This window comes from Streptomyces sp. NPDC007157 (assembly GCF_040634235.1).
GTDB lineage: Bacteria > Actinomycetota > Actinomycetes > Streptomycetales > Streptomycetaceae > Streptomyces.
Genome location: NZ_JBEYFE010000003.1, coordinates 451,947 through 553,549 on the forward strand (window position 1 = coordinate 451,947; position 101,603 = coordinate 553,549).

Below are 101,603 nucleotides of genomic sequence, written 5' to 3' on the forward strand. Positions count from 1 at the left end.
GGCCGGCCTCCAGACCCTCCCTCAGCCCGATCAGGAAACTCGGAAACGCGTCGTCCCACATCCGTCGCAGCCCTCCCGGCAGACCCGTCCCCGCCGTGCGGCTCGACTTAGTGAAGGCATGCCTTACTTCCGCCGACCATGATGACTACAACCATGTAGTCAGTCGGTCATGAACCGGCAATGGTGCGGCAAAGGTCACGACCGGACCCGGACTCGCACACCGGGGAACACCGGCAGGGCACCGATCGTCTACATTCCAGTAGACAGTCAGCGCGCAGGAGAGGGCCGCCACCGGGGTCATGAACCGCAAGAGGACCGCGGAGCTCGCGGGAAGTGTCGGCCTCGGCGCCTGGGCGGGGTTCGCCGTGCTGGCCCTGGTCGTGGCCGGCCGCCACGGCACACCGCTCGCCCTGGACCGCACCCTGCTGGCGTGGTCCCTCGCTCATCGCCCGGACCTGGCGGTGGCCGTGGCCCGAGGGCTCACCGCGACCGGCACCGGGGTCGTGCCGTACGCCCTGGTCGTGGTGGCCGGACTGCTCGTGGGCCGCACCCCGCGGCAGCGCATCGTCGCCGTGCTCCTCTGCGTGACCTGCCTCGCCCTGGGCCAGGCGGCCCGGTACGGCGTGCTGGAGCTGATCGCCCGGGCCCGGCCGCCGCAGGCCTACTGGCGGACCCACGCCTCCGGCTGGTCGTTCCCGTCCGGCCACAGCACGACGTCCGCACTGACCGCCGGTCTGGTCGTCCTGGCCCTGGGGATCCGGCACCCACGCGGCCGTACGCCGTGGTGCGTGGCAGTCGGCTGCTGGGGACTCGCCGTCGGGGCCACCCGGGTGTTCCTCGGCGTGCACTGGTGCACGGACGTGATCGGCGGCTGGCTCTTCGCGGTCGGCTGGCTCGGGGCCTGCTGGTGCGTGGCCGCCCATTGGGTGCCGGATCCGGGGGCCCCGGACGACGTACCGGAGAGTCCGGTGACGGAGACCGGCCCGGAGCACGGCGGTTGAAGCCGGGGCCGGCGCCGCCGGACTCCCCCGGGTGCGGCCCGCCCGGTCACAGTGCCCGGCGCCGGACCAGCAACCCGAGGACCAGCAGACCCGGCAGCAGCGGCAGCCACATGGTCAGCAGCCGGTAGCCGAGCACGGCGGAGGCGGCCGCGGCGGCCGGGGTCCCGGAGGCGGTCAGGGCGAGGGCGAGGGCCGCGTCGAGCGAGCCGAGCCCGCCGGGCGTGGGCAGCAGCGCGGCGGCGCCGCTGGCGGCGAGGTACAGCAGCGCCACCCGGGCCGGGGACAGCGAGAGTTCGACCGCCCGGGTCACGGCGATCAGGACCAGGGCGTGCAGCCCGGCGAAGGCGAGGGAGCCGCCCCACAGCGCGGCGGCGCGGACGGGGCGGGCGTGCAGGGCCCGGATGTCGCCGGCCACGGCGGTCACCGCACCCCGGCAACGGGCCCACACCCGGGCCCGGATCAGGACGACGAGCAGGACGGCCGCGGCGGTCGCGGCGAGGATCGCGGCCACGGACACGTGCGGGATCCGCAGCAGTCCCGGGCAGGCGGGGGCCAGGACGGCGATCAGGACCAGCCGGACCACGGCACCGGCGGCGGCCTTGACCGCCAGGGCCGACGCGCTGCGGCCGGCCGGGAGGCCGCAGCGCATCAGGAAGCGCAGGTTCACCGCGCCCGCGCCGAGCCCGGCGGGCAGCAGGTGGTTGGCGGCCGAGGCGGCGAACTGCGCGGCGACCAGGCGCCCGCCGGGCAGCCGGTGGACGACCGCGCCCTGCTGGGCGAGGGCCGAGGACGCCCAGGTCCCGACCGCCGCCAGGGCCGCCACGAGCAGCCAGCGCTGGTCCGCGACGACGAGCCGGAGCGCCCCGTGCTCCACGGTCGGCCAGTGCCGGCGGAGCAGCCAGCCCGCACCGGCCAGCAGGGCGAGGCAGAGGCCGGTCTGCCAGTAGACGCCTCGGCGCCCCATGACGGGCGTGACGTTCACGTTCGGGACCATGGAGGGACCCACCCCTGTTCCCCTAGAGCTCGCAGGACCGTTCTTGGGCTTCAGGGACAAACAGTGACAAACTAACGGGAATTACTGGTGGAGGCAGCGCAGGTACGTCCATACGAACGTCGGCACTACGCGCTGTAAGGTTGTGCCATGGCTGGCACAGGTTCCCGCGGCAGGGCGGAGCGGCGCAGCGCGGGAGAGCTGGAGAGCGAGGTGCTGGCAGCCCTGTGGGCGACCGAACGCCCCTTGACCCCGGCCGAGATCCAGTCCGAGATCGGCGGCGGACTCGCCTACAACACGGTCCACACCATCCTCAAGCGGCTGTACGACAAAGGACTGGTGCTGCGGGACGCCGACGGGCGGCGCGGCGCCTACCGGCCGGCGAAGAACGCGGCCGAGCTGACCGCCGAGGCCATGCACGAGGCCCTGGACCGGGGGCCCGACCCGATCGCCGCCCTCCAGCAGTTCGTGTCCGGGCTGAGCGCGGAGGAGGAGCGGGCGCTGCGCAACCTGTTCGCCGGGGGCAGCGCATGAGGTACGACGTCTACACCCCGCTGCTGGTGTCCCTGCTGCTGCCGTCGGTCAGTCCGCTGATCGGCCGCCGGGTGGCCCCGGCCCTGGCCGCACGCGTGTTGACCGCCACCGCCGCACTGACCGCCGCCGCGACCACCTGGTCCCTGGTGCTGCTGACCACCGCCCTGCTGGGCGACGCCCCGCCGGTGATCCGGGAGGCCCGCGAGGACGGCCGCCCGCTGACCGACCCGGTGCCCGAGGTGATCGGCCTCGCCGCCTGTCTCGCGCTGGCCGTGGTGGGGTGGCGGGTACAGCGGGCGGTGCGCGCCGAGCGCCGGACCCGGCGGGCGCTGCGACGGCTGTGCGAGGGGCATCCGGGGGACACCGAACTGGTGGTGGCCGCCTGCGAGGTGCCGCAGGCGTTCGCGATCCCGGGCCGGCCGGGCCGGATCCTGGTCACCTCGGCGATGCTGAGCGCGCTGGCACCGGCGGAGCGGCGGGTGCTGCTGGCTCATGAACGGGCCCATCTGACGCACCGGCACGGCCGCATGGTGACGGCCGTGACCCTCGCCGCGGCCGCCAACCCGCTGCTCGGCCCGGTCCGGGCGGCCGTGACCTTCCTGGTGGAGCGGTGGGCTGACGAGCAGGCGGCGACCGACGTCGGGGACCGCGGGACCACCGCCCGGGCGCTGGCCCGGGCGGCGCTCAGCACGGGCCGCGCCCGAACGGCGTGCGCCCTGAACTTCACGGACCGCGCGGTCACCCGCCGGGTCGCGGCGCTCCAGACCAGCCCGCCGCCCTCCCTGTGGCCGGCCGCCGCGGCCGTACTCGCACTGGGCGCACTGGCAGCGGTGTTCGCGGCCGACGCGACCGGCGATCTGGTGGGGCTGCTGCTCAACGCGCTCACGTGAAGCGCGCCTTCAGGGGCTTGGGGAACCGCGCGACCAGCCGCGACGGCGGCGCGGACGGCCGTGGTGGAGTACCGGTCGGCTGTGGCTGATCGCGCAGTTCCCCGCACCCCCGGAGAATCGGGGCGCTGACGCTCAGGACGGTCGGGTCGGTGACCGGTGCGGCGGCTGCTGCGGGGTCGGCCCGGGACGGACCGGCGGCACCGCACGTACCGCGGGGTTGTCGGTGCTGACCGTGACCGGCTCCCCGTGGTGGTGGACGGTGAGCGGCGGGCCGTCGAGGAGGGTGTAGGTCGCCTTGTCGGCGCCGATCTCCACACGCAGTCTGCTGCCCCGCAGTTGCAGATTGAAGGCGAGACGGCGCAGCCGCTCCGGCAGCCGGGGGGCGAACCGGGCCCCGTCGTCGTAGTGGCGCATCCCGCCGAAGCCGGCCACCAGCGCCATCCAGGTACCGGCCAGCGAGGCGATGTGCAGTCCGTCGCGGGTGTTGTGCTCCAGGTCGTCGAGGTCCATCAGCGCGGCCTCGGCGGTGTAGGCGTGGGCCAGCGTCAGATGCCCGGCCTGGGCGGCGACGACGGCCTGGCAGCAGGCGGAGAGGGAGGAGTCGCGCACGGTCAGCGGCTCGTAGTAGGCGAAGTTGCGGGAGATGTGCTCCTCGTCGAAGTAGGCTCCGCAGGTGTACATCGCCAGGACCAGGTCGGCCTGTTTGACGACCTGTTTGCGGTAGAGGTCGAAGTAGGGGAAGTTCAGCAGCAGCGGGTACTGCTCGGGGCTGGTGTTGGCGAAGTCCCACCGCTGGTAGCGGGTGAACCCGGCGTGCTGTTCGTGGACGCCGAGTTCGTGGTTGTAGGGGACGTGCACGGAGTCGGCGGCGTCCCGCCAGGCCGCGCTCTCCTCCGCGTCGACACCGAGCCGCGCCGCCTGCCGGGGGTGGCGTTCGACCACGTCGGCGGCGGCGAGCAGGTTCGCCCGCGCCATCAGGTTGGTGTAGGTGTTGTCGTCGGCGACCGCGCTGTACTCGTCGGGGCCGGTGACGCCGTCGATGTGGAAGGCGCCGCGGCTGTCGTGGTGGCCGAGCGAGCGCCACAGCCGGGCGGTCTCCACGAGCAGCTCGACGCCGGTGTCCCGTTCGAAGTCGGTGTCGCCGGTGGCGGCGACATAGCGGACCACCGCGTCGGCGACGTCGGCGTTGACATGGAAGGCCGCGGTGCCGGCCGGCCAGTACGCCGAGCCCTCCGAGCCCGCGATGGTCCGCCAGGGGAACGCGGCCCCGTCCAGGCCCAGTTGGGTGGCGCGTTCACGGGCGGCCGGCAGGGTGTTGTAGCGCCAGCGCAGCGCCTCGGCGACGGCGTCGGGGGCGGTGTGGGTGAGGACGGGCAGCACGAACATCTCGGTGTCCCAGAAGGCGTGCCCGTCGTATCCGGAGCCGGTCAGCCCCTTGGCGGGTATCGCGCGCTGTTCGGCGCGGGCCCCCGCCTGCAGCACATGGAAGAGGGCGAAGCGGACGGCCTGCTGGACCTCCTCGTCGCCGTCCACCTCCACGTCGGCGCGGGACCAGTAGTCGTCCAGGTAGCCACGCTGGTCGTCGGCGAGCCCCTGCCAGCCCTCGTGCGCGGCGGCCGCCAGGGCCGCGTCCACCTGGTCGGCCATGGCGGGCAGCGAGCGCACCCCGGACCAGCCGTGGGCGACGAACTTCTCCACCCGCAGCCGCTCCCCCGGCTCCAGCACGGAGGTGACGGTCAGCCGGGCCACGTCGGTGTCGCTCTCGGCCTGTGTGGTGGTCCCCCCGGGACCGGCGACCGTGTGGTCGGCGGCGACCGCGACCCGCAGGCCGCTGCGCCGGGTGCGGTGCACCAGGCGCAGCCGGCGCCCGGAGGCGAAGTCGTCCTCCTGCTCCAGCGGTGACTCCAGCGCCACCGCGGCGCGCGGGTCGCCGTTGGCGCCGGGCAGCTGCTCGTTGGCGACCAGCTCGGACTGGATCACGATCCGGCAGCGCCGGTCGACGGCCTCGACCTCGTAGGCGACGGCGGCCACCGCCCGCTGGGTCAGCGACACCAGCCGGGTGGAGCGCACCCGCACGGTGGACCCGGCCGGCGAGGTCCACTCGCAGGTCCGCTCCAGCACGCCCCGGCGCAGGTCGAGGACCCGCTCATGGGTGACCAGCCGGCCGTAGCGCAGGTCGAAGGGCTCGTCGTCCACGAGCAGCCGCAGGATCTTGCCGTTGGTGACGTTGATGACGGTCTGCCCGGACTCGGGGTAGCCGTAGCCGGCCTCGGCGTACGGCAGCGGGTGCACCTCGTGCACGCCGTTGAGGTAGCTGCCGGGCAGGCCGTGCGGCTCGCCCTCGTCGAGATTGCCGCGCCAGCCGACATGCCCGTTGGACAGCGCGAACACCGACTCGCTCTGCGCGAGCACGTCGAGGTTGAGGGCGGTCTCGCGGACCGCCCAGGGCTCCACGGCGTACGACCGGTGGGTGATCACTCCTTGCCTCCCAGCTCGGCGAGGTCCGTCACGACGGTGTCCGCGCCGTGTGCGTACAGGGCGTCCGTCTGGCCGACGCGGTCCACGCCGACGACGTACCCGAAGCGGCCGGCGCGACCCGCGTCCATGCCGGCGAGGGCGTCCTCGAAGACGGCGGCGTGGGCGGCCTCGACACCGAGGTCGTGGGCGGCGGCCAGGAAGGTGTCCGGGTGCGGCTTGCCGGGCAGATGGCGCTCGGCGGCCACCACCCCGTCGATGCGGACGTCGAAGAAGTGCTCGGCGCCGATCGACCGCAGCACGTCACGGCAGTTGGCGCTGGAGGAGACGATGGCGGTGCGCAGTCCCTGCGCGCGGACCGCCTCCAGGTAGCGCAGGGTGCCGTCGTAGGCCTCGACGCCGTCGGTGCGGATCTTCTCCAGGAGCAGTTCGTTCTTGCGGTTGCCGAGGCCGTGCACGGTGGCGGCGTCCGGCGGGTCGTCCGGGGTGCCCTCGGGCAGGTGGATGCCCCGGGAGTCCAGGAAGGCGCGGACCCCGTCGGCGCGGGGGCGTCCGTCGACGTACTCGTCGTAGTCGGCGACCGCGTCGAAGGGCCGCTGGCCGTCGTAGCCGCGCAGGAAGGCGTCGAAGGTCTCCTTCCAGGCCGCCGCGTGCACGACGGCCGTCTTGGTGACGACCCCGTCGAGATCGAAGAGACAGGCCTGGATGGTGTCGGGCAGACCGAGTGCTGTCATGTCCGGCATCTTCCCCACCAGGCGGCTTCCAGGGGGTGGTACACACCACATCCCGGGCCTGATGTCACACTTTTTGCGTGCCGCTGACTTTCGACGACCTCCTCGACCGGGCCCGTTCACTCACCGGACGCGGTCCGCGCGCGATCCTCGGCATCGCGGGCAGCCCCGGCGCCGGCAAGACCACGCTCGCCGAGCGTCTGGTGCGCGAGCTGAACGGCTCCGGCGAGCCGTGGGTGGCGCAGGTGCCCATGGACGGCTTCCATCTGGCCGACGTCGAACTGGACCGGCTGGGCCTGCGGGACCGCAAGGGCGCGCCCGCGACCTTCGACGCGGCCGGGTACGCGGCGCTGCTGCGGCGGCTGCGCGAGGACACCGGCGAGGTGGTGTACGCGCCGGGCTTCGAGCGGGTCCTGGAGCAGCCGCTGGCGGGCGCGATCCCGGTACCGCCGACCGCCCGGCTGGTGGTGACGGAGGGCAACTACCTGCTGCTGGCGGAGGAATCCTGGGCGCGGGTGCGGCGGGCCCTGGACGAGGTGTGGTTCTGCGAGATCGACGAGGCCGAGCGGATACGGCGACTGGTCGCCCGGCACGAGGAGTTCGGCAAGGCGCACGAGCATGCGGTGGCCTGGGTGGCGGGCACCGACCAGCGCAACGCCGACCTGGTCGCGGCGACCCGGGACCGGGCGGACCTGGTGGTCCCGGAGGCGGCGCTGCCCACGCCGTAGCGCCCCAAAGGGGCGCTGGGGGTACCCCCGGCCGAAGGCTGGGGGAGGAACTTCGCGACCAGCCACGACGGCGCAGCAGCCGTACGACGGCACGGCACGGCACGGCACTTGCGGCGGAGCGCTCAGCAGCCGGTGACGGCGAGCCCGGGATCGCCGTGGGCGTCCGCGGTCTCGATGACGGCCGTGAACGCCTCGGTGTGCACGGTCAGATCGCCTTCGAACGACGGCGTGAACGCTCCGCCGGGCCCGTACCGTACGGCGAAGACGTGCAGGTGCTCCGGTGCGCCCGGCGCCAGTTCGGCCTCGTACGCCGTGGAGGTGACCAGGTGGCGCCAGCCCTCGTCCGGGTTGCCGTAGCCGCGCGGGTCGGCGGCGAGCGCGAACGCGGCCTGCTCCTGGGTGAGTTCGGAACGGGCGTCGAAGTGGTCGGCGCCCTGCTGTGCGGGGTGGGTGAGGCGCAGCGCGCCCGCGGCGGCGATCTCGCCCTCGGCGACGCGGCGCACCCGGTCGCCGTCGTCCGCCGCGTACGGCAGCCCGGCCAGCAGGTACGGCGTTCCGTCGAGGCGCTCCAGGGCCACCGTCACCCACAGCCGGGTGCCGTCCGTGACGTACAGGGAGCGCACGTGGCGCAGCACGTGGTCGCGGCCCACGACCGGCTTGCTGACCAGCTTGGCGGCCAGGCCGTCGGCGCGCACGTCCCGGACCCGGACCTCGCCCATCGGCCGGCAGTACAGGAAGCCGTCCAGGACCGGGCCGAAGCCGTGCTGCCGGTTCACCGCCGCCGGGAGGTGGTAGGTGCCGGCCGCCTCGATCAGTGCCGGGGTCATCCGGTGGTCGAAGGCCACCGAGACGGTGCCCGCGCGGAGTTGGTGGCGGGCCGGGACGGTCGAGGGGGTGCGGTGCCAGGGGGTGGTGTCCTGGATCTGCCAGACCAGCATCCACGCGAAGTGCCCGTCGACACCGCCGTCCGCCTTGACCGCGTGCCGGCCCCAGTTGGTGTCGCCCCGGTAGCGGCCCAGGTCGGAGCCGATCCTGGCACCGAAGTAGCGCAGCCCCAGGACGGACTCGAAACCGGAGTGCTGTTCGCTGTAGCGGGGGCCGCCGTTGTCGAAGCCGCCGCCCGGCAGACGGGCGTCGAGGTAGCGGGCGAGGGCGTCGCCGTCCTCCGCGAACATCGCCTCGCCGCTGATCCGGTGGGCCTGGGCGAGGAAGGACAGGGAGATCGGGCCGTAGTTGTTGTCGTAGGCGCCGCCGTGCTCGGGGGGCAGCAGGGCGCCCCGGTCCAGGACACGGTGGGCGCGGATCCTGTCGGTGTACAGGGCCAGCGCCCGCCCGCGGACCTGCTCGCCCTCCCCGGCGGGAAGGTGGCGGGCCAGCATCAGTCCGCCGACCACGCACCCGATCGCCTGGTTGCCGGCCTCCTGCGGGTTGAAGAAGGTGGCTTCGGTCAGCCAGCGCCAGTAGCCACGGCCCACCTCGGTCAGCGCGGTGCGCTGTTCGTCGTCGACCAGGCCGTCCGCGAGGTCGAGGACGTTGACGGCCTGGAGCAGCGCCCACACCGTGCTGGGCCAGTCCCCGATCGGGTGCGCGCCCGGCGCCAGGACGTAACGGGCGTACGGGAGTCCCGAGTCGCGGACCGTCAGGTTCGGATAGCCGGGGTTGTCCTCCGTGTAGACGCGCTCGCGCAGGTGGAAGGCGAGGCTGCGGTGCACGGCCTCCGGCAGCCGCGGGTCCTTGGCGCGCTGCCAGGCGAGGGCCAGCAGCGAGGTGACGCCGAGGGAGGTGTCGCCGATGTCGTCGTCGGCGTCGGGGTGTTCGAGGTTGCCCTCGGGCGTGAGGCGGGCCAGGGCCTGCTCCACGACGTCGGCGAGGACCGCGTCGTACGCCTCGGGAGTGGACGGCAGGTCGTGCAGCGGGCCGAGCTGGCGTGGCAGGTGCATGGGTGGATCAGCCCTTCATGCCGGTGGTGGCCATGGCGTGGTTCGTCAGGGTCGGACGACAGGCGGGAGACGGCGGGCGCGCAGTGCGACGGTCAGTGTCTGAGGGCCGTGCCCGCCGAGGTAGACGCGGTTCCCGGTCGTCGCGTCGGTGCCGCCCACCACGGTGTGGTCCTGACCCGGGTCGTACCGTAGTAGGTCGCTCCGGTCCGGCCCGGCGAGCGGCTCGCCCGCCTCGACGTCGGCCTCGACCCGGATCTCGTCGTCACCGACCCGGTAGGTCATCGGCCCGGCCGTCAGGCACCAGCGTCCGTCGCCGATCGGTACGGCGCCCGCCGACACGCCGCCCGGCCGGAAGGTCAGTTCGAGGGCCCAGGGCACCCGTGGTCCGCTGATGTCGATCCGCAGGTCGGCGCCGTCCTCCCGCAGATCGGCTTCGACGCGGGTCGTGTGGGAGACCTCGTCCCGAGGCCGGTCCGGGAAGGCCATCGCGGCCGAGAAGCGTCCCTCGTCCGCCATGCGGTAGGCGCCGTCGTCCCGTCGCCGGTCCGGCGGGAGCGGCTGGTAGTAGGCGGCTGTCAGGGTTTCGGTGAGCCGGAACCGGTTGTCGCCGAGCTGTTGCATGCCGGCGGCGCGGAACGGGCCCAGGTCGAAGAAGCCCCGTGAGAGGCGGACCGCGTCGAGGACGGCGTCGCCGGCGAACAGGCGCAGGAAGGTGGGATTGCAGGCGAGGCCCGAGCGGATGCGCCGGTGCTCGGGCACGTCCGAGCCGCCGTACAGGACGCTGTGCGCGGTGGCGGAGGCACGTGCGGCAAGGCGCGCCGTGGCGATGTACCGGTCGCGGGAAAGGGGTTCCGGTGCCGGTGGCGGCAGCACGCGGCACAGGTCGGGGGTGAGGATGGTCTCGGCGAGCAGGTTGGGGTCGTCGATGCCGCCGGCGGCCGCCAGCCGCGCCGCCCGGCTGAAGTCGCGTCGGCCGGAGCGGATCGCGAGCAGCCGGTAGTGCGCCAGGTAGGGCGCCAGCGGGAACGGGTGGTTCTGGTCCTGCCGTCGCGAGTGGACGGTCTCCACCGTGCCGTCCGGTCTGATGAGGTCCAGGGTCGCGGTGAGGTTGCGTTCGACGGCGTCCCACAGGTCGGTACGGCCGAGGACGTCGGCCAGGAGCAGCAGCGACGGGTTGGACACGTGGGCCGCGTAGTTGGCGCTCCGCTCCGAGTACAGGCCCTCCGCGTCGATGTCGACGCCCTCGGCGAGCCACGCGTCGACGCGGTCGAGCAGCCGGCTGTCCGGGAACGACCGGTGCAGCCGGGCCAGCGCCGCGCACAGCTCCCAGCGGTGGTTCGGGGTGTGCACCCCACCGGTCAGGAGAGCGCCGGCGGCGGCGCCGGCGATCTCGGCGAGCGCGGCCGTGACGTCGCGCAGTTCCGGTCCCGCGCCCGCGGCGAGGACGTGCGCGTCGCACACGTCGTTGACGGTGAACGCGGAGTCCGGCGGTGACTGCACGTTGTCGCCGCCGGCGAAGAGTCCGGTGCCGGTCTGCGCGGCCCGCAGGGCACGTAGGTGGGTCATCGCGGCGGCGACGACCTGCCTGCTGCCGTGCAGCGCCGAGTCCGGGGAACGGTACGCCGCGACCATGGTCTTCACCCGGCGTGCCAGAGCACGGTGGGTCACACCGGCGGGTTCCTCGTCGGGGCCGGCCGCCGGCGGGCCGGCCAGCCGGTCGGCGGCGCGTGCCACCGCGCGGACGAACTCGTGGTCGAGCGGGATGGTCACGGTCAGTCCTTCAGACCGGCGTTGATGTCGGCGCCCATGACGTAGCGCTGGAAGACCAGGAAGATGACGATCAGCGGGATCATGGAGATCACCGACGCGCCGAGCAGGACCGACCAGTTGATGTTCTGCGCGCCGACGATGCTCTGGATGCCGATCTGCACGGTGAACTTGTTGGGGTCGTTCAGCATCAGCAGCGGCCAGATGTAGTCGTTCCAGCGCCACTGGAAGGACAGGATGGCGAGCGTCAGCATGATGGGCCGGGAGAGCGGCACCATGATCCGCAGGAAGATCGACAGTTCGCGGGCGCCGTCGATGCGTGCGGCTTCCACGAGTTCGTCGGGAACCGTCAGGAAGAACTGGCGGAACATGAAGCACCCGGTCGCGGTGAGCACGGCCGGGAGGATGATGCCGGCGAACGAGTTGTAGAGGCCGAGGTTGCGGACCACCAGGAACTCGGGGGCGAGCATGACCTCGCCGGGCAGCATCGTGGTGGCCAGGATGCAGATGAAGAACGCCTTGAGCCATTTATTGTCGTACTTGGCCAGCGCGTACCCGGTGCAGCAGCTGACGCCCACCGTGAGGATCGTCGTGATCACGCACACGAGGGTCGTGTTGATGAAGTACTGGGAGAAGTTGGCACTGCGCCACGCCGTGAAGTAACCCGACAGAGTGGGGTGGTGCGGAACCAGCGTCAGCGGATAGGAGAACAGGTCCCCGGCCGGTTTGAGGGAGCTGAGGATGAACCACAGCACCGGCAGCCCGTAGAGGCACGCCAGGATCCACAGCAATGTCGTCGCGGGTACCGCCCGCCGGAGCCCACCACTGCTCGCCCCGCGGGGCCGCTTTTTGGAAACGGCCCGTCCGGGGCCGGCGTCGGCCTTGCGTGGCATGTCTGTGGTTGTCATCGGTTCTCCACCCGCCGGTTGACGATCAGCTGGATGATCGCGACGGCCATCAGGATGAGCATGAGCACGAATGACGCGGCGCTCGCGTAGCCGATCTGGCCCCGTTGGAAGCCGGTCTGATAGATGTACTGGACAAGCAGGTTGTTCGACGTTCCGGGTCCGCCGTTGTTGAGGGAGACGAACACCGGGTATTCCTTCATCGCGTTGATCGTGTTGAGCAGGATCACGATGAACGAGGTGGGCGCGATGCTCGGCAGCGTGATGCTGATGAACTGGCGCCAGGGGCCGGCGCCGTCGAGCGAGGCCGCCTCGTAGTACGACACCGGCACGTTCTTGATCGCCGCGATGAACAGCAGCATCGAGAAGCCCGTCCAGGCCCAGGATGCCGCGAACACCACCACCAGCAGCGACAGGTCGGCATTCGACTGCCACGGAACGGCGTGCCCGCCGAACTTCTCGATGATGTAGTTGACCAGTCCGAAGTTCTCGCCGAACAGCCACCGCCACAGGACACCCACGACGATGGGCGACAGCAGCCACGGGACGAAGAAGATGACACGGGCGACGGACGCGCCCTTGGCGTGCTTGCTCACCAGCAGGTTGGCGGCGAGCAGGGAGAGCGCGAAGTTCAGGGGAACGAAGAGGACGGTGTACAGCAGCGTCCGGGTCAGCGCGTCGTAAAAAGCGGAGTCCCCGAACAGGTTGTGGTAGTTGTCCAGTCCGACAAACTGGAACGCCCCCACGCCCGTGTAGTTCGTGAAGGAGTAGACGAGCCCGATCACCGCCGGCCACACGAAGAACAGCGCGAAGAGCACGACATTGGCCGCGATGAGGACGAGCGGCGCGAGAATGTAAGTGCTGCGTCGTCGCCTGGGCGGGCTCACGGACACGTCCGCGGCGCTTTTTGTCATCTTCCTGACTTCCGTGCTGGTGGATGGATTGCGTTGGGCTCACGCCGTGAGCCCGGCATCACGTGGGCGGCCAGGGCCCGGGCGGCGGTGTCTCGACCCGCCGCCCGGGCCCTGTGGCCTACGATCCGCTGCCGACCGCCTGGTTGTAGCCGTCCACGATGTTGTCCAGGGCCTTGTCGACCGACTGCTGGCCGTTGATCGCCTTGCCCAGCTCCGTCTTGGTCGGGTCGGTGGCGAGGCTCTTGCCCTTCAGCACCCAGTTCGTCTGCGCGCCGTTGAAGTAGCCCGAGATCGGGGCGTACAGCGGGATCTCCTCGTTGTACAGCTTGAACGCCGCCTGCGCCGCCGCGGAGGTGAAGGGGTACTTCGGGCTCAGACCGCTCTCGACCGGGAGGAACCCGGAGGTCTCGACCAGCTCGGTGTACTGCTTCGGCTCGTACACCCAGGACAGGAACTTCTGCGCGGCGGTGGCCGCGGCGCCGTTGTTGTTGAAGCCCACCATCATGCCGCCGCTGTTGACGTCACTGGCCTGCACCGGCTGGGCGGGAGTCGGGACGCTCGCCCAGTCGAACTTCTTGATGCTGTCGGCGAAGGAGGCGACCTGCCACACGCCGGACCAGTAGGCGACCACGTCACCGCTCTGGAACATGGCCGACGGGTCGGCGCCGCTGGTCCACACCGACTTCGGCATGGTCTTGTCGTCGTTGAGTCCGACGAAGTACTTCACGGCCTTCTTGGTCGCGGCGTCCACGGAGAACTTGCCGGAGGAGTCCGCGTGGACGTACTGCCCGCCCATCTCGTACACCATGGCGCGCAGCCGGGACGGCGACTGGTCGAACGTGAGGGAGTACTTGGCGCCGGTCTTCTCCCGGACCTTGTTCGCCGCCGCGATGAACTCGGTCCAGGTCCAGGTCTTCTGCGGCGAGGTCGGGACGGTGACGCCGGCCTTCTTGAACAGCGTCTTGTTGATGAACAGGCCGGACGCGGTGACGTCCGAGGGGATGGCCAGCACCTTGCCGGACGAGTCCTTGGCGAGGAAGTTGGCGTTGATGTTGTTGCTCTTGTCGTTGGCGATGGAGCTGAGGTCGATCAGCTTGTTCGACCAGATCGGGTCAAGGGCCGGCACGTCGGCAACATCCGGCAGCGAGTTCGCCTGCGCGGCGTTGTGCAGCTTCGTCGGGTAGCCGTCGTAGGGAATGTTGACGAGCTTGACGTCGACGCCGGCTTCCTTCTTGTACTGCGCCACCAGCTTCTTCCAGCCCGCGTCCTGCCCCGGAACCGTGGAGATCCAGAACGTCAGCGACTTGGAGGTGCCGCCCGAGCCGGATCCCGACCCGCAGGCGGAGAGCAGCAGGGCCCCTGCCGCGGCCACGGCAGCGAGAGGAACCAGACGGCGTATGCCGCCGCGGCCGAGTCGGCGAGAGCGCCGCACACCCACACTGGTCATCTTCAATCCCTTTTTCGTCGTAGCGGAAGAAGCACGGCGCCTGCCGAGGCGGCACGGGTGCATTTTGCGGGAGATTTCGCTTTCCGGGGGCACGGCCTCGCCCGGCCGTGTCGCCTTGACGGGTGGGGTTCCCGGCCATGACGGCCGGCGTCGCACAAGCACGCCCTCGTGCGGCTGCCGTACTTCGCGTACGGGCTGAAGGCTCACCCGGAGTCGGCGTCCCGGCCGACTTAGAAAGCGCTTGTCCGGACATTGGCAGACCGATCAGGAAGCCGTCAATCCTTCACCTGCACGCCTTCGGTCACGTTTTGGACTCCCTTGGCCACGGCGAGCCGGGCGGCACCCACTACCGTACCGAGATCGCCGATCTGGCTGCTGACCACCTCGGTGGGCCAGCTCAGCCGCCCCAGCTCGGCCCGCACACCTGGCAGGACCTGGGGATCCGCGCCGGTGCTGCCGCCGAGCACGATCAGCCCCGGGTCCAGCACGGCGGCCACGGCGGCGGCCAGCCGGCCCACGTCGGCGGCGTGCCGGGCGACCAGGCCGCGGGCGGGCTCCCGGCCCTCGGCGGCCAGCGCGAAGAGCCCCTCGGCGGTCCGGGGGCGCGGCCCGTCACCGGCCCGCCAGGCCTCGGCGGCCCGGCGCAGCAGGGCCTGCGAGCCGACGTAGGCCTCCAGGGCCTCCTGGCGGGGCTCCCGGTCGTCGTCCCAGGGGTAGGGCAGCCGGGCCAGCTCACCGGCCGCGCCGTTGGCGCCGCGCAGCACCTGGCCGCCGATGACGATGCCCAGACCGATACCGACGCCGATCCGCAGGTAGCCGAAGGTGCGGCGGCCCCGGGCGGCGCCCTCGTGGAGTTCGGCGAGGGCGGCGCAGTTGACGTTGTTCTCCAGGTGGACCGGGACCCCCGGCGGCAGGGCGACCGAGACCGCGTCGAAGACGGGGCCGGCCTTGGCGGTCGCGGGGCGCATCCCGGTGCCCGCCAGGTCGGGGGCGGTGACGTCACCGATCGCGACGACGATGGCCCGCAGCGGGGCGCCCGCGGGCAGCGCGGCCAGGGCCTCCCGGACGGCGTCGGCGGCGCGGGGACGGGGCGTGTCCGCCTCGGCGAGCAGCGTGCCGTCCAGGGCGCAGCCGCGCACCCGGGTGCGGGCCGGGCCGAGGTCGACGGCGAGGACCGAGCCGGAGGCGGGCCCGAGGCCGTAGACGGCGGCGGAGCGGCCGGTCCCGCCGGACGCGGTGCCGGAGTGGGTGGCCAGCCGGGCCCCCTCCAGCTCCGCGACGGCGGCGGAGACCGTCGGCTTGGACAGGCCGGCGAGGCTCGCGAGCTGCGGCCGGGTGGCGCTGCCGGCCTGGGCCAGCACGGCGAAGACCGCACCGGCGCTCTCGGTGAGCCGGGGGGCCTCAGTCACGACGTGTTCCACAGTTCCCCCAGGGGTCAGGGGCCGCGCTCCCCCGGGTGTCGCGGGATGCGGCGATGCGGTGCCCTTGTGCCGCGCGGTTCTGACCTCGACAGCGTCCGTTGATCGAGTCCGCGGCAACTCTTGACGCACTGTACTTCGTTAGTTAACTTCCTAACGAAGTACACGGTACTCGCCTGCCGTGCTCCGCAAGAAGCCCGTCCCGGGGCTTCCCGACTTGCTCAACTCCTGTTCGGCCAGGCACGGTTCGCCCGCCGTCGCAGCACAGTGCCAGGCTCTTCGGCGCTGTTCGCCCAGACGACGAAAGAGGATCCGTGCAGGACACTCCTTCTTCCCCACTCGTGATCGGCATCGACGTGGGGGGCACCAAGACCCATCTCCGCGCACTCACCGGCGCGGACCTGGTCGCCGATCACGTCCGTTCGAGCAGCGGCTGGCGGCCGCACGACCCGGCCGCCGCCGCCCGCTGGCTGACCGCGCTGGTCCACGAGGCCCTGCCGGCCGGTACCCGCCCCGCCGCCCTGGCCGTCGGCGGGCACGCCTGTGAGACCCCCCGCCAGTGCGCCCAGATCACCGCCGCGCTGCGCGACTTCCAGGAGACACCCGTCCTCGTCGTGGGCGACGCCGAGCTCCTCGTCCCCGCCGCGGGCCTGGACAAGGGCGTCGGCCTGGTCGCCGGCACCGGTTCGGTGGCCGTCGGACGGCACGCCGACGGCAGCCCCGTGCAGGTCGGCGGCTGGGGCGCGGTCCTCGGCGACGCGGGCGGCGCCGCCGGACTGGTCCGGGACGCCGCCCGCGCCGTCTGGGCCGCACACGACCGCGGTGAGGCCCCCGACGCGCTCGCGACCGGACTCGTCGCCTCCTTCGGGGTGGCCGAGGTACCCGCACTCGGCGCCGCGCTGGAGGGCGCCTCCGACGTCTCCGCCGAGTGGGGCCGGCACGCCCCGGTGCTTTTCGCCGCGGCCGACGCGGGCTCCCGGCTCGCCGCCGACGTGATAGCCGACGGCGGCCGCGCTCTCGCCGGCCTCGTGGTCCGGCTCGCCGCGCGCGGTCTCGCCGTGGACGACGTGGTGGTCGCGGGCGGCACGATCCTCTCCCAGCCACGCCTGTACGACGCCTTCGCGGCCGCGCTCGCCGAGGCCGTACCCGGGGCGCGGCCACAGCGGTTGCGACTCCCGCCGGTCGAGGGCGCGGTGGCGCTGGCACGTTCGATCCTGTGAGAAACCCGTCCGCCACCCGTCCGGTCCCGCGCGCCTGGACCACGGGCTGTTCGACGCTGCGAACACGCTGGTCCAGGCCTGTTCTTCCGGTGAACCACCGGGCCGACCACCGGGGCGCCGTTCAACTCCGGGTCATGTGACGGTCGTCGGACCATGACCGCCGGGACACGAACTCGCCCTAGAACTTCGCTCGTTCAACACTTTTCCCACGCGAACCCACACGCTCACGCAGCTCTGAAGCATCGCCGTCCGCGTGAACTCCCCCAGACCTCAAGAGAGGCACACCCATGCCGTCATCTGCCGGGCACCACACCTCCGCACCGGCCCGCGGACTCGCCGTCGGCCGACGGGGATTCCTGAAGACCTCGCTCGGCGCCTCGGCGGGTGTGCTGGCGGCCCCGACGTTCGCCGGCTGGCTCGCCGCCGCGGACGCCAAGGCCGCGACCGCTCTCGCGTTCGTCGACGACTACAAGACGAACATCAGCACCAACCTGACCGCCGACACCAACGCGGTGGTGCGCATCCTCGGCGGCTTCGCGCGGGTGTGGAAGACCGGTTCCGCCTGGAACACCGGTACCGTGCTGCGCGCCGACGTCCTGCGCGACAACATGCGGTACTGCGCCAAGATCACGCGGGGGCGCTCCGCCGCCGAGGCGAAGAAGGCGTTCGTCTACGACCGCCAGCACCAGAGCTACGCGATGATCGCCGGCCTCGGCCCGCTCGCGGACCTGTACAAGGCAGGCTCGCTCGCGGTCACCTCGATCACCGGCGCCCCCGACGGGACGCCCGCGACCACCATCAACGACGCCGTCCCGGCCGACGCCCCGGCGGGCTCCGCGCTCGGCGCCGGCTCGCACGACTCGGCGCTCGGCAAGGTCGCCGAGCTGGTCGACACCGTGCGCGGCAACTACGCCTCCGGCAACCCCTCCAAGTACGCCTACCAGTACCCGCGCCCGTGGCGCATGAACGAGGACAGCGAGGTCGTCGACACCGGCAGGACCGACGCCTACGGCTTCCCGGTCTACGACTCCGAGGTGGTCGTCGCCCCGCAGCTGCTGCGCCAGCGCAGCACCTCCCCGGTCGACGACGGCGGCTTCCCCTCCGGCCACACCAACGCCTTCCACCTGGCGGGCCTCGCCTACGCCTACGCGGTGCCGGAGCGCTTCCAGGAGCTGGTCGCCCGCGCCCTGGAGCTGAGCGACACCCGCATCATCGCCGGTATGCACAACACGGTCGACGTGGTCGGCGGCCGCATCATGGCCACCGCCCTGGCCGCCGCGACCCTCGCCGACCCGGTCAACGCCGCCCTCAAGGCCGCCGCCCGCGCCCAGGCCCTCGCCTACTTCGAGGCGCGGACCGGCGCCGGCGCCGACACCCTGTACGCCTACGCCCACTCGGCCGGCACCGCCACCGACCCGTACGCCGACCGCGCGGCCAACGAGCGCGCGGCCACCCCCCGGCTGACGTACGTCCTGCGGCGACAGGGCGGCGACCAGCCGCTCACCGTGCCCAAGGGCGCCGAGGTGCTCCTGGAGACCCGTCAGCCCTACCTCACCGCCGACCAGCGCCGCGAGGTGCTGCGCAGCACCGCCCTGCCCGCCGGCTACGTGCTGCTGGACGGCGTCGAGCAGTGGGGTCGCCTCGACCTGTTCGCCGCGGCGGACGGCTACGGCGCCTTCGACACGGACGTCACGGTCACCCTGGACGCGGCGGCCGGCGGCTTCTCGGCGGCCGACAGCTGGCGCCACGACATCGACGGCCACGGCGGTCTGACCAAGCGTGGCACCGGCACGCTGACGCTGACCGGCGGCAACGGCTACCGCGGCGGCACCGTGGTGGCCGGGGGCACCCTGGTGGCCGCCTCGGACCAGGCGCTGGGCCGCGGCGACGTCCGGATCGAGGCCGGCACCCTGCGGGTGGCCGGGGACCTGTTCGTGCGGGGGACGTACACGCAGGACGCGGGCACCTTGCAGGTGACGCTCGGCCAGGGCCGCGGGGCGCCGCTCCAGGTGAAGCACCTGGCCGTGCTCGGCAGGGGCAGCACGCTGTCGCTGGAACTCGACATCGAGCACCCGCCGGCCGCGGGCCGCACCCTCCCGGTGCTCGACGCTCCGCGACTGCGCGGACAGTTCGACCACATAGAGCTGAACTCCGACAAGCTGCGGGCCGTACCCGTGTACACGGCAGACGGTCTGTCGGTACGACTCGTGAAGCGGTGACGCGCCCGGTGGCGGGAGCGATGCGAGAGTGGGGCCCATGATCCTGCTCCTGATCGCTCCCGTCACCGCGGGCCCGGCGTCCCCGCGGGGCGGATGATGGCAAGCGAACAGCAGTCGGTCCTCGATCCCGGCGCCCTCGGTGCCCCCGCACCCACCCCACGGCCGGCCCCCGCGGCGCGGCTCACCGCCGCCCTGCGCGCCCGGCGCCGGTGGCTGGTGCCGGTCCTGGTGGTGCTGCTGCTCGCCCAGATGGCGGTCGCGATGGTGACCAGCGCCGTCGAGCAGACACCCACCATCGACGAGCCGGTCTACGTGGCCGCGGCCACCGACTACCTGCACGAGCACCGGCTGCGCTACAACCCCGAGCACCCGCCGCTCGGCAAGCTGATCGTCATGGCCGGGATCGCGGTCGCCGACCCGCACTACGACCCGTCGTACCAGGGCGACCAGGGGCAGGTGGGCCGGCATCTGCTGTACGCCTCGGGCAACGACCCCTGGCGGCTGATGCTGTGGGCCCGGCTGCCGGTGATCGCGCTGACGCTGCTGTTCGCCCTGGTGGTCTTCGCCTTCGCCCGGGAGGTCCTCGGCACGGCCGCCGGGCTCCTCGCGCTCTCCCTGTACTGCTTCTCCCCCGACCTGATCGCGCACGGCTCGCTGGCCACCCTGGACGTGCCGTCGGCCGGGTTCGTGCTGACGTCTGTCTGGCTGCTGTGGCGGGCGCGGCGCCGCCCTGGGCTGTATCTGCCCCTCGCCGGGGCCGCGTTGGGCGCGGCGGTGGCGACGAAGATGAGCGCGCTGCCCGCGCTCCCGCTGCTGGCCGCCCTGGCGGTGCTGTCGGTGTGGGGCGTACGCCCCGGCCGGGTGCGGCGCGCGGTCACGGCGGCGGCGGTGGTGACGGTGACGGCGGTCGCCGTCGTGTGGCTGTCCTATCTGGCCGTCGATCCCCGGCTGCGTTCCGTGTCCGCGGTGCCGGTCCCGGCGATCCACGGTCCGCGGGGCCTGCTGATCGGTCTGATGCCCTTTCCGCACGCCTACCGGGACGGCATGCGCCTGCAGTTCGGCCTGGAGGACTATCCCTGGCAGGGCTATCTGTTCGGGCACCTCTACACCGGCTCCCGCTGGTACTACCTGCCGGCCGCCCTGCTGGTGAAGACCCCGCTGGGGATGCTGGCGCTGTGGGCGGCCGGCGCGGTCGCGGTGATGGCGGTGCGGCGGCTACGGCCGGCCGCGCCGTACGTGCTGCTGCCGCCGGCCGTGCTGCTGGTCTCGGCGATGACCGGGTCGCGGGACTTCGGGACGCGGTACGCGCTGTTCATGCCGATGTTCCTGGCGGTGGGCGGCGCCGCGGTGCTGGCCGTGCGGTGGCGGTGGTCACGGCCGGTGGGCGGGGCGCTGCTGCTGTTCGTGGCGGTGAGTTCGCTGCGCACGTTCCCGTTCTATCTGCCGTACTCCAACGAAGCGTTCGGCGGTCCGGCGAAGACGCATCTGCGGCTGCACGACTCCAACGTGGACTGGGGCCAGGACCTGGGCCGGCTCGCCGACCGGCTGCGGGAGCGCTACCCGGGCGAGCGGGTCTGGCTGGTCTACAAGGGCAGTGGCATCCCCTCTTACTACGGCATCCACGCCACCGATCCCCGCACGGTGCCGCCCCGCGAGGTGCACGGGCTGCTGGTGGTCTCGGACTCGTCGGTCGCCAAGGCACGGGGGCGGCTGGCCGCGCTGATCGACAGCAGCCGTGCCGTCGACGACGTCGGGCATTCCATCACCGTCTACCGGCGGTGACCGCCGGAACCCCGGTGCCCGACTCGCACGTTGCGCGTTCGGCCGCCGGGGCGGTCGGACGGTCGGCACAACCCCTGGTCACCACGGTCCGTGAGCTATGTTGAGTCCTCGTGGGAGACAAAGGAGGCGCTTCGGTGCCATCGCCGCAGCAGGCTCGCGCCCAGGCGTCCGCGATCACCTCGGGCAAGACGGTGCCGGAGGCGGAGGCCGCGCCCACCTCCCAGCTCCGCGAACTCTTCGACGGCCCCCGGCTCTCCCCCGGCCAGCGGCGCATCGCCCAGTACCTGATCGACCACATCACCGAGGCGGCGTTTCTGTCGATCACCGACCTCGCCGAGCGGGTCGGGGTCAGCCAGCCGTCGGTGACCAGGTTCGCGGGCGCGGTCGGCTTCAGCGGGTACCCGGCGCTGCGCGAGCGGCTCCAGTCGATCGCGCTGCGCACCCTGGCGGGCGGCACCGGAGCCGCCACCGAGCACCGCAGCAACGAACTCCAGGCGGCCGTGGACGCCGAGATCGAGAACCTGGAGAACCTGCGCCGGGACTTCGCTGACCCGGACCGGGTGATCTGGATCGGCCGCGAGCTGTCCCAGTCCTCCCCGCTGACCGTGCTCGGGCTGCGCATCTCCGTCTCGCTGGCGGAGTACTTCGCCTACGCCGCCCGCCGTATCCATCCCGACGTTCGGCTGGTGACCCGGGGCGGAAGCGTGGCCTACGACGCGCTGCTGCAGTCGCGGGAGGCGGGGGGCACCTGGGTGCTGGCGTTCGGGATGCCGCGGCACGCGCAGGAGACGCTCACCGCGATCCAGGTGGCGCGGACCGCGGGTCTGCGGGTCGCGCTCGTGACCGACCTGGCGCTCGGCGCGCTGGCCGACGAGGCCGACGTCACCTTCAGTACCGGGATCGGGTCCCGTCTGGTCTTCGACACCTACGCGGCGCCCGGCCTGATGGCCGCCGCCCTGCTCCAGGCGATGACCGATGCCGACCCCGAGCGCACCCAGGCGCGCCTGGAGGAGTACGAGCACGTCGCCGAGCAGCACCAGTTCTTCCTCAAGGACTGACCCCGGGGCCCGGCGCACCGGCCGCCCCTCCCCGCTTTCCGCCGCAGGAGCCCGTAGCGGGACCATTCACCGCAATTCACGCATGAATGTTTTCATACGTCTTGCAAACCGGTCGGCATATATAAATACTGCTCACGGATCACCCCCGGCACACTCCGGGCACGGTCCGCACCGAGGACGCACCGCTCGCACCCGCCCCGAGAAAGCCGACGGACCGCCCATGCGCACGCAGCACCACCCGCAGTGCCGGCGGCCGACGCCCGGGGTCCCTGCACGGACACCTCCAGCCGCCGTCTCCTACCCGCGTCGGCGCCCGGGGTGTTCGAACGGGCATCGCCTGCGCGATTCGCCCGCGGCGGCTCCGGCCATCCCCTAGGCCGGAGCCGCCCAGACATCCGTCGACCACCCTTCCCGACGCCGCACCCCGGAAGCGATGATCATGACCCTGACGACGACCACCCGCATCAGTCCCGACTGGCCCTGCCAGGTCAAGACGCCGGGCAGTTACGACTGGGAGCGCTCCGCCACCAAGTGGCTGCGAGAGCTGGTGCCGGCCCGCTACGCCAGCTATCCGGCGCTGATCCGGCACCCGGTACTGCTCGCTCGGCACGCGCAGATCCAGGTCCAGCACGAGATCCGGGTGGCCCGCACGGCACTGCAGACCGCACGGGCCGAACTGCCTGTACTGGGGCTGCCGGAGTCGGTCATCGAGCACACCATCAAGCTGTACGCGGCGGAGGTGCTGCAACTCCAGCACATCGCGCGCAGCGTCCGTGCGGTCACCGAGGCGCTCGTCGGGCACAGTACCGGCCGCTGACCGTTTCACTTCGAGTCCGTTTCGAGGATGCACAACTCCTTCACTGATCTGGCACGGGTGTGATCGGATACCCCTTCCTGTGCCATGCTCGATCCGTGACGAGCGAGCAAGCGCCGACGGTCGGCACCGGGGCCGGCGCCGAGTCGGCGGACCTTGCCAAGGTGGTGTCCCGGCAGCGCGCCGAGCTGGACCGGCTGCGGGACCAGGCGGCCGCCTCCGCCGTGGTGGAGCGGGCCACGGGCGCCCTGATGGCCACCACGGGCTGCTCCCCCGACGCCGCGCACGAGGCGCTTGCGCAGCGGGCCCGGGCGGGGAACCGCACGCTGCTGGAGGAGTGCTGGCTCGTCCTCGGCACCCTGATGCCCGCCGCGCCCCCGGCCGCCGACCCCGACACCGAACCGCCCGCCCCGGTGGAACGCCGCAGGTCGCCCACCCCGCCCGGCACCGCCGAGACGCTCGGCCGCCTCGGCAAGGCCCTGGTACGCGTCGGCTCCCCGCAGGAACTGGCCGGCGCGCTGCTCGACCAGCTGGCGCCCGGGACCGGCGCCGACGCGGTACTGCTGTACCGGCGGCTGCCCGGCCAGGGACTCGAACTCATCGGGTACGCCGGTGTCGACGCGTCACTCGCCGCCCGGTGGCGCCGGGTACCGCCGCTGAACGGGTTCGCCCCGCTGGAAAGCCTCAAGACCGGTGAGCCCCTCTGGCTGGAGCACTTCGCCCGGGACCGGCAGGAGTACCAGCTCATCGACGAGCCGCCCGGTCGCTGGCTGTCCCGGGCCTGGCTGCCGGTCACGACCGGGGACGCGACCGGTGTGACCCTCGGTGTGCTGCGCCGGCACGGCGCGGTCTTCGATCCCGCGGAACGCGAGCTGCTGCGGGCCGTCGCCCGGCTGTGCGCCGGCCGGCTCACCTCTCTCGGCACCCCGGCCGAACCGCCGGCCTCGGACTTCTCCCGGACGGTGCAGACGGTGCTGGACGCGCTGCCCGGAGCGGCGGTCCTGCTGACCCCGCTGCGTACCGCCATCGGGGAGGTCGAGGACTACCGCATCGAGGCGGCCACCCCGAACGCCGTCGACATCCTCGGCCGCACCGGCCGCGAGCTGGTCGGCGCGCACATCCTGGAGAGCTATCCCTCCGTCGCCGGGGAGTCGCTGTGGCAGGGGTATCTCAAGGCGCTCGACGGAGAGCCGTACGAGGGTGAGCCCTTCATCCACGAGGAGGTCGTCGCGGGCACGACCGTGCGGGCCGCCTACTCGGTACGGGCCACGCGGCTCGGCGACGGGCTGCTGGTGACCTGGCTGCGGCACGACATGGAGGGGCGCCAGGAACAGCGCCTGGCGGACATGCAGCGGCTGGGCAACCTCGGCTGGGTGAACTGGAACCTGATCACCCGTCAGGTCAACTGGTCGTCCCAGGTGTACACGATCCTGGGCCGCGACCCGGGACGCGGAGCGGTCGCGCTCGACCTGCTGCCGGACCTGGTGCTGCCCGAGGACGCCCACGCGCTGGCCCGCGCGGTCGCCGAACTCGCCCGCAGCGGCGGGTCGTTCGACGTCCCGTTCCGCATCAGGACCGGCAACACGGTACGGCATCTGCGAGCCGTCGCAGAGGGGGTGACCGCCGCGGACGGCATGGTCGTCGAGGTGCACGGCTTCGTCCAGGACCTCACCGCGCAGCGCAGTGCCGAACTCGCCCTGGTGGACAGCGAGCGGGCGATCCTGATGCAGCGCGGCATCCTGGAGGCCGAGCGCGCGCTGGCCACCCGACTCCAGCACGCGCTGCTGCCGCTGCCCAGCGGGCCGGTGCGGCTGTGCGGGCTGCGGGTCGAGGTCGCCTATCTGCCCGCGCAGGCGGGGGTACACGTCGGCGGCGACTGGTTCAGTGCCATCGAACTTCCCGACGACTCCGCGCTGTTCGTCGTCGGCGACGTGGCGGGCCACGGTATCGACGCCGTCGCGACGATGGCCCAGCTCCGGTTCACCGCCAAGGGCATGGTGACCACCGGCTCCTCGCTGACCGGCGCCCTCGCCCGGCTCAACTTCCTGCTCCTGCACTCGCGCGACAGCCAGTCCACCGCGACCCTCGTCCTCGCCCGGTACCAGCCCGCCGAGCGCCGGCTCGTCTGGGCCCAGGCGGGTCATCTGCCGCCGCTGCTGGTGCGCGCGGGCGAGGTCCGGCGGCTCGACCGCCCCGACGGCATGCTGCTCGGGGCCTCGACGGACCCGGTCTACGAGTCCGCCGAGTTCCAACTGGAGCCGGGCGACCGGCTGCTGCTGTACACCGACGGCCTGGTGGAGCGGCTCGGCGAGGACATCGACCTGGGCCTGGCCCGCCTGGCCGAGGCCGTCCGCACCCCCGAACCCGGGTCCCTGGACGCGCTGCTCGCCGCGATGCTGGCGGGCGAACGGCGGGACGACGTGTGCGTGGTGGACATCCGGGTGCCGACGGCGGACGAGGAGTAGCGGAGCGGCAGGCCCGGGATGCGGGAGCCGTTCATCGGCATGGCCGTCGCCCGGCGTTCCAAGGCGTCCGCCGGACCGGCCGACGGGATCGGTCACCGCGCTCTGCGGCCCCGCTCAGCCGTCCGTCGGGCTGGTGCGCGACTCCAGGGCGCGGCGGGTGTCGTCGCCGTAGACGCCCCGCTCGTCCCCGCTGATCCCGTACCAGATCTGGAAGCGTTCCACGGCCGCGGTGAGGGCGGCGTCGTACGTTCCGCCGGTCGAGCCGTCGCGGTACACGTCGGGGATGCGCAGCAGGCGCTGCTCCAGGTCGACGACCTCGGGGCCGGTGTCGCCCGCGCGGAGGGTGCCGGCGCCGTCGGGATCGGTGGAGGTGTCCGAGGCGGGCGGGGTGGTGGCCGGTGCCGTGGTGGCGGACGGGGAGGGCTGGGCGGCCGAGGCGGTGCCCTCGCGGCCGGGCAGCAGGAGTGCGCAGCCGAAGCCGACCAGGGCGGCCGCGCCGACGGCCACCGCGGCGGCGGCCCGGCGCAGTCCGGGGCCGAATCCGAAGGCGCCGGAGGAGTGGGCGCCGTGGCCGCCCCGCGCGGTGCGCGGACCGTCGACGACCGGCGGCAGCTCCTGGGTCTCGTCCTCCGTGCCGGCGTCGGGCCAGCGTTCCCCGTCGAAGGCCTCGAAGTCCGCCGGACCCGGCTGTTTCCCGGCCTGTTTGCCGGGCTGCCTGCCGGTCTCGGCCTGCCTGCCGGTCTGCTTGCCGGTCTGGTTACCGGCCTCTCTCGCCTTCTCGTCGGCCTCCGCCTCCTCCCGGATCTCGCGCATCAGCTCCGCGAGAGCGTCCAGTCGGCGGGGGCGCAGGACCCGGATCGGTTCCAGGACCGGCCCGCGGTGCGGTTGCTCAGGGTCGGGCGGTGTCGACACACTGCTCTCCTTCTACGTCCCGTGCGCACGGGTGTCCGCGATCCCCGAGAACACATACGGCAGGACCGGTCCACCGGTTCAGCCCGGGCAGGACCGGCGACACAGGAGTGCACTCAGTTCCCCGCGGGGTGTGCACTGAGTGCCATGAGGTGCGGTGGAGTGCTACGTTCGCGTCCATGAGCTCCAGCAGCACCGCCCCGCGCGCGAAGCCGCCCATGCGGGACGCCCTGGTAGCGGCGGCCTTCCGGCTCTTCCTGGAGCGCGGCTACGAGCAGACGACCGTCGACGACATCGTCGCCCTGGCCGGGGTCGGACGGCGCTCGTTCTTCCGCTACTTCCCCTCCAAGGAGGACGTGGTCTTCCCCGACCACGAGGGCTGCCTGGCCGACATGACCGCCTTTCTGGCGGCGAGCGACCCGGAGTGCGAGCCGGTGCGGCGGGTGTGCGACGCGGCGCGGCTGGTGCTGCGGATGTACGCGGAGAACCCGACGTTCTCGGTGCAGCGCTACCGGCTGACCAAGAAGGTCCCGGGACTGCGCGCCTACGAGCTGTCGGTGGTGTGGCGCTACGAGCGCGCGCTGGCCGAGTACCTGCGGGGCCGGTACGCCGGCCGCCCGGACGGGACACTGCGGGCGGACGTGGTCGCGGCGGCCGTGGTCGCGGCGCACAACAACGCGCTGCGCTCCTGGCTGCGTTCGGACGGCGAGGGCGACGCGGCGGCGACGGTCGACCACGCCCTCGGATATGTGCAGACCGCGTTCGGCACCGAGGCCGCCGGGCCCGCCGCGGGCGGGGTGTCGGCCGCGCTGTTCGGCGCCCCGGTGGAGCATCCGGACGACGTGGTCGTCCTGGTCTCCCGGCGGGACGCCCCGCTGTGGCGGGTGGTGCAGGAGATCGAGACCGCGTTCGGCCGTGCCTGACGGCCCTGGAATCCGCCGCCCTCCGCAGAATCCCCCCAAATTTTGGGGTACGCAGTGCCTTTACGACTGACACTGAGTGCCATACGCTGACGGCGTGCACGGTGGCACGGCGAACCGGGCACATGCGTGCGCGGCCGGGTCCGGGCACGCGGGATTCGGGTTTCCGGGCGAGCGCAGGGAGTTGACCAGCGTGTACCACCACTCAGCGAGCGCCGCGCAGTCGGCGGTCGGATTCGCGACGAGCGTTCTCGACCCCATGCCCGCGGACCACCGCCCCGCGGACCAGCACAAGGACGCCATCGTCTTCCAGCGCTGCACCTGGTGCGGCACCGCCACGTACCACCGGCTGCTGTGTCCGGTCTGCCAGGGCAGCGAACTGCGTACGGAGCGCAGCGAGGGCATCGGTACGGTCCGCCACTCCACGGTGGTGCACCGCAACACGCCCGCCGCGCGCAACGTCTCCCTGATCGAGATGGCCGAGGGGTTCGTCGTGCGGGGCCGGGTCATGGGCCCGCCGATCGGCATCCACAGCGGCGACCGGGTCAAGCTCTCCACGGCCAAGGACCCGGTGCGGGGCGAGCCGGTCTTCCAACTGCTCGACGAGCCGTACCGGGCCTGGAGCTGACGGACCGAAATCCGCTTGCACGGCAGCCGGCGGCCTGGCGAGCATGCGTCCATGAGTGATGAATCGGCCCAGGTGGAGGCGGCGATCGCGGGCGAGCTACGGCTCATGGACCCGGAGGTGCGCGCCTCGCGGGAACTCGCGGGCGAGCTGCTCGACCCGGAGTTCGTGGAGGTCGGCGCGTCCGGCCACCGGTACACGTACGAGCAGGCGCTCGGCGGACTCCCGGACCGGACCGGCGCCTCGAAGGGCGGCCCACGCTACGAGCCCTCCGGCATGACCGGGGTGGTACTCGCTCCCGGTCTGGTGCAGCTGACCTTCGAGGCCCGCCTCGGCGACCGCCGCACCCGGCACAGTTCGCTGTGGCGCAGGCGCGACGGGGAGAGCGGCTGGCGGATGTACTACCACCACGCCACGGTCGTGCCGCCCGGCGTCGAGTAGCGCGGGGTGCCCTCGCCGGGTGCCGCCCCTCCCGTACGTAACCAATCCCTCTCCCTGCACAGGCAACCCACAGACTTTGCTCCCCGTCCTCCGGGGGGCGAGGGGCTCCTCGGGACGGCCGGGGCGCCCGTACTCGCCTTCCGAGGAGGGAACATTGGTCCGTACCCGGCGCATATGGGTCACCGCGGCCGCGGTGCTCGCGCTCGTGGGAGGGGTGTCCGGCACCGCCGCGCACGCCCGCCCGGTCCCGGCGGCCGCCGAGTCCGGCGGGAAGCTGCCGCCGGGCTGGCGCATCGACGAGGGCCGCTCGGCGCCCCAACTGGTGTGGCGGTCCGCCAGACAGGTGCCGATGGGCGACGCGCGGGTGGAATTCCGCGCGGACGGACGGCTGTTGGGGGTGCCGAAGCCCGAGCGGGACGGACACAGCTTCCGGCTCGGCCTCGAAGCAGCCCGCACCGGTGAGCTGACGGATCTTCAGGTCTGGTCGGGCGGACGGCGGTTGGACACCCGGTCCGCGGCCACCGAGGCACCCGCGGCGGCCGCCGGGCCACCGGCCCCACTGCCCGCCGGCCCGGTGGATCCGGGCAAGCCCGGCCACTACCGCACGACCACCGGCGAGTACCGGCTCAAGTCGGTACGCCTGCCCGGGTTCTCCGTCCCGGTCGAGATGAGCGCCGTGGTGGTCGCGCCCACCGGCGTCACCGGCCCGCGCCCGCTCGCGCTGTTCCTGCACGGCCGCCACGCCACCTGTTACACCCCGCACGGCGACGACGGGCAGGCCTCCGGCGCCTGGCCCTGCCCGGCCGGGACGCTCCCGATACCGAGTCACCGGGGCTACCTCCGCGACCAGCGACTGCTGGCGTCCCAGGGCTATGTGACCGTGTCGATCTCGGCGAACGGGATCAACGGCCAGGACTGGCAGGCCGAGGACGGCGGCGCCCAGGCCCGTTCCTCGCTGATCCGACTGCATCTGGGCCACTGGGCCGACTGGGCACAAAACCCGCGGCAGGCACCGCCGATCGTCCGCGAGGCGCCGCGCGCCGACCTGTCCCGGGTGCTGCTGATCGGCCACTCGCGCGGCGGCGAGGGTGTGAACCGGGCCGCGCTGGACAGCCTCTACCCCCCGCCTGCCGCCCAGGACGGCTACCACGGAAAGGTGAGCTGGCACATCAGCGGCACCGTGCTGATCGGCCCCACCGTCTTCGGCCAGAACCCGGTACCGGACGTGCCCTCGCTCACCGTCCTGCCGGGCTGCGACGGCGATGTCTCCGACCTGCAGGGCGAGATGTACGTCGACGGCACCCGTGCGGTCAGCGCCGGCAAGGCCCTGCACAGCGCGGTCTACGTGATCGGCGCCAACCACAACTTCTTCAACACCGAGTGGACGCCGGGACAGGCGCAGGCTCCGGCGGAGGACGACTTCTACGACGACCCCGACCGGCGGGACCCCGTCTGCTCCCAGGGGACCGCGACCCGGCTGACCGCCGACCAGGAGCACCGGGCGGGCTCGACGTACATCGCGGCGGCGGCCCGGCTGTTCGTCGCGGGGGACGACAAGGTGCGTCCGCTGCTGGACGGTTCGGGGCGGCGGGCGCCCTCGGCGGACCCGGCGCGCGTGCTGAGCCACGCGGTCGGCGCGAACCGTGGCGCCGGGTTCCTGCCGGACGGCAAGGTGACCGTGAGCGGTGGCCGGCTGTGCGCCGCGGCCGATCCGGACCCGGCGGCGGCCTGCCTGGGCGAGGGAGCCGAGGGCGGTTCGCCGCACTTCGCCCAGTGGGAGACGGCACGGGAGTCGGGGCGGAACGCGGTCGCACTGCGCTGGACGTCCGTGGGCGCCACGACCCGCGTCAAGGTGGCGCGGCCGGTCTCCCTCAAGGGCGCCGAGGCGCTCGCGCTCCGGGTCTTCGTGCCCCCGAACACCAAGGGCACCCGGCTCGACGTGGCCGTCACCGACACGCACGGCCGTAGGGCCACCCTCGGCCGGGTCCGGGTCGACGGGCTGCCCGGCAGCGAGCGCACCGCGTCCTACTGGGCGCGTGAACTGCGGGTACCGCTGAGCGCCGCCCGCCGGGCCGGGGTCGACCTGAGCTCGGTCAAGTCCCTTGAAATGACCGGGCGTTCGTCCTCCGGCAAGGCCTGGCTGATGGACGCCTGGGGCTGGCGACCGGGCACTGCGGCGGTACGGGCGGCCGTGCTGCCGCGCGTCGACGTGGGCCGTCTCCGGGTCGACGAGGGCGACTCGGGCGTCCGCACGTACCACGTTCCGGTACGGGTGTCCGGGCGGGGCAGCGGCCAAATCCGGCTCTACGTCGTCGACCCGGCGACCGGCACCGCGAAGGACCGCCTGGTCACGGTACGGCCCGGCGGCCGCGCCGTCGACGTGCCGGTCGAGGTGCGGGGCAACACCCGCTACGGCGCGGACCTGTCGTACGACGTGCTGGTCAAGGCCGTCCACGGGGCGGTCGTCGGCTCCTACCGGGGCGGGCTGACCGTGCACGACGACGACCCCGCGCCCGAGGTCACCGTGACCCCGCTCGCGGACAGGGTGACGGAGGGTTCGGCGCTGAAGTGGCGGATCTCGCTGTCGAAGGCCGCGGACACGGACATCGGTGCGCTGTTCGTCCCGGTCCCGCCCGGCGGTGGCGCTCCTGAACTGTCCACCAAGGACGTCGACCCGCAGTGGCTGGCCGACGCCTCCGGCGCCGCACCGGACCCCGAGCGGCCGCTGTCCAAGGTGGACGGCCTCGGTCTGTGGCTGGACATCCCGGCCGGCCGGACCAGCCTCGACGTGTCGGTGCCCACCGTCGTGGACCGGGTCGGTGAGCCGGCCGAGTCGGTCGGTTTCCGGCAGACCGGCGACGACGGTACGCCGCTGCCGGACGGCCTGCTGCTCAACGGCACGGTGCTGGACGCCTCGTAGCGCTCCTCGCCCACCCGGACGCGTCCGCGCTCCTCACCCGGCCGGACGCGTCCGCACCCCTCCCGCGGGCCGGATCCGTCTCGCGCCCCTCGCGCGGCCGGACCCGTCTCGCGCCCCTCGTTGCCCTGGGGAGACACGGCCTCCTCAGGGCGCGAGGGTCACCCGGATGCCGACGGTGCCCTCGCGGCCGCGCCGCAGCCTGCTGCCGAGCAGGGTGAGGCGTCCGGTGATGCCGTACTTGCGGGCGATGAGGCCGCGGTAGCGGGCGGTGGTGGCCTCGTCGGCGATCTCGGCGGCGGCCGGGACCGGGTCGCCGGTCGGCCGTCCGCGCAGGTCGCAGGGGCCGACCCGGACATCGGCGCGGCGGCGGATCCGCTTGACCTTCCACGAGTCGGCGGTCGTCCAGACGCCGAGCGTCTCTCCGTCCCGCACCACCCAGACCGGAGTGGGGACGGGGGTGCCGTCCTTGCGGTAGCTGGTGACGAGCAGGTACTTGCCGGCGCCGAGCCGGTCGAGGTCGGTCCCGGTGGTGTCGTCCATGCCGGAAGTGTAGGGGGCGCGCCCGCCGCACGGTGCCTCAGACCAGGGCCGCCGCCATCCGCCGTACCGCCTCCGTGAGCACCTCGGGCGAGGTGGCGAGATTGAGCCGTACGTGCCCGGCGCCGCCCGTGCCGAAGGGGATCCCGGAGTTGACGGCGACCCGGCCGCGCGCCAGGAAGGCCTCGGCCGGGTCGTCGCCGAGCCCGAGGGCGCGGCAGTCGAGCCAGGCGAGGTAGGTGGCCTCGGCGGGCCGGTACCGGACCGCGGGCAGGTGGCGGTCGAGGAGGCCGGCCAGCAGACGCCGGTTCTCGTCCAGCCCGAGGAGCAGGGCGTCCAGCCAGGCGGTGCCGTCGGTGAGGGCGGCCGTGTGCGCGATGACGCCGATGTGACTGGGACCGTGACTCACCTCCTCCGGGAGGCGGGCGAGGTCGGCGGCGGCCCCGGGTCCGGCGACGGCGAGCGCGGCCTTCAGGCCCGCCAGGTTCCAGGCCTTGGAGGCCGACATCAGGGACAGTCCACGCTCGGCGCCCGGCACGCTCAGATACGGGACGAATTCGACGCCGGGGGCGGTGAGCGGGGCGTGGATCTCGTCGGCGACGACCCGGACGCCGTACCGCTCGGCGAGTTCCGTCACGGCGGTGAGTTCCTCTGCGGTGTGAACGGTGCCGGTCGGGTTGTGCGGGCTGCACAGCAGATGCGCGGCCCGCGCGCCGCCGAGCCCGCCGAACGCCTCCTCCAGGACGTCGAGGTCGATACGCCCGTCGGCGCCCAGCGGGGCCTCCACCACCCTCCGGTCCATGTGCTCGATGAACTGGTAGAACGGCGGATACACGGGCGAGTTGACAACCACCGGGTCGCCGGGCCCGGTGACCAGTCTCAGCATCTCGACCACCCCGAGCATCACGTCGGGGACGATCGCGGTGCGGGCCACGTCCAGCCCGTGCCAGTCCCAGCGTTTCGCGGCGAACGCGGCGAGCGCCTCGGCGTAGCCGGTGCCCGCCGGGTAGCCGGTGTCCCCGAGTTCCATCGCGTCCGTGACCGCGCGGACGATCGGCCCGGCGAGCGGCACGTCCATCTCCGCCACCCACAGCGGGAGCACGTCCTGCGGATAGGTGCGCCATTTCATGCTGGTACGGCGTCGCAGTTCGTCGAGGGTGAGGGCGCGCAGCGGGTTCGTTTCGTCCGGGTTCTCCTGCTGGATGCTGGTCATGGGGCCAAGATAGGCGGCCCCCGGGTGCCCGGGAACGCGCCCGGACGGCCATGTCGTACGGCCATGGGATCGCAAAGATCACCGCTCTGGTGAACACCCCCGCGCCCGGCCCCGTATGGAGAGCAGGGCGCTCGACGACCGGAGGGCCCCGCGGTGCAGACACCGCGCGTTCGGGGTTTCGGGAGCCATGGATGAGGCACGCACGACGACGGGTCGTCCGGCGGGGGACACAGCTGGCGGCGGTCGGCGGACTCCTTCTGGGAGGCGCGATGGTCACCACGGCCATGGCGAGCGAGACTCCCGGCACGTCCGCCGTCCCGTTCAGCTCGGCGACCCAGGCCGGTGACACCGGCTCCGCGCTGGTGGCCAGGCTCGGTACGGCCCGTACGGCGGGGAGTTGGATCGGCGCCGACGGCAAGCCGGTGGTGGCGGTGACCGACGAGCAGGCGGCCGCGATGGTGAAGCGGGCGGGCGCCGAGCCCAAGATGGTGTCGCACAGCATGAACGAGCTGAAGGCGGCCACCGCCACGCTCCGTGGGGCACCGCGGGTGGCCGGCACCGCTTGGGCGGTGGACTACCGGACCAACCGGGTGATGGTGGAGGCCGACAGCACGGTCTCGGCCTCCGACTGGTCGGACCTGAGCCGGGTCGCCGCGGGCATCGGCAGTTTTGTGCAGATGCAGCGCTCTCAGGGCACGTTCACCCCCCGGCTCAACGGGGCGCAGCCGATCCTGTCGACGGGCGGCCGCTGTTCGGCGGGGTTCAACGTCACCAACGGACAGACCGACTTCATTCTCACCGCCGGTCACTGCGGTCCCGCCAACACCATCTGGTTCGACGACAGCCAGGGCAACCAGCAGCTGGGCACCACGATCAACACGCAGTTCCCGGGCAACGACTTCTCGCTGATCCAGTACGCCGGCGGAAAGGCCGGTGACAACGCGGACGTGGTCGCCATCGGCAACGGCCAGGGCGTGCGGATCACGGGGGCGGCCGATCCGACGGTCGGGCAGAAGGTGTTCCGCAGCGGCTCCACCAGCGGGCTGCACGACGGTACGGTGACCGCGCTCAACGCGACCGTCAACTACCCCGAGGGCACGGTCACCGGGCTCATCCAGACGAACGTGTGCGCCGAACCGGGCGACAGCGGCGGTCCGTTGTTCTCCGAGGGCATCGCGCTGGGCGTGACCTCGGGCGGCAGCGGTGACTGCACCGCGGGCGGGGTGACGTTCTTCCAGCCGGTGACGCGGGCGATGGCGGCGCTGAACGTGCAGTTGATCGCGTCGACGCAGAACGCGGCCGGGGGGCAGGGCGCCTCGCCGGCGCCGTCGGCGGCGGCGACCCACAGTGCGATCGCGCCGAGCGCGGCCTCGCCGGGTTCGGCGGCGCCGGTCGGCTCCTCGGACGACACCAGCCTGGTCGCCCGGCTCACGGACACCCGTAATGTCGGTCCGGGCCTGCTGGTGATCGGGGGCAGCCTGGTCGCCCTGGTCGCGACCCGCTACTTCCGGGCGGAACAGGACCGTAAGGCGTACCAGCGCTACTACTCGGCTACTTGGGGCTGACGGCGAGGACCCGGGGAGGCTCCGGAAGGACCCACGGGGCTACGAGAAGGGCACCCGTCCGGACGGGTGCCCGGGACGGGCGGTCAGGCCGCCTGGTCCGGCTGGTGCGGGGACGCGGCCGCCCATTCGAGGACGAGCCGCCGGTATTCCTCGCGCTGCTCGGTGCTCAGTGTCCCGCCCGACCGGAGCCACAGGGCCCGGATCTCCTCGTTGACCTCGTCGGCCGATCGCTCGGTGACGGCTTCAACAGTGGTGGACATGGTGTGAAGCATATGCCGATCGACGTGAAGGCGCCGTGAGTAAGTACGACCGATATGGACATATCGGACCGTGTTAATCATCACGTCAATGAGTCGGGGAGAAAAGGGAGTTAGATACCGGCCGACGGCGGACGTCCGGGCGGAAACGGCAGTTCAGGCCCCGTCACCGCCGAGCACCAGCACCTGGATCGCCAGCACGGCCGCGCCGCGCGCCCAGTCGTGGAAGTCGGAGACCTTGGTCTCCAGGTGGATCGGCGCCGCGAGCGGATGCCGGTGGGCGCGGACGGTGTCCCGCACCGTGTCCCCGGCCACCTCCATCAGGCCGACCCCTTCCCCGGCGAGCAGGATCTTCTGCGGCATGACGAAGTTGGCGATGTGCGCGAGCAGGGTGCCCAGCGCCCGGCCGGCCTCGCCGATCACCCGCGCGGCCATCGGCTCGCCCTCCGCGGCGCGCGCGAGGATCTCCTCGTAGGACGCGTCGAGGCCGGTGGCGGCCCCGATCTGGTAGCGGATGCTGGGGATGGTGAGCAGCGACACGGCGCTGCCGCGTTCACCCTGCGGGGTCAGCGGGCCCTGCGGGTCGATGATCCAGTGCCGGCCGAAACCCCGGTCCTCCTCGGCGTACGGCACCCGCCGGCCGCCGAGCACCAGCCCGTAGCCGATACCGGCGCCGATGGTGAGGACGACGAAACGGTCGAGTCCCCGGCCGGCGCCGAACCAGGTCTCGGCCTCGACCAGGGCGGCCACGTCGTTCTCCACCACGACCGGCAGCCCGGTGCGCCGCCGCACCAGCTCCGCCAGCGGGACGTCACGCCAGCGCAGGTACGGCGACTCGCCGACCACCGCGTGCTCGCGCACGAACCCGCCGACGCCGATGCCGATACCCGCGACGGCGGGGTGCCTGGCGGCCAGCTCCGCGGCCATCCGGGCCAGCAGGTCGGCGACCTCCTCGGGGTCGTGGCTGGTGAGCGGGCGGTCGAGGCGGGCGACGATGTCGCTGCGCAGGGTGGTGACGACGCCGTACACCGTCTCGTCGGTGACCTTGAAGCCGAGAAAGAGGCGGGACTCGGCTACCACGTCCAGCGGCTGCGAGGGACGGCCCTGGCGGGCCTCGGCGGGGGCGCCCGCCCAGGGGGCCTCGACGAGCAGCCCGGACTCGATGAGCGGCTTGGTGAGGCGGGTGAGGCTGCCCTGGGAGAGGTTCAGCCGGCGGGCCAGCTCGGTGCGGGACAGCGGGCCGTGCACGAGTACCTCGATCGCCACGGAGCGCTCCGCGGGGCTCAGCGGCAGCCAGTCGGACACGGCACCCCTTTCCTTTCGGAACTGAAGTAACTCGGCCACCCTACCGTGCGCCGGGTGCGCCGCAGAAGCGCCCTTCTGACGTCCTTCCTACTTCCGTCCGCCCCTTGACGGCGAGATTCTTCCGAAGCAAAAGTAACCACCATGACTTTCTCACTCGGCATCGTCGGTGCCGGCCAGTTCTCCGGCCAGTTCGCCACGCTGTTCCAGGCCCATCCCGGCGTCGGTGACGTGTACGTCACCGACCTGCTGCCCGAGCGGGCGGAGCGGCTCGCCGCCGCCCAGCGGCTGGCGGGGACCTTCCCGTCGTACGAGGCGATGCTGGAGTCGGCGGACGTCGACGCGGTCGCGATCTTCACCCAGCGCTGGACGCACGGCCCGCTGGTCCTGGCGGGCCTGAACGCCGGCAAGCACGTGTACTCGGCGGTCCCCATGGCGATCACCGCCGAGGAGATCGCGGCGATCATCGACGCGGTCAAGGCGACCGGTCTGACGTACATGATGGGCGAGACCAGCCAGTACAACCCGGCGACCGTGCACGCCCGCAACCAGATCGCCGAGGGCGCCTTCGGCCGGCTGTTCTACGCCGAGGGCGACTACGTCCACGACATGGACCTCGGCTTCTACGACGCCTACCGCTACAGCGGCGGCGACAACTGGAAGGCGACCGCCAGCTATCCCCCGCTGCTCTACCCGACGCACGCGGTGGGCGGGGTGCTCGGCGCCTGGCAGACGCACGCGGTGAGCGTGTCGGCCATCGGGGTGGTGGACGACCGCGGCGACGGCGTCTTCGACAAGGACGTCAGCCAGTTCGGCAACGACGTGTCCAACGCCACCGCGCTGTTCGAGGTCGCGGGCGGCGGGTCGTTCCGCACGAACGAGTTCCGGCGGGTGGGCTATCCGTCGCACATCCGCGAATCGCGCTTCCGGTTCTTCGGGACCGAGGCCAGCATGGAGCAGCTGGCGACGGTGGCGCTGTGGCAGGACAAGAAGGGGGTGAAGGACATCAGCGAGCTTCTCGAGCCCAAGCCCACCATGTCGCCCGACGATCCCTCGCTCCAGCACATCGCGCCGGAGCTGCGGGCGGCCTTCACCTCCGGGTCGGCGCCGGTGCACGACCGGGCGCGGCTGCCGCGGGAGTTCGACACGCTGCACAACGGGCACGAGGGCAGCCACCACTTCCTGGTCGACGACTTCGTGACGGCCGTCAACACGCGCGCCCTGCCGACGGTCAACGCGTGGGTCGCCGCCCGGTACACCCTGCCGGGCATCATCGCGCACGAGTCCGCGCGGCAGGGCGGGGCCAGGCTGGAGATCCCGGACTTCGGGGACGCCCCGGAGAGCTGAGCCGGGGCGCCGGCCGGGGCCGGGTGCCGTCAGGTGCCCGGCTTGCGGCCGTACACGTAGACGTCGTCGCCGTTCTTCAGCAGGGACCAGTACTTCTTGGCGTCCTTGGTGGTCATGTTGACGCAGCCGTGCGAACCCGGCGGGTTCCACATGCTGAGACCCACCGAGTGGAAGGCCTGGCCGCCGTCGAAGAACTGGCTGTAGGGCATCGGCACGTTGTACACGGACGAGACGTGGTCGATGTCACGCCAGTAGATCTTCTTCAGACCGGTCCGGGTCTCGTACCCGTTGCGGCCGGTACGGACCGGCACCGGGCCGTAGACCAGCTTGTTGCCGTCCTGGACCCAGCTCAGCTGGAGCGTGAGGTTCACGCACGCGATGCGCCCCTTGTTGGTGGGGCACTTGCCGGCCTTGTTCGGCTTGTTGCCGACGGCCTTCTGCTTGTTCATCAGGTCCATCACGCCCCAGGTGACGGGGCCGGCGTAGCCGATGTCGGGCGTGATGCCGTGCTTGTCCTGGAAGGCCTTGATCGCCTTGCAGTCGGCGGCGGACTGCTTGCCGTCCACCGGCCGGCCGAGGAACTTCTCCACCTGCTTCTGGTACGGCCCCGCCTGCGTGGTGCAGCTCGCGGCCTGTGCCGGAGCGGAGGTGAGGGCGAGCGTGAGCGGCGCCACCAGTCCGGTGACTCCGAGTACGACGACACCTCGTCTACGTATGTCCCCCATGTGAAGTATGTCTCCTTCCTGTGTCCTGCGATCTCGTGGTCCTAGACCAGTCGATCGAGGGCATTGGTTGTAGCACCGGTCGGGCTGTGACGAAACGGTTAACTTCGGCGTCGGGGGCGCGGGCGGCCTAGGCTGCCGCCATGCACCGCATGCTTGCCGACGATCTCGCCCGGTTGCCCGAACTCCTGCGGTCGGCGCGTGACGTGGCCGCCCGTGCGCTGGACGGGCTGGACGAGCGGCCGGTGGCCGCGCTCGGCCCCGTACCCGCGCGGGCGGCGCTGCCCGAGCGGGGGGAGGGCGGAGATGTGGCGCTGGCCCGGTTCACCGAGCGGTGGGCGCCGGGTCTGTCCGCCTCGGCCGGCCCACGCTACCTCGGTTTCGTCACCGGTGGTGTGACGCCCGCCTCCCTCACCGGCGACTGGCTGACCTCGGCGTACGACCAGAACGCGGCCGGGGCCGTCGGCTCCTGGGGTACCGCCCTGGAGCGCGAGACGGTGGCCTGGCTGGCCGAGCTGTTCGGGCTCGGCGAGGCGCACAGCGGGGCGTTCGTGACCGGGGCCACGATGTCCAACACGGTCGGTCTGGCCATCGCCCGGGAGTGGCTCGGGGAGCGGCTCGGAGTGGACGTCTCCCGGGCGGGCGCCGCCGCGCTGGGCCCGGTCGAGGTGCTCTCCGGCAGCCCGCACTCCAGTGTCGGCAAAGCGCTGTCGGTGCTCGGCATCGGGCGGGACCGGCTGCGGCCGGTCAAGCTGCTGCCCGGCAACCGGGAGGCGGTGGACGTGACCGCGCTCGACGCGGCGCTGGCCGCGCTCCAGGGACGGCCGGCGATCGTCGTCGCCAACGCCGGCACGGTGAACACCGTCGACTTCGACGACCTGCGGGCGATCGCCGCGCTGAAGGAGCGTCACGCCTTCTGGCTGCACGTCGACGCCGCGTTCGGTGCCTTCGCCGCCCTCTCCCCCGCCCACGCCCCGCTGGTCGCCGGTCTGGACGCGGCCGACTCGGTCTGTGTGGACCTGCACAAGTGGCTCAACGTCCCCTACGACTCGGCCGTGCAGTTCACCCGCCGCCGCGACCTCCAGGTGGCCGTCTTCCACAACGAGTCCCCCTACCTGGGCCCGCCCACCGGCGACCCGGACTTCCTGCACCTCACCCCGGAGACCTCCCGCCGGCTGCGGGCGCTGCCGGCCTGGTTCTCCCTGACGGCGTACGGCCGTGCCGGGTACCGCGAGATCGTCGAGCGCAACGTCGCAGAGGCCCGGCGCCTCGGCTCGGCCATCGACGCCCTTCCGGACCTGCGCCTGCTGGCCCCGGTCCGGCTCAACGTGGTCTGTCTCACTCTCACCGAGAACCCCACGCAGGAGCGGGTGGACGCCCTGGCCCGGGCCCTCGCCGCGGCCGGGGAGACGTTCCTCACCCCGACGGTGTACGGCGGGGTGCCGGCGCTGCGGGCGGCGTTCAGCAACTGGCGGACCACCGAGGACGACACCCGGCGGGTGCTGGCCGCCGTCACGGCGGCGTCAGCCGCCCTGTGAGGCATGGCGGGCCTCCCGGTGCGGCCGCAGCGCCGCGTGGAAGCCGCTGTGGACGGCGGTGAGACCGCCGTCGACGCGGAGCGTGGTGCCGGTGATCCAGGCGGCGTCCCCGGAGGCGAGGAAGGCGACGGCCGCGGCGACGTCCGCAGGCTCGCCGACCCGGCCGAGCGGGTAGAGCGGGCGGAGGGCGTCGAGTTCGTCCTCCCGTCCCGCCCAGGCCGAGGTGCGGACCGTGCCCGGCTCCACCAGGTTGACCCGGACCCCGCGCGCGGCGGCGTGCCCGGCGAGGGTGCGGGTCAGCGAACCGAGGCCGGCCTTGGCGGCGCTGTAGGCGTGGTTGCCGAAGTCGGCCTCGGCGTTGACGGAGCCGATGGTGACGACGGCGCCCCGCCCGGAGGCCGCCAGGTGCGGCAGGGCGGCCCGGCAGCAGCGGTGCACGCCGGTGAGGGTGATGTCGAGGTCGAGGTCCCAGCCGTCGTCCGGCTGGTCCTCGAAGAGCGGGACGTCCGGAGTGCAGTGCGCGGCACAGTTCACCAGCACGTCGAGTCGGCCGAAGGCACCGACGGCACGGTCGACGGCCGCCGCCACGGAGTCGCGGTCGGCCACGTCGCAGCCGAACGCCTCGACCGCCAGCCCCTGTTCGCGCAGTACGGCCGCCGTCCGCTCCGCCTCCGGCAGGTCCCGGTCGGTCACCAGCACCCGTGCGCCCTCCTCGGCCAGCCGCCGGGCGACGGCCGCGCCGATGCCGCGGGCCGCGCCCGTGACGAGAACCCCGTGTCCCGCAAAGCGATTGAGTCCGGTCATGGCAACGACCGTACGGGCCAAAGGATCAACAGGACAGATACCGTGCGGGCATGTCCGCGTTCTTGCAGCAACTCCCGGCCCTCATCGGCGTCGTGATCGGCGCGCTCGGTTCGTATCTCGCCGTGGTGCGGGGTGACCGGGTGCGGTTCCGGCGGGAGCAGGAGGCGCGCTGGGACGAGCGCCGGCTGACCGTGTACGCGGAGTGGGCGCAGGCGTTGAAGAAGACCGTCTCCGTCGACTACCGGGTCGCCGCCCATCTGGGCAACGACCCGCATCCCCACCCGCTCTCCCCGCAGGAGGCCGAACCGCTGCTGGCGGCGGCCCAGTTGGCCCGTGATCCGTACGGCGAGAAGCTCATCATGCTGGGCAGCCCGGCGGTGGTCGCGAAGGGCCAGGAGTGGGTGCTCGCGGTCATGGCGATGGAGCGGTTCCTGCGGGAGGGGCGGCGGGATCCCGAGGCGTGGCGGATCCTGCTGGAGCGGCAGCGCGACGGCCGCGACGACTTCTACGCGGCCGTCCGCGAGGACCTGGCGCTGCCGCCCGGTCACTCGGGACGCCTGCCGCTGGCGGAGGCGTAGTCACCGGCCGGTCCGTCGAACGGTCCGGCAGGTCAGGCCTCCGGCGCGTGATCCCTCGCGGTCTTGGCCGAGGGTCGCGCGGAAGCCTGACGTCCTCCGTCGCCCTTTCGGCGTCAGTGGCCGCGGGTGACCCACTCCGCCAGATGGGGGGCTTCGGTGCCGATGGTGGTCGACTCGCCGTGTCCGGTCAGCACCTTCGTCTCCGGCGGGAGGGTGAGCAGCTTGTCCCGGATGGAGTCGATGATCGTCGGGAAGTGGGAGTACGACCGTCCGGTCGCGCCGGGGCCGCCCTGGAAGAGGGTGTCACCGGTGAAGACGGTGGCCAGGCCGGGCTCGTAGAGGCAGACGGCGCCGGGCGCGTGGCCGGGCGTGTGCAGCACGGTCAGGTCGGCGCCGGCCGCCTCGATGACCAGCCCGTCGGACAGGTGGTTGTCGGGGTCGCGGTCGGGGTGGGTGAGCTTCCACAGCGGCAGGTCGTCGGGGTGCAGCCAGATCTTGGCGCCGGTCAGGTCCGCGAGGGCGGGCGCGGCGTCGATGTGGTCGTTGTGGCCGTGGGTGCAGACGATGGCCTTCAGGACCCGGTCCTCGACCGCCTCGGCGATGGCCTGGGCGTCGTGGGCGGCGTCGATGACGATCACTTCGCGTTCGTCGCCGATGATCCAGACGTTGTTCTCGACGTCCCAGGTGCCGCCGTCGAGGGTGAACTGCCCGGCGGTGACGACGCGTTCGATGCGCGTGGTCATCACAGCACCACCACCGAACGCAGCACGTCGCCCTGGTGCATCCGGTCGAACGCCTTCTCCACCTCGTCCAGCTGGATGGTCTCGGTGACGAAGGCGTCCAGCGGCAGCCGGCCCTGCAGGTGCAGGTCGATCAGCATGGGGAAGTCCCGGGAGGGCAGGCAGTCGCCGTACCAACTGGACTTGAGCGCGCCGCCGCGGCCGAAGACGTCCAGGAGCGGCAGTTCGAGCTTCATCTCCGGGGTCGGTACGCCGACGAGGACGACCGTCCCGGCGAGGTCGCGGGCGTAGAAGGCCTGCCGGTAGGTCTCCGGGCGGCCGACCGCGTCGATGACGACGTCGGCGCCGAAGCCGCCGGTCAGCTCGCGGACCGCCTCGACGGGGTCGCTCTCGCGCGAGTTGATCGTGTGGGTGGCGCCCAGGGTGCGCGCCGTCTGAAGTTTCCGATCGTCGATGTCGACGGCGATGATCTTCGCGGCGCCCGCCAGCCGGGACCCGGCGATCGCCGCGTCACCGACCCCGCCGCAGCCGATCACGGCGACCGAGTCGCCCCGGCCGACGTTGCCCGTGTTGATCGCGGCGCCGATGCCGGCCATCACCCCGCAACCGAGCAGTCCGGCGACCGCCGGGGAGACGGCGGGGTCGACCTTGGTGCACTGTCCGGCGGCGACCAGCGTCTTCTCGGCGAAGGCCCCGATACCGAGCGCCGGGGACAGCTCCTGTCCGGTCGAGGCGAGGGTCATCTTCTGCTCGGCGTTGTGGGTGTTGAAGCAGTACCAGGGGCGACCGCGCAGACAGGCCCGGCAGTTCCCGCACACGGCACGCCAGTTGAGGATCACGAAGTCCCCGGGCGCCACGTCCGTGACACCCGCGCCGACCGACTCCACCACTCCGGCGGCCTCGTGGCCGAGCAGGAACGGGAACTCGTCGTTGATGCCGCCCTGTTTGTAGTGCAGGTCGGTGTGACAGACCCCGCAGGCCTGTACCTGTACGACGGCTTCGCCCGGCCCGGGGTCCGGCACCACGATCGTCTCGACCCGCACCGGCTCGTCCTTGCCCGGTGCGATCACGCCGCGTACTTCCTGCGCCATGGACCTGACCCTTTCGTCGCTGTGCTGACGTGCCTGTCTTCCGACCCTACGCGTGACCGCTCGGTAACGGCACGGAGCACGTCGATGATCGCGGATCTTTCCCACCGGTCACCGCGGTCCCACCGGCCGGCGTGCGCCGCATACCCCTGGGCGTACCCCTGCTCCACGGCGCCCCATATGCCACCCGGGGGTAAGGGGACCGGGACCGGCCGAGACCGACCGAGCGCCGAGCACGCCCGGGTGATCCTCGCCGAGCACGGCGTCCGGGCCCTGGGGGCGGAGCGGGCCGACGTAGCCTTGGTGCGCCGCCCACCGCTCGGCCGAGGAGCACCGTGACCACCGCAGACGCAGTTCCGCCGCGACGGACGGCAGACCCTACCGGTCCGTCCGCGTTCCGGCTGCTCCTGTCCTACGTACGACCGCACCGTTGGGCCCTGTTGGCGGGTGCGGTGCTCTCGCTGCTGACCGGGGCGACCGGACTGCTGCTGCCGCTGGTGGCGCGGGGGTTGATCGAGGACCTCTCCCACGACCGTTCCATCAGCGGGAAGTTGCTCGTGATGGCGGGTCTGGTGGTCACCAACACCGTGGTGGGCGCCCTGGGTTCGTACGTGCTGCGGCGCACCGCCGAGTCGGTGGTGCTGGGGGCCCGGCGCACCCTGTCGTCGTACCTGCTACGGCTGCGGATCACCGCCGTGGACCGCACCGAACCCGGTGACCTGATGGCGCGGATCACCTCGGACACCACCCTGCTGCGCGAGGTCACCACGGACTCGCTGGTCGCGCTCGGCACCGGCGGGCTCACCCTGGTCGCCACCGTCGTGATGATGGGGGTGGTCGACCCCGTACTGCTGGGTGTCACGCTCGCGGTGATCGCCGGGGCGGGCATGGTGCTGGGCACGATCGTGCCGCGCATCAACCGGGCGAGCCGGCGGGCGCAGGACGCGGTCGGGGTGATGGGAGCCTCGCTGGAGCGGGTGCTGGGCGCGCTGCGCACCGTGAAGGCGTCGGGCGCCGAGCACCGCGAGGAGCGTGCGCTGCACGAGGCCGCCGAGGAGTCCTGGCGGCAGAGCGTGCGGGCCGCCAAGTGGGCCGCCGCCGCGGGCAACACGGCGGGGCTCGCGATGCAGCTGGCGTTCATCACGGTCCTGGCGGTGGGCGGGGCGCGGGTGGCGACCGGCGCGATCGGCATCGGCACGCTGGTGGCGTTCCTGCTCTATGTCTTCTACCTGATGTCGCCGATCCAGCAGGTCGTCGGCGCGGTCACGCAGTACCAGACCGGCGCCGGCGCGCTCGCCCGGATCCAGGAGGCGCTCCGACTGCCCGCCGAACCGCCGTCCGAACCCGCCGAGTTGCCGTCCGCCGGCGCCGAACCGGCCGCCGTCACCTTCACCGACGTGCGGTTCCGCTACGCCGACGACCTGCCGTACGTCCACCACGGGGTCGACTTCGCGATACCCGCACGGGGCATGACGGCGTTCGTCGGCCCGTCCGGCGCGGGCAAGACCACCGTCTTCTCCCTGATCGAGCGGTTCTACGACCCGGAGTCCGGTTCCATCACCCTCGACGGCCGCCCGCTCGCCGACTGGGAACTGCCCCTGCTGCGCTCGGCCATCGGATACGTCGAGCAGGACGCCCCCGTGCTGTCCGGGTCGTTGAAGGACAATCTGCTGCTCGGCAATCCGGAGGCGGGCGAGGACGCGGTGACACGGGTGCTGAAGACGACCCGGCTGGACGGTCTGGTGGCGCGGCTGCCGCAGGGCCTGGAGACGCTGGTCGGGCACCGCGGGACCAAGCTGTCCGGCGGCGAGCGGCAACGGGTCGCGATCGCACGGGCGTTGCTGCGCCGGCCCCGGCTGCTGCTCCTGGACGAGGCGACCTCACAGCTGGACGCGGTGAACGAGGCGGCCCTCAGGGACACCGTCGCCGACGTGGCACGGTCGACCACGGTGCTGGTGGTCGCGCACCGCCTGTCGACGGTGACGATGGCCGACCGGATCGTGGTGATGGACACGGGCCGGGTCCGCGCGGTGGGCACGCACCGGGAACTGGTGGCCGCGGATCCGCTGTACGCGGAGCTGGCGGCGACGCAGTTCCTGGCCGCCGAGCACTGAGCACGCGGTTCCTGGGCACCGGGCACGCGGTAGTCGACCGCCGAGCACCGAGTACGACGAGGGCCGCCCCTTGTCCGGGACGGCCCTCGGGGTGGGGCGTGGGTCAGTACTCGATGCCCGGCACCAGCCCCATGGCGGGCGCGGCCAGGTCGGTGAGCTGGTGCAGTTCGCTCAGCTTGTGGACTCCGTTCAGCCCCTGCACCTGCTCCGAGACCTTGGGGATCTGGTCCTGGTACTCCGCCGGGATGCCGATGCGGGAGACCGAGTCGAGCACGCCGAGCGCGGTGAGCTTCCCGGGGTTCTGTGCGCTCGCGTCGGCCGCGTTCGCCAGCGGGGCGGCGAGGCCGGTGACCCCGACGGCGAGGCCGACGGCGGCGACGATGCGTCGTGTTGAGATCATGTCTCCAGCAACGGCCCGGGCGCCGGGCCGGACACGGGCAGCCGGTCCCCCTCACCCGTCAGGCGGAGCGCCCGGCCTGCGCTTGCCGAGCCCGCCGGGGCGGAGGAGGCTCGAAGGTGGGGCTGTCGCGGCCCGCTCCGCATCGGGTCGCGGGCTCCCGCAGGAGGTCATCATGGGCACCGCGACAGGCTCCACGTTCGACACCGCCACACTGCGCCGGGCCGTAGAGGGGAACACCGGGAACACCCTGCTGGCGCTCTACGCGGACGACGCGGAGATCCGTATCGTCGACCGCACCGCCCAGCCCAGCCACCCCAAGGTCCTGCACGGCCGCAGGGACATAGCCGCGATGCTGGACGACGTCTACAGCCGGGACATGACGCACAAGCTGGACCAGTGCATCGTGCAGGGCGACCAGGCCGCCTACAGCGAGTCCTGCGAGTACGCGGACGGTGTCCGGGTGCTCGCCGAGTCGATGATCACGCTGCGCGACGGCAAGATCGCCGAGCAGATCATGATCCAGGCATGGGACGAGTAGCCGGAAGGACCGCGCGGGTCCAGGTCAGCGCCCGGCTGACCTGGACCTTCTCGGCACGAGCGGGGCTCGGGCACCGCCGCCGCACGCGTCCGCGTACGTCCGTCGTGCTGTTGCGGACGGCCCTGCGAGCGGCGCACCGTCGTGGGAAACGCTGAGGGTCTCGGTTACGCTGGGCGCGGGCCGTGACTGGCGCTGAGGTGGAGCACCACCGTGGAGCGGCCCGCACTGTCGATGCCGTGCGCCTGGGCGATCAAGGTCTGACCAGCTCAGGAGTGTGCCGCATGACCCATGCCCGTCTCATGGACGGAACCGCCGTCGCCCGCCGGATCGTCGAACAGACCGCGCTGCGGGCCGCCGAGTTCACCGCACGCACCGGCACCACACCGTGTCTGGCGACCGTGCTGGTCGGCGAGGACCCGGCCTCCGTCACCTACGTCCGGATGAAGCAGAACCGCAGCCGCAAGGCCGGCATCGCCTCCCGGCACGTGGCGCTGCCCGCCACCACGACCACCGAGGAACTCGTCGGCACGCTGCGGGAGTTGTCGGCCGACCCGGCGGTGCACGGCATCCTGCTCCAGCACCCGGTCGGCGAACACATCGACGAGCGGGCCGCGTTCGAGGCGATCGCGCCGGAGAAGGACGTAGACGGCGTGACCTTCGCGTCGTTCGCGACGATGAGCTTCGGCCTGCCGGGCTTCGTCTCCTGCACACCCGGCGGCATCCTGCGGCTGCTCGACGCGTACGACGTCGACCCCGCCGGGAAGCGGGCCGTGGTCGTCGGCCGCAGCGCGATCCTGGGCAAGCCGGCCGGCATGCTGCTGCTCGCCCGCGACGCCACCGTCACCTACTGCCACTCCCGTACCGCCGACCTGTCGGCGGCCGTTCGCGAGGCCGACATCGTGGTCGCCGCCGTCGGCCGTCCCCGGCTGATCCGGGGCCAGGACATCAAGCCGGGCGCGGTCGTGCTCGACGCGGGCTACAACGAGGGGAACGTCGGTGACGTCGACTTCGACACCGCCGTCGAACGGGCCTCGCTGATCACGCCGGTGCCGGGCGGGGTCGGCCCGATGACCATCGCCGTGCTGCTGGAGCAGACGGTCACCGCCGCCGCCCGGCAGCTCGGGGTGTGATCAGCGCATCCAGGCGCTGTACTCCATGACGTCACCGGCCCGCACGCCGTACTCGGGGTCGTCCCGGGTGAACGTGGTCTCCAGGCCGAGTACGGCACCGGTGGCCGGGTCCAGGATCAGCATCCGCCGGGCGCCCGAGGCCTCGACGTGGACGTATGCCTGCCCGGTGCGGCCGAGCCGGTCGGTGACCTGGCCGGCCGGGCGCAGCCCCTGGGCGTCGGCGAGGAGGCGGGCCAGGGCGGCCGACTCCCGGGCGCCGAGCGTCCAGTTGTCGAGCAGCTCGCGGGTGGCGTCCAGGAGTTCCGGCGTGGTGAGGGTGTGGCTGTAGATCAGCTCGGTCAGGTAGGTGCGCAGTTCCGCCGGGTCGTGCGGGGGTGTGCCGAGCGGCGGGGCGTCGCCCCACATCGGCGGGAAGGTGCGCCGGCTGAGCACATGGCCGTCCTCGACCAGCCGCGACCGGTCGCCGTCGTCGGTGAGGACCGGGCGGCCGGGGTGGGACGGGTCGGTCGCCACGACCACCTCGGTATGGCTGCCGTCCGCGGCCCAGCGCACCACCCGCTCCTCCGGCAGCGTGACCGGCGGCTTGCCGTCGCTCATGCCGAGGCTCCAGGACTGCACGTGGGTGCCCTGCCGCAGCGCCGGGGACCCGTCCTGGGCCGCGACGGCGGCCAGCTTCGCGACCTCGGCGAGTGGTACGGGGGTGGAGTGGGCGCGGACGGCCAGCGGCCGGGGTGCGGCGACCGCGCGAGTGCCGGCGGGACCGCCGAGCAGCACGGTCAGTACGGTTGCCACGGCGACGAGGGCCGCGGCGAGCGACCACACCAGTCGCGGCCGGGTCCGGCGCCAGGGGTGCGGAGTGTCGTGCAGCAACCGGACGAGGTGCCGTTCGGCGGTGTGGTCCAGGGGGCCGTCGCCGAAGTGGGGGCCGTCGGCGGGTACCGGGTCGGCGGCGCGCAGCAGGTCGAGTTCGTCAGCCATGGCGGTGTTCCTCGGAAAGAGCCTCGACGGCAAGGGGTCGCAGTCGGTCGATCTCGGCTCTGAGCCGGCGGCGGGCGCGGTGCAGCCGCATCGCGGCGGCCCGGCTGCCGCAGCCCAGGACGACCGCCACCTCGTCGACACCGAGTTCCTCCCACGCGGTCAGCCGCAGCACCTCCTGGTCGGCCGGGGAGAGCCGGCCCAGCGCCTCGTGCACCCAGGAGCCGGGGCGTTCGCTGTCCGGGCCGGCCACGGTCTGCCGTCCGTGGGCGCTCTCGTCGTTGCCCAGCCGGTCCACCAGCCGGCGCCGGCGCCCGTATCCGCGTACCGCGTTGGCGAGGCAGTTGCGTGCCACGCCGTACAGCCAGGGCAGCGGGGTCGCCGGGAGGTCGGCGCGGCGGCGCCAGGCCACCGTGAACACCTCCGCCACCACTTCCTCCACCTCGCTGGTCCGCCCGTCCAGTCGCCGCGCGACATAACGGCTGACCGCCCAGTAGTGCTCGCGATAGGCAGCGGCGAAGATCTCGTCGTTGCTCATGTTCGGTTCTTGTCCGGCACCTTCCCGATCGTCACACCCCTTTCCGTGACGCTCGTCGCATCCGTCGAGTGTGACCGGTGCGCGCCGCCCGGACACAGGCGGGGCATGAGGAACCTCAAGTGGCTCACGACCACGGATCACAAGACGATCGGCACGCTGTACCTGGTCACGGCGTTCTCGTTCTTCTGCGTGGGTGGCGTGATGGCCCTGTTCATGCGCGCCGAACTGGCCCGGCCGGGCCTGCAGATCATGTCGAACGAGCAGTTCAACCAGGCGTTCACGATGCACGGAACGATCATGCTGCTGATGTTCGCGACCCCGTTGTTCGCGGGTTTCGCGAACTGGATCATGCCGCTCCAGATCGGTGCGCCCGATGTCGCCTTCCCGCGCCTGAACATGCTGGCCTACTGGCTCTACCTGCTCGGCTCGACCATCGCGGTGGGCGGTTTCCTCACCCCGCAGGGTGCGGCCGACTTCGGCTGGTTCGCCTACGCCCCGCTGTCGGACGCGGTGCGCACCCCGGGCGTGGGCGCCGACATGTGGATCATGGGCCTGGCCTTCTCCGGCTTCGGCACGATCCTCGGCGCGGTCAACTTCATCACCACGATCATCTGCATGCGCGCGCCCGGCATGACCATGTTCCGGATGCCGATCTTCGTGTGGAACGTGCTGCTGACCGCCGTCCTGGTGCTGCTCGCCTTCCCGGTCCTGGCGGCGGCCCTGTTCGCGCTGGAGGCGGACCGCAAGTTCGGCGCGCACGTCTTCGACGCGGCCAACGGCGGAGCCCTGCTCTGGCAGCACCTCTTCTGGTTCTTCGGCCACCCCGAGGTCTACATCATCGCCCTGCCGTTCTTCGGCATCATCAGCGAGGTCATCCCGGTCTTCGCCCGCAAGCCGATGTTCGGCTACCTGGGCCTGGTGGCCGCGACCATCGCGATCGCCGGCCTGTCGGTGACGGTGTGGGCGCACCACATGTACGTCACGGGAGGGGTGCTCCTGCCCTTCTTCTCCTTCATGACCTTCCTCATCGCGGTCCCGACCGGAGTGAAGTTCTTCAACTGGATCGGCACGATGTGGCAGGGCTCGCTGTCGTTCGAGACGCCCATGCTCTGGACCATGGGCTTCCTGGTGACGTTCGTCTTCGGCGGTCTGACCGGCGTGATGCTCGCGTCGCCCCCGATCGACTTCCATGTCTCCGACTCGTACTTCGTGGTGGCCCACTTCCACTACGTGGTCTTCGGTACGGTCGTCTTCGCGATGTTCGCCGGCTTCCACTTCTGGTGGCCCAAGTTCACCGGCAAGATGCTCGACGAACGGCTCGGCAAGATCACCTTCTGGACGCTGTTCATCGGCTTCCACGGCACGTTCCTGGTCCAGCACTGGCTGGGCGCGGAGGGCATGCAGCGTCGGATCCCCGACTACCTGGCGGTGGAGGGCTTCGCCACCCTCAACACGGTCTCGACGATCTTCTCCTTCCTGCTGGGATCGTCACTGCTCCCGTTCTTCTACAACGTGTGGAAGACGGCGAAGTACGGCGTGCAGGTCGAGGTGGACGACCCGTGGGGGTACGGGCGTTCCCTGGAGTGGACGACGTCGTGCCCGCCGCCGCGCCACAACTTCGTGTCCCTCCCCCAGATACGGAGCGAGTCGCCGGCGTTCGACCTGCATCATCCCGGGGAGCCGCTGAAGGAGCGGGAGTTGAGCACGCGATGACGGCGCGGGAGGAGGAACGGGCACTGGTCGCCCAGATCGAGGGGCATCTGCTGCTGGCGGCGGCGCACGAGGAGTGCCGTGCCGCGGCAACTCGGGCGGCGGACCGTCTGAGCTGGCTGACGGACAGCCAACGGGATGATCTGGAGCGCCAGTTCGGCGCCGAGTACCTGGAGCTGAGCCGCGCGACGTGGCGCCGCACGGCGGAACGCGGCGAGGAGTTGAGGCGTGAGTACGAGCAGAGGTACCGGATCCTGCGCCGACGACTCATGGCCAGCTTCCTGCTCGCCTGCACCCTGTGGACGGCGGCGACCCTGATCTCACTGTCGGCCTGAGCGTAGACCCGCCCCAAGGGGGCGCGGGGCTGTATCTGATATGCGGCTACCGCCGCGTGTGCGCGACCAGCCACAGCCCACCCGCGCCCGAAGACCTACCCGAACAACCGGCTCAACTCTGACTCCACTGCTGGTTGGTCCCGCCGTTGCAGGTCCACAGCACCAGCGACGTCCCGTTGCTGCTCGCCGCGTTGTACGCGTCCAGGCACAACCCGGCGTTGACGTTCGTGATCGTCCCGTCGGAGTTGACGGTCCACTTCTGGTTGTTCTGCCCGTTGCAGTCCCAGATCACGACCTTGGTGCCGTTGGTGGTGCCCAGGTTGTACGCGTCCAGGCACTTGTTGCCGTACACCACCAGTTCCTTGCGGGAGGTGTACGTCCAGGCCTGGTTCTGGCCGCCGTTGCAGTCCCAGATCTCCGCCTGGGTGCCGTTGGTGATGGTGTTGCCGTAGACGTCGGCGCACCGGCCGGACTGTTTGCCGACGAGCAGCGTCCCGTCGGTGCCCGGCACCGGACTCACCGTGACGGAACCGAGCGTCGGCAGCGAACTCCCGGTGAGGGTGAGCGAGTTGCCGGACCCCTTGCTCAGGTCGACCTGCACCGACACGGTTCCCTGCGAGGACCCGGTCGGCGGGAAGGAGACCGTGGTCGCGGTCTGCCCGTTGACCTGGAGCGTGCCGGTGACGGCGGCGGAGCCGGTGTTGGTGTAGGCGACGTCGACCACGTTCAGGCCGGTGCTCGCGGCGCTGACGCCGGTGTACCTGCCGGTGGCGGTGGCGCTGTAGGCGGTGCTCGCCGCCTCCGTGCCGCCGGTCACCTTGAGCATCACCGAACCGCCGGCCGGGACGGATGCGGTGTAACTCGTGGCGTAGGAGCCGAGGTTCTGCTGTGCCCACAGGTCGCGCACGGTCGCGGCGGCGCCGGTCAGGCCGAGGTCGGACCAGCGGACGGTGATGTTCTGGGCGGCGGAGGTGCGGTTGAGCAGCACGACCGCGCGGCTGCCGGTTCCGGAGAGCACCTTGCCGTAGACCTGGAGGCCGGTGGTGTCCTCGGCGACCTTGACGCCCTGCAGACCGCGCGGGTCCTGGTCGACGCCGATCACGTCGGAGTTCTTGAGGATGGCGGCCGTCTCACTGGTCATCGTGGTGAGGTCGTTGCCGGCCAGCAGCGGGGCGCCGGAGATCGCCCAGAGGGCCATGTGGGTGCGGTTCTGGGCCGCCGTGAGGCCGGTCATGCCGACCGTCAGCATGTCGGGGTCGTTGTAGTAGCCGGTGTGCTGGGCGGCCGGATGCAGGGTCTGGTCGAAGTTGGACAGCACGCTCGCCTGGGACGCCGTGCCGCCGTAGTAGTAGATGTCGGTGCTGGTCCGCCACATGGTGCCGACGCCCGGTGCCCAGTTCCACGGGTTCTGGTAGCCCCAGTTGCAGATGGACAGGGTCAGCGGCCGGCCGGTGGCGGCGGTGGCCTTGGTGACCGCCGAGCCCAGCGACTTGTAGGCGGTGGCGGCGTCCAGGCCCTCGGCGTCGCCGCCGCACCAGTCGACCTTCACGAAGTCGAAGCCCCACTCGGAGAACTGGAGCATGTCCTGGTCGTAGTGGCCCTCGCTGCCGGTGTTCGCGGCGGCGGGGCGGCCGGTCGGGTAGTAGTAGCCGCAGCCGTTCGCGCCCGCGTCGGTGTAGATGCCGGCCTTCAGGCCCTTGCTGTGGATGTAGTCGGCGATGGCGCTCATCCCGCCGGGCCACTCACCGGTGTCGACGGTGATGTTGCCGGCGCTGTCCCGGGTGCCCTGCCACCAGCCCTCGTCGATGTTGATGTACTTGTATCCGGCGTCCGGCAGCCCGGCCGCGACGAACGCGTCGACCTGCTGCTTGATGACGTCGTAGTCGATCTTCGCGGCGAAGCTGTTCCAGGAGGCCCAGCCCATCGGGGCGGTGGGCACGGAGATCTGCCGGGACGTCGCCGCCCGGGCCGGTCCGGGGGCGGCGAGGACGAGCGCGGCGGCGACCGTCAGGGCCAGGGCGAGCGCCCGTACGGCGGTGGCCCACAGGTGTCGTACGAGACCGCTGCCGGTCGTTCTGGGCGGGGGATACATGCGGCTCCTCCACGGGGGTGCACGAGGGTCTACGGCTCCGTCATGTTCGTGATCTCGAACACGGATCGGCCTTCCGAACATGTCGCGCCGACCGTAGAGCCGGTGGAGGGTGAAGTCAACGGCTGTGACAGGGGTGAACTCGCCGCGTTCCAAAGGCCGTTCACCTCACGCCGACCCGCGTGTGCACCCGCGCCCGAACAGCTACCGGGCGCCCCCGGACGTCCAGTCCTCCGGTCGCAGCATCCCGACCAGCAGCCGCACCAGTTCCTCCACGACGTCGTCCAGCGTCGCGTCCACCCACCCGGCGCTCCAGTCGTGCAGCAACCCGTTCACGCTGCCGATGAAGGCCGTCGCCGCCAGCCGGTAGTCCCGCGGCGCCGCGTCACCGCGCGCCACGGCCGCGTTCGCCTCGCCGCATATCAGCTCCACCCACCGCGCCCGGCGCGCGAGGCGCTGCTCCTCGAGCCGCGGACTGACGCCGATGATCTCGACGAAGGCGACCCGGATACGGCGGGGGTCCGAGGTGACGTCACGGGCATAGGCCCGGAAGAGCACCGTCACCCGCTCCACCAGCGGCAGCGGCTTCGCCTCCTGGAACGCGTCCCGCACCGCCTCCTCGGCCCACCCGTTGACCTCCAGGTGCAGCGCGGCGAGCACGTCCTCCAGGGTGTGGAACTCCTCGTAGAACTGCCGGGTCGACAGGCCGGCCGCCTGGCTGAGCGCGGCGACGGTCGTGGCGCGATATCCCGGGGTGTCACCGAAGAGCCGGAGTGCCGCGTCGAGGAAGCGCCGACGCCGTTCGGCCTTGCGTTCCTCGGCGGACCGGCCGCCGTAGCGTCCCGTCGGTGCCTTGAGCCTGCCCGGCAAGATTGCCCCCTCTGTCATCCGCCTGATGACCAATTTTGTCGTGTACGCCTCTTGTTCAGTACACCGCCCCCTTCTTACTTGCCGGTAAGTCCTCTTTTGGCACAACGGTGTTGCGCCTTCGGCCTCCGGGCACGCACGGCACCCGGAGGCCGGGGCATGACTCAGAACTTCGCCGCCACCCAGGCGGCCAGTTCCGACCTGGCCGCGTTCAGCAGGGTGGAGCCGGGCGAGGTCGCCCCGTTGGTCACCAGCGCGAAGTGCAGCACGCCGGAGTCCGAGTCGCTGAGCAGCAGTCGGCGGCTGCCCGTGCCACCCGGTTCGACCGCCACACCGACCGGGGTCGAGGACGTGTACGACGGGGGTGCGTAGACGGTTCCCAGATCCGAGACGACCGTGGTGGACGCGGTCGGGAAGGAGGCCGGGAGGTGGAGTTCGGTGGGTGCGGTGGCACTGCCGGAGCGCCAGACCTGGACGGCGTACTGGCCGGAGCCCACCAGCGCGGCCACGTTCGGCAGTGAGCTGGGCACCGGGTTCCAGGTCAGGGTCGTGGAGCCGTCCCGGGAGCGGTCCTCGTAGGTGAAGGCGAGGGTGGAGCCGGAGGTGGCGCCCGGGTAGATCCGGTCGAGGAGCCGGGCGTCCTGACGGAGGGTCACCGTGCCGGAGTCGTTCATGGCGACGGCCGAGAGATCCTCGTCGTTCCAGGCGTCACCGGAGGTGAGGACCTTGTCGGGGTTGTCGTTCATCAGCTCGTGGTGGCGGCCGTTGTAGATGTCCCACTGCCACTGGGTACCGGAGAGCACCGGACCGGAGGATGCCGGAGTGGTCCACCAGGTGGACCCGGGGAGGCGGGAGTCGAGGGCCTGGTACATGGCCTTGTCGACGGTCGGCGCCTTGCCGGCGGTGGTACCGGACAGCGGATGCCCGAACTCGCTGACGACCGCCGTGGTTCCGGCGGCCGAGGCGCGGTCGCGGACGGTGCCGAAGTCGGTGCTGTACTGGCCGTCGGAGGCGTTGCCCCACATCAGGATGCCGGAGATGGCCTTCTGGTCGTAGAAGTGGGTGTTGAAGACATAGCGCGAGCCGAGCGTGCCGGCGTCCAGCAGGCCGCCCTCCTGCTTCTGGGTGCTGATGTTGGCGTTCCAGAAGAGGTTCGGCTCGACCAGGGCCGGCTTGGCGCTCCAGCCGGCCGCGTCCATCCGGGCCCGGAACTTCTGGTAGAAGGGCCACAGCAGGTTCTGCTCCCAGGTGCGGGAGGTCTGACCGGAGTCGTAGGAGCCGGCGTACGGCTCGTTGTAGGGGTCGAAGCCGACGACGCCCGCGAACTCGTCGGACGTCAGATGCTGGGCCAGGTAGGCCATGGTGGTCTGGGCGGTGGCCAGGAAGGCGTCCTGGAGGCCGTAGTTGTTGTGCCAGAAGTCGTACTGGCCCTCCTGGACGGCCGTGTTCTGGGTGATGTTCTGGCCCCAGAACAGGCAGATGCCGCAGGACTCGGCCGGGTAGTTCCCCAGCGCCACCGCCCATGCGGGGGCGCCGTCGCCCGTGTACCAGCTGCCCGAGTTGAACAGGTAGCGGGAGTACAGGTCCTGGTGGAAGTCGGGAAAGACGCGGATGCCGGCGTCCAGGAACGCCTGCATCTGCGCGGTGGCGGCGGCCAGGTAGGCGGTGTCCACCTGGCCCTTGGCGGGTTCGGCGTACGCCCAGGAGAGCAGGAAGCGCACGGCGTTGCCGCCGCCGAGGGCGCGCAGCGCGGTGGCGGACTTCTTCGCGTCGGCGACGGAGGCGAACGGCAGGCCGCTGTTCTCCTCCAGCTTGGTCTCGCCGGAGACGTTGTAGCCGCGCAGCACCACCTCACGGCCCTGGCCGTCGACGAAACGGCCGTTCTGCACGGTGAGCGAGGTGCCGTCGAACCAGAGGGAGTCGGACGGGGTGGCCGCGGTGGCGGACGGAGCGCCCGCCACCGCGAGGAATCCGCAGAGGACAACCAGGACAACGATCAAACGCGCCCGGATAGTAGTCATGTCCACTACAGTCTGGTGATTTCCGGACACCGTCAATACTTCTGACTCATGGGTAAGTTGAATACCTGCCTGGCACTTGGGGCTCAGCCACCCACTCGGCCCGTCACGTTCAACAGGTACTCCTTCCGACTGAGCGGGTTGTGATCGGTTCGTGGGCGTTCGGGGACCGTTCCGTGCGAGACGGGGGCGTAGTGGTCGAACGCGCTCTCCAGTTCGCCCTCGCCCCGGGTGAGCCCCGGCAGCAGCTGCTCCAGCCGGTGCACCCGGCCGGCGGGCACCGCGCCCTCCAGCAGGCAGAGCGGCCCCTGCGTCCTGGTCCGCCGGGGCAGCGCGCCGAACCGGGTGAGCACCGGGAGCAACGCGCCCAGCGTGTCCGCCGGGGCCTCCAGCCGGAACAGGTGCATCGGCTCGTGCACCCGGGTGCCGGCCCGGCGCAGCGCCTGGATCAGCACGAGCGGGGTCAGCCCCCGGAAGTCGTAGCCCGTGCTCGACATGCTCTTGTCGAAACCCTGGTGGGCATGGCTCTGCCGGGGTGAGTAACCGGAATGGGTCATGGTCACCGTGCAGTCGGGGATCCGCCAGCCGCGCAGCCCCTGGCCGAGGGTCTCGCGCACGGTGTCCTCGACGGCCTTGAAGAAGGCGTACGGCATCGAGCCCAGCTCCACCTCGAGGCGGAAGCCGACGCCGGTGCCGGGCGGGGCCGGTTCCACCCGCAGACCGACCGTCGCCAGGAAGGGGTTGCCGTCCTTCTTGTTGAACTCGACGGCGGCTCCGCTGCCCGTGAGCCGTTCGACGCAGATGGTGGTCGTCTCCCGGAAGGCGACGTCGAGGCCGTACTCGTCGGCGAGGGTCGCCTGGACCACCTCCTTCTGCACCTCGCCGTAGAGGGAGACGGAGGTCTCCTGCCGTACCTCGTCGTGCCGGACGTCGATCAGCGGGTCCTGCTCGGCGAGCTGGGTGAGCGCGACATGCAGGGCGCGGCGGTCGGTGGCCGGTCCGGGGACGACGACGGTCTCCAGGGTCGGGGGCGCGAAGTGGTGCTCGTACCCCCGTCCGGGCACGCCGAGCGCATCGCCGACGCGGATGCCGCCGAGCCCCCACACCTTGACGATCCGCCCGGCAGCGGCACTCTCCCGCCGCAGCTCCGCGCCCCGCTCGGCGACAGTCAGCGCGGTGATCCGGCCCTCCGGCCGACCGACCCGCGACTCACCGGCAGCCCGGTTCTCCTCGCGGGCGCCGGCCACCCGGTTCCCCGCACGGGATCCGGCCGCCCGGCCCTCCCGCGATTCCGGACCCTCCGCCGCCTCCCGGCCGCCGTCCCCGAAGGGGATCCGGTCGCGGACCCGCAGGACGCCGGTGAAGATGCGCGCGTAGGCGATCTTCTCGCCCGCCGGGCCGCGTTCGACCTTGAAGACCGTGGCCGCGAGCGGTCCGGCCGGGTCGCCGTCGGCGGCGGGGAGCAGCCGTTCGACGCCCGCGATCAGCTCGGGCACCCCGGCGCCCGTCACGGCGGAGCCGAAGTACACCGGGTGGACCTGGGTCCGCCGGGTCTGGTCGGCGAGCGCGGCGCGCAGCCGGCCGTCGGGGATCCCGCCGTCCAGGTAGGCGGCGAGCAGCGCGTCGTCGTGGTCGGCGAGCACATCCACCGCCCCCGGGGCGAGGCCGGGCTCGAAGCGGGCGGCGCGGGTGCCGAGCGCGACCGGTCGGCCCATCGGGACCAGCGGGACGGCGAGCCTGCGGGCGAGCTGGGCGAGCACGGCCTCGTGCCGGGCGCCGCGCCGGTCGATCTTGTTGACGAAGACCAGAGTGGGGATGCGCAGCCGCCGCAGCGTCCGCATCAGCACGCGGGTCTGGGCCTGGACGCCCTCCACGGCCGAGACGACCAGGACCGCGCCGTCCAGCACCCCGAGGACCCGTTCCACCTCGGCGATGAAGTCCGGGTGCCCCGGGGTGTCGATGAGGTTGACGGTCACCCCGTCGAGGGGGAACGACACGACCGCGGACTTGATCGTGATACCGCGCTGCCGCTCCAGGGCGAGGGTGTCGGTCCGGGTGCTGCCGGCGTCGACACTGCCGATCTCGTCGATGACCCCGGCCGCGTGCAGCAGCCGTTCGGTCAGACTGGTCTTACCTGCGTCGACATGCGCGAGAATTCCGAGATTGAGCAGATGCACTGAGCGTGATGTCCTTCGGCATGGGTGGGATTCCTTCCTGGGCGGACATGCACGCAGCGCGCATCGGTGGTCCTCTCGGTGGGCCGTCGGGTCATCAGGTCAGGGAGAAGTGCAGCAGGGCACCTGACCCGACGGCAATGGATTAACGTTCAACGACAGCCCCGCCGCAGTGCTCGCCGCCTCCCGAGCCCGGTCGCAGGGTGATCCGCGTCGGGCGAGCTGAACGTGGACGGCGTCCTCGACCTGGAGGCGGCGCCGACGGACACCGACGCCCCGACGCCCCTCCGGTCCGCCGGTCCGCCGGTCCGCTCCGACAAGGTCGGCGACCGCAGTTCCTGAACCGGTGGGGGGCGGCGCGGGACGGCGCGCGACGCGATCGTCGTGCCGCTCTCGGACGGCATGGAGCACGGCGATCCCGGACCGCTCGGACAGCGGATGCGCCGGCCGCACGCCCCGGCCCACCATGTGGTGTGGGCGAACCCCCGCGAAACACGGCCCGGTGCCCGGTGACGCACCGCCGGCGGCCGGGATGGCGGCGGCACTGCCCGGCGTCGACACCTTCGTCGAGGGACACGGCCCGGCGGCGCTGGAGCGGCCGGCGGCCGTGGTGCGCGGGACGCGGGACGCGGGCGGACGCGGCTTCGCAGAAGGGAGCGGAACGTGCGTGAGATTCTGCCGACGCTGGCCGGCTGGCACGCGGCCGGGATCCCGTTCGGGCTGGCCACGGTGGTCGCGGTCAGCCGCAGCGCGCCGCGCGGGCCCGGCGCGGCCATGGCCGTCGGGCCGGGCGACGAGGTGGTCGGCAGCGTCTCCGGGGGCTGTGTGGAGGGCGCCGTGTTCGAACTGGCGCAGGAGGTGGTGGCGAGTGGCGAACCGCGGCTGGAGACCTTCGGCTACAGCGACGAGGACGCGTTCGCGGTGGGGCTGACCTGCGGCGGCGAGATCACCCTGCTGGTGCGGCCGGTGACCGCCGCGTCGGACCCGGCGTTCGGCGCGGTGGCCGCGTCGGTGGCCGCGGGTGAGCCGGTGACCGTGGGCACGGTGGTGGACGGCCCCGCACCGCGCGGTGCCACGCTCGCCGTATGGCCGGGCCGGGCGGCCGGCACGCTCGGCGCGACCGGCCTCGACGTCGCCGTCACCGCGGACGCGCGCGGTGAACTCGCGCTCGGCGCCTCGGCCCTGCGGCACTACGGCCCGCACGGGGAGCGCCGCGAGGACGCGGTGACGGTGTTCCTGGAGTCGTTCGCGCCGCCGCCGCGGCTGCTGGTCTTCGGGGCGATCGACTACGCGGCGGCGGTGGCCCGCATCGGTGACTTCCTCGGCTACCGGGTCACCGTCTGCGACGCCCGCCCGGCCTTCGCCACGCCCAAGCGTTTCCCGGCCGCCGTCGAGGTGGTCGTGGACTGGCCGCACCGCTATCTGCGCGGCACCGCGACCGACGACCGCACGGTGATCTGCGTCCTCACCCACGATCCGAAGTTCGACGTGCCGCTGCTGGAGGAGGCGTTGCGCCGACCGGCCGCCTACATCGGGGCGATGGGCAGCCGCAGGACGCACGAGGAGCGGCGCGCCCGGCTGTCCGAGGCCGGGCTCACCGGGGCCGAACTGTCCCGGCTGCGCTCACCGCTCGGCCTCGACCTCGGCGCCCGTACGCCCGAGGAGGTCGCCGTGTCCGTCGCCGCCGAGATCGTCGCCCTGCGCTGGGGCGGCAGCGGAGCGCCCCTGACGACGACCACCGGGGCCATCCACACGGCCGCCGTGCACTGACCGCCGGGAGACGTGGAATGACGGAACTCCCCCACGAGTTCACCGTCCCCGTCCCGGTCGAGGACGCCTGGCACGCGCTCCTCGACGTCGAACGGCACGCGCCGCGTACGGCCGGGGCTTGGTGGCCGGACGGGCCGCCGCGATCGCCGCGGCCGGACGGGCCGCCGCGATCGCCGTGCCCACGGTGGCGACGGCACGCCGGCGCCGGCGGCACCGCGTGGGACACCGATGCCGTGCTCCGTCCGTCGAACACTATGAACACAACGCCCGAGCCATGGTTCGGTCCCGGCCCCCTCCCTAGCATCGCCGCGGACGGCGCGAAGGAGCGCCGACGAGGACAGGGAGCCGCGCCTTGGACAGGTCGAGAACCCCCGCACGGATCCGCCGGACGAGCCGCCGGCGCACCGGACTGCTCGCCTCACTGGCGGCGGCCCTCACCGCCGCCTTCGCCGGCGCCCCTCCCGCGCAGGCGGCGACACCACCGCCCGCCGCCGTCTCGTGCCCGGCGGAACTCGACGGCAAGGCCACCTGTTACACCGGCCAGGACGCCCACGGCGCCTATTACGCCATCGCCGTCCCCGAACACTGGAACGGCTCCCTGGTCGTGCACGCCCACGGCGGCCCCGACCTCGGCACCGGCTCGGACCCGGCGCGCAGCGTCGACGACCTGGCCCGCTGGTCGGTGATGGTGAAGGAGGGGTACGCCTGGGCTGGTTCGTCGTACCGCAGGGGTGGCTACGGCACCCGGATGGCCGCCGAGGACACCGAGAACGTGCGCCGGCTGTTCGTCGAGAACTTCGGGAAGCCGCGGCGGACGTATGTGCACGGCCAGTCCTGGGGCGGGGACGTCGCCGCCAAGGTCGTCGAGGTGTACGGCAGGCGGGGCGGACCGTACGACGGGGCACTGCTCACCAGCGGTGTCCTCGGCGGCGGGTCCCGGGGCTACGACTACCGCGTCGACCTCCGCGTCGTCTACCAGTACTACTGCCACAACATGCCCCGGCCGACCGAACCCCAGTACCCGCTGTGGCAGGGGCTGCGCGCGGACTCGACGCTGACGACGGCCGGACTGCGCGCCCGGCTCCAGGAGTGCACGGGCTACGCCTCGGCCCCGCAGGAACGCACCGCCCTGCAGCAGCGCAACCTCGACGACATCCTCGCCGTCACGGGCGTTCCCGAGCGCACCCTGGAGTCGCATCTGCGGTTCGCGGTCTTCACGTTCCGGGACATCGTGCGCGACCGGCTCGGCGGCCGGAACCCGTTCTCCGACCAGGGCGTCCGGTATTCGGGGTCGCACGACGACAAGGCGCTCAACGCCGGGGTCGAGCGGTTCACCGCCGATCCGACGGCGCTCCGCGACCTGTCCTACGACAGCGATCTCACCGGCAAGGTGTCGATCCCGGTGCTCACGCTTCACGCGATCGACGATCCGACGGCGTTCGTGGAGCACGAGGCGGCCTACCGGGCCACCCTGCGCGGTGCGCACCGGGACCGTTACCTGGTGCAGACGTTCACCCACGAGTCCGAGCACAGTGCGCTCAGCGACGCGGAGTACGCCAACTCGATCGCGGCGCTGGACGGTTGGGTGCGCACGGGCCGGAAGCCGACGCCCAGGTCGATCACAGGCTCGTGCGCCGCGTTCGACCGGACCTACGCCACGGGCTGCTTCTACGACCCGGACTTCCGCCCCGCCTCCTACGCCTCCCGGGTCCGACCGCGGCCGGGCGGACTGCGCTGGCCCGCCATGACGGCGGCGCAGGAGAAGCGGTGGAGCAGGATCGACGGGGTGGGGATCGCCCCCTGACGGTCGGATCGCTCTCCGGCACCGGCGTGGTCCACGGCGTTCCGGCCGGTTCAGCCCGCGGGAACGGCATCGGGTATGCCGGAGTCGGAGATCGTCCGCGCGCCCCGTCGACGTGCCGTCAGCGCGGCGGCAGCCGGTGGAGGGTCACCTCCGTCAACGCACCGTCGGCGACCGTCGCGGTGAGGTAGGTGCAGTGCGGCTGGCGGCGGCGGTCGGTGGGCGAGCCGGGGTTGAGGAGGCGCAGGCCGGCCGGGGCAGTGGTGTCCCAGGGGATGTGGCTGTGCCCGAAGACCAGGACGTCCAGGTCCGGGAAGCGGGCGGCGCAGCGGGCCTCGCGGCCCTGGGCGGGGCCGGTCTCGTGGATCACCCCGAAGCGCAGGCCGCCCAGGTCGGCGTAGGCGACTTCGGGGAGCCGGGCGCGCAGGCCGGGGCCGTCGTTGTTGCCGTGGACCGCGATCAGCCGGCGGCTGCGGCTCTCCAGCAGGTCGAGGGTGGCCTCGTCGACCCAGTCGCCGGCGTGGAGGACGACGTCCGCGCGCGGAAGTTCGGCGAGGAGTCGGTCCGGGAGCCGCTTGGCGCGCACCGGGAGGTGCGTGTCGGAGGTGAGGAGCAGGCGCACCTGGCCAGCCTAACGACCGCACGAGATCTTCAGCCAGAACTTAACAGTTCCGACTGGACAGTTTTCGCTGACGGTCCTAGGGTGGCCCGCATGGTTCAGATCTCGGACTCCGCGACCCGCACGGCGCGCGACCTGCGCGTGGTGTTCAGCAGACTGCGCCGCCGTATCCGGGAGGTCGCCCAGGACGCGGACCTCACTCCGTCCCAGGAGTCGGCGCTCACCCTGGTCTCCAAGCACGGCGCCGCCACGGCCAGCGCGCTGGCCTCCGCGGAGGGGGTACGGCCGCAGTCGATGGCGACCACGCTGGCCGCCCTGGACCAGCAGGGGCTGATCCGCCGCAGCCCCGACCCCACAGACGGCCGCCGCCAGCTGGTCACCCTCACCGAGGCCGGGCAGGCCCGGGTCGAGGGCAACCGGCAGGTGCGCGACGAGTGGCTGGCCCGCGCCTTCCAGGAGCGCTACACCGAGGAGGAGCGCCAGACCATGCTCACCGCGTTCGAGCTGCTGGAACGGCTCTCCCGGCCGTGATACCGAGGCTCACCGGACGCGCCCCCCAGGACACCCGCCCGGCACCCGCGGGTTTCGACCGGCGGCTGATCGCGCCGATGATCCTGGGTTCCGTACTGAACCCGATCAACTCCTCGATGATCGCCGTGGCCCTGGTGCCGATCGGCATCGCCTTCGGGGCCCCGCCCGCCGAGACGGTGTGGCTGGTCTCCGCGCTCTACCTGGCGACGGCCGTGGGCCAGCCGGTGATCGGGCGGCTGGTGGACATGTACGGGCCGCGCCGGCTCTACCTCGCCGCCACGGCCCTGGTGGGCGTCGCCGGACTGATGGGCGCGCTGGCGCCCTCGCTGGGCGTGCTGATCGCCTCCCGGGTGCTGCTCGGCTTCGGCACGTCGGCGGCGTTCCCGGCGGCGATGCGGCTGACCCGGAGCGAGGCCGAACGCACCGGGCGGGACAGCCCGGCCGGGGTGCTCACCGCGCTCGCCGTGTCCGCGCAGACCGTGGCCGTGATCGGCCCGACGCTGGGCGGGCTGCTGATCGGCGCCGGCGGCTGGCACCTGGTGTTCACCGTGAACGTGCCGCTCTCGGCGGCCTGTCTGGTCCTGGGCGTGCTGTGGCTGCCGAAGGCCGAACCCGCCGAACGGCGCCAGCGCATGGACCTTCCCGGCATGGCCCTCTTCGCCGCCCTGCTGGTCTCCCTGATGCTCTTCCTGATGGACCCGCGGCCGGAGCGCTGGTACCTGCCGGCCCTGACCCTCCTCGCGGCCGCCGCCTTCGCGGCCCGGGAACTGCGCGTCCCTGACCCGTTCGTCGACCTGCGCGTCCTCGGCGGCAACGGCCCGCTCATCGCCACCTATGTACGGCAGTTCCTCGGCAACGTCACCTCCTACGCCTTCCTGTACGGCTACACGCAGTGGCTGGAGGAGGGCCGCGGGCTCAGCGCCTCCACCGCGGGGCTCGTGCTGCTGCCGCTGTCGGGCGCCGCGCTGGTCGTCGCCACGCTCACCGGCCGCCGCGAGGCGATCCGCGCCAAGCTGCTGACCGGCTCCGTGCTGCAGATCGCGGGCTGCGCGGCGCTGCTGCTGTTCGACGCCCACAGCCCGGTCTGGGTGCTGCTCGCCACCGGAATGCTGCTGGGCATACCGCAGGGCCTCCTCGGCCTCGCCGCGCAGAACGCGCTCTACCGGCAGGCCGACCCCGAGCAGATCGGCTCCGCCGCCGGGCTGCTGCGCACCTTCATGTACCTCGGCGCGCTGGGTGCCTCCGCCGCCACCGCGGCGTTCTTCCCGCACCGCGCCGACACGGGCGGGCTGCACGGCCTGGCCCTGTTCATGCTCGTCGGCTCCGCACTGCTGCTGGCGATCACCCTGCCGGACCGTTCCCTGGCCCGGCTCACCCCCCAACCCCGTCAAGCCCCCCGAAAGGCCTGATCCACCCCATGTCTTTGAGCACCCTCGACCCGCGTACCGCCCTCGTCGTCATCGACCTCCAGCAGGGCATCGTGGGCATGCCCACCCAGCCGTACTCCGGAGCCGAGGTGGTGGCCCGCAGCGTCGAGCTCGCCGACGCCTTCCGCGCCCAGAACCTGCCCGTGGTCCTGGTCCGGGTGTCCTTCGCCGCCGACGGCGCCGACGCCGTCCCGGGCCGCACCGAGCGCCAGCCCCGCGGTCTCGCCTTCCCGGAGGGCTGGGACATCGTCGTCGACGAGCTCTCCGGCCACGACGGCGACATCCACATCACCAAGCACAACTGGAGCGCCTTCCACGGCACCGGTCTGGACGTCCAGCTGCGCCGCCGGGGCGTCACCCAGATCGTCCTGACCGGCATCGCCACCAGCATCGGCGTGGAGTCCACCGCCCGTGACGCCTATGCCCACGGCTACCACGTGACGCTGGCCACGGACGCCATGGCCGACGCCGACCCGGAGGCGCACCGCGGCAGCGTGGAGCGGATCTTCCCGCGGCTCGGCGAATCCGGCAGTACGGCCGAGGTCCTGGAGCTGCTCGCCAAGACTCACGGCTGAGCAGGCAATTTGACGCACAGCTGACCCTTGACGACCCGGTCTTGACCAAGGGATGAGACACACTTGAGGGCAGGACCGGGTTAGCATTCGGCCACAAGTACGTGCTGTCCAGAAGAACGGACGGCCTATCCAGGGGGCTAGGAAACCGGATGCCGGTCAAGGTCAGTGTTGTCGTCCCTGTCTACAATCCTGGGCCTTACATCGAGGACTGCATCGCCTCGGTGCTGCGGCAGTCGCTGCCGCGCGACGAGTACGAAGTGATCTTCGTGAACGACGGCTCCAGTGACGGCACCCCGGCCCGGCTCGACGCGCTCGCCGCCGAGCACCCGCACATCCACGTCATCCACCAGGAGCCCTCCGGCTGGTCCGGCAAGCCCCGCAACGTCGGCATCGCCGCCTCCAAGGGCGAGTTCGTGATGTTCGTCGACAACGACGACTTCCTCGGCGACGAAGCCCTGGAGCGGATGTACGACTACGGCGTCGAGAACGAGGCCGACCTGATCATCGGCAAGATGGCCGGCAAGGGCCGCCCGGTGCCGGTGGAGCTGTTCCGCCACAACCGCCCGCGGGCCACCATCGAGAACGCCCCGCTGATGGACAGCCTGACCCCGCACAAGATGCTGCGCCGGTCCTTCCTGGACCGTATCGGGCTGCGTTTCCCCGAGGGCCGCCGACGCCTTGAGGACCATGTCTTCGTCGCCGAGGCGTACCTGCGCGCGTCGAACATCTCCGTGCTCGGCGACTACGTCTGCTACTACCACATCAAGCGCGACGACGCCTCCAACGCCGGCTTCCAGCGCTTCGACCCGGTCGGCTACTTCGCGAACCTCCGTGAGGCCCTCGACGTCGTCGAGCGCTACACCGAGCCCGGCGCCAGGCGCGACCGGATGTTCCGTCGCTGGCTGCGCAACGAGATGGGCGAGCGGCTGCGCGGCCAGCGGTTCCTCAAGCTGCCGGACGACTACCGCAGGGAGCTCTTCGACGAGATCCACAAGGTGATCGCCGAACGCATGGGCCCCTCCGTCTTCGCCCTGCTGGAGCCGGCCCACCGGGTGGTCACCGAGCTGGCCGGCGCCGGCCGCTACGAGGACGTGCTGGCCGTCGCCGAGTGGGAGGCGTCCTTCACCCCCTCGGCGACGCTGGAGAGCGTCGCCTGGGACGGCGGCGCCCTGAAGATCGGCTTCAGCGCCGAGTACAGCGCCGACGGCGCGCCCAGGACCTACCCGGCCGACACCACCGCCGTCCCGCTCGACGGCCCCCCGGAGACCGCCGCCGACGCCATCGCATGGCTGGAGCGTGGCGTCACCGCCCGCTTCGGCAAGGCCAAGGCCGACCTGATGATGCGCGAGCGCGAGACCTCCGCACAGTTCTTCCAGCCGATCGAGATCACCCGCGAGACCGTCCCCGTCGAGGGCGAACCCGGCCGCGTCCGCCTGGTCGTGAAGGCCACCGCCACCGTGGACCCGGCCACCGCCGCCGGCGGCGTCCCGCTGCCGTCCGGGCTGTGGGACGCGGTCGCCCGGCTGACCATCGGCGGCTGGACCCGGGAGTGCCGCCTGTTCCCGGTGTCCGCGGAGCCCCTCCCCGCGATGCCGGTCCCGGGTGTCGTCGGGGGCCACCGGGTGCTGCCGTACTGGACGGTGAAGGACACCTTCGCCCTGGACGTCGACCTCGCCGGCAAGCGGCTCGGCTTCGGCGCGCTCACGCCTGCGGACTTCACGGTCGCCGGTGACCGGCTGCGCGCGGTGCTGCCGTGCCACGTCGCCGGTGACGTCAAGGCGTCGGTGCGGCTGACCGGCCCCAACCGCGCCACGGAGGTGCTGGAGGTGCCGGCCCTGCTGACGCCCGCCGGGGACGGCTCAGCGGTGCTGGACGCTCCGCTGCCGGTGCGCTCGCTGCACAAGGGCGCCTGGCGGCTCGCCCTGTGCCTGGTCGCGGACGCCACCGAGCCGCGTTTCTTCGCGCCGCCGCTCGTCGTCCGCAGCTCCGCCAAGGGCCTGAAGGTGGTCAGGAGGGCCCCGAACAAGCCCCCGTTCGCCGCGCCCGGGACCGTTTACACGCCGGAGCCGAGCACCGGCCGTCAGCTGGCCCGCAGGCTTCCGATGCCGGTGCGCCGGGCACTGAGCAGGGCCCTGGGCCGGGGGCCGAGGCCCGCACGACAGGAAGGCAAGTAGGAACAGTGCGACCGCTGAGCATCGAAGGCGCCTGGGTCCAGGAACCCAAGGTCTTCCCCGACGACCGGGGCAGCTTCCACGAGTGGTTCAGGGCCGGGGAGTTCCGCGAGGCCCTCGGCTACGACCTCGACCTCGCGCAGGCCAACTGCTCGGTCTCCCGGCGGGGCGTGCTGCGTGGCATCCACTTCGCCGACGTGCCGCCGAGTCAGTCCAAGTACGTCAAGTGCGTGCGCGGGGCCGTGCTGGACGTGATCGTGGACATCCGGGTGGGCTCCCCCACCTTCGGCCGCTGGGAGGCGGTCCGGCTGGACGAGGACAACCGGCACGCCGTGTTCCTGGCGGAGGGCCTCGGCCATGCGTTCATGGCGCTGACCGACGACGCGACCGTGGTGTACCTGTGCTCGGCCGGGTACGCGCCGGGCCGTGAGCACGGCATCGACCCGCTCGACCCCGCGCTGGGCATCGAGTGGCCCGAGGGCCTGGAGCCGGTGCTGTCGGAGAAGGACGCCGAGGCACCCACCCTGGCCGAGGCGGAAGCGTCGGGGCTGCTGCCCACCTACGCGGACTGCCTGGCGTACTACGAGCAGTTGCGGGCCTGAACACGCCCCGAGGGGGGCCGAGCCGTGGCTCGGCCCCCCTCGGGTGAGCGGTGTCAGGACTTGGCGTAGCGCTGCTTCAGCGCGCTCCGCTTGTTGCTGCCCTCGGCATTCCTGCCTTTTTCGATGATCACCAGGTTGTGGTAGAAGTGCACGCCGACGATATTGAGGTCCGTGTACGTCGGCTGGTAGTTCTCGGTCACGAATTCTTCGTAATTCAGGCCGTCGGTCAGCCGCTTCAGCATCCCCATACTGGTGTGCGCGGCGTCGAGATCCTCGCTGCCCTGCCATTCGGGCCAGTACGACGACTGGGTGTCCTCGACGATGTAGATGCCACCGTCCTTGAGCCGGGGGAAGAGGGTGGCGAACGTCGTGAGCACATGCGGACTACGGTGACTGCCGTCGTCGATGATGACGTCCAGCTCACCGATCTTGTCGACGACGGCGTTCAGCGACGACGGATCGGACTGGTCTCCGATGAACGTCGTGATGCGGTCCTCGTCGACAAATGACTTGTCCTGGATGTCCATTCCGAAAATCCGCGCCTTCGGGAAGAACTGCTTCCACATGCGCAGCGAGGCACCGCCCTGACCTGCCCTGTTGTAGCCGCCGATGCCGATTTCCAGCAGGTTGAACGAGTCGTTCTTCAGGTGCCCGAGATGGCGCTGGTAGTGCTGGGTGTAGCGGTGTATTCCCCACTTGTCCGTCTTGAAGTGCTGGGCGAGTTTGTTGAGATCACCGGAGATCGCGTCCAACCCCGTCGGCTTGGCCGGTTTGGCCGGCTGGGCGGACAAGCGCCGCTTCAGTCGTCGCAGGACCCGCACATTCTTCTCACCCAGTACGGACTTCACGGTCGCTCGCATCGACATCGCGGGGCAAATCCTTTCCCTACCCGACCCATAAGACATTCAAAGCATCATCGTAGTGAACCGGTGCCATCCACAAGGGGCTAACGCGACGGCCTGCGAAAAAGGCCCGGCGGGCTCCGGCACTTCCGCACACCGCAGGGCGGCCGACCAGCTCGGTGAGCCCTCGGCCGCTCTGCGGCGGGCAGGTGCGAAGTGCCTTATGCGGACATCTCCTTGCGGATGTGCGGCAGCCCCTCCGCCAGGGCCTGACGCCAGTCCCGCGGTGGCTCCAGACCGACCTCGGCCCACCGGTCGTGGCCGAGGACGCTGTACGCGGGGCGGGGGGCCGGCCGGACGAACGCCGCACTCGTGGTGGGGCGTACCCGCTCCGGGTCGGCGCCGAGCAGACGGAACACCTCCCGGGCCAGCTCGTACCAGGTGGCCGCGCCCGAGCTGGTGCCGTGGAAGACGCCGTGCGCGCGGTCGTCCCGCCCGAGACGGGGGCCGAGATCGGCGATCCGGGCGGCCAGGTCGGCGCTCCAGGTGGGCTGGCCGCGCTGGTCGTCGACGACGTCGAGGGTGTCCCGGCGGGACTCCAGCTCGATCATCGTGCGCACGAAATTCTTACCATGCGTGCCGTACAGCCAGGCCGTGCGGACCACCGCGCTCGCGCCCGGGAGTTCTTCCAGGACGGCCCGCTCGCCCGCGAGCTTGGTGCGGCCGTAGGCGGTGCGCGGGTCGGTGGGGTGGTCCTCGGGGTACGGGGTGGTGCGGGCGTCGCCGTCGAAGACGTAGTCCGTGGAGACCTGGACGAGGCGGGCGCCGTGCCGGGCGGCGGCGCGGGCCAGCAGGCGCGGGCCCTCGCCGTTGATCAGCAGGGCCCGCTCCTCGTCGGTCTCGGCGTCGTCGACGGCCGTGTACGCGGCGCAGTTCACCACCAGGTCGGGCCGGTGCCCGGCGAGTGCCGACGCCACCGAGTCGGCGCTGGTGACGTCGAGGTCGGTGTGGCCGAGGGCCGCCACCTCCGCACCCCGGCGGGTGAGTTCCTCGACCATGTCGTGGCCGAGCATTCCGCCCGCGCCGGCGACGAGCCACTTCATCAGTGCTTCTCCTGCTCCTTGCGGGATTCGAGAGCGGCGCGCTCCTTCAGCGGCTCCCACCAGTCCCGGTTGTCGCGGTACCAGGCGACGGTGTCGGCGAGGCCGGAGGTGAAGTCGTGCTTGGGGGTGTAGCCCAGCTCGTCGTGGATCTTGCTCCAGTCGACGGAGTAGCGCTGGTCGTGGCCCTTGCGGTCGGCGACGCGGTCGACGCGGTCCCAGCCGGCGCCACAGGCCTCCAGGAGCAGCCCGGTGAGCTCCTTGTTGCTGAGCTCGGTGCCGCCGCCGATGTTGTAGACCTCGCCGGCCCGGCCGCCGGTGCGGACCAGGTCGATGCCCTGGCAGTGGTCCTCGACGTGCAGCCAGTCGCGGACGTTGCTGCCGTCGCCGTAGAGCGGCACGTTCTTGCCGTCGAGGAGGTTGCTCACGAAGAGCGGGATGACCTTCTCGGGGAACTGGTGCGGCCCGTAGTTGTTGGAGCAGCGGGTGACGCGGACGTCCAGGCCGTGGGTGCGGTGGAAGGCCAGCGCGAGCAGGTCGGAGGAGGCCTTGGAGGCGGAGTACGGCGAGTTCGGCTGGAGCGGGTGGGTCTCGGGCCAGGAGCCGGTCTCGATGGAGCCGTAGACCTCGTCGGTGGAGACGTGCACGAACGGGCCGACGCCGTGCCGCAGGGCCGCGTCGAGGAGGGTCTGGGTGCCGACCACGTTGGTGCGGACGAACGCGCCGGCGCCGTCGATGGAGCGGTCCACGTGCGACTCGGCGGCGAAGTGCACCACCTGGTCGGCCTCGGCCATGAGCCGGTCGACCAGTTCGGCGTCGCAGATGTCGCCCTGCACGAAGGTCAGGCGGGGATGTGACTCGGGCAGGTTGGTCAGGGTGCCCGCGTAGGTGAGCTTGTCCAGCACGGTGATGTGCGGCGCGTCGGGGGCGCCGTCGGCGAGCAGGCCGCGGACGTACGTGGAGCCGATGAACCCGGCCGCGCCGGTGACGAGGAGATTCATGAACGGATCTGCACCTTGCTGTGGTCTCCGAGGACGAGGCGGTGGGCGCTGGGGGTGCCGGTTGCCGGGGTGACCTCGACATGCCGGCCGATCAGCGAGGACTCGATCCTGCCCACCCCGTCGATGGAGGAGTCCCGCAGCACTATGGAGAACTCCAGCTCACTCTCGGTGATCCGGCAGTTCTCGGCGACCGACGTGAAGGGGCCCACGTACGAGTCGCCGACGACGGTCCCGGCGCCGATCACGGCCGGGCCGACGATCCGCGAGTTGGTGACCCGGGCGCCCGCCTCGACGACCACCCGGCCGACGATCTGGCTGGCCTCGTCGACCTCGCCGTCGATACGCGGCTCCATGGCCTCCAGGACGGTCCGGTTGACCTCCAGCATGTCGACGACGTTGCCGGTGTCCTTCCAGTAGCCCTTGATCACCGTGGAGCGCACGTCGGCGCGCTGGTCGATGAGGTGCTGGATGGCGTGGGTGATCTCCAGCTCGCCGCGCCAGGACGGCTTGATGGCGCGCACGGCGTCGTGGATGGCCGGCGTGAACAGGTAGACGCCGACCAGGGCGAGGTCGCTCTTGGGCTCCTGCGGCTTCTCCTCCAGGCCGACCACCTGGCCGTCGGCGTCGAGTTCGGCGACGCCGAAGGCCCGCGGGTTGGGCACATGCGTGAGGAGGATCTGCGCGTCGGGACGGGTCTCGCGGAACTCGTCGACCAGTCCGCGGATGCCGCCGACGATGAAGTTGTCGCCGAGGTACATGACGAAGTCGTCGTCACCGAGGAAGTCCCGCGCGATCAGCACCGCGTGGGCCAGACCCAGCGGACGTTCCTGGGGGATGTAGGTGACGTCCAGGCCGAACTTCGAACCGTCGCCGACCGCTTCCTCGATCTCGGCGGCGGTGTCGCCGACGATCATCCCCACCTCGGTGACTCCCGCGGCGGCGAGGGATTCCAGCCCGTAGAACAGCACGGGTTTGTTCGCCACCGGTACAAGCTGTTTCGCCGATGTGTGGGTGATCGGCCGCAACCGGGTTCCGGCACCGCCGGATAGCACCAAAGCCTTCATTCGCAACAGCTTATAGGTGAACATCCGATTGAGACGTTCTTCTGTTTTCCCGACTGGTTACGACAGTAAGGCTTTGGTATGGATGTCACGTGATTACGAGTGCCGGGTAGCGGCTTCCCGCCCGCTTTGCCCGGTGCTTTCGGTGCCCGTCCGACCGTGGTTCAGGAGTCCTCCGGCCATCCCGCCGCCCGTTCCACCTCTGCCTCGACCTCGGACCGCGGCCGACCCTCGTCGCGGGCGTACTCGCTCACCGCGGTCAGTTCGTCGCGGGCCAGGTCGCGCCAGGCGCGCAGGGCGGTCTCGTAGGTCTCGGACTGGGCGCCGCCCGGCTGCTGCAGGGCCGGCGGCCCGTAGGCGTCCCGCAGTTCCAGGACCTTGTCGTGGGCCGCGTCGGCCGCGCGGTGCTTCGCCACGAGTTCGTCGAAGGTGTGTGCCACATCAAGGACATTAAGGACGGTCGCCGCACCTCGCCTCCCGAGACGGCCGGGTACCCGCCCGGGTGACCCTCAGTCCTGCCGTCAGTCCTCCAGGACGAGGTCCGCCCACACCTGCTTGCCGCCGCTGACCGGCACGGTCCCCCAGGCGGCCGACACGGCCTCCACGAGCAGGATGCCGCGCCCGCCGGTGGCCTCCCAGCCGATGCTCGCGGGTTTGACCGGGCTGCGCGGCGAGCCGTCGGCGACGGCGATCCGCAGCCGGTGGTCGACCAGGGTCAGATCCAGCCGGACCGGGCCGTCGGTGTGGATCAGGGCGTTGGTGACGAGCTCGGAGACCACCAGCAGGCCCGCGTCCATGGCGTCGTCGGTGACGCCCCAGGAACGCAGGGTGCGGCGGCTGAAGCGGCGGGCGTGCCGGGCCGCCTCCGGGACCCGCCACACCGTCCAGCTCTCCCGCAGCGGGCGCACGGCCATGCCGTCGTAGCGCATCAGCAGCAGAGCGACGTCGTCGGTTCGGTGCGCGTTGCCGAGCAGGCCGTCGGCGACCAGCCCGAGGTGGCCGGGGTCGGAGGCGCCGAGGGCACGGGCGAACCGCTCCATGCCGTCGTCGATGTCGGTGTCGGGGGACTCGACCAGACCGTCGGTGGTGAGCGCGAGCAGGGTGCCCGGGCTCAGGCTGAGCTGGGTCATGGGGAAGTCGGCCCGGGCCACCACGCCGAGCGGGGGGCCGCCCTCGGTCCGGGCGACCTCGGTGGTGCCGTCCGGGTGACGCAGGACCGGCTGCAGATGCCCGGCGCGCACGCACCAGGCGGTGCCGGCCTCCATGTCGACGTCGACGTAGCAGCAGGTGGCGAAGAGGTCGCTCTCCATGTCCATGAGGAGCCGGTTGGCGTGCGAGACGACCACGTCGGGGGTGTGCCCCTCGGCCGCGTAGGCGCGCAGCGCGGTGCGCATCTGGCCCATCAGGGTGGCGGCCGCGGCACTGTGGCCCTGGACGTCGCCGATGACCAGCGCCACGTGGTTGTCGATCAGCGGGATCACGTCGTACCAGTCGCCGCCCACCTCCAGACCCTCGGTGGGGGGCAGATAGCGGGCGACGGCGACCGCGCCGGGCAGCCGGGGCAGCCGGCGGGGCAGCAGGGCGCGCTGGAGCATGCCGACCAGTTCGTGCTCGGCGTCGAAGGCGTGGGCGCGCATCAGGGCCTGCCCGGCGAGGCCGGCGGCGGCGGTGAGCAGGGCGCGTTCGTCGGGGCCGAACTCGTGCGGGCTGTCCCAGCCGATCAGACAGGCACCGGCCATCCGGCCGCCGGCGGGCAGCGGGAGCACGGCGAGGCCACCGGGGCCCACCTCGGCGAGGGCGGGTTCCAGGGCGGTCGTGACGGGCCAGATCCGGGGGCGGCCCTCGCGCAGGGCGGCGGCCAGGGTGGGCATGGCGCGCACCGGCGCGTCCGGCCATTCGGTGCGCCATTCGCTGCGCCACAGCTCGGGCCAGGCCTCGGCGTCGGGCGGGTCCAGGACGGTGACGACCAGGCGCTCGTTCTCCAGTTCGGCCAAGGCGATACGGTCGGCCTTGAGCGGCCCGCGCAGGGCGGTGACGACGGCCTGGCTGACGTCCTTGACCGTGCCGGCGGTGGCCAGCGCGGCGGCGAGCCGCTGTACCCGGGCCACGTCGGTGACGTCGGAGCGGAGCGTGGAGGCGTCGGCGACGGTGCCGGCCAGCCGGGCGGGGCGCCCCTCGGCGCCCGGCACCATGCGGCCGCGCAGCCGCAGCCACTTGGGCGAGCCTGAGGGCTCCAGGATCCGGAACTCCAGCTCGCGGTCGCCGATGGACATGTGGTCGGCCTCGACCACGGACATCAGGGCGGGCACATCCTCGGGCAGGGTACGGCCCAGCAGTGTCTCGACCTTGCCGTCGAACTCGTCCCGGCCCATGTCGAAGAGGCCGAGGATGGCGTCGCCGACCTCGATCCGGCCGGTGTCCATGGCGAGGCTGAACGCGTCGGCGGGCAGTTCGCCGGTGTCGGAGATGGTGGGGAGCGGGGCGGGCAGAGCGATCGCGTCGACGACCAGTTCCAGGCAGGCACGGTCCTCGGAGCCGAACCCGCCGTCCCGTTCGCTGACCACGACCAGGAGTCCGGCACGGCCGGGCACCGGCAGGACCGCCAGCGAGAACTCCTGGGACGGGGTCCGCCGTGCCTCCGGGCAGTCGGCCAGTTCCTCGGGCGCCAGCCAGACGGGCCGCCCGGCGCCGTAGGCCTCGGCGACCGGGGACCTCCCCACGGCCGGGTAGGAGTCACGCAGGCCGAAGAAGGTGCGGGGCGCTCCGGCCGACTCGGCCAGTCGCAGCACGGTTCCGTCGTCGCCGGGTGTGTACACCCCGGCGAACGCGGCGCCGGCGAACACCAGCGCCTGTTCGAGGACACGCCGGAGCCGGTCGGGTGCGCCGGGACCGCCCGTGAGCGTTTCGAGGGCTATTTCGGCGCGCTCCGTTCTGATTCCGCGTACCGCGGCGCCCTCACTGACCACGCCGCCATTACAGCGCTTATGAGGCGTCTGCGCAGCCCCTGTGACCGTTCCGTGGAGGCTGAGGGTCCGTCGCGCTCGAAAGGTACCGAACATGTCTTGACCCGTGCGTTCCGCACGGTGACCTCGTGACAGACATGACTGTCCGCGACCGTGCGGCGCCTGCGAGTGTCGGGGCCGGGCCACGGAGGGGGAGGCGGATGGACAGGCGGTACGAGGTGTACGCGCTCGCCGACGGGCATTTCTACGACACGCCCGACCGGCTCGGGACGGGCGGGCCGCAGACGCAGCCGCTGTTCGCGACGGCGCGTCGCGCGGTGCCGGAGGGCTGGCACGCGGCGCGCTCCGGGGACTGGCTGACCATGACGCCGGTGGGTCCGGACGGTGCGCCGCTGCCGTCGCCGGCCCAGGGCTGGAAGATCCACTCCTCGGCGATCCGGGGCAACGCGGAGCGGATCGCCGCGATCGTGTGGGACTACTGCGTGCCGCGCCGTATCCCGTTCAAGTTCGTTCCGGGACCGCATCTGCTGCATCTGCGCAACGCCAAGTACGCGGGCCGCGACACCAGCGGCAAGTTCGTGACGGTCTACCCGGCCGACGAGGACCGGCTGCAGGAGGTGCTGCGCGAACTGGGCGCGCTCCTGGAGGGCTTCGAGGGCCCGTACATCCTGACCGATCTGCGCTGGCACGAGGGGCCGCTGTACGTCCGCTACGGGGCGTTCGCGCGCACGTACGTCGTCGACGAGCGCGGTTCGCTGGTGACGGCGGTGCGGGACGGCGCGGGCAGGCTGGTGCCGGACCGGCGGGCGCCCTCCTTCCAGGTGCCTCAGTGGGTGACGCTCCCGGAGTTCCTGCGGCCACAGCTGGCGGCCCGGGACGCCACCACGGTAGGCGAGCTGCCGTACCGGATCGAGAAGGCGCTGCACTTCTCCAACGGCGGCGGGGTGTACGCCGGGACCGACACGCGGGACGGGCGGCGGGTGGTGCTCAAGGAGGGGCGGCCGCACGCGGGGCTCGCGGCCGACGGCGCCGACGCCGTCGCCCGGCTCGCCCGGGAAAAAGCCGCGCTGGAGGCGGCGGCCGGCACCGGGGTGGTACCCGAGGTCCGGGACTGGTTCACGCTGGGCGACCACCGGTTCCTGGTGATGGACTTCCTGGAGGGCCGCCCGCTCAACGCCTTCTTCGCCGAACGGCATCCGCTGCTCACCCCGGACCCGGATCCGGCGGCCGTGCGCGCCTACACGGAGTGGGCGCTGCGCATCCACCGGAGGGTGACGGCGGCCGTCGAGGCGGTGCACGAGCGCGGAATCGTCTTCAACGACCTGCATGTCTTCAACATCATGGTCGGGCCGGACGAGGAGTCGGTGTTCCTCATCGACTTCGAGGCGGCCGCGCCCGTCGAGGAGAACGGCCGTCAGGTCGTCGCCCACCCCGGCTTCTTCGCCCCGCCGGACCGCAGGGGCGTCGACGTCGACCGGTACGCGCTCGCCTGTCTGCGACTGGCCCTGTTCCTGCCGGTCACCACCCTGTTCGTCGTCGACCGGGGCAAGGCGGCCCATCTCGCGGACGTGATCGCCGGGCAGTTCCCCGACGTGCCGCGGGCCTTCCTGGACGAGGCGGTCGCGGAGATCACCCGGGGCACCCCGGCCGCGCGTCCCGTCGTACCGGCGGACTGGCCGCACAGCCGCGACTCGATGGTCAAGGCGATCCTCGCCTCCGCCACCCCCGAGCGCGACGACCGGCTCTTCCCGGGTGACATCGCCCAGTTCGGCGACGGCGGCGGACTCGGCCTCGCGCACGGCGCGGCCGGTGTGCTGTACGCCCTGGACCGGGCGGGCGCCGAACGCTACGACGAGGGCGAGCGCTGGCTGCTCGACCACACCGCACCGCCGCCGCCCGGCACCCCGCTCGGCCTGTACGACGGTCTCGCGGGCGTCGCCCACGTCCTGGACGGGCTCGGCCACCGGCAACGCGCCCTGGACCTGGTGGCGGGGATCCTCCGGGAGAACTGGCGCCACCTCTCCTCCGACCTGCACGGCGGCCTGGCCGGTCTGGGCCTGGTCCTTGACGCCCTCGCCGACTCGGCCGGGGAGCCGGAGCTGCGCGAGCGGGCCGCGGAGGCCGCCGAGATCCTCCTGCGACGGCTCGCCGAACCGCTCCCGGACACGCCCGGGCGGCGCGCCGGGCTGCTGCGGGGCGCGACCGGGCCCGCGCTGTTCCTGCTGCGGCGGTACGAACGGACCGGCGAGCCGGCCCTGTTGGCCGCGGCCGGCGAGGCGCTGCGCCGGGACCTGGACCGCTGCGTGGTGCAGAAGGGCGGCGGTCTGGAGGTCGACGAGGGCTGGCGCACGCTCCCCTACCTCGGCGACGGCAGCGCGGGGATCGGGCTGGTCCTCGACGACTGGCTCGCCCACGGCACCGACGAGAGCGGGGCCTTCGAGCGGGCCCGCGCGGCGGTCCTGACGGCCGCCACCGCACGCTTCTACGCCCAGCCCGGCCTCTTCCAGGGCCGCGCCGGGATGATCCTGCACCTCGCCCGCACCGGTGCCGACCCGGTACGGCTCGCCGCCCAGGTCGACGGGCTCGGCTGGTTCGCGATGGCCTACCAGGGCCAACTCGCCTTCCCCGGGCACCAGATGATGCGGCTCTCCATGGACCTCGGTACCGGAACCGCCGGGTGCCTGCTGGCGCTGACCGCCGCCCTCGACGGCGGCCGCGCCGCGCACCTGCCGTTCCTCCCGCCGCCACCGGCGGCCCCCGCACGCGGCTCCGCACACTGACGGAGCCGTGGCACCACCCCGTCCCCGACAACACCGGGGGGACCGCTCGGTCCCCGGAAAGGACACGCTATGGCCCTTCTCGACCTGCAGACCCTGGAGTCCGAAGAGCGTCACGACGGCGGCGGCGCCAGCACGGTGAGCCTCCTGTCGTGTGTTTCGGCGGCGAGCGTCCTGCTCTGTCTCTGACCTGCACGGCGAACCCGGCTCCGGGCGGCCCTCTCCTGCGGGAGGGGGTCCGTCCGGGGCCTTCGCCGGAAGCCGTCCACCGAGGCGAGGCCCGCGCCCGATGACAGCACCCGCACCAGCACCGGCCCCTTCACCTCCCCCTGACCTTTCGCGCACCGCCCTGCGTCACGCCGGGGTGCGCTGTGCCGTCCTGTGCGTGCTGAGTACGGCCGGCACGGCGGCGGCGCTGCTGCTGCCCGCCGTGCTGGGCCGGACCCTGGACCTGCTGCTGGCGGGCGCCCCGGCCGCCGGCTGGGTGGGCCGGGCCGCCGCCCTGGTGCTGCTGCTGGCCCTGCTGGACGCCTGCGCGAGCGTGCTCGCCGGGACCGTCGACGCACGGGCCACGGCCGGGCTGCGCAGCGGGGTGACCGCGCATGTGCTGGCCCTCGGGCCGCGCGCGCTGACCCGGTTCGGCGCCGGGGACCTGCTCGCCCGGCTGGTCGGGAACGCGGCGCAGGCCGGCACCGGGCCCGCCGCGCTCGCCGCGCTGCTGGCCGCGCTCGCCGGTCCGGTCGGGGGCGTGGTCGCGCTCGGCCTCGTCGATCCGTGGCTGGCGGCCGTCTTCCTGGCCGGGGCACCCGTACTCGCCCTGCTGCTGCGGGCGTTCACCCGGGACACCTCGGCGTGCGTGGCCGAGTACCAGCGGGAACAGGGCCGGATCGCGAGCGCGCTGGCGGAGGCGGTCGACGGCCGGCGGACCATCGCGGCGGCCGGTCTCCAGGACCGGGAGACGGCCCGGGTCCTGCGACCGCTGCCCGCACTGGGCCGCGCGGGGCACCGGATGTGGCGGGTGCAGGGCCGGGCGGCCGCCCAGGCGGTCACCGTGGGTCCGCTGCTCCAGCTCGCCGTCGTGGCGGTGGCGGGCTTCCTGCTCGCCCGGCACCGGATCTCGGTCGGCGAGGTCCTCGCCGCCTCCCGCTACGCGGTCCTCGCGACCGGTGTCGGCGTACTGGTCGGCCAGCTCGCCGCCCTCACCCGGGCCCGCGCGTCGGCGCGGCGCCTGGCCGAGGTGACCGGGTACCCCGCGCCCGCGCACGGCACCTGCCCGCTCCCGCCGGGCCCCGGCCGCCTGGAACTGCGCGGGGTCACGGCCCACCGGGGCGGCCGCGCCGTCCTCGACGGCGTCGATCTGACCGTCCCCGGCGGCACCGTCCTCGCGGTCGTCGGCCGCTCGGGTACCGGCAAGTCCCTGCTGGCCGAACTCGCGGGCCGGCTCACCGACCCGGACGCGGGAGAGGTCCTCCTCGACGGCGTTCCGCTGCCCGCGCTCCCCCACGACGAGCTGCGCCGGGCCGTCACCTACGCCTTCGCCCGCCCGGCCCTGCTCGGTACGACCGTCGGGGACACCATCGCCTTCGGCCTCACCACCCCCTCCCCCGCCGAGGTCGGCTCCGCCGCCCGCCGGGCCATGGCCGACGCCTACGTCCGCCGGCTGCCCGACGCCTACGCGACCTGCCTCACCGACTCCCCGCGCTCGGGCGGCGAGGCCCAGCGCCTGGGCCTCGCCCGGGCCTTCGCGCACCCCGGACGGCTGCTGATCCTCGACGACGCCCTCTCCAGCCTGGACACGGTCACCGAACACCACATCACCGAGTCCCTGCTGGCCCCGGGCCCCGGGCCGACCCGCCTGATCATCGCCCACCGCGCGGCAACGGCGACCCGCGCGGACACGGTGGCCTGGCTGGACGGAGGGCGGGTGCGGGCGCTGGCACCCCATACAGAACTCTGGCAGGACCCGGAGTACCGGGCGGTGTTCGGGTCGCGGCGGCCCGAGGAGGCGGCACGGTGACCGGCCACCCGCTCCGGGGGCCCGGCCGGGTTCGGGTGTGCGTGACCGAGGAGGCCGTGCGGTGAGCGGTCGGCTGCTTCGGGTGCGTCGGCCCGTGCTGGCGCGGCTCGCGTTCTGGTCGGTGCTGGAGGCCGGGCAGACCTTCCTGCTCGGGTACGCCCTGGCCCGCGCGCTGGACGCCGGGTTCCTGGCCGGGGACGCCCGGACCGGACTGCGGTGGCTCGCGGCGGCCGCACTCGGCGTGGGTGTCGGGGCGTTCGGGACCCGCCGGGTGTACGGGGTGGTCGCCGACCTGGTGGAGCCGGTGCGGGACCGGCTGGTGGCGGGGGTGGTGGCGCGCGGGGTGCACGACGGGGACCGGGGGACGCTGTCGGGGCTGACCCAGCAGGTGGAGATCGCCCGGGACACCCTCGCGGGGCTGGTGATGGTGTCCCGTTCGTTCGTGTTCACGGTCGCCGGCGCCCTCGCCGGGCTCTGCGCCCTCGCGCCGCCGCTGCTGCTGGTCGTCGTACCCCCGCTCCTCGCCGGCCTGGGCCTGTTCGCGGTGACCCTGCGCCCGCTGGCCCGCCGGCAGGAGGCCTTCCTGGTCGCCGACGAGGCCCTGGCGGAAGAACTGGGCGAGGTGTGCCCGGGGCTGCGGGACGTCACGGCGGCGGGCGCCGAGGGGTACGTGGCCGAGCGTGTCGGGGAGCGCGTCGACGGCGAGTTCCGGGCCGCGAGCGCGCTGGCCCGGTGGAGCGCCGTACGGGTGGCGGCCCTGGCGGTCGGCGGCCAGTTGCCCCTGGTGCTACTGCTCGCCACGGCCCCCTGGCTGCTCGCCCATGGCGTGACCGCGGGTGCCCTGGTCGGCGCGCTCGCCTACGTCACCCAGTCCCTGCTGCCCGCCCTGCAGAACCTCGTACACGGCCTGGGCACCAGCGGAGCCCGCCTCACGGTGGTACTGCGCAGACTCCGCCCGCCCCCGGAATCCCGCGCCCCCACCGACGCCACCGATACCGCGATCTCCGACACGTCCACCGAGGCAGCCCGAGCCGCTCCGGACGCCGAAGCGTCCCTCAAGGCCACCGCCACCCCGGACGCCGACCCATCCGCCGACACCCCCAACACCCCCAGCACCCCGGACGCCGGCACAGCCACCCAGACCCCCAACACCCCGGACGCCGACACATCCGCCAAGGCCGTCGGCGTCCCGGGCTCGGGCGTCCCGGGATCCGGCGTCCCGGCGCTCGCCCTTGTCGCGGTCAGCTTTGCCTACGGGCCGGCGAGCAGCCCTGTCCTCGACGGGCTCGACCTGTGTGTCGGGCGCGGCGGTCACCTCGCCGTCGTCGGGCCGAGCGGGATCGGCAAGTCGACGCTCACCGCGGTGGCCGCCGGGCTGCTGACCCCGGCCCACGGCGAGATCCGGGTGTGCGGACACCCCGTGCCCGGGGTCCGCGCGGCCGCGCTGAGGGTGCTGATCCCGCAGGAGGCGTACGTCCACACGGGCACCCTCGCCGAGAACCTCGGGCTGCTGCGGGCGGACCCCGTCCCGGAGCCGGAGCTGCTGGCCGCCGCCGAGGCGGTCGGGCTCACCCCGCTTCTGGAGCGGTGCGGCGGCCCGGACGCCCCGGTGCACCCGGCGGAGCTGTCCGCGGGCGAGCGGCAGCTGATCGCGCTCACCCGTGCCTACCTCTCCCCCGCGCCGCTCGCCCTGCTCGACGAGGCCACCTGCCATCTCGACCCGGAGGCCGAGGCCCGTGCCGAGCGCGCCTTCGCCGCACGGCCCGGCGGCAGCCTGGTGGTGGTCGCGCACCGGATCTCCTCCGCCGGCCGCGCCGAGCGGATCCTGGTGATGGACGGCCCGCGCACCGCGTACGGCACCCACGAGGAGCTGTTGCGCACCTGCGCCCTCTACCGGGACCTGGTGGCGCCGGCCCGGCCGCCCGCGCCCCGCTGAACAGGGTTCACAGCCACCCCTCGCCCTGGGAGATCCGGATCGCGTCGACGCGGTTGCGGGCGCCGGTCTTGCGGGTGATCGCCGCCATGTAGTTGCGGACCGTCCCGTGGGACAGGTGCAGGCTCCCGGCTATCTCCGCGATGGACGCCCCGCCGGCCGCCAGCTCCAGCACGCTCAGCTCCCGTCTGGTGAGCGGGATCTCGGCGGCCTTGAGGAATCCGAAGCCCAGCGAGTCGTCGACGAAACGTTCCCCCTGGGCAGCGCACCGGATCGCCCGCACCAGCCGTTCCGGCGCGCCTTCCTTGTCGACGTAGCCCAGCGCCCCCGCCTCGGCGGCCCGTTTCAGCAATCCGGGTCTGTTCGCACCGGCAAGCACGACCAGCCGCGGCGGGCTTGTGCCGGGGTCCACCGGACGCAGGTCGGCAAGCGGTGGCACACCGTGGGTTCCGGAGCTGTCGAGGTCCGCCGCGCACACGTCCGGCCGGACCGCCCGGACCCGCCCCCGTGCGCTGTGCCACGGGGTGTCGTCCACGCTGAGCCCCGGTTCCCGGCGTAACCACTCCGCCAGGACCGACCTCACCAGACACGCGTCGTGCACCAGAAGTACCCGGATCACCGCCGCCCCCTCAGCCGAACTTCGGCTCTTCGGTTCAAGGTGTTGAACGCGTGCCCCATTCTTGGCGTCCGCCACCGTGCATGGGCGCGAAGTTCCGGCCATCAAGGTGCGCGGGGGCGCACGCCCGGCGCCCGTACGCCGCCGCGCGCTTCGGCTGCGGGGGAATGTGCCGGGGCGAACGGGGTACGCGGAGGCGGCTCGGCGCGGGAGCCTGTGCCGCTCTCGCCGTGCACCCGTCGCCGCTACGAGGGAGTCTTGAACCCCGAGGACGCCACGCGCGGCCGGACGAGGAGGTGGTCGGGCGTGTCCGACAGGATGGGGGCCCCTCCCGCGCCGGCGACGCCGGGCCCGGAGGAGACGCCGGCCGACGCGCGCCGCTCCGGCCGGCCGCCGCTGCTGTCGTTCGCGCTGGCCTCGTTGCTGGAGGAGGTCAGGGCGCACTCCGGCGCGATCTATCTCCTCGCCGCCGACGAACCGGTCCTGGAGATGGCGGTGACGGCGGGGCTGCCCCGCGCCTTCGTGGCGCCCTGGGAGCGGGTCGGGCTGAGTTCGCCGATCCCGGTGGCGGAGGCGGTACGCGAGCGACGCCTGGTGTGGGTGGGCGGCGAGGAGGACATGGCGCGCCGTTATCCGCGGATCGCGGTGGTGCTGCCCTATCCGTTCGCGCTCGCCGCGGTGCCCGTGGCGACGGCGGACACCGTGTACGGGGCGCTGTACGTGACCTGGCCCGGTTCGCATCCGACGGTGCTCTCCGACCGCGAGCGGGCGGAGCTGACCGCGGCGGCCGACCGGCTGGCGAAGCGGCTGGCACGGGCCGCCCGGACCAACCGTGCGCCGCGGGCCGAGCCTGATCTGCTGGCGGCGCCGGCCTCCGGGGTGGCGGGCACGCTGGGCACGGTGGAGGCGGCGCGGATGGTGGCGCGGCTGCCGTACGGGCTGCTCTCGCTCGATCTGCACGGGCGGGTCGCCTTCGCCAACGCGGCGGCGGCCGAGCTGCTCGGCGTCCAGGTCGGCGATCTCCTCGGCACCCAGCCGTGGGTGTCGGTGCCCTGGCTGAACGACCCGATGTACGAGGACCGCTACCGGGCGGCGCTGATCAGCCAGCATGTGACGTCGTTCGTGGCCCTGAAGCCGCCGGGCGACTGGCTGTCGTTCCGGATGTATCCGAGCAGGGCCGGGCTGACCACCCGGATCAGCCGGGCGCGGGCGGTCGCCGAGATGGTGGGCGCGCTGCCCCGTGCCGACGCGCCGCCCGGTTCCCGGCTGGTCACCATCTCGCAGGTGCTGAGCCTGGCCGGGGCGCTGACGGAGGCCGTCGGCGTGCAGGACGTGGTGCAGCTGGTGGCCGACGAGGTGGCCCCGGCCGTCGGCAGCCAGGCCCTGGTGGTCCTCGGGTCCCGGGGCGGACGGCTGCACGTCCTCGGGCAGCGCGGGTACGACGATCCACGGGCCGTGGAGCGCTTCGACGGCCTGCCCCTGGCCGAACGGACGCCCGGCACCCATGTCCTGAACACCGGTGTGCCCGCGTTCTTCGAGTCGAAGCAGCAGCTGGAGCGGTTGTATCCGGGCCGGCGCGAGGCCCCGGACGGGTTCGCCGCCTGGGCGTGTCTGCCTCTGATCGCGTCGGGCCGGCCGGTGGGCACCTGTGTCCTCGCCTATGCCGAGCCGCATGTCTTTCCCGCGGACGAGCGCGCGGTGCTGACCAGTCTCGGCGGGCTCATCGCGCAGGCGCTGGAGCGGGCCCTGCTCTACGACGCGAAGAACCAGCTGGCGCACGGGCTCCAGGCGGCCCTGCTGCCGCACTCCCTGACCCCGCCGCCGGGCATCGAGGCGGCCGCGCGCTATCTGCCGGCCATGCACGGCATGGAGATCGGCGGCGACTTCTACGACCTGGTGCCGACCCGGCCGCTGGCGGCGGCGGTGATCGGGGACGTCCAGGGGCACAACGTGACGGCGGCCGGGCTGATGGGCCAGATCCGCACCGGGGTACGGGCCTTCACGACCGTCGGGCAGGCGCCGGAGGAGGTGATGCGGAGCACCAACCGGCTCCTCATCGACCTCGGGGCGGATCTGTTCGCGAGCTGTCTGTATCTGCGGCTGGACCCGGAGCGGGGGCGGGCGGTGATGGCCCGTGCCGGGCATCCGCCGCCGTTGCTGAGACGCCCGGACGGGCGGGTACGCGTGCTCGACCTGGCCGGCGGGCCACTGCTCGGCATCGACGCGGAGGCGACGTACCCGACCACCGAGGTGTCACTGGCGCCGGGCTCGGTGCTCGCCCTCTACACCGACGGGCTGGTGGAGTCGCCCGGTGTGGACATCGAGGACGCGCTGGTCGATCTGGGCGAACTGCTCGCGGAGAACGGCGACCAGCCGCTGGACAAGCTCGCCGACACGCTCGTGCGGCACAGTGCGGCGGCGCAGGAGCGTGTCGACGATGTCGCGGTGCTCTTGCTCAGAGCATGTCCCGTCGACTGACGGCCGCGGGGTGCGATGCGGTCCGGCCCTCCCGCCGGAGGGCCGGACCGTCCACCACCGGCCGGAACCCCTTGCAGGGCAGGCGGTGGGTCAGTGGGACGACGAACCGTCGTTCACACCGGTCCCGGACTGGTCACCGGTCCCGGACTGGTCGCCCGTGCCGGTCTCGTCGCCGGCGCCGCTCTGGTCACCGGCCGTCGCGGACGGGTCGGCGGTGCCGCCGACCTGGTCGCCGCCGGCCTGGTCGCCGGCGCCGTTCTCGTCGCCGGCCGTGGCGGACGGGTCGGCCGTGGCTCCGGCGTCACCGGCGCCCGCGCCCGCGCCCGCGTCGCCGAGGGTCGCGCCGGTCGCCTGGAGGGCGGTGGTCACCGGCTGGAAGAAGGTCTCGCCGCCGGAGGTGCAGTCGCCGCTGCCGCCGGAGGTCATGCCGACCGCACCGCCGTCCTGGGTGAACAGCGAGCCGCCGCTGTCGCCGGCCTCGGCGCAGACGTTGGTCTGGATGAGACCGGTGACGGTGTCGACGCCGTTGGGGTCGGTCTCGCTCTGGAAGTTCACGGTGGCGTCGAGGCCGGTGACCTGACCGTCGTGCAGACCGGTGGTGGAGCCCATCCGGAACACGGTCTCGCCGACGGTGGCGTCGACGGCCTGGTTGATGGCGACGGTCTGGCCGTTGCCGATGTTGACCTCGCTCGGCGCCTGGGTGGTGGCGTCGTTGTACTTGACGAGTGAGAAGTCACCGTTGCCGGGGAACTGCGCCTGGTCCACGGTGGCGATCGGCTGGCCGGTCTCGGAGTCGGACCAGTCCTTGGCCGCGACGCCGCAGTGACCGGCCGTCAGGAAGGCGGGGCTGCCGTCCGAGGCGGTCACGTTGAAGCCGAGGGAGCAGCGCACGGTGCCGTCGGCGACCTGGGAGAAGATGGCGTCGCCGCCGGAGACGAGGGGCTTGAAGGTGCCCGAGGACTTCTTGAGGGTCGCCATGTTCGAGCCGAGGCCCTGCACCGTCGACTCCAGCGTGTCCCACTTGGTGCCGGTGACGGTGGAGTCGGCGGTGACCACGACCTTGTTGGTCTTCGGGTCGACGGCCCAGGCGGTGCCCGGGATGGTCGCCTTGGTCTTCAGGGTGCCGGCGACCGCCGCCAGCTCGGAGTTGCTGTTCTGCACCTGACGGACGACCGCGCCGGCCTTCTCCGCCTGGACGACTATGTTGTCGGAGCCGTTGATGACGTTGACGACGAGTTGCTGCTTGCCACTGTCGTAGTAGGAACCGGCGAAGGCCTGACCGAGCAGGCCCTGGAGCTGCGTGGCAAGATCCGAGGCGTCGGTCGCCGACTTGAGTGTCTTGGGAGCGGTGGCAGTGGCGCCGGAGGCGTTGTCCTGAGACGCGTTGGCCATGGGCAGCAGAAAGGCCGCGGCTCCGAGCGCCGCGACACCGCCCACCGCGATAGCGGCCTTGCGCTTCGGAATTCGCTTGTGACTCAAACTTCTCGACCTCCAAGGACGGAGTGTCTGCCGTGTTCGGGCAGTCGTTCGTGAGCGGCGCCTGGATGGCCATAGGTACGGGCGGGTCACGTGGTGCGTTCAATTCCGGTTCTTGACTTCCTTTGACCGAAGGCGAATCGGCCACGCCCCGCGGGTCCCGGGGCAGTTGCGGGTGCCGTGCCGCGGGCCCGGGAACAATCCCGCATATGACGATGACCACCACCGAGGCCGACAAGATCCTCTCCGTCGGCTTCGCCCCCTGGGCGCTCGATCCGGGGCTGTCCGTCGAGGCGGTGGGCGAGGGCCGGGAAGTACCGCGTCAGCCCAGGTCGGAGTGGTCGTCCCGGGGAGGACGGCGGCCTGGCGGGGCAGGCGCTGACGCCGCGGCCGACACGGTGACGAGGCTCGCGGTCCCGGCGGCTCGGGGCGACTTCGTGCCGATGAGTCGATGCGGCGGTCGACTTCGTTCCGGCGCGCGGTGACCGGTTCGGATGTCCTGATCGAAGCGGTGCTCACCGGACTCGGCCGCCGGACGGCGTTCGCCGACATCACGATGAGCGACGAACGATCGGGGGCGCTCGCGGCCCGGGCAAGCGCTGTCCACCCAGTCCCGGGGTGAACACCCGCACCCCGAACCGACACGATCGGCATTCGATCACTCACGGTCCGTAGCGATCACGTACCGGAATCCTTGCTTCAGGGAATCTGCACATCCCATACCCAAGCAAGCCACGGGGACCGGGGGATCTGCACAATCACGCGCCCCCTGCCGTGCCTTTGGCGCGGAGTGCCGGATTCGCCGCCGGCCCGGCAAGCCGTGCGGCAGCGGCGAAGTCGTGCGCTGTGTGAAGGAGTCGCCGACAAGGCGTGCCCACGCCTGCACGGATAAACCCCTCTGGGACACAAGTGCCCAGGTGAGGCGCATGGTTGATTGGATGCGCGGACCGTGGGCGTGCTTTGATCCATCGCACCGCGGGGTCGCCAGGGTCTCCCGGAGACGGGCGTCCGGCGCCTGCGGTCGCGGCCATCCGTACTGTCCCCATAGGGCCGTTGGGGGGCCGCTCTCCCCCTTGTGAATATCCATATGAAGGGAAGTTCCATCATGAACTCCACCCCCCAGGTTGAGACCGTCGAGATCTCCGACGCCGAGCTCGACAACGTCTCCGGCGGTCTGGCCCTCAACGCCCTCGGCACCGTCACCGGCCTGGTGGACGGCGTTGCCCCGGTTTCCGGCCTGGTCAACACGGTTGTCGGCACCGTCGAGGGTGTCACCGGCCTGAACACCCAGCCGGTCACCAACCTGGTCGCCGGTCTCTGATCGCACCTCGTTGCCGCTGAGTCCCGGAGCCGTACCCCGGCCCCGGGGCTCTCGGGTGTTTTGAGGCACCCTCCGAGACACCCCTTTCACCAGCGTCTCTCCCACAGGTGAGGGAAGTTCCGTGCAGTTCCGCCAACAGGCCCTCGCCAAGCTCCAGTCGCCGGAGGAGCTCGATCTTCCGGTGCGTTTCGCCCGTCCGCAGGGCTGGCTCGCGCTGTCCGTCTCGGTCGTCGTGATGGCGGCGGCCTCGGTGTGGGCGGTGACCGGTTCGGTCGCCTCCACGGTGAGCGCGCAGGCCATCCTCACCCACGGTCAGGGCAGTTACATCCTGCAGAGCCCGGTCGCCGGGCAGGTCACGGCCGTCCTCGCGCGGCAGGGCGAACGGCTGCCGGCCAACGCCCCCGTCCTCAAGGTGCACAACAGCCAGGGCGACTCGATCGTCCGCACGGTCGCCGCGGGCCGGATCAGCGCACTCGCCGCGACCATCGGACAGATCATCCAGACCGGCGCGAACGTCGCCGCCGTGGAGAAGATCGCGCACTCCTCGGACCCGCTCTACGCGACGGTCTACGTCCCCGCCGAGAACGCCTCCGCCATCCCCGCGAACGCCCCGGTCGACCTGACCGTGTCATCGGTGTCGACACAGGAGTACGGAGTGCTGCGCGGCCATGTGAAGTCGGTGGACCGCGCCGCCCAGTCGGCCCAGTCGATCTCCGCGTTCCTCGGGGACAGCCAGCTCGGCGAGCAGTTCAGCAGGAAGGGCCGCCCGGTGGCCGTCCTGGTCCGGCTGGACCCGTCGCGGAAGACGAAGAGCGGCTACAAGTGGTCCTCGGCGGACGGACCGCCGTTCACGCTCGACTCCATGACCCTGGCCTCGGGTGCGATCCGGCTGGCCGACCAGCACCCCGTCGATTGGCTGCTCCCGTGACCACCGCCCAGGAGACCCAGGACACCCGCGGCCGCCGGCGCGCCGCGCCGCCCAAGCGACCGGTGCCCAGGGGCCGCGGCCGCACGGTCCGCACCCCCAGCGTGCTCCAGATGGAGGCCGTCGAGTGCGGCGCCGCCTCTCTCGCCATGGTCCTCGGCCACTACGGCCGCCATGTCCCGCTGGAGGAGCTGCGGATCGCCTGCGGTGTCTCCCGCGACGGCTCGCGCGCCAGCAACCTGCTGAAGGCGGCGCGCAGTTACGGCCTCACGGCCAAGGGCATGCAGATGGACCTGGCCGCCCTCGCCGACGTGCAGGCCCCGGCGATCCTGTTCTGGGAGTTCAACCACTACGTCGTCTACGACGGCATGGGCCGCCGTTTCGGCCGCCGCGGCGTCTTCGTCAACGACCCCGCCAAGGGCCGCCGGTTCGTGCCCATGGAGGACTTCGACAGCAGCTTCACGGGCGTCGTGCTGGTCCTGGAGCCGGGCGACGGCTTCGAACGGGGCGGCCGCAGGCCCGGTGTCCTCGGCGCGATGCCGGCCCGGCTGCGTGGCACCGCGGGCACCATGCCGGCGGCGGTGCTGGCCAGCCTGCTGCTGGTGGTCGTGGGCGCGGCGGTGCCCGCGCTCAGCCGGCAGTACATCGACATGTTCCTCATCGGCGGCCAGACCTCGCTGCTCGGCGTGCTGTTCGCCGCGATAGGCACCTGTGTGCTGCTCACCCTGGCCCTGACCTGGCTGCAACAGGCGAACCTGCTGCACGGCCGGATCGTCTCCTCCACCCTGTCCAGCGCCCGCTTCCTGCGCCATCTGCTGCGGCTGCCGGTGACCTTCTTCTCCCAGCGCAGCCCGGCCGACCTGGTCCAGCGCCTGCAGTCCAACGACCAGGTCGCCGAGACCCTGGCCCGCGACCTCGCGGCGGCCGGCGTGGACGCGGTGGTGGTGGTCCTCTACGCGGTGCTCCTCTACACCTACGACGTCCAGCTCACCTTCCTCGGCATCGGCGTGGCCCTGCTGAACATCGTGGCGATGCGGTTCGTCGTACGGCTGCGCGCGACCCGGACCGCCAAGCTGCGCGCGGACACCGCCCGGCTCACCAACACCTCCTACACCGGCCTCCAGCTCATCGAGACGATGAAGGCGACCGGCGGCGAGGACGGCTACTTCCGCAAGTGGGCCGGGCAGCACGCGAGCACGCTGGAGGAACAGCAGCGGCTCGGGGTGCCCAGCGCCTGGCTCGGGGTGGTGGCTCCGACGCTCGCCACCCTCAACAGCGCGCTGATCCTGTGGATCGGCGGGATGCGGGCGGTCGAGGGCGGCATCTCGGTCGGCCTCCTGGTCGCCTTCCAGTCCCTGGTCACCCGCTTCACCGCCCCGCTCACCCGGCTGAACGGCGTCGCGGGCCGGATCCAGGACTTCGCGGCCGACGTCGCCCGGCTGAAGGACGTGGAGAACTTCCAGGCCGACCCGATCTACGCCCGCCCCGGCGCCGGCGACTCCACCCGGCGGCTGCACGGCCATGTCGAGCTGGAGAACATCACCTTCGGCTACAGCCCCCTCGACAAGCCCCTGCTCACCGGCTTCGACCTGACCGTCGGTCCCGGCCGTCAGGTGGCTCTGGTGGGCGGCTCGGGCAGCGGCAAGTCGACGGTCTCCCGGCTGATCTCGGGCCTGTACGCCCCCTGGGAGGGCGTGATCCGCATCGACGGGCAGCGCCTGGAGGACATCCCGCGCGGCGCGCTCGCCGCCTCCGTCTCCTTCGTCGACCAGGACGTCTTCCTCTTCGAGGGATCGGTGCGCGACAACGTGGCGCTGTGGGACCCGTCGATCCCGGACGACGCGGTGGTGGAGGCGCTGCGGGACGCGGCCCTGTACGACGTGGTGACGCGCCGGCCCGGCGGCATCCACAGCAGGGTCGAGCAGGACGGCCGTAACTTCTCCGGCGGCCAGCGGCAACGCCTGGAGATCGCGCGGGCGTTGGTGCGCAGGCCGAGCATCCTCGTGCTCGACGAGGTGACCAGCGCGCTGGACGCGGAGACCGAGCTGACCGTCATGGACAACCTGCGCCGGCGCGGCTGTGCCTGTGTGGTGATCGCGCACCGGCTGAGCACGGTCCGCGACAGCGACGAGATCGTCGTGCTCCAGCACGGCACGATCGTGGAGCGCGGGCGGCACGACGCGTTGGTGGCACATGGCGGGGCGTACGCCGCGCTGGTCAGGGAGCGATGAGATGACGACCGCGGACGACGGCGACCTCGTGCTCGGCGCGCTCGGCTCACTGGGCGCCCGGATCGACTGCACCGGTTTCAACCGGCTGGACCTCGAAGGGCCGCAGGTGCTGTGGCTGGTGGTGTCCGGCGCCCTGGACCTGTTCGCGGTGGACGCCGAACAGCAGGGCCAGTGGCACCATCTGGGCCGGCTGGAGGCGGGCGCTCTGCTGCTCGGTCCGGTCGCCGGACCCCAGCACACCCTGGTGGCCCGCCCGTTGCGGGACTGCGTGGTCCACCGCATCGGCCTGCGCGAGCTGTACCAGCCCGCCGCCACCCAGACCTGGTCCTACGACGAGTACGGCAACCCCCAGTACGTGCCGCCGACCACCAGCCCCCTGGAGTACGCACTGGCACTGGGCGTCGGCCGCGGCCTGTCGATCCTCTTCCAGGCCCCGATGGCCGCCGGCGAACGGGCGGCGGCCCCCACCGACGACGACGTCTTCTGGATGCAGGTGCCGCCGGGCAGCGTGCAGTACGGCTCGCTGTACGGCGCGGAGGCGGCCGCCGACCTGCTGATGGACCCCGCCCTGTGGCAGAGCGTGGTCGACCAGCAGTACCGGCTGCTCACCACGCTGGACCGGTGGATCGAGCAGCTGGAGCACACCCACGAGACCCGCACCGCGGCCGGTATCAAGGCCGGTGAGGCGGTCCGTGCCCAGGCCGACCGGACGCTGCTGGCCTCCATCGGCAAGGCGACCAAGCGGACGACCGCCGCCGATGCCGACGCTTCGTACGCGGCCTGCAAGCTCGTCGCCCAGGCGGCCGGCATCACCCTCGCCGAGCCCGCGCAGAGCGGCACCGAGAGCGACCGTATCGACCCGGTCGAACGGGTGGCCCTGGCGTCCCGGGTGCGTATCCGGGCGGTACGCCTGGACGGCCGCTGGTGGCGGGACAACGTGGGACCGCTGGTCGGCCATCGTGCCCTGTCCGGCGCCCCGGTCGCGTTGCTGTGGCGGCGCGGCGGCTATGTCGCCGTGCATCCGGCGACCGGCCGGGAGACGCCGATCGAGAAGGCGAACGCGGCGGAGTTCGAGCCGCGCGCGGTGATGTTCTACCGCCCGCTGCCCGACAAGGCGCTCACCCTGCTCGGCCTGCTCCGGTTCAGTCTGCGCGGCACCCGCGGCGACCTCGGCGGTCTGCTCCTCGCCGGGCTGGTGACCGTCGCGATCGGCTCCCTGGTGCCGATCGCGACCGGCAAGGTGCTGGGCGAGTACGTGCCGAAGGCCCAGACGAACCTGATCGTGCAGGTCTGTCTGGCGGTGATGATCAGCGCGGTGGTGTCGGCCGCGTTCACGCTCCTGGAGAACCTCACCATCCTCCGTCTGGAGGGCCGGATCGAGGCCACCCTCCAGCCGGCCGTCTGGGACCGGCTGCTGCGGCTGCCGACGAGGTTCTTCACCCAGCGCTCGACCGGCGAGCTGGCCAGCGCGGCGATGGGCATCAGCGCGATCCGCCGGCTGCTGGCGGGCGTCGGCCCGGTGGTCGCCCAGTCGGTGACCGTCGCCGCGATGAACCTGGGCCTGCTCTTCTGGTTCAGCGCCCCGATGGCGCTGGCCGCGCTCGGCATGCTCGTTGTCATCGGCGCGCTGTTCCTGGGGCTCGGGCTGTGGCAGGTGCGCTGGCAGCGCCGGCTCGTGGTGCTCGGCAACAAGCTGAACAACCAGGCCTTCCAGACCCTGCGGGGCCTGCCCAAGCTGCGGGTGGCGGCGGCCGAGAACTACGCGTACGCCGCCTGGGCGAGCGAGTTCGCGCGCAGTCGGGAACTCCAGCAGAAGGTGGGCCGGATCAAGAACCTCACCACCGTGCTGGGTTCGGTCTACCTGCCGGTCTGCACCCTGCTGATGTTCATGCTGCTCGCGGGCCCGGCGAAGGGCGCCATGGACGCGGCGGCCTTCCTCACCTTCAACACGTCGGTGACGATGCTGCTCACCTCGGTCACCCAGCTGACCGGTTCGTTCGTGTCGGCGGTGGCCGCGCTGCCGCTGTTCGAGGAGATCAAGCCGGTCCTGGAGGCCGCCCCCGAGGTGCGCACCGCCAGCACCCGCCCCGGCCCGCTGTCCGGCGGCATCGAGGCCCGCCGGCTCTCCTTCCGGTACTCCGACGACGGTCCGCTCGTCCTCGACGACGTCTCCTTCGAGGTGCGGCCGGGCGAGTTCGTGGCGGTCGTCGGCCCCAGCGGCTGCGGCAAGTCGACGCTGCTGCGGCTGCTGATCGGTTTCGACAAACCGGTCTCGGGGAGCGTGCTGTACGACGGCCAGGACCTGGGCGCGCTCGACCAGTCCGCGGTGCGCCGGCAGTGCGGGGTGGTGCTCCAGCACGCGCAGCCGTTCACCGGCTCGATCCTGGACGTCATCTGCGGCACCGAGCCGTACACGCCCGAGGAGGCGATGGCGGCGGCCGAGATGGCGGGCCTCGCCGAGGACATCAAGCGGATGCCGATGGGGCTGCACACGATCGTCGCCGGGAGCGGCGCGGTCTCGGGCGGCCAGCGGCAGCGGCTGATGATCGCCCAGGCGCTGATCCGGCGGCCCCGCATCCTCTTCTTCGACGAGGCCACCAGCGCCCTGGACAACGACACCCAGCGCACGGTCATCGAGAGCACCCGCAAGCTGAACGCCACCCGGATCGTGATCGCCCACCGGTTGTCGACGGTGATGGACGCCGACCGGGTGGTCGTGATGGAGGACGGCAAGGTCGCCCAGCAGGGCCCGCCGGCCCAGCTGCTCGCCGACACCGGCGGGCGGCTGCACGAGCTGGTGCGGCGGCAGCTGGCGTGACCGGTCAGGCGTCGAGGCCGGGGATGGGGGCGCCGGAGGGGATCCCGGCGTCCAGGTAGGCGTCGTAGAACTCCCGCCAGTCGGCGGCGTCCTCGGAGTGCGGACCCGCGTGGCCCTCGCCGCGGGCCAGGGCGTCGAGGGCGAGCAGGCACACCTCCCAGCCGGCGCCGTTGCGGGCGGCCGCGTTCGCCTCGGCCAGCACCTGGGTCAGGGTGAAGCGGGTGCGCTTCTCGTCCAGCGCCTCGAGGTCGAAGCGCAGTTCGTCGCCGCCCCAGGTGAAGGACAGGTACCGCGGTTCGTCGGCGGCGAGCACCGTGCCCGTGGCGTTCGCCTGGCGGGGGTCGCCGCTGAACCGGACGGTGCCGCCGTCGCGTGGCTCGATGTCGAGACGCGACGGGAACCAGTGGGCCGACTCGTCCGGGTCGGTGGCGAACCACCAGACGCGCTCGGCGGGATGGTCGTAGGTACGGGTGAACCGGACGGCGGGCCGGCCGTCGTCGAGGGTGAGATAGGTGCCGGTGAGTTCGGCGGCCATGGGGATCAGTCCTTCGAGGAGGGTGCCGTCGCTTCCGTATTCCCGCTCTGACCTGCGGTTAACATCCCCAGCCCGGACCGGGTGCGGGGCCTCGCCGCCGTCGGGTGGTGTCCCTGCCTTGCCCGTGCCACGTGCCGGGCGCAGTCTGGTCCCATGGGCGCTCAGGACGGCCCCACCCTCATCGCATCCGTGCAGCGGGCCCTGCGCCTGCTGGAGGCGGTGAGTGCGCACGAGAACGGCGCGCCGGCGAAACTGCTGGCACGCGAGACCGAGCTGCCCCTGGCCACCGCCTACCACCTGCTGCGCACGCTGGTGCACGACGGGTACGTGCGGAAACTGGACGACGGCGGCTTCATCCTGGGCGACAAGGTGGAGTCCCTGTACTCGGCGAGCCACGCGCAGACGATGCTGAGCCGTGTCCGTCCGGCGCTCGCCGCCCTGCGGGACGAGCTGTCCGCCGCCGCCTACCTCACGTTCTACGAGGACGGTGAGATCCGGGTCGCCGAGATCGTGGACGGCCCCCGTACTCCGCGAGTGGATCTGTGGGTGGGGTTCGAGGACGCCGGACATGCCACCGCCCTGGGCAAGTCCGTGCTGCGCGAGCTGGACACGGATGCCCGCCGGGACTATCTGTCCCGGCACCACCTCCCCGATCTCACACCGCGCACGATCACCAGTGTTCCGGAGCTGCTGCGCAGGATCGAGTCGTCCCCCTCGGCACCGGCCGTCACGGACCTCGAGGAGTACGCGCTCGGCACGGTGTGCGTCGCCGTGCCCGTGTACAGCGGGGACATACTGGGCTCCCTCGGAGTCTCGCTGCCGGTGGAGCGGCAGGCCCAGTTGCGGGAGATCCCGGCGCGCCTGCTCCCGATCGCGAGCCGCGTGACCAGAAGTCTCTCGCTCACTATCTGAAATTCCGCTCCTTGTGGCTGCACACCCCCAGCCCGTTTGCTTGATGAAACGGACATTCCGGGTACATCTCCGTACAGGCGAGGACTGCGGACACAACATGAGCCAGGCCCCCCATCACGACGGCGACCACGTGTCGATGCGGCTGTTCGGGAACCGTATGGCCGGTGCCCTCGGCCCGGAGCGCCGGCGTGCCACCGGACAGCCGCTCCCGGGACTGTCCCTGCTGCCGGTTCTGGTCATCGCCGTCGTCGTGCTCGTCGACAACACCGGAGGGGCGGGAATGATCTGGCTGCCCCTGCTGGCGGCGGGTCCCGCGCTGGCCGCCGCCACCAACGGGCCGGGCGGTGTGCTCGGCGTCGGATTTCTCGCCGCGGCACTGGGCACGACGCTGGGGCTTGAGCAGGACGTGCCGGCTGGTGAGGTGGCGGCCGTACTGTCCGCCCTGCTGGCCGTCACCGCGGCGAGCGCCCTGGCCAGCGGGCTGCGCCGGCGTCGGGAGCGCGTGCTCGCCGCCGTACGCTCGGTCGCCGAAGCCGCTCAGCACGCACTGCTCCAGCCCGTCCCGGAGACCGTCGGCCCGTTCCAGGTGGCCGTCCGATACAGCGCCGCGGCGGCGGAGGCCCGGATCGGCGGGGATCTCTACGCCCTGGTGTCCACCCCGCACGGCATCAGGCTGATCGTCGGGGACGTGCGCGGTAAGGGGCTGCCCGCGGTGGGGACCGCCGCGCTCGTGCTCGGGGTGTTCCGCGAGGCCGCCTACGACGAGCCCGACCTGCTGGCCGTGGTCGGCAGGATCGAGCGCAGCCTGGCCCGCAACCTCGGCCCGGACGACTTCGTCACCGCCGTGGTCGCCGGATGCCCCCGGTCGGGCCACTTGGAGGTCGTCAACTGCGGACACGCTCCTCCGCTGCTGATATCCGCCGCTGGAGACGTCACAGCGGTGGAACCCGCTCATCCCGCGCCGCCGCTCGGGCTGCGCGCTCTCTCGGGCGAGGTGCCCCGCCTCCAGCACCTGTCCTTCACGGCGGGAGACCAGTTGCTGCTCTACACCGACGGGGTCACCGAGGCGCGCGATCACGCTCGCGAGTTCTATCCGCTGGCCGAAGGCGTGGCCCGTCATGTGTCGGAGGATCCGGCGCACATGCTCAGCGCGCTCCACAACGAGCTGCTGACCCACGTGGGCGGCCGGCTGCACGACGATGCCGCCCTGCTCCTGCTCCGCAAGCAGACGGCGGAGACCGCGGACGGCCGGATGTCCGTGCCGGCCCCGGCAGAGGTCGCGCTCTAGAGGGCTAGAGGCTCTGTCCCGGGGCGATATCGGCCCACCTGGTGACCCCGCCCGGGTGGACATGTATCCCATGGCTTGCCGCCAGGGCGTGGACGATCGTCTCGCCGCGGCCGTGCTCGTCCGGGTCGATCCCGGCAGGGCACCACCCCGAAGGAAGGGCGGGTCCCGCGTCGGAGACCTCGATACGCAGGGCGCGAACGCCGTCACCCGGCACCCAGGACAGCCGCAGCACGGCCGGGGGGCAAGCGTGGATGATCGCGTTGGTCACCAGTTCGGACACCACGAGCAGCGCGTCCTCGACGATCTCGGCAGACACGTTCCAGTCGGCGAGCACGGTCGCCGCACGTCGGCGCACGGTCGAGACGGCCCCGGCGACGGGCGGTACCGGACACACGTGTTCGTATGCCGGCCGAAGGGGCGCCCTGAGTTGTACCGCCATTGGTCTCTCCCGGTGGTCTGTCTACCGGTACGGCGTCATTTGTCCACGCATTCCGGCCTCATTGCAAGCTAAGGACTCAAACCAGGGCGGTCAATGAACGGCGGTCGCCATTACCGAACGCGGATCTTCCCGATGCCTCGGCGGCGGCCTCCCGCACGTGAAGCGAAGCGTCCGGGACGGTAATAGGCTCGCCTCATGGCCGGCCCAGTCCAGTCGATCGAGCGGGCGGCGGCGATTCTGCGTCTGCTCGCCGGCGGGCCCCGCCGACTGGGGCTCGGCGAGGTGGCGGCCTCGCTCGGGCTGGCCAAGGGCACAGCGCACGGCATTCTGCGCACGCTCCAGCACGTGGACTTCGTCGAGCAGGACGCGGCGACCGGGAAATACCAGCTCGGAGCCGCCCTGCTGCACCTCGGCACCAGCTATCTGGACGTCAACGAGCTGCGCTCCCGCTCCCTGAACTGGGCCGATGCCCTCGCCGCCCGCAGCGGGGAGTCGGTTCGCCTGGGGACACCCCTGGAAGGCAGCGTGCTCGTCGTCCACCACGTGTTCCGGCCGGACGACACCTTCCAGACCCTGGACGTGGGCTCGCTGCTGCCCCTGCACGCCTCCTCGCTCGGCAAGGTGCTGCTGGCCTACGGGACGGCGACGATCGAGCCCGGCCGGCAGCCGGGGCTGGAGACCTACACCCGGCACACCCTGGCCGATCGCGAGCAGCTCACCCGCGCTCTCGTCGAGGTCCGGGAACTCGGCTGGGCCGCCGAGATCCAGGAGATGACCATGGGCGAGGCCGGGCTCGCCGCGCCGATCCGGGGACACGGCGGCCTCGTCGTCGGCGCCATCGGACTGTCCGGGCCGGTCGAGCGGATCTGCGACAACCAGGGCCGGCCCCGGCAGAGTCTGATCACCCTGACCCGTGACGCCGCGCGGGCGATCTCCAAGGATCTGGGAGCCGGCCGCTGGTAGACCTGGCCGGCCGCCACATCGCCCCGTCGGAAGGCAGACCCGATCATGGCTGAACGGTATGTAATGTCCATCGATCAGGGCACCAACTCGACCCGATGCATTCTGTTCGACCACCGCGGCCGACTGGTCTCGGTCGCGCAGAAGGAACATCAGCAGCACTTCCCCAGGCCCGGCTGGGTCGAGCACGACGCCGTCGAGATCTGGCAGAACCTGCGGCGCATCGGACCGGAGGCGCTGTGCGACGCGGGTGTCGACACGGGACAGATCGCCGCCATCGGCCTGGCCAACCAGCGCGAGACGACCGTGCTCTGGGACCGGCGGACCGGGGCCCCGCTCGGCCGGGCGATCGTCTGGCAGGACACCCGCACGGCGCCACTGGTCGAGGAGCTGAGCCGGCGCCCCGGCGAGGAGTTCTTCCTGGAACGGTGCGGCCTGCCACCGTCGACCTACTTCTCCGCGCTGCGCATCCGCTGGCTGTTCGACCACGTCAAGGGTCTGGAGCAGCGCGCCGCCAACGGCGAGGTGCTGTGCGGAACGATGGAGAGCTGGCTGATCTGGAACCTCACCGGAGGGGCCGACGGCGGCCTGCACATCACCGACGTCACCAATGCCAGCCGCACGATGCTGATGAACATCCGCACGCTCACCTGGGACGACGAGTTGCTGGCCTTCTTCGGGGTGCCCCGCTCGATGCTGCCTGAGATCAGGTCTTCCGCCGAGAACTACGGCGAAGCCCGCTCGCTCTTCCCGGGTGTCGACATCACGGCCACGCTCGGCGACCAGCAGGCCGCGCTCTTCGGCCAGACCTGCTTCTCCCCGGGCGAGGCGAAGTGCACGTACGGCACAGGCAGCTTCCTGCTGCTCAACACCGGCAGCGACATCGTGCGGTCCCGGCACGGACTCCTCACCACCGTCGCCTACAAGATCGACGACCAGCAGCCGGCCTACGCTCTGGAAGGGTCGATCGCCGTCACCGGAGCACTCGTCCAGTGGTTCCGTGACCGCCTGGGTCTGATCAGCAGCGCACCGGAGATCGAGACCCTGGCACGGACGGTCGAGGACAACGGCGGCTGCTACATCGTCCCCGCCTTCTCAGGTCTGTTCGCGCCGCGCTGGCGCAGCGACGCGCGCGGGGTCATCGTCGGACTCACCTCGTACATCACCAAGGGACACCTGGCGCGCGCGGTCCTGGAGGCCACCGGATGGCAGACGCGTGAGGTCGTCGACGCCATGAACGCCGACTTCCCGGTCCCTCTCCAGCAGCTCAAGGTGGACGGGGGCATGACCGCGGACAACCTGCTCATGCAGTTCGTGGCGGACGTGCTCGACGTGCCCGTGGTGCGGCCCATGGTGGCCGAGACGGTCTCCCTGGGCGCGGCCTACGCTGCCGGGCTCGCCGCCGGCTACTGGCCGGACCTGGAAGTGCTGCGCCACAACTGGCACCGGGCCGCGCAGTGGCTGCCCGACATGGAACCCGAGCGGCGGGAGGCGGAGTACGCCGACTGGCTGCGAGCCGTCGAACGGTCCCTGGGGTGGGCCCACCCGCCGCGATCCGCCGACCCGGGCCCGCCGTGACCGCCGGTCCCGGCGTTCTGTCGCCACGCGACTCGGTCGCGGTCGTATGTCCCGCGACACGCGCGTTCCAGCTGTGGTACGCCCCGGCCCGCCGGTTCGATACTCGCTCCATGCGCGTGGAGTACACCCCTGAGGCGATGAGCAGCGCGGATTTCTACAGGTTCCTGACATCGGTCGTCATTCCGCGGCCGATCGCCTGGGTGTCCACGATCACACCGGACGGCAGCACCGAGAACCTGGCCCCGCACTCCTTCTTCAGCATCGCCAGCACCGATCCCCCGATCGTCCAGTTCACCTCGATCGGCCGGAAGGACTCTCTGCGCAACGTCGAGGACACCGGGGAGTTCGTCGTCAACTTCTCGTCCGAACCGCTCCTGCCGCTGATCAACGCCACCGCCACCGACTTCCCCCGCTCCGTCAGCGAATTCGACACGGCGGGCATCGAGCGTGAGGCCAGCAGGTGTGTGCGGCCGCCGAGAGTGGCAGCGGCCCATGTGGCTCTGGAGTGCCGTTCGCACACCACCCTGCGCATGGGCAACTGCACCCTGGTCTTCGGCCGGGTGCTCCATGCCGCGGTGGACGAGGACTGCCTCGCCGACGGCCGCCCCAGCAGCGAGTTGCTGCGTCCGCTCACCAAACTCGGCGGCGATGAATGGGGCACTCTGGGCGAGGTCCTGCACCGGAACCGCATCCCTTATGAGGAGCCCGGCACCGACTGAGCGGGCGATGACGAACGGAGCGGCGGCCATCGCGAGCCTGCCGTGATCCATGATCGATTTCCGCCCCAAACGAAACGTTGCCGTTTCGCTGGAACTGGTCTACTCTCGATGTGTACGAAACCGTTTCGTTCGCGGCCGGGGGACGGCTGTCGCGCCCAAGCGGTTTCCCGGTAAATCCCGAGCGGCTTCCCTGGAGTGGTTCCCCCATGTCTGAGAAGACTCTGACCGACGACGTCCGCGTCGGTGCCCCGGCGGCACCGCCCGCCGACGCCTCCTCCAAGCGGTGGTGGATCCTCGCGGTCATCGCCGTCGCCCAGCTGATGGTGGTGCTCGACGCCACCATCGTGAACATCGCCCTGCCGTCGGCCCAGGCCGACCTCGGGTTCTCCGACGGCAACCGGCAGTGGATCGTCACCGCGTACGCCCTCAGCTTCGCCTCCCTGCTGCTGCTCGGCGGACGCATCGCGGACCTGTTCGGCCGCAAGACCGCCTTCCTCGTGGGAGTCGTCGGCTTCGCCGCCGTGTCGGCTCTGGGCGGTGCCGCGAACGGCTTCGGGATGCTGGTCACCGCACGCGCCCTGCAAGGCGCCTTCGGCGCGCTGCTCGCCCCGACCGCCCTCTCCTTGCTCAACACCACGTTCACCGACGCCCGTGAGCGGGCCCGGGCGTTCAGCGTCTACGGCGCCATCGCCGGCGCCGGCGGCGCGGTGGGTCTGCTGCTCGGTGGTGTCCTGACCGACACGTTCGACTGGCGCTCGACGCTGTACGTGAACGTCGCGATCGCCGTCGTCGCCTTCGCGGGCGGCATGGCACTGCTGCACAACCACCGCGACGCCGGGAACTCCAAGCTGGACGTTCCGGGCACCGTCCTGGTCGCCGCAGGTCTGTTCTCGCTGGTCTACGGCTTCTCCAACGCCGAGACGCACGACTGGGGTTCGCCGCTGACCTGGGGCTTCCTGCTCGCCGGCGTCATACTCCTCGCGGCCTTCGCCTGGTGGCAGACCAAGGCCAAGTACCCGCTGCTGCCGCTGGGCATCCTGCTGGAGCGCAACCGGGCCGCCTCGTTCCTCGCCGTGCTGATCTCCGCGGGCGGCATGTTCGGTGTGTTCCTCTTCCTCACCTACTACCTGCAGCTGAACCTCGGCTTCAGCCCGACGAAGACCGGTCTGGCGTTCCTGCCGATGATCGGCGCCCTGATGGTGACCGCACAGGTCGGCACCCAGGTCCTGGTGCCGCGGATCGGCCCGAAGGTGGTCGTCCCGCTGGGCTTCGCGGTCTCCGCGGTCGGCATGGCCTGGCTGACCGGGATCGGCGTCGGCTCCAGCTACGTCAGCGCGGTGCTGCCCCAGCTGATCGTGACCGGCCTCGGCCTCGGCCTGGTCATGCCTGCGTCCATGCAGCTGGCCACGGGCGGGGTGACGGCCGACGAGGCGGGCGTCGCCTCCGCGACGGTCAACGCCATGCAGCAGGTGGGCGGTTCGATCGGTACGGCACTGCTCAACACCCTCGCGGCGAGCGCGGCGACGGACTACCTGGCCGGGCGGGACGCGACCAGCAAGCTGGTACAGGCCCGGGCGACGATCGAGAGCTACACGACCGCGTTCTGGTGGTCGGCCGGCATGTTCGCGGCGGGCGCGGTGATCGCCTTCCTGCTGTTCCGCAAGGGGGTGCCGCAGCAGGACGCGGACGCGGCGCCGGTCGTCCACATGTGACGTGATCTTCGGAGAGCCGCCGAAGACCGAGGGGTCGCCGTCAGCAGGGAGACGGCGGCCCTTCACCTTTCACAAAACGCCCCCCAGTCAAGCCATTTGCGAGAAATTCACCGGGTCGAGTGAACCTGATCTTGCGCCGCCCGCATCAGGGATGGCAGACGCCCCCGACGGGTACCAACCGGTCCCGTACGCGCCCTGTACCAGGGGGAGCAGAGATGACGCCGGAAGCGGACGAACCCGGGCTGCCCGCCGCCAACTCCTGTGCGCGGAGCCGCCGGTGCGGGACGTATCTCGTCGTCGAGGTCTTCGGCGAGGTGGACATCGCCACCGAGGATCTGGTCGCCGAGCATCTGCTCGCGGCCACCGCCGGGACCGAGCCGGATGTCCTCGTCGATCTGCGGCGGCTGGACTTTCTCGACTGCTCGGGACTGCGGGTGCTGTGCCGGGCCGAGGCACGGGCCAGGGAGCGGGGCGGGCGGCTGCGGCTGGTGTGCGAAGGGCCCCGCGTTCCGCGGCTGCTCAGGGCCTCGGGTCTGCTGGGGCGATTTCCGCCGCTCCCCGGGCTTCCCCGGGACGGGAGCGCCGGGGAGCGGCGGTGATGCCGGGGGGGGGGGGGGCCCCCCCCCCACCCCCCCCCCCCCCCCCCCCCCAAGACCTTGTACCCCCAGACAGCGGCCCCCCCCCCCCCAACCGAACCCCAACAGCACAAACC

84 protein-coding genes, 1 pseudogene and 1 riboswitch (1 of these 86 only partly in view) are annotated in these 101,603 nt (G+C 72.2%); of the genes and pseudogenes, 48 read left to right on the forward strand and 37 right to left on the reverse strand.

The genetic code is table 11. The annotated features are described in order from the left end of the window. Positions 1 to 61, reverse strand: the 5' portion of a protein-coding gene (gene efeU, locus ABZ642_RS07545) for an iron uptake transporter permease EfeU (protein ID WP_360478645.1). Its footprint begins 2,144 nt before the window's first position; the window shows 61 of its 2,205 coding nt (coding positions 1-61); its start codon is at positions 59 to 61; the stop codon falls past the left edge of the window. Between the two features lie 238 nt (positions 62 to 299). Here efeU and ABZ642_RS07550 point away from each other — a divergent pair, with 238 nt between their 5' ends. Beyond that, on the forward strand, positions 300 to 1,001 hold the full coding sequence (locus ABZ642_RS07550; protein ID WP_360478648.1) for a phosphatase PAP2 family protein: 702 nt from the start codon (positions 300 to 302) through the stop codon (positions 999 to 1,001). A gap of 46 nt (positions 1,002 to 1,047) precedes the next feature. Here ABZ642_RS07550 and ABZ642_RS07555 read toward each other — a convergent pair whose 3' ends face one another. Then, the gene (locus tag ABZ642_RS07555; RefSeq protein WP_360478929.1) at positions 1,048 to 1,965 is read right to left on the reverse strand and encodes a lysylphosphatidylglycerol synthase domain-containing protein; all 918 of its coding nucleotides are present in this window, start codon (positions 1,963 to 1,965) and stop codon (positions 1,048 to 1,050) included. Positions 1,966 to 2,142: 177 nt separating this feature from the next. On the opposite strand from ABZ642_RS07555, the gene ABZ642_RS07560 reads away from it, so the two are divergent. Next, on the forward strand, positions 2,143 to 2,526 hold the full coding sequence (locus ABZ642_RS07560; RefSeq protein ID WP_360478651.1) for a BlaI/MecI/CopY family transcriptional regulator: 384 nt from the start codon (positions 2,143 to 2,145) through the stop codon (positions 2,524 to 2,526). After that, complete coding sequence (locus ABZ642_RS07565) at positions 2,523 to 3,416, forward strand: M56 family metallopeptidase (RefSeq protein WP_360478654.1); 894 nt, start codon at positions 2,523 to 2,525, stop codon at positions 3,414 to 3,416. The genes ABZ642_RS07560 and ABZ642_RS07565 overlap by 4 nt, the downstream gene beginning before the upstream one ends. 132 nt (positions 3,417 to 3,548) lie before the next feature. Here ABZ642_RS07565 and ABZ642_RS07570 read toward each other — a convergent pair whose 3' ends face one another. Both ABZ642_RS07570 and ABZ642_RS07575 read right to left on the reverse strand, forming a co-directional pair. Next, complete coding sequence (locus tag ABZ642_RS07570; RefSeq protein ID WP_360478657.1) at positions 3,549 to 5,894, reverse strand: glycosyl hydrolase family 65 protein; 2,346 nt, start codon at positions 5,892 to 5,894, stop codon at positions 3,549 to 3,551. Next, entirely contained in the window at positions 5,891 to 6,625 is a 735-nt protein-coding gene (locus ABZ642_RS07575) for a beta-phosphoglucomutase family hydrolase (RefSeq protein ID WP_360478660.1), read from the reverse strand. Before ABZ642_RS07575 ends, ABZ642_RS07570 begins: the two co-directional genes overlap by 4 nt. A gap of 77 nt (positions 6,626 to 6,702) precedes the next feature. Here ABZ642_RS07575 and ABZ642_RS07580 point away from each other — a divergent pair, with 77 nt between their 5' ends. After that, the gene (locus ABZ642_RS07580) at positions 6,703 to 7,350 is read left to right on the forward strand and encodes a nucleoside/nucleotide kinase family protein (protein WP_360478663.1); all 648 of its coding nucleotides are present in this window, start codon (positions 6,703 to 6,705) and stop codon (positions 7,348 to 7,350) included. A 122-nt stretch (positions 7,351 to 7,472) separates the two neighbouring features. Here the strand turns inward: ABZ642_RS07580 and ABZ642_RS07585 are convergent, their stop codons facing one another. The 6 genes from ABZ642_RS07585 to ABZ642_RS07610 form a co-directional block, all read right to left on the reverse strand. Beyond that, positions 7,473 to 9,290 (reverse strand): hypothetical protein, encoded by a 1,818-nt coding sequence (locus ABZ642_RS07585; protein ID WP_360478666.1) that lies wholly within the window; start codon positions 9,288 to 9,290, stop codon positions 7,473 to 7,475. A gap of 45 nt (positions 9,291 to 9,335) precedes the next feature. Continuing rightward, positions 9,336 to 11,060: a hypothetical protein gene (locus ABZ642_RS07590; RefSeq protein WP_360478669.1), complete on the reverse strand. Its 1,725-nt coding sequence runs from the start codon at positions 11,058 to 11,060 to the stop codon at positions 9,336 to 9,338. 2 nt (positions 11,061 to 11,062) lie between these two features. Beyond that, positions 11,063 to 11,965: a carbohydrate ABC transporter permease gene (locus tag ABZ642_RS07595; RefSeq protein ID WP_360478672.1), complete on the reverse strand. Its 903-nt coding sequence runs from the start codon at positions 11,963 to 11,965 to the stop codon at positions 11,063 to 11,065. Next, positions 11,962 to 12,876, reverse strand: a complete 915-nt coding sequence (locus tag ABZ642_RS07600; RefSeq protein WP_360478674.1) for a sugar ABC transporter permease — start codon at positions 12,874 to 12,876, stop codon at positions 11,962 to 11,964. Before ABZ642_RS07600 ends, ABZ642_RS07595 begins: the two co-directional genes overlap by 4 nt. Positions 12,877 to 12,994: 118 nt before the next feature. After that, positions 12,995 to 14,323: an extracellular solute-binding protein gene (locus ABZ642_RS07605; RefSeq protein ID WP_360478677.1), complete on the reverse strand. Its 1,329-nt coding sequence runs from the start codon at positions 14,321 to 14,323 to the stop codon at positions 12,995 to 12,997. A gap of 275 nt (positions 14,324 to 14,598) precedes the next feature. Continuing rightward, on the reverse strand, positions 14,599 to 15,732 hold the full coding sequence (locus ABZ642_RS07610; protein ID WP_360478680.1) for an ROK family transcriptional regulator: 1,134 nt from the start codon (positions 15,730 to 15,732) through the stop codon (positions 14,599 to 14,601). 323 nt (positions 15,733 to 16,055) lie between these two features. Here ABZ642_RS07610 and ABZ642_RS07615 point away from each other — a divergent pair, with 323 nt between their 5' ends. The 6 genes from ABZ642_RS07615 to ABZ642_RS07640 all read left to right on the forward strand — a co-directional run bounded on the left by ABZ642_RS07615 (position 16,056) and on the right by ABZ642_RS07640 (position 25,299). Next, positions 16,056 to 16,961: a BadF/BadG/BcrA/BcrD ATPase family protein gene (locus ABZ642_RS07615; RefSeq protein WP_360478683.1), complete on the forward strand. Its 906-nt coding sequence runs from the start codon at positions 16,056 to 16,058 to the stop codon at positions 16,959 to 16,961. 287 nt (positions 16,962 to 17,248) lie between these two features. Continuing rightward, entirely contained in the window at positions 17,249 to 19,180 is a 1,932-nt protein-coding gene (locus ABZ642_RS07620) for a phosphatase PAP2 family protein (protein WP_360478686.1), read from the forward strand. 93 nt (positions 19,181 to 19,273) lie between these two features. After that, positions 19,274 to 20,962 (forward strand): phospholipid carrier-dependent glycosyltransferase, encoded by a 1,689-nt coding sequence (locus ABZ642_RS07625; RefSeq protein WP_360478689.1) that lies wholly within the window; start codon positions 19,274 to 19,276, stop codon positions 20,960 to 20,962. Positions 20,963 to 21,096: 134 nt separating this feature from the next. After that, positions 21,097 to 22,020 (forward strand): MurR/RpiR family transcriptional regulator, encoded by a 924-nt coding sequence (locus ABZ642_RS07630; protein WP_360478692.1) that lies wholly within the window; start codon positions 21,097 to 21,099, stop codon positions 22,018 to 22,020. Positions 22,021 to 22,453: 433 nt separating this feature from the next. Further along, a complete protein-coding gene (locus ABZ642_RS07635; protein ID WP_360478694.1) occupies positions 22,454 to 22,837 on the forward strand; it encodes a hypothetical protein in 384 nt (127 codons plus the stop codon). 95 nt (positions 22,838 to 22,932) lie between these two features. Further along, positions 22,933 to 25,299 carry a SpoIIE family protein phosphatase gene (locus ABZ642_RS07640; protein ID WP_360478697.1) on the forward strand — a complete coding sequence of 789 codons (2,367 nt, stop codon included), beginning with the start codon at positions 22,933 to 22,935 and terminating at the stop codon, positions 25,297 to 25,299. 114 nt (positions 25,300 to 25,413) lie between these two features. On the opposite strand, the gene ABZ642_RS07645 is transcribed toward ABZ642_RS07640, so the two are convergent. After that, positions 25,414 to 26,211 (reverse strand): peptidoglycan-binding protein, encoded by a 798-nt coding sequence (locus ABZ642_RS07645; RefSeq protein ID WP_360478700.1) that lies wholly within the window; start codon positions 26,209 to 26,211, stop codon positions 25,414 to 25,416. A gap of 176 nt (positions 26,212 to 26,387) precedes the next feature. Between ABZ642_RS07645 and ABZ642_RS07650 the strand changes: the two genes are divergently transcribed. The 4 genes from ABZ642_RS07650 to ABZ642_RS07665 all read left to right on the forward strand — a co-directional run bounded on the left by ABZ642_RS07650 (position 26,388) and on the right by ABZ642_RS07665 (position 31,114). Next, complete coding sequence (locus ABZ642_RS07650; RefSeq protein WP_360478703.1) at positions 26,388 to 27,131, forward strand: TetR family transcriptional regulator; 744 nt, start codon at positions 26,388 to 26,390, stop codon at positions 27,129 to 27,131. A 190-nt stretch (positions 27,132 to 27,321) separates the two neighbouring features. Next, a complete protein-coding gene (locus ABZ642_RS07655) occupies positions 27,322 to 27,756 on the forward strand; it encodes a zinc ribbon domain-containing protein (RefSeq protein ID WP_360478706.1) in 435 nt (144 codons plus the stop codon). 51 nt (positions 27,757 to 27,807) lie between these two features. After that, positions 27,808 to 28,194 carry a DUF4440 domain-containing protein gene (locus ABZ642_RS07660; RefSeq protein WP_360478709.1) on the forward strand — a complete coding sequence of 129 codons (387 nt, stop codon included), beginning with the start codon at positions 27,808 to 27,810 and terminating at the stop codon, positions 28,192 to 28,194. A 154-nt stretch (positions 28,195 to 28,348) separates the two neighbouring features. Further along, positions 28,349 to 31,114, forward strand: a complete 2,766-nt coding sequence (locus ABZ642_RS07665; protein WP_360478712.1) for a hypothetical protein — start codon at positions 28,349 to 28,351, stop codon at positions 31,112 to 31,114. Between the two features lie 144 nt (positions 31,115 to 31,258). Here ABZ642_RS07665 and ABZ642_RS07670 read toward each other — a convergent pair whose 3' ends face one another. Together ABZ642_RS07670 and ABZ642_RS07675 are read right to left on the reverse strand one after the other, a co-directional pair. Beyond that, positions 31,259 to 31,654: a PPOX class F420-dependent oxidoreductase gene (locus ABZ642_RS07670; protein ID WP_360478714.1), complete on the reverse strand. Its 396-nt coding sequence runs from the start codon at positions 31,652 to 31,654 to the stop codon at positions 31,259 to 31,261. Positions 31,655 to 31,691: 37 nt separating this feature from the next. Next, entirely contained in the window at positions 31,692 to 32,864 is a 1,173-nt protein-coding gene (locus tag ABZ642_RS07675; protein ID WP_360478717.1) for a MalY/PatB family protein, read from the reverse strand. Positions 32,865 to 33,055: 191 nt separating this feature from the next. On the opposite strand from ABZ642_RS07675, the gene ABZ642_RS07680 reads away from it, so the two are divergent. Continuing rightward, positions 33,056 to 34,429, forward strand: a complete 1,374-nt coding sequence (locus tag ABZ642_RS07680) for a S1 family peptidase (RefSeq protein ID WP_360478720.1) — start codon at positions 33,056 to 33,058, stop codon at positions 34,427 to 34,429. An 83-nt stretch (positions 34,430 to 34,512) separates the two neighbouring features. Here ABZ642_RS07680 and ABZ642_RS07685 read toward each other — a convergent pair whose 3' ends face one another. Then, a complete protein-coding gene (locus ABZ642_RS07685) occupies positions 34,513 to 34,701 on the reverse strand; it encodes a hypothetical protein (protein WP_352219089.1) in 189 nt (62 codons plus the stop codon). Between the two features lie 141 nt (positions 34,702 to 34,842). Next, on the reverse strand, positions 34,843 to 35,991 hold the full coding sequence (locus tag ABZ642_RS07690) for an ROK family transcriptional regulator (RefSeq protein WP_360478723.1): 1,149 nt from the start codon (positions 35,989 to 35,991) through the stop codon (positions 34,843 to 34,845). Between the two features lie 141 nt (positions 35,992 to 36,132). Here ABZ642_RS07690 and ABZ642_RS07695 point away from each other — a divergent pair, with 141 nt between their 5' ends. Continuing rightward, positions 36,133 to 37,335, forward strand: coding sequence for a Gfo/Idh/MocA family oxidoreductase (locus ABZ642_RS07695; protein WP_360478725.1), 1,203 nt, complete (start codon positions 36,133 to 36,135; stop codon positions 37,333 to 37,335). A gap of 29 nt (positions 37,336 to 37,364) precedes the next feature. Here the strand turns inward: ABZ642_RS07695 and ABZ642_RS07700 are convergent, their stop codons facing one another. Continuing rightward, positions 37,365 to 38,060, reverse strand: a complete 696-nt coding sequence (locus ABZ642_RS07700; protein ID WP_360478728.1) for a L,D-transpeptidase family protein — start codon at positions 38,058 to 38,060, stop codon at positions 37,365 to 37,367. Between the two features lie 140 nt (positions 38,061 to 38,200). Between ABZ642_RS07700 and ABZ642_RS07705 the strand changes: the two genes are divergently transcribed. Continuing rightward, positions 38,201 to 39,595 carry a pyridoxal-dependent decarboxylase gene (locus ABZ642_RS07705; RefSeq protein ID WP_360478731.1) on the forward strand — a complete coding sequence of 465 codons (1,395 nt, stop codon included), beginning with the start codon at positions 38,201 to 38,203 and terminating at the stop codon, positions 39,593 to 39,595. Here ABZ642_RS07705 and ABZ642_RS07710 read toward each other — a convergent pair. Then, positions 39,581 to 40,399, reverse strand: a complete 819-nt coding sequence (locus ABZ642_RS07710; RefSeq protein WP_360478734.1) for an SDR family NAD(P)-dependent oxidoreductase — start codon at positions 40,397 to 40,399, stop codon at positions 39,581 to 39,583. The two genes, ABZ642_RS07705 and ABZ642_RS07710, sit on opposite strands and share 15 nt — an antisense overlap. 50 nt (positions 40,400 to 40,449) lie before the next feature. On the opposite strand from ABZ642_RS07710, the gene ABZ642_RS07715 reads away from it, so the two are divergent. Then, a complete protein-coding gene (locus tag ABZ642_RS07715; protein WP_360478737.1) occupies positions 40,450 to 40,977 on the forward strand; it encodes a hypothetical protein in 528 nt (175 codons plus the stop codon). Positions 40,978 to 41,090: 113 nt separating this feature from the next. Here ABZ642_RS07715 and ABZ642_RS07720 read toward each other — a convergent pair whose 3' ends face one another. Further along, a complete protein-coding gene (locus tag ABZ642_RS07720) occupies positions 41,091 to 41,720 on the reverse strand; it encodes an MBL fold metallo-hydrolase (protein ID WP_360478740.1) in 630 nt (209 codons plus the stop codon). Next, positions 41,720 to 42,808: an S-(hydroxymethyl)mycothiol dehydrogenase gene (locus ABZ642_RS07725; protein ID WP_360478743.1), complete on the reverse strand. Its 1,089-nt coding sequence runs from the start codon at positions 42,806 to 42,808 to the stop codon at positions 41,720 to 41,722. Before ABZ642_RS07725 ends, ABZ642_RS07720 begins: the two co-directional genes overlap by 1 nt. Before the next feature lie 332 nt (positions 42,809 to 43,140). Here ABZ642_RS07725 and ABZ642_RS07730 point away from each other — a divergent pair, with 332 nt between their 5' ends. Next, positions 43,141 to 44,919, forward strand: a complete 1,779-nt coding sequence (locus tag ABZ642_RS07730) for an ABC transporter ATP-binding protein (RefSeq protein WP_360478746.1) — start codon at positions 43,141 to 43,143, stop codon at positions 44,917 to 44,919. Between the two features lie 103 nt (positions 44,920 to 45,022). Here ABZ642_RS07730 and ABZ642_RS07735 read toward each other — a convergent pair whose 3' ends face one another. After that, positions 45,023 to 45,319: a hypothetical protein gene (locus ABZ642_RS07735; protein ID WP_360478749.1), complete on the reverse strand. Its 297-nt coding sequence runs from the start codon at positions 45,317 to 45,319 to the stop codon at positions 45,023 to 45,025. Positions 45,320 to 45,491: 172 nt separating this feature from the next. On the opposite strand from ABZ642_RS07735, the gene ABZ642_RS07740 reads away from it, so the two are divergent. Then, entirely contained in the window at positions 45,492 to 45,857 is a 366-nt protein-coding gene (locus tag ABZ642_RS07740) for a nuclear transport factor 2 family protein (RefSeq protein WP_360478752.1), read from the forward strand. Positions 45,858 to 46,029: 172 nt separating this feature from the next. Continuing rightward, positions 46,030 to 46,112: riboswitch (ZMP/ZTP riboswitch) on the forward strand. Positions 46,113 to 46,138: 26 nt separating this feature from the next. After that, a complete protein-coding gene (locus ABZ642_RS07745) occupies positions 46,139 to 46,987 on the forward strand; it encodes a bifunctional 5,10-methylenetetrahydrofolate dehydrogenase/5,10-methenyltetrahydrofolate cyclohydrolase (RefSeq protein WP_360478755.1) in 849 nt (282 codons plus the stop codon). On the opposite strand, the gene ABZ642_RS07750 is transcribed toward ABZ642_RS07745, so the two are convergent. Then, positions 46,988 to 47,965, reverse strand: coding sequence for a CU044_5270 family protein (locus ABZ642_RS07750; protein ID WP_360478758.1), 978 nt, complete (start codon positions 47,963 to 47,965; stop codon positions 46,988 to 46,990). It abuts the gene before it with no gap. Further along, the gene (locus tag ABZ642_RS07755) at positions 47,958 to 48,500 is read right to left on the reverse strand and encodes a sigma-70 family RNA polymerase sigma factor (RefSeq protein WP_360478761.1); all 543 of its coding nucleotides are present in this window, start codon (positions 48,498 to 48,500) and stop codon (positions 47,958 to 47,960) included. The genes ABZ642_RS07750 and ABZ642_RS07755 overlap by 8 nt, the downstream gene beginning before the upstream one ends. Positions 48,501 to 48,605: 105 nt before the next feature. Between ABZ642_RS07755 and ctaD the strand changes: the two genes are divergently transcribed. Together ctaD and ABZ642_RS07765 are read left to right on the forward strand one after the other, a co-directional pair. Further along, positions 48,606 to 50,213 carry a cytochrome c oxidase subunit I gene (gene ctaD / locus ABZ642_RS07760; RefSeq protein ID WP_360478764.1) on the forward strand — a complete coding sequence of 536 codons (1,608 nt, stop codon included), beginning with the start codon at positions 48,606 to 48,608 and terminating at the stop codon, positions 50,211 to 50,213. Continuing rightward, the gene (locus ABZ642_RS07765) at positions 50,210 to 50,545 is read left to right on the forward strand and encodes a hypothetical protein (RefSeq protein WP_360478766.1); all 336 of its coding nucleotides are present in this window, start codon (positions 50,210 to 50,212) and stop codon (positions 50,543 to 50,545) included. The genes ctaD and ABZ642_RS07765 overlap by 4 nt, the downstream gene beginning before the upstream one ends. A 112-nt stretch (positions 50,546 to 50,657) precedes the next feature. On the opposite strand, the gene ABZ642_RS07770 is transcribed toward ABZ642_RS07765, so the two are convergent. From ABZ642_RS07770 to ABZ642_RS07785, 4 genes are all read right to left on the reverse strand, one after another. Beyond that, complete coding sequence (locus ABZ642_RS07770) at positions 50,658 to 52,637, reverse strand: ricin-type beta-trefoil lectin domain protein (RefSeq protein ID WP_360478769.1); 1,980 nt, start codon at positions 52,635 to 52,637, stop codon at positions 50,658 to 50,660. Between the two features lie 201 nt (positions 52,638 to 52,838). Beyond that, a complete protein-coding gene (locus tag ABZ642_RS07775; protein WP_360478772.1) occupies positions 52,839 to 53,504 on the reverse strand; it encodes a TetR/AcrR family transcriptional regulator in 666 nt (221 codons plus the stop codon). A 161-nt stretch (positions 53,505 to 53,665) separates the two neighbouring features. Beyond that, positions 53,666 to 55,522 (reverse strand): cellulase family glycosylhydrolase, encoded by a 1,857-nt coding sequence (locus tag ABZ642_RS07780; RefSeq protein WP_360478775.1) that lies wholly within the window; start codon positions 55,520 to 55,522, stop codon positions 53,666 to 53,668. A gap of 83 nt (positions 55,523 to 55,605) precedes the next feature. Then, positions 55,606 to 57,696 carry a translation factor GTPase family protein gene (locus ABZ642_RS07785; RefSeq protein ID WP_360478778.1) on the reverse strand — a complete coding sequence of 697 codons (2,091 nt, stop codon included), beginning with the start codon at positions 57,694 to 57,696 and terminating at the stop codon, positions 55,606 to 55,608. A gap of 399 nt (positions 57,697 to 58,095) precedes the next feature. Here ABZ642_RS07785 and ABZ642_RS07790 point away from each other — a divergent pair, with 399 nt between their 5' ends. The 3 genes from ABZ642_RS07790 to ABZ642_RS07800 all read left to right on the forward strand — a co-directional run bounded on the left by ABZ642_RS07790 (position 58,096) and on the right by ABZ642_RS07800 (position 61,267). Next, positions 58,096 to 58,206 carry a hypothetical protein gene (locus tag ABZ642_RS07790; protein WP_360478931.1) on the forward strand — a complete coding sequence of 37 codons (111 nt, stop codon included), beginning with the start codon at positions 58,096 to 58,098 and terminating at the stop codon, positions 58,204 to 58,206. 150 nt (positions 58,207 to 58,356) lie between these two features. Further along, positions 58,357 to 59,463, forward strand: a complete 1,107-nt coding sequence (locus ABZ642_RS07795) for an XdhC/CoxI family protein (RefSeq protein WP_360478781.1) — start codon at positions 58,357 to 58,359, stop codon at positions 59,461 to 59,463. Between the two features lie 352 nt (positions 59,464 to 59,815). Then, positions 59,816 to 61,267: a hypothetical protein gene (locus ABZ642_RS07800; protein ID WP_360478784.1), complete on the forward strand. Its 1,452-nt coding sequence runs from the start codon at positions 59,816 to 59,818 to the stop codon at positions 61,265 to 61,267. 118 nt (positions 61,268 to 61,385) lie between these two features. Here ABZ642_RS07800 and ABZ642_RS07805 read toward each other — a convergent pair whose 3' ends face one another. After that, positions 61,386 to 61,886 (reverse strand): metallophosphoesterase, encoded by a 501-nt coding sequence (locus ABZ642_RS07805; RefSeq protein WP_360478787.1) that lies wholly within the window; start codon positions 61,884 to 61,886, stop codon positions 61,386 to 61,388. 90 nt (positions 61,887 to 61,976) lie between these two features. Here ABZ642_RS07805 and ABZ642_RS07810 point away from each other — a divergent pair, with 90 nt between their 5' ends. The 5 genes from ABZ642_RS07810 (at position 61,977) to rfbC (ending at position 67,189) form a co-directional block, all read left to right on the forward strand. Then, positions 61,977 to 62,414 (forward strand): MarR family transcriptional regulator, encoded by a 438-nt coding sequence (locus ABZ642_RS07810; protein ID WP_360478790.1) that lies wholly within the window; start codon positions 61,977 to 61,979, stop codon positions 62,412 to 62,414. Beyond that, positions 62,411 to 63,823: an MFS transporter gene (locus tag ABZ642_RS07815; protein WP_360478793.1), complete on the forward strand. Its 1,413-nt coding sequence runs from the start codon at positions 62,411 to 62,413 to the stop codon at positions 63,821 to 63,823. Before ABZ642_RS07810 ends, ABZ642_RS07815 begins: the two co-directional genes overlap by 4 nt. 8 nt (positions 63,824 to 63,831) lie before the next feature. Continuing rightward, positions 63,832 to 64,416, forward strand: coding sequence for a hydrolase (locus tag ABZ642_RS07820; RefSeq protein WP_360478796.1), 585 nt, complete (start codon positions 63,832 to 63,834; stop codon positions 64,414 to 64,416). A 149-nt stretch (positions 64,417 to 64,565) separates the two neighbouring features. Beyond that, on the forward strand, positions 64,566 to 66,590 hold the full coding sequence (locus ABZ642_RS07825; protein WP_360478799.1) for a glycosyltransferase family A protein: 2,025 nt from the start codon (positions 64,566 to 64,568) through the stop codon (positions 66,588 to 66,590). 5 nt (positions 66,591 to 66,595) lie between these two features. Next, positions 66,596 to 67,189 carry a dTDP-4-dehydrorhamnose 3,5-epimerase gene (rfbC, locus tag ABZ642_RS07830; protein WP_360478802.1) on the forward strand — a complete coding sequence of 198 codons (594 nt, stop codon included), beginning with the start codon at positions 66,596 to 66,598 and terminating at the stop codon, positions 67,187 to 67,189. A gap of 53 nt (positions 67,190 to 67,242) precedes the next feature. Here the strand turns inward: rfbC and ABZ642_RS07835 are convergent, their stop codons facing one another. From ABZ642_RS07835 to ABZ642_RS07860, 6 genes are all read right to left on the reverse strand, one after another. Further along, a complete protein-coding gene (locus ABZ642_RS07835) occupies positions 67,243 to 68,055 on the reverse strand; it encodes a class I SAM-dependent methyltransferase (RefSeq protein ID WP_360478804.1) in 813 nt (270 codons plus the stop codon). A 197-nt stretch (positions 68,056 to 68,252) separates the two neighbouring features. Then, the gene (gene rfbD / locus ABZ642_RS07840; RefSeq protein ID WP_360478807.1) at positions 68,253 to 69,134 is read right to left on the reverse strand and encodes a dTDP-4-dehydrorhamnose reductase; all 882 of its coding nucleotides are present in this window, start codon (positions 69,132 to 69,134) and stop codon (positions 68,253 to 68,255) included. Further along, positions 69,134 to 70,132, reverse strand: coding sequence for a dTDP-glucose 4,6-dehydratase (gene rfbB / locus ABZ642_RS07845; RefSeq protein WP_360478810.1), 999 nt, complete (start codon positions 70,130 to 70,132; stop codon positions 69,134 to 69,136). The genes rfbD and rfbB overlap by 1 nt, the downstream gene beginning before the upstream one ends. Next, entirely contained in the window at positions 70,129 to 71,196 is a 1,068-nt protein-coding gene (locus tag ABZ642_RS07850) for a glucose-1-phosphate thymidylyltransferase (RefSeq protein WP_360478812.1), read from the reverse strand. The genes rfbB and ABZ642_RS07850 overlap by 4 nt, the downstream gene beginning before the upstream one ends. 161 nt (positions 71,197 to 71,357) lie before the next feature. After that, the gene (locus tag ABZ642_RS07855) at positions 71,358 to 71,633 is read right to left on the reverse strand and encodes a hypothetical protein (RefSeq protein WP_360478815.1); all 276 of its coding nucleotides are present in this window, start codon (positions 71,631 to 71,633) and stop codon (positions 71,358 to 71,360) included. A gap of 81 nt (positions 71,634 to 71,714) precedes the next feature. After that, entirely contained in the window at positions 71,715 to 74,159 is a 2,445-nt protein-coding gene (locus tag ABZ642_RS07860; RefSeq protein ID WP_360478818.1) for a SpoIIE family protein phosphatase, read from the reverse strand. Between the two features lie 197 nt (positions 74,160 to 74,356). Here ABZ642_RS07860 and lanKC point away from each other — a divergent pair, with 197 nt between their 5' ends. The 4 genes from lanKC (at position 74,357) to ABZ642_RS07880 (ending at position 80,886) form a co-directional block, all read left to right on the forward strand. Next, positions 74,357 to 76,936, forward strand: coding sequence for a class III lanthionine synthetase LanKC (lanKC, locus tag ABZ642_RS07865; RefSeq protein ID WP_360478822.1), 2,580 nt, complete (start codon positions 74,357 to 74,359; stop codon positions 76,934 to 76,936). Positions 76,937 to 77,005: 69 nt separating this feature from the next. After that, a complete protein-coding gene (locus tag ABZ642_RS07870) occupies positions 77,006 to 77,122 on the forward strand; it encodes a SapB/AmfS family lanthipeptide (RefSeq protein ID WP_351696969.1) in 117 nt (38 codons plus the stop codon). 100 nt (positions 77,123 to 77,222) lie between these two features. Continuing rightward, positions 77,223 to 78,950, forward strand: coding sequence for an ABC transporter ATP-binding protein (locus ABZ642_RS07875; RefSeq protein ID WP_360478826.1), 1,728 nt, complete (start codon positions 77,223 to 77,225; stop codon positions 78,948 to 78,950). A 61-nt stretch (positions 78,951 to 79,011) separates the two neighbouring features. Continuing rightward, positions 79,012 to 80,886: an ABC transporter ATP-binding protein gene (locus ABZ642_RS07880; RefSeq protein ID WP_360478829.1), complete on the forward strand. Its 1,875-nt coding sequence runs from the start codon at positions 79,012 to 79,014 to the stop codon at positions 80,884 to 80,886. Between the two features lie 7 nt (positions 80,887 to 80,893). Here ABZ642_RS07880 and ABZ642_RS07885 read toward each other — a convergent pair whose 3' ends face one another. Next, complete coding sequence (locus ABZ642_RS07885) at positions 80,894 to 81,502, reverse strand: response regulator transcription factor (protein ID WP_360478832.1); 609 nt, start codon at positions 81,500 to 81,502, stop codon at positions 80,894 to 80,896. Positions 81,503 to 81,817: 315 nt separating this feature from the next. Here ABZ642_RS07885 and ABZ642_RS07890 point away from each other — a divergent pair, with 315 nt between their 5' ends. Further along, positions 81,818 to 83,977 (forward strand): GAF domain-containing SpoIIE family protein phosphatase, encoded by a 2,160-nt coding sequence (locus tag ABZ642_RS07890; protein ID WP_360478935.1) that lies wholly within the window; start codon positions 81,818 to 81,820, stop codon positions 83,975 to 83,977. Positions 83,978 to 84,067: 90 nt separating this feature from the next. On the opposite strand, the gene ABZ642_RS07895 is transcribed toward ABZ642_RS07890, so the two are convergent. Beyond that, complete coding sequence (locus ABZ642_RS07895; RefSeq protein ID WP_360478834.1) at positions 84,068 to 85,456, reverse strand: S1 family peptidase; 1,389 nt, start codon at positions 85,454 to 85,456, stop codon at positions 84,068 to 84,070. A gap of 206 nt (positions 85,457 to 85,662) precedes the next feature. Here ABZ642_RS07895 and ABZ642_RS07900 point away from each other — a divergent pair. The 5 genes and pseudogenes from ABZ642_RS07900 to ABZ642_RS07920 all read left to right on the forward strand — a co-directional run bounded on the left by ABZ642_RS07900 (position 85,663) and on the right by ABZ642_RS07920 (position 92,748). Next, positions 85,663 to 86,075, forward strand: a pseudogene (locus ABZ642_RS07900) (thioesterase). A 483-nt stretch (positions 86,076 to 86,558) separates the two neighbouring features. Further along, positions 86,559 to 86,774, forward strand: a complete 216-nt coding sequence (locus ABZ642_RS07905) for a type A2 lantipeptide (protein ID WP_351696982.1) — start codon at positions 86,559 to 86,561, stop codon at positions 86,772 to 86,774. 121 nt (positions 86,775 to 86,895) lie between these two features. Further along, positions 86,896 to 87,702 carry an HlyD family efflux transporter periplasmic adaptor subunit gene (locus tag ABZ642_RS07910; protein WP_360478836.1) on the forward strand — a complete coding sequence of 269 codons (807 nt, stop codon included), beginning with the start codon at positions 86,896 to 86,898 and terminating at the stop codon, positions 87,700 to 87,702. Then, positions 87,699 to 89,930 (forward strand): NHLP family bacteriocin export ABC transporter peptidase/permease/ATPase subunit, encoded by a 2,232-nt coding sequence (locus ABZ642_RS07915; protein ID WP_360478839.1) that lies wholly within the window; start codon positions 87,699 to 87,701, stop codon positions 89,928 to 89,930. Before ABZ642_RS07910 ends, ABZ642_RS07915 begins: the two co-directional genes overlap by 4 nt. Before the next feature lies 1 nt (position 89,931). After that, positions 89,932 to 92,748 carry an NHLP bacteriocin export ABC transporter permease/ATPase subunit gene (locus ABZ642_RS07920; RefSeq protein ID WP_360478841.1) on the forward strand — a complete coding sequence of 939 codons (2,817 nt, stop codon included), beginning with the start codon at positions 89,932 to 89,934 and terminating at the stop codon, positions 92,746 to 92,748. 4 nt (positions 92,749 to 92,752) lie between these two features. On the opposite strand, the gene ABZ642_RS07925 is transcribed toward ABZ642_RS07920, so the two are convergent. Next, positions 92,753 to 93,283 (reverse strand): SRPBCC domain-containing protein, encoded by a 531-nt coding sequence (locus tag ABZ642_RS07925; protein WP_360478844.1) that lies wholly within the window; start codon positions 93,281 to 93,283, stop codon positions 92,753 to 92,755. Between the two features lie 153 nt (positions 93,284 to 93,436). On the opposite strand from ABZ642_RS07925, the gene ABZ642_RS07930 reads away from it, so the two are divergent. Together ABZ642_RS07930 and ABZ642_RS07935 are read left to right on the forward strand one after the other, a co-directional pair. Then, positions 93,437 to 94,195 carry an IclR family transcriptional regulator C-terminal domain-containing protein gene (locus tag ABZ642_RS07930; protein WP_360478846.1) on the forward strand — a complete coding sequence of 253 codons (759 nt, stop codon included), beginning with the start codon at positions 93,437 to 93,439 and terminating at the stop codon, positions 94,193 to 94,195. Positions 94,196 to 94,292: 97 nt separating this feature from the next. Next, the gene (locus ABZ642_RS07935; RefSeq protein WP_360478849.1) at positions 94,293 to 95,483 is read left to right on the forward strand and encodes a PP2C family protein-serine/threonine phosphatase; all 1,191 of its coding nucleotides are present in this window, start codon (positions 94,293 to 94,295) and stop codon (positions 95,481 to 95,483) included. Between the two features lie 4 nt (positions 95,484 to 95,487). Here the strand turns inward: ABZ642_RS07935 and ABZ642_RS07940 are convergent, their stop codons facing one another. Further along, the gene (locus ABZ642_RS07940; protein WP_360478852.1) at positions 95,488 to 95,922 is read right to left on the reverse strand and encodes an ATP-binding protein; all 435 of its coding nucleotides are present in this window, start codon (positions 95,920 to 95,922) and stop codon (positions 95,488 to 95,490) included. Positions 95,923 to 96,117: 195 nt separating this feature from the next. On the opposite strand from ABZ642_RS07940, the gene ABZ642_RS07945 reads away from it, so the two are divergent. The 5 genes from ABZ642_RS07945 to ABZ642_RS07965 all read left to right on the forward strand — a co-directional run bounded on the left by ABZ642_RS07945 (position 96,118) and on the right by ABZ642_RS07965 (position 101,490). Beyond that, positions 96,118 to 96,885, forward strand: a complete 768-nt coding sequence (locus tag ABZ642_RS07945; protein ID WP_360478855.1) for an IclR family transcriptional regulator — start codon at positions 96,118 to 96,120, stop codon at positions 96,883 to 96,885. 45 nt (positions 96,886 to 96,930) lie between these two features. Next, positions 96,931 to 98,460 carry a glycerol kinase GlpK gene (glpK, locus tag ABZ642_RS07950; protein ID WP_360478858.1) on the forward strand — a complete coding sequence of 510 codons (1,530 nt, stop codon included), beginning with the start codon at positions 96,931 to 96,933 and terminating at the stop codon, positions 98,458 to 98,460. A gap of 110 nt (positions 98,461 to 98,570) precedes the next feature. Continuing rightward, positions 98,571 to 99,179 carry a flavin reductase family protein gene (locus ABZ642_RS07955; RefSeq protein ID WP_360478861.1) on the forward strand — a complete coding sequence of 203 codons (609 nt, stop codon included), beginning with the start codon at positions 98,571 to 98,573 and terminating at the stop codon, positions 99,177 to 99,179. A gap of 206 nt (positions 99,180 to 99,385) precedes the next feature. After that, on the forward strand, positions 99,386 to 100,891 hold the full coding sequence (locus ABZ642_RS07960) for an MFS transporter (RefSeq protein WP_360478864.1): 1,506 nt from the start codon (positions 99,386 to 99,388) through the stop codon (positions 100,889 to 100,891). A 215-nt stretch (positions 100,892 to 101,106) separates the two neighbouring features. Then, positions 101,107 to 101,490: an STAS domain-containing protein gene (locus ABZ642_RS07965; RefSeq protein WP_360478867.1), complete on the forward strand. Its 384-nt coding sequence runs from the start codon at positions 101,107 to 101,109 to the stop codon at positions 101,488 to 101,490. Positions 101,491 to 101,603 lie beyond the last annotated feature (113 nt).

Coding starts and splice junctions, on each gene's coding strand:
- ABZ642_RS07670 (WP_360478714.1), bottom strand. CDS start 31,654: ATGGACGACACCACCGGGACCGACCTCGACCGGCTCGGCGCCGGCAAG.
- ABZ642_RS07740 (WP_360478752.1), top strand. CDS start 45,492: ATGGGCACCGCGACAGGCTCCACGTTCGACACCGCCACACTGCGCCGG.
- rfbD (WP_360478807.1), bottom strand. CDS start 69,134: ATGAAGTGGCTCGTCGCCGGCGCGGGCGGAATGCTCGGCCACGACATG.
- ABZ642_RS07660 (WP_360478709.1), top strand. CDS start 27,808: ATGAGTGATGAATCGGCCCAGGTGGAGGCGGCGATCGCGGGCGAGCTA.
- rfbB (WP_360478810.1), bottom strand. CDS start 70,132: ATGAATCTCCTCGTCACCGGCGCGGCCGGGTTCATCGGCTCCACGTAC.
- ABZ642_RS07780 (WP_360478775.1), bottom strand. CDS start 55,522: ATGACTACTATCCGGGCGCGTTTGATCGTTGTCCTGGTTGTCCTCTGC.
- ABZ642_RS07695 (WP_360478725.1), top strand. CDS start 36,133: ATGACTTTCTCACTCGGCATCGTCGGTGCCGGCCAGTTCTCCGGCCAG.
- ABZ642_RS07810 (WP_360478790.1), top strand. CDS start 61,977: ATGGTTCAGATCTCGGACTCCGCGACCCGCACGGCGCGCGACCTGCGC.
- ABZ642_RS07955 (WP_360478861.1), top strand. CDS start 98,571: ATGCGCGTGGAGTACACCCCTGAGGCGATGAGCAGCGCGGATTTCTAC.
- ABZ642_RS07675 (WP_360478717.1), bottom strand. CDS start 32,864: ATGACCAGCATCCAGCAGGAGAACCCGGACGAAACGAACCCGCTGCGC.
- ABZ642_RS07870 (WP_351696969.1), top strand. CDS start 77,006: ATGGCCCTTCTCGACCTGCAGACCCTGGAGTCCGAAGAGCGTCACGAC.
- ABZ642_RS07945 (WP_360478855.1), top strand. CDS start 96,118: ATGGCCGGCCCAGTCCAGTCGATCGAGCGGGCGGCGGCGATTCTGCGT.
- ABZ642_RS07960 (WP_360478864.1), top strand. CDS start 99,386: ATGTCTGAGAAGACTCTGACCGACGACGTCCGCGTCGGTGCCCCGGCG.
- ABZ642_RS07850 (WP_360478812.1), bottom strand. CDS start 71,196: ATGAAGGCTTTGGTGCTATCCGGCGGTGCCGGAACCCGGTTGCGGCCG.
- ABZ642_RS07715 (WP_360478737.1), top strand. CDS start 40,450: ATGTCCGCGTTCTTGCAGCAACTCCCGGCCCTCATCGGCGTCGTGATC.
- ABZ642_RS07600 (WP_360478674.1), bottom strand. CDS start 12,876: ATGACAAAAAGCGCCGCGGACGTGTCCGTGAGCCCGCCCAGGCGACGA.
- ABZ642_RS07770 (WP_360478769.1), bottom strand. CDS start 52,637: ATGTATCCCCCGCCCAGAACGACCGGCAGCGGTCTCGTACGACACCTG.
- ABZ642_RS07965 (WP_360478867.1), top strand. CDS start 101,107: ATGACGCCGGAAGCGGACGAACCCGGGCTGCCCGCCGCCAACTCCTGT.
- ABZ642_RS07650 (WP_360478703.1), top strand. CDS start 26,388: ATGAGCTCCAGCAGCACCGCCCCGCGCGCGAAGCCGCCCATGCGGGAC.
- ABZ642_RS07920 (WP_360478841.1), top strand. CDS start 89,932: ATGACGACCGCGGACGACGGCGACCTCGTGCTCGGCGCGCTCGGCTCA.
- ABZ642_RS07940 (WP_360478852.1), bottom strand. CDS start 95,922: ATGGCGGTACAACTCAGGGCGCCCCTTCGGCCGGCATACGAACACGTG.
- ABZ642_RS07735 (WP_360478749.1), bottom strand. CDS start 45,319: ATGATCTCAACACGACGCATCGTCGCCGCCGTCGGCCTCGCCGTCGGG.
- ABZ642_RS07700 (WP_360478728.1), bottom strand. CDS start 38,060: ATGGGGGACATACGTAGACGAGGTGTCGTCGTACTCGGAGTCACCGGA.
- ABZ642_RS07705 (WP_360478731.1), top strand. CDS start 38,201: ATGCACCGCATGCTTGCCGACGATCTCGCCCGGTTGCCCGAACTCCTG.
- ABZ642_RS07835 (WP_360478804.1), bottom strand. CDS start 68,055: ATGTCGATGCGAGCGACCGTGAAGTCCGTACTGGGTGAGAAGAATGTG.
- ABZ642_RS07560 (WP_360478651.1), top strand. CDS start 2,143: ATGGCTGGCACAGGTTCCCGCGGCAGGGCGGAGCGGCGCAGCGCGGGA.
- ABZ642_RS07595 (WP_360478672.1), bottom strand. CDS start 11,965: ATGACAACCACAGACATGCCACGCAAGGCCGACGCCGGCCCCGGACGG.
- ABZ642_RS07930 (WP_360478846.1), top strand. CDS start 93,437: ATGGGCGCTCAGGACGGCCCCACCCTCATCGCATCCGTGCAGCGGGCC.
- ctaD (WP_360478764.1), top strand. CDS start 48,606: ATGAGGAACCTCAAGTGGCTCACGACCACGGATCACAAGACGATCGGC.
- ABZ642_RS07750 (WP_360478758.1), bottom strand. CDS start 47,965: ATGGCTGACGAACTCGACCTGCTGCGCGCCGCCGACCCGGTACCCGCC.
- ABZ642_RS07685 (WP_352219089.1), bottom strand. CDS start 34,701: ATGCTTCACACCATGTCCACCACTGTTGAAGCCGTCACCGAGCGATCG.
- ABZ642_RS07625 (WP_360478689.1), top strand. CDS start 19,274: ATGATGGCAAGCGAACAGCAGTCGGTCCTCGATCCCGGCGCCCTCGGT.
- ABZ642_RS07890 (WP_360478935.1), top strand. CDS start 81,818: ATGGGGGCCCCTCCCGCGCCGGCGACGCCGGGCCCGGAGGAGACGCCG.
- ABZ642_RS07575 (WP_360478660.1), bottom strand. CDS start 6,625: ATGACAGCACTCGGTCTGCCCGACACCATCCAGGCCTGTCTCTTCGAT.
- ABZ642_RS07635 (WP_360478694.1), top strand. CDS start 22,454: ATGATCATGACCCTGACGACGACCACCCGCATCAGTCCCGACTGGCCC.
- ABZ642_RS07620 (WP_360478686.1), top strand. CDS start 17,249: ATGCCGTCATCTGCCGGGCACCACACCTCCGCACCGGCCCGCGGACTC.
- ABZ642_RS07710 (WP_360478734.1), bottom strand. CDS start 40,399: ATGACCGGACTCAATCGCTTTGCGGGACACGGGGTTCTCGTCACGGGC.
- ABZ642_RS07550 (WP_360478648.1), top strand. CDS start 300: ATGAACCGCAAGAGGACCGCGGAGCTCGCGGGAAGTGTCGGCCTCGGC.
- ABZ642_RS07555 (WP_360478929.1), bottom strand. CDS start 1,965: ATGGGGCGCCGAGGCGTCTACTGGCAGACCGGCCTCTGCCTCGCCCTG.
- ABZ642_RS07925 (WP_360478844.1), bottom strand. CDS start 93,283: ATGGCCGCCGAACTCACCGGCACCTATCTCACCCTCGACGACGGCCGG.
- ABZ642_RS07875 (WP_360478826.1), top strand. CDS start 77,223: ATGACAGCACCCGCACCAGCACCGGCCCCTTCACCTCCCCCTGACCTT.
- ABZ642_RS07680 (WP_360478720.1), top strand. CDS start 33,056: ATGAGGCACGCACGACGACGGGTCGTCCGGCGGGGGACACAGCTGGCG.
- lanKC (WP_360478822.1), top strand. CDS start 74,357: ATGGACAGGCGGTACGAGGTGTACGCGCTCGCCGACGGGCATTTCTAC.
- glpK (WP_360478858.1), top strand. CDS start 96,931: ATGGCTGAACGGTATGTAATGTCCATCGATCAGGGCACCAACTCGACC.
- ABZ642_RS07935 (WP_360478849.1), top strand. CDS start 94,293: ATGAGCCAGGCCCCCCATCACGACGGCGACCACGTGTCGATGCGGCTG.
- ABZ642_RS07755 (WP_360478761.1), bottom strand. CDS start 48,500: ATGAGCAACGACGAGATCTTCGCCGCTGCCTATCGCGAGCACTACTGG.
- ABZ642_RS07790 (WP_360478931.1), top strand. CDS start 58,096: ATGGAGCACGGCGATCCCGGACCGCTCGGACAGCGGATGCGCCGGCCG.
- ABZ642_RS07765 (WP_360478766.1), top strand. CDS start 50,210: ATGACGGCGCGGGAGGAGGAACGGGCACTGGTCGCCCAGATCGAGGGG.
- ABZ642_RS07585 (WP_360478666.1), bottom strand. CDS start 9,290: ATGCACCTGCCACGCCAGCTCGGCCCGCTGCACGACCTGCCGTCCACT.
- ABZ642_RS07725 (WP_360478743.1), bottom strand. CDS start 42,808: ATGGCGCAGGAAGTACGCGGCGTGATCGCACCGGGCAAGGACGAGCCG.
- ABZ642_RS07745 (WP_360478755.1), top strand. CDS start 46,139: ATGACCCATGCCCGTCTCATGGACGGAACCGCCGTCGCCCGCCGGATC.
- ABZ642_RS07565 (WP_360478654.1), top strand. CDS start 2,523: ATGAGGTACGACGTCTACACCCCGCTGCTGGTGTCCCTGCTGCTGCCG.
- ABZ642_RS07605 (WP_360478677.1), bottom strand. CDS start 14,323: ATGACCAGTGTGGGTGTGCGGCGCTCTCGCCGACTCGGCCGCGGCGGC.
- ABZ642_RS07720 (WP_360478740.1), bottom strand. CDS start 41,720: ATGACCACGCGCATCGAACGCGTCGTCACCGCCGGGCAGTTCACCCTC.
- ABZ642_RS07905 (WP_351696982.1), top strand. CDS start 86,559: ATGAACTCCACCCCCCAGGTTGAGACCGTCGAGATCTCCGACGCCGAG.
- ABZ642_RS07820 (WP_360478796.1), top strand. CDS start 63,832: ATGTCTTTGAGCACCCTCGACCCGCGTACCGCCCTCGTCGTCATCGAC.
- ABZ642_RS07825 (WP_360478799.1), top strand. CDS start 64,566: ATGCCGGTCAAGGTCAGTGTTGTCGTCCCTGTCTACAATCCTGGGCCT.